Below are 90917 nucleotides of genomic sequence, written 5' to 3' on the forward strand. Positions count from 1 at the left end.
GACGCCCCGGCCGACGGGCCCGGCGACCGGTTCGCGTACAACGTGGCGGGCGGCGGCTTCGACACGGTCGTCGTCGTCCTCGACTCGGCGGGCGACACCGCCGAACTGGCCGCGCCCGGCGGGCTGCTGGAGCGCGTGGCCGAGCACACCGCGCGCGTCGTCGTCGTGGTCGTGCCCTCGTACATCCCCGAAAGGTCCGTCATGTCGTCGCTGCCCGAGCCGCTGCGCGGCCCCGCCTTCTCCTCGTACGCGCCCGACGAGGTCGGCTGGCTGCTCCAGGACCTGTCCGACGTACGCCTCGAGGCGCCCACCGAGGAGCGCGAGGAGGCCATCCAGAGCGGCGGCGCGCACTACGCGGAGTCGCTGCCGGTCGAGTACCAGCCCAGCGAGCAGTACCAGGAGCTGTTCCACGCCGCGCTCGACACGTCGGCCGCCCGGATCGCGCGCGCGGTCGGTGTCGTCACCGAGACGGTGCTCGCCGAGCGGTCGCCGCGCCGCCCGGTCCTGGTCTCGCTCGCGCGGGCCGGCACCCCGGTGGGCGTGCTCATGCGGCGCTGGGCGCTCGCCCGGCACGGCGTGGAGCTGCCGCACTACGCCGTGTCGATCGTGCGCGGCCGCGGCATCGACGCGACGGCGCTGCGCTGGCTGGCCGCGCACCACGACCCGGCGGACGTCGTGTTCGTCGACGGCTGGACGGGCAAGGGCGCCATCACGCGTGAACTGGCCGCCGCGATCGAGGAGTTCGAGGCGGGCGGCGGGCCGCGCGGCTTCGACCCGGAGATCGCCGTGCTCGCCGACCCCGGGTCGTGCGTGCGGACGTACGGGACCCGGGAGGACTTCCTCATCCCCTCCGCCTGCCTCAACTCGACGGTCTCCGGGCTGATATCGCGCACCGTGCTGCGGGCCGACCTGGTCGGTCCCGACGACTTCCACGGGGCCAAGTTCTACCGGGAGCTGGCCGGTTCGGATGTGTCGGTGCGCTTCCTGGACACGGTGCAGGAGCGGTTCGACGAGGTCGCCGAAGCGGTGGACGCCGACGTCAAGGAGAAGCTCGGCGCCGACCGCACCCCGACCTGGGAGGGCTGGGCCGCCGTCGAGCGGATCAGCGAGGAGTACGGGATCCACGATGTGAACCTGGTGAAGCCCGGCGTCGGCGAGACGACGCGGGTGCTGCTGCGGCGCGTGCCGTGGAAGATCCTGGCGCGCGCCGACGCGGGCGCCGACCTGGACCACGTCAGGCTCCTCGCGGAGCAGCGCGGGGTTCCGGTGGAGCTGGTGGACGAACTGCCCTACACCTGCGTGGGGTTGATCCATCCGCGGTTCACCCGGGGAGCCACCGGTGCCGACGGCAAGGCGGTCGCCCTGTGAGCGAGCGCTCTGCGGTGACCGTGGTCGCCAGCGACCTCGACCGTACGTTGATCTACTCCGCGGGCGCGCTCGGGCTCACCGTGCCCGACGCCGAGGCGCCGCGGCTGCTCTGCGTCGAGGTGTACGAGGGCAAGCCGCTGTCCTACGTCACCGAGCACGCCGCCGAACTGCTCGTGGAGCTGGGCCGTCGGGCCGTGTTCGTGCCGACGACGACGCGCACGCGCGAGCAGTACGGGCGGGTGCGGCTGCCCGGACCGGCGCCGGCGTACGCGATCTGTGCCAACGGGGGGCATCTGCTGGTCGACGGGGTGTCCGATCCCGAGTGGGAGCGGGGGGTCCGGGAGCGGCTGGCGGACGAGTGCGCGCCGCTGGCGGAGGTGCGGGAGCGGATGGTGGCCGCCGCCGATCCTGCGTGGCTGCTGAAGGAGCGGGTCGCCGAGGAGCTGTTCGCGTACCTCGTGGTCGACCGGGCGCAGTTGCCCGCCGGGTGGGTCAAGGAGCTCGGGGAGTGGGCCGACGGGGTGGGCTGGGGGGTGTCGCTCCAGGGGCGCAAGGTGTACGCCGTGCCGAAGCCGTTGACCAAGGGGGCAGCTGCGCGTGAGGTCGCCCGGCGGGTCGGGGCCGGGCAGCTGCTCGGCGCCGGGGATTCCTTGCTGGACGCCGATCTGTTGCTTGCGGCGGATCGGGGCTGGCGCCCCGGGCATGGGGAGCTGGCCGATGCCGGGTGGGTCTCTGGTGGGGTCACTGTGCTGGAGGAGCGCGGGGTTGTTGCCGGGGAGGCTGTGTTGCGGGGGTTTCTCGGGGCGCTGTGACGGGGCGGCTGCCGTTCGTGTGCCGCCCGGTGGCCGCTTCTCGCGCAGTTCCCCGCGCCCCTGGGTAGTTCGTCACGCGCGCCACCGTCGTGGCTGGTCGCGCAGTTCCCCGCGCCCCTGAAACGAGCTCCGCTCGTCCAGGGGAAGGCTGCGCGCAGCGCACGCCTTCAGGGGCGCGGGGAACTGCGCGACCAGCCACGACGAGGGCGCGCGTGACGAAGCACCTGGCGCGACCAGCCCGCACCGGAGCCGAGCCCGACAGACGGCCGGAGGTCAGCCGCAGCAGCCGCCCCCGCAACAACCCCCGCCCCCCGACGCCGCCGGGGACGACGGTGACGCGGTGCCTGCCACCGAGACCGTCGAGAGGAGTTTGACCGTGTCGGGGTGGCCCGCCGGGCAGGTGGCCGGGGCCGCCGACTCGGCCATGGGACGGGAGAGTTCGAACGTGTCACCGCACGAGCGGCAGCGGTATTCGTAGCGAGGCATGGCCCAAGCCTAGCCAGCGCCGTCAGGAGGCGTGGCGGGCCTTCCAGTACGGGTTGTCGTGCGGCAGGCCGCCGCTGACCCGCCCGTACATCCCGAAGAACATCAGCAGCAGGCCGACGGCGAAGCTGAACAGGACGTTCTGGAGACGGAAGGCGAGGAAGTTGTAGCGGGTGTCCAGCAGGGCGAGGTTCACGAACCCGCTGAGGATGAACAGGACGCCGACGCTCATGTTGAGCGTCGAGGCGACGGCGCCGCCGGCCAGCATGCCGCCGATGAGCAGAACGCCCACGCACACCGACAGGACGCTGAGCGCGCCGTTGGTGTTCAGGCCCGCGACGGTGTCACCGCGGGTGTCGAAGAAGCCGATCTTGTCGATGAACCCGAGGATGCCGAACACCAGCAGCACCAGGCCCATCAGGCCCGCGCCGACGCGGTACACCATGCTCAGCCGGTGATCGACGGGCAGCTGCTCGTCGAGCGTGACATGGCGCCGGGATCCCGGACGGAGTACATGCGTGGCCATGACAGCCTCGCCTCCTCGGACCGTGTACGTGTCTCGTACGTACCTCCAGGGTCCGCCCGGCGAGCGGAGGACGCCAATCCGCGCCGGTCAGGCCCCGCCGCGCTCCTCGCGGATCTGCGAGACGACGTGGGCCACGGTCTGCCGCACGGCCTCCGTCTCGGTGAGGAAGTGCCAGTAGTCGGGGTGGCGGCCCTCCAGGCCCTCGACGGCGCGGTCGAGCCGGCCCACCGAGTCGTCGAGCGGGCGGGCGTGGCGCGGGTCGGGCGTGGCACGCCCGGTCATCGCCAGGCGCTGTGCGTCCCGGATCGCGAACCGGGTGCGGTCGATCTCCTGCTGCGGGTCCTTCGCCACCGCGTTCAGCCGCTGGAGGCGGTCGGAGGCGGCGGAGACCGACTCGTCGGTGCTGTTCAGCAGGGCGCGGACGGTGGACAGGAGCGCCGTCGCGTCGGGCCAGCGCTGCTCGTCGCGGGCCGTGCGGGCCTCGGCCAGCTTGGTCTCGGCCTGTCGCACGTTCTCCCCCGCGAGGTCCGGGACGCGCTGGAGGTCCTGCCAGCACGCGGCGGAGAACCGGCGCCGCAGCTCGCTCAGGACCGGCTCGACCTGGCCCGCGCGGGTGGTCAGGGCCTGGGCCCGGGTCCGCAGCGACACGAGCCTGTGGTCGATCTCCGCGGCCTTCTCCGGGAGGCGCTCGGCCTCCACGCGGATCGTTTCGGCATCCCGTGCGACGCGCTCCGCGCGCTCCAGCGTCTCGGGGACACCGTGCTGGCCCGCGCCCTGGTTCAGCCGGGTCAGCTCCGGGCCGAGGCGGGCGAGCCGGGCGGCGAGGTCGTCGGCCTTGAGCCCGGCCTGCCGCACGCCGTCCAGCGCGGCCGTCGCGCCGAGCAGCGCCTGGCGGGCCCGCTCCACCGCGGGGGCGAGGCGGGCGAGCTGGGTCTCCGCCTTGCCGAGCAGCGGGCCGAGGCCCTGCGCGAACCGGTCCAGGTCCTGCTTGGTGCGGGTCAACTGGTCCTTGGCCGCCGTCAGTTCGCCCCGGGCGCGGGTGGCCGTGCCCGCGTCGAGGTCGTCGCGGTCCAGGTCGTGGGCGTCGACGGCGGTGATGTACTGCGCGCTGACCTCGTCGATCCGGGTGCCGAGCCGCTGGAAGTCGCCGACGGCCTTGCGGGCGGCGGGGGAGTCGTCGACCGCGGTGATCGTCTCTATCGAGATGCGCAGGTCGCGCTGGGCGGTGTCCAGCTCGTAGAAGGCGGCGGCCGCGGCGTCCTTCGCCTCCTGGGCCTGGGCGCGCTGGGTCTCGGCGCGGCCTCCGAACCACTTGCGGGTGCCGCCGGCGCTGAACGCTCCGCTGAGCGCCGCGGTGAGGACCGGCACGGGAAGCAGGGTCAGGACGAGGAGATCGCGGAGGGGGCCGGCCGTCCGTGCCCGGCGGCGCGGCCGCTGAACAGCGGCGCCCCGCGTCTCGCCGGGGCGCTCGCTCTTCGCCGTCGTCACTAACTCTCCCGCGCTGCCTGTGCCGTCATCAGCCCTGCCCGGTGTTCATTGTCCCACCGGTTAATGACGAACACACGGGTCGGTTAGTTCGCGGTTCGCCGTGTGACTTTTCCCGCCGGGCCGCCGGCCGTGCGTTCACCCGGTTCGGGTGTTTGCGGTGCAGGGGCATCGGCAAGGTAGGCTGTCGGCTCATCCTGGTCGCAGCGCCGGGATTCTCGGGTGCGTAGCTCAGGGGTAGAGCGCCTGCCTTACAAGCAGGATGTCGGCGGTTCGAAACCGTCCGCGCCCACAGTGGTTGAGCAGCAGGTCGGAGGCTCCCCGGTGATCACGCCGGGGAGCCTCTTCCGTCAGGGGCTCGGGGTGATCCCGGCCTCGTCGAGTGCGTCGTCCAGGTCGCTCTCGATGGCGTCGAGGCTCTCCTGGATGTCGTCGGTGCCCGGCGGGGACGCGGTGACGTCGTCCGGGTCGATGTCGGGGACGGCGGACTTCATGGCGTCGTCCATGGCGTCACCCATGAGTTCCTTGGCGAAGCGCTGGGCGGTCTTGTCGTCGATGCCCTCGCAGGCTTCGGGGCGCTCGTCGGCCGCGGCCGCGTCGCCGCCCTTCTTCATGGCCTCGTCGAACTGCTTCTTCATGGCGGCCTTGCAGGCGGCCGGGTCGGCCTTCGTGTCGCCGGACGAGCAGGCGACGGCGCCGAAGGCGAGTGCGGCGGCCATGGCGGCCGCGGCGATGCGAGTGTGCATGATTCCCCCTGGGGTGTGCGGTGTTGACGCTGCATCATCCGTGCTTCCGGGTGTGCGTGCAGCGGGTGTGACGGTCTCGTGACACGGGATGGCCCGCCACATGGTCAGGCGTTCCGGGGGCACTCGACCGTCATGCGGAGACAGGTGATCGCCCCGGAGCGTGGAACGGAGGTCCGGTCCGTCGACCGGTTCCTCGTGTGGATCTGCCCCGCGCTGGCCGTCGTCGGCGCGGGGCTGGGCGTCGCGTCGCTGATCACGGGAGATCCGGTGCGGGCCGTCTGGCAGTTCCTGCTCGCGGTCCTGATGGTGATCTCCGCGCGCGCCGCCCGGCTCCGGCTGCGCCGGGACGTCGGGCCGGACGGCCGGCTCCGCTGACACGACGCAGGCGGTGCGGCCGGCGCTCAGGACTTGCAGAAACCGCTGGCCTTCAGCAGGTCGTTGATCTGCTTGCCCTGCGCCTCGGTCGTCTTCACCTCGCCGAACGTGAAGCGCTGCGAGGCCGACTGGTCCAGCTTCTGGGCGCCGCCGTTGATCGCGGAGCACTGGTTGCGGGCCGCGTCGACGGCCTTGTCCTCGTCCTTCAGGACGGCCGGGTTCACCGAGGCGAGGATCTTCAGCAGTGCCTGACGCTCATGTCCGGTCGGCTCCGGCGGGATGCCGGCGGCCTTCGCGGCGTCGGCCGCCGCGGACGCGTCGGTGCTCGGCTTCGTGGCGGACTCGGCAGAGCTGGGCTTGGCCTCGGCGTCGACGGTGTTGTCCGACGTGCAGGCGGTGAGCGCGAGGGCCGCGGCTGCGAGCATGCCGACGGCGATCGTGCGGTGGTTCATGATCCCCCCTGGGATGTTGAGCTGAGGGATCATCATCCGTGACGGGCGGGAGAAAAGGGCGTTCCTGTGACTGAGCTGTGACCGGCGGAGCCGCGTTGCCGCGCGTGTCAGGCGGCGCCGACCCGTGCCGACGCCGTCCGGCACTCCCGGGTGTGGGTGAGGCCGCGGGAGACGAAGGCGTCGGTGCAGCACGCGTTCTGGAGTTCGGCGTCCGGGTCGTGGGGGCGGAGGCAGCCGGGACCGTGGACCTCGCCGTCGGACAGGGTCCACAGGGTGCAGCAGGGGAGGCCGTCGTCGATCAGTTCGCCCTGGGCGAGTCGCCGGGCTCTGTCGTGCGCGGTGAGGATGCGGTGGTGGTCCGCGCGGGAGCGCTGGGCGCAGTAGGCGAGCAGCGCCGTGACGTAGGCGAGGGCGACGGCCCACCAGACGCCGCCCATGGCGGCCAGACAGGCCGCGGTGGCCATGGTGAGGACGGCGGCGGCGGTGAGGGCGCGGGCGGTGCGGATCGCAGGGGTCATGCACTTCGGCTTCCCGGGCAGCCCCGCACCATGCTGATGCCGGGCCGCCCGTGAGCGTGACGCGCGCCGGGGCGGGCACATGTAGGGCATGAAGATACTGATCATCCTGATCGTCATCGCCGCCGTCGCCTGGTACGTGACCTCGCGCCGCAGCCGCTGACCGCCGCGGCCCGGGCTCAGGCGTCGGGCCGCGGATCGTGTACGTGCTTCAGCCGGGCCCGGTCCTGGACCGCGGCGATCCCGGTGAGGGCGGACCAGTGGCGGTGGCAGGTCACGAAGACGGCCAGCTCCAGCTCGCGGCGGCGGAGCTTCTCGACCGCCGCCTGCTCGTCCTCGGTCCAGCCGGGGGACGCGGGGCGCTCCACTCTGCGCCAGCCCTGGGTGTCGCTGATCGCGTCGACCGGCTCGACCGACCAGGGGAGCCGCTTGAGCAGGGCCATCAGCTCCGCGCGCACCTGGTGCAGTTCCTCCTGCCCGGCGACGAGGTCGCTCGGGAAGCCCAGGGTGCGGGTGGAGTCGTCGGTGTCATCGTTCGCTGCCACCCGGCAATGGTACGTCTGTTCGATTTTGCGGGGCGAGCCACTTCCGGTACTTCGTAGGGGAGTTCACGCGAACGTGTGGCCGAGTGGCCGGATCGCGGCAGACTGGAAGCATGTGCCGCAGCATCAAGACCCTCCGCCCGCCCGTGCTCCCCGAAGAGGCCACCGAGGACGAGATCCGGGCCGCAGCCTTGCAGTACGTACGGAAGGTGTCCGGCTTCAGGGCGCCCGCCGCGCACAATCGCGAGGTGTTCGAACGGGCTGTCGACGAGATCGCCAGGGCCACCGCCGAGCTGCTCGACGGCCTGGAAGTGCGGGGTTCCGCTAAGGCTCAGGCTTCCTGAGGGACCGGGCGGCGCATCACGTACGCCGCCACCGTGCCCGCGCCGATCAGCGCGAGCACCGACACGCCCGTGGACAGCCAGCTCGCGCCGAGCCACTGCGCGCCGAAGTAGCCGAGCGCCACGCTGTACGCGGCCCAGGCCACGCCCGCCAGCGCCGACCAGGGCAGGAACTCGCGGACCCGGCGGTGGGCCGTGCCCGCCGCGAAGGAGACGATCGAGCGGCCCGCGGGCGCGAACCGGGCGATGATCACGAGAAGTCCGCCGCTGGAGCGGGCGAGCGCCCCGCCGAGGCGTTCCTGCGCGGTCGTGAGACGGCGGGAGCGGGCGATGGCGCGGTCCAGGCGCTCGCCGCCGCGCCAGGCGAGACGGTAGGCCACCAGGTCGCCGAGGACCGAGGCCGTCGCGGCGCACAGGGTGAGGGCCAGCAGCTCGGGGGTGCTGCTCGGCATCTGCCCCGTGGCGGCCCCCGCCGTACCGGCCGCGGCCGCCGTGGCCGCGGTGACCACGAGGAAACCGCTGGGCAGCACGGGCAGGAAGACGTCGAAGAGCACGGAGAGCGCCACGATCACGTAGATCCATGGGCTGTCGGCCAGCGACCCCACACTCTCCAGCACGTTGCGCCAACTTCCTGTACGAGCCGCTCTACGACCGTTCCCTCCACGCGGGAGCACACAGGGGCGGTGTCATTTCAGCTGTACAGCGTACGCGTCGGGTGTGGCGGAAGTGCCGAAAGTGGCACAGATGTTCCCCATCTCACGCCAGGCCCACTCATCTGTGTCCGGTTCACCCGGGTGCCGCGCCCCGTGCGGTGTGGTGCGCTCGGTTCCCGTACGAACGACCGCAGACGCAGAAGTCGAAGAAGAGGAGCGGTGATGGTGGCAGGAATGGTGACCGGCGCTCTCGCGGCGGCCGTGCTCGCGGCGGGCGGCGGAGGCGGAAGCCCCGCGGAGGCGTACTGGGTGATGGCGCAGGCCAGGTTCGCCCCGGCGACGGCGCTCGTGCCGTCGTCCGCGATCACGTACGACACGAAGCTGGTGCCCGCGGGCGCGTCGGTCAAGGTCCAGCAGTACGGGGACGACAGCGGCATGACCGTGACGCTGCGGGTCGCCGGCCTGGTGCCGGGCCACACGTACGGCGCGCACGTCCACCAGAAGCCCTGTGGCGCCGATCCGAAGGCCGCGGGCGGGCACTACCAGCACGTGGTGGACCCGAAGCGGGCCGACGCCGAGAACGAGGTGTGGCTGGACTTCACGTCCAACGCCTCGGGCACCGGTTCGGCGGTCGCCCGCAAGCCGTGGGGGCTGCGGTCCGGAGGGGCGGGGTCGGTCGTCCTGCACGACATGCCGGGCATGAAGGGGGCGAGGGTCGCGTGCCTCACGGTGGGCTTCGCGCCGTCCCCGCGCAACGCCTAGCGCGCCCGGATCCGTCCGCACGGAGCCGGAACGGCGCCCGCCCTCCCGAGGGAGAGCGGGCGCCGGTGCGCGCGGGTCAGACCGTCACGGTCTCGCGCTGTGCGGAGGTCTGCTCGGCCCGCGCGTCGCGGCGGGAGAACAGCCGGTCGAGCCCGAGGGCGCCGGAGCCGGTGAAGACCAGCAGCAGCATCGTCCAGCAGAACAGGGCGGAGGCCTCGCCGCCGTTCTGCAGCGGCCACAGCGCCGAGGGCTGGTGCACGTCGAAGTAGGCGTACGCCATCGAGCCCGACGCGACGAAGGCCGCGAAGCGGGTGCCGAGGCCGAGCAGCACCAGGCCGCCGCCGACGAGCTGGATGACGGCCGCGTACCAGCTCGGCCAGGTGCCGGCGGTCACGGTGCCGCCGCCCTGCGAGCCGCCGAGGACGCCGAAGAGCGCGGCCGCGCCGTGGCAGGTGAAGAGCAGGCCGACGACGATGCGGAACAGGCCGAGGACATAGGGCTGGGCGGTATTGAGACGTCCGGTCATGGGGGGACTCCTTCGGTCGGTTGTCGGTTCCCGGCCGAAGTTGGGGACGCGGCCGGGTTCACCGATGTGGTCGGCGCCGCCGTTGCCGCCGTTGCCACCGATGTGGGAGTGGTTCAGATTAGGGGAGCCTAAGTTGTGCTTGCAACTTCAACATTCGGCCATGCTCGGCCGTGGCCGATCCCCGGACTCCCGGAGGTCTCGCGCAGCGCCGCCCGGGCCACCGCGTCGGCGTCCGACAACGTCACCGAGTCGACCCCGGGCCGCGCTCCCGCCGCCGTCACCCAGTGCACCCCCTCGGTGGGCACGCCGAAGGCGAACCGCCGTGCGTGCGCCCGCCCTTGACGGTTGATCAGGTGATATGGGCGCGGAGTGACGTCGAGGCCGCCGGTCTCGTGCTCGTCGACGGTGTGCGGGCGGGCCTGGCCGGTTTTCAGCAGCCGGGCGAGCAGGTCGTCGGCGGTGCGGCGCACGTCCGGTTCGGGCAGGCGGGCCTCGATGAGTGTGGTGGCCGTCACGGTCGAGCCCGGTACGTCGGGCGAGTGCGCGACGAACCGGCCGTCCTTGGGTACGACGTCGAGGCGCGGGCCGACGACGGTCAGGACGCCCGCCTCGATCAGGGCCGTCATCTCCTCGATTCGGCTGCGCGGCGGGCCGATGGACAGGAACGCGTTGAGCGGGGTGTACCAGCGGTCGAGGTGGTCGCGGTGCGAGACGCCGGTCAGTCCGGCGTGGTCGACCACGAGCCGCAGTTCGTTGCGCAGGTCGCGCAGGACGTCGAGGGCGGCCTTCACGGGGCCGTCGACATTGCCGAGCGCGGCGTGGGCGGCGTCCTCGCGCAGGCGCCCGAGGAGCCAGTCCCGCCAGTCGGCGGTGGAGGCCGGGGCGTGGCCGGAGTGCGGGCGCGAGATCCGGTCCCAGGACCAGTGCTCGGCCTCGGGTATCGCGAACTCCCGCAGGACGTCGGCCTCTTGGGGATCCTCGGGGGAGCGGTGGAGGGTGGCCAGGTACCGGTCGCGGAAGTCCGGGGCGGTCCGGCCGGCGGCCCTCAGCAGGGCCTCGTAGTAGACCGTCTCGACCTCCTTGGCGACCAGCGGCCAGATGTCGGCGAGGAAGTCGGGGGCGTCGCCGGAGTCGGCTCTCTTGCGGAAGCGGGCGATCGACTCGGCGGTGAGGACCAGGGGTTGGTGGCGTCCGTACGGGCCCTTCGCGTTGTCGCCGCGGGCCTGGTACGGGATGCCGCGGCGCGAACCCGCGTACAGGCGCGGCTCGTCGCCGGAGGGTATGTAGCGCAGGACGCCCTCCGGTGTACGGGTGTAGCGGCCGCCCCTGCCCTGGGTGAACAGCGCCATGTGGTCGAAGAAGTTGAGGCCGAGCCCGCGCAGCAGGACCGTTTCCCCGGGCTGTACGCCGCTCAGGTCGAGGTCGGCCGGGTTGGCGGGCGGGACGTGGCGCAGCCCGTGCCTGCGGGCGTACTCGCCGAGGGCGCTCTCGGTCCGGGTGGGGGAGACCGGGAGGTGGCCCTGGGCGAGGACGACGGCGTGCAGGCCGGTGAGGGTGCGGCCGTCGGCCAGGGTGAGGGTCTGGCTGCCGTCGGGGGCGTCGTCGAGGCGGACCGCGCGGGTGGCGTGGACGGTGACCTCGACGCCGGGCGGGGCCGTGGCCACCGTCTCGGCGAACACCCAGCGCAGATAGCGGCCGTAGCGGGCCCGGGTCGGGTAGTCGTCGGGGCCGAGCGGGGTGCCGGCGGTGTCGTGACGGGCCGCCCACTCGTACAGGCTCGGGCCCGGGCGGATCGGGCCCGAGCAGTCGACGCTCTCGTCCGTGAACAGGGTCACCTGCGAGGCGACCGTGTTCATCAGCAGTTCGGGTGCCTGATCCGTGCGCCAGACCGCGCCCGCGCCCGGGGGTGCCGGGTCGATCACATGGACCGTGAGCCGGGCGCCGGGCGGCAGCAGCTCCGTCGCCGAGGCGGTGAGCCGTTCCAGGACGCTGGTGCCGCGGGGGCCCGCACCGACGATCGCGAGGCTGAACTCGGGGCGCGGTTCAGCGAGGGGCGCGGGGGAAGTGCGGGGCAAAGCGGGACTCCCGGGGCATGTGGGGCTGCTGGAAGCGGATGGTCCGCATCATCATGCCGTTTTGGCGGCGGGAGGGGAGGGGTGGAGTGGGGGTGTGGGGTGGATCACGGGGTGGGGTGGGTGGGGCTGGGGTTTCGTGCGGGGTGCCTTTGGGCTGTTCTTCGGGTGCGGGTCGGTGGGGGCTGGTCGCGCAGTTCCCCGCGCCCCTGGGTGGTCTTTTGCGCGCGGCTTTCGTCGTGGCTGGTCGCGCAGTTCCCCGCGCCCCTGGGGGGGGCGTCACGTGCGGCCCGGTGGCCGCTTCTCGCGCAGTTCCCCGCGCCCCTGGGTGGTTTTTCACGCGCGGCTTTCGTCGTGGCTGGTCGCGCAGTTCCCCGCGCCCCTGAGATGCGCACTTCGTGCGGCATCTCATCAACCGCGCGGCCAGCCCCCGCCGGGCCGCGGGTGGGCTACGACAGGTCGCGGGTTGCGGCGCGGGTCAGGTGGCCGTCGGGGGTTGCCTGGTCCAGGGTGAGTCGGGCCGCGCGATCCCGGAGGGTCAGGGTCATCAGTTGGTTGCCGAACCACGGGCCCCCCGTCTTGCGCCACCGGAACCGCGGAGCGGCCGCGCGGGCATGACGGGAGAAGGCGCGGCCCAGCGCGCGCCCCGCGCGGCTCCAGCCGAAGCGGAAGCCGAGCCGTATCCCGGCCGGGACGGAGTTGTGCACCGGCGAGCAGGTGAGTTGCAGGACGCGGGCATCGGGCGCCCCGGAGTCCGGCCAGCTCGGCTCCGCGATGTACGCGTGATGGACGTCCCCGGAGAGCACGGAGATCGTGGCGGGCGCGGCCGGCCCCGAACCGGCCTCGGCGATCAGCTCCCCGAGCCCGTCGAACGACGTCGGGAACGCCGCCCAGTGCTCCAGATCCGCCCGCCTGCGCAACCGCTCCCCGAACCGCGCCCAGCGCGCCCCGCGTTCACCCCGGCACAGCGCAGCGTTCCAGTTCTCGGCGTCGTGGATGAGGTGGGGCAGCAGCCAGGGCAGGGAGGTGCCGATGAGCAGGTGGTCGTAGGGCTCGGCCCGGTCCAGGGCCTGCTCGCGGAGCCACCCCTCCGTGCCCGGGTCGAGCATCGAACGGTTCTGCTCGTCGAGGACGCGGGCCGCGCGGCTGTCCACCATCAGCAGGCGTACGCGGCCGAAGTCCCGCCGGTAGCTCCAGCTGACCGAGGCGGGGTCGGCGTCGGCCCGGCTCGCGAAGGCGCGCAGCGCGTCCGTGCCGTCGGGGGTCTCGCACACCGCCCGGTAGACGGGGTCGGCGGCGAGTTCGGCCGGCGGCAGGTTCCCGATGTGCTGGTGCACCCAGTACGACATCAGGCCGCTCAGCAGCCGCTCCCGCCACCAGGGCGTCTCCCGCATCTCCGCGAGCCACGCGGCGCTGGTGTTCCAGTCGTCGACTATGTCGTGGTCGTCGAAGACCATCGAACTCGGCACGGTCGACAGCAGCCAGCGGATCTCGGGGTCGAGCCAGGACTCGTAGTAGAGGCGCGTGTACTCCTGGTAGTCCGCGACCTCGGTGCCGGGCGGTTCGGTGAGCTCGCGGCGGCGGGCCAGCCACTCCTGGGTCGCCGGTGAGGTCTCGTCCGCGTAGACCTGGTCGCCGAGCAGGACGAGGACGTCGGGGCGGTCGGCGTCCGGGTCGGCGGCGAGGCGGGACGCGAGCGTGTCCAGGGCGTCGGGGCCCACCGGGTCGTGCTCGTCGGCCGGGGGCGCGGCCCAGCGGCAGGAGCCGAAGGCGACCCGGGTCGGGTGCTCGCTGTCGTACGCGGGCGTGCGGATGGTGCTCGGCGGGAACCGGGAGTCCGGCTCGGGCCAGACCGTGCCGCCGTCGAGCACCACCTCGTACGGGGTCGCGGTACCGGGGGTGAGCCCGGTGACCGGGACGAGCGCGTAGTGGTGGCCGTCGATCTGGAAGGTGCGCGCGCTGCCCTTCGCGCCGTCCGCGCAGCGCACCTCGGCGAGGCACGGTCTGCTCGCCTCGACCCAGACCGTCGCCGTCCCCTCGTCCACGTACCGCAGCAGTGGGCCCAGGCGGAGCCTCGCCATGTCATGTCCTCCCCAGTCCTCCGACGTCTCCGTACGGTACGGACGGTACGGAACGCCGGAGGCGGGCGGGGTGGTTCCGGTACGCCGGATCGTTTCCCCGGTCAGCAGCCGCTCAGGCCGGACTGGATCGCCGACTTCTCGGCCGAGTCGACCGAGAGGGCGTAGTAGTGCTTCACCTGGACGTACATCCGCAGGTAGGTGCAGGCGTACGCGGCGCGCGGCGGCATCCACTTCGCCGGGTCCTTGTCGCCCTTGGACTGGTTGACGTTGTCGGTGACGGCGATGAGCTGCGGGCGGGTGAGGTCGTTGGCGAAGGACTGGCGCTGGGCCGTGGTCCAGCCGCTCGCGCCGGACTTCCACGCCTCGGAGAGCGGGACGATGTGGTCGATGTCGACGTCGGAGGACGCGGTCCAGGTCTCGCCGTCGTACTCCGAGTACCAACTTCCGGCGGTGGCAGCACAGTTCGTGCCCGTCGTGACGTTCTTGCCGTCGCGCTTCAGGACCGTCTCGCGGGTGTCGCAGGTGCCGGACTGGGTGATCCAGTGCGGGAACTTGTCACGGCTGTAGCCGTCGGACGAGCCCTCCGTCTTCACGGTCAGCGCGGAGAGGTAACTGCGGGCCGTGGAGGCGGCGATGGGGGTGGGCGGGGAGGCCTGGGCCGGGGTTGCCGTGGTGAGCAGGGTGAGGGTGGCGGTGGCTGCCGCGGTGGCGGTCAGGGCTGCTGCTGTGCGGGGTCGACGCGCGTAGACGGAGGGCGTGCGGTGGGGGGTGCGGCGCATGTTGACTCCCTTGTTGTGGGGGGTTGTTGGGGTGCCTGGTCATCGTGTGGGGGTGGGGTTTCGGGGAGATGTGCGTTGGGTGACAGGGTCGCGTCAAGCTGGTGTGCGGGGCAAGGGGGTGGGGCGGGGTAACTGGAATTGGGGTGGGGGGAGTTGGGGCGAGGCTGGGTTGTTCTTCGGGTGCGGGTCGGTGGGGGCTGGTCGCGCAGTTCCCCGCGCCCCTGGGTGGTCTTTTGCGCGCGGCTTTCGTCGTGGCTGGTCGCGCAGTTCCCCGCGCCCCTGAGATGCGCACTTCGTGCGGCATCTCATTGAGAGGCGCGGTGGGGTCGCAGCCTCTGGGGGAGGCTGCGCGGAGCGCATGCCTCAGGGGCGCGGGGAACTGCGCGAGAAGCGGCCGCCGGGCTGCAGGTGGCTGACGGTCTGCGGGGCGCAGGTGGGGGGGCTGCCTCGGAGGTGTGGGGTGCTGTGTGGCAGGGGGCGCTGTGGCCAGTCGGGGGTGCGTTTTGTATCGTGTAGGAACAAAGTGGTTCCCGCCCACTCACCCTGACCGGTGGGCGGGGCCGCCTTGGTCACCCCCGCCTCCGTTCTCTGGAGCCCGCCGATGACGGCCACCCCCACCGTGCTCCCCGCGCGCGCCCTCCTCCTCGACATGGACGGCACGCTCGTCAACTCCGACGCCGTGGTCGAGCGGATCTGGCGCCGCTGGGCCGCCGCGCACGGGTTCGACGGCGACGAGGTCATGGCCGTCGCCCACGGCCGCCAGGGACACGCCACCATGGCCGAGCTGCTGCCCGAGCGGTCCGTCGCGGAGAATCGCGCGGACAACGCCCGCATGCTCGCCGAGGAGACCGCCGACATGGACGGCGTCGTACCGGTGCCGGGCGCGGCGGCGTTCCTGGACTCGCTGATCTCGGCCGCGGCCCCGCACGCCCTGGTGACCTCCGCCGACGTGGCGCTGTCGACCGGGCGGATGGCCGCCGCCGGGCTGCCGTACCCGGAGGTGCGGGTCACCGCCGAGAACGTCGGCGCCAGCAAGCCTGACCCCGAGGGCTTCCTGAAGGGCGCCGCCGAACTGGGCGTCGACCCCGCCGACTGCATCGTGTTCGAGGACTCGGGCGCCGGTATCGCGGCCGGGCTCGCCGCCGGGATGCGGGTCGTCGGGGTGGGGCCCCGCGCCGGACAGCACGGGCCCACCGTGCACGTGCCCGATCTGACCGCCGTACGGGTCGAGGTCGTCGCCTCCGGGGAGATCCTGCTCCACATCGGCTGACCCGGGCCCCGGCCTCAGTGGGTCTCCGCCTCCAGTGCCCTGCGGGTCGCCGGGCCGTACGTGCCCGATTCGTCACCCTGGATGCCACGCGCCATCTGGTAGTTGCGGACCCCGAACTCCGTCTGGCGGCCGTACCGGCCGTCGGGACGCCCGAAGTACAGCGACAGCTGTTGCAGCCGGCCCTGGAGTTCGCTCACCTCGGCGCCCTGGTCACCCCTGCGCAGGGTCGTCGCGACCGCCGCGGTCGTGGAGTGCGACGCCGACGGGGACGCGGAGCGCGACGGCGCGGTCGTACTGGGGCTCGGGGACGGGCTCGCGCTGCGGCTCGGGGTCGGTGACGCCGTCGTGGGCGTCACCGACGGCGTGGGCGTCGACGCGGAGGGCTCCGCCGCGCTGGTCGTGGGGGACGCGCTCGGCGCCCTGGTGGTCGGCGAGGCCGACGCCGGCAGGACCGCCGACGACGGCGTGCTGTCCGCCGCGGTCGCCACATCACCGCCGTCGCCGCCCGAGGTCACCAGGACCGTCACCAGCGCCGCCACGCTCAGCACCCCCGCCACCGCCGTCATCAGCAGCACCGGGGCGCGGCGTCCCCGCGGCCCGGAATCCCCGTCCATGTCGTCGTCCGGGACGGCGACGGGGAGGTCCGCGAGGGCGGGGAGGGGTGGATGCGCGTACGGGTCGGGGACCCGGGGCGGTGGTGGCTGGGAGGGCTCGGGCAGGGTGATGTACGGGCGCACCCGCAGCGGGCTGAAGTCCGCCGCCTCGGCCTCGACCGCCTTCCGGTCACCGGAGCCGTCGGGACCCTCGGAGTGACCGGGCCCCTCGGAGTGACCGGGACCCTTGGAGCCGCCGGGACCCTTGGAGTTTCCGGAACCCTCAGAGCCGCCGGGACCTTTGAAATCACCGGGGCCCGCCGAGGTACCGGAGTCCTTGGAACCACCGGGGCCCGCCGAGGTACCGGAGTCCTTGGAACCACCGGGGCCCGCCGAGGTACCGGAGTCCTTGGAACCACCGGGGCCCGCCGACTTACCGGGCCCCTTGGAACCCCCGGAGCCCTCCGACTTACCGGACCCCGTGGAGCCACGGGAACCCTCGGAGTCACCAGCCCCTTCGAGCTGACCGCCCCCCGCCTCCCGGCCACCGGATTTGCCACCGCCCGCGCCGGGACCGCCCGCGCCGGGACCGCCCGCGCCGGGACCGCTCGCCCCGGGACCCCCCGCCCCAGAACCCCCCACCCCAGCCCCGTCAGATATCCCGGGGCCGGGGCCGGGGCCGGTCCACTCCGGCCCGCCCCTCACCCCCGCGGCGCCGCCGTCCGCCCCCGCAAGCCCATCGCGCCCGTTCTCGCTCATGCTCATTGTTCGCTCCCTCCCCAAGAGCCCCGCCCTCCCCCGAGAGCTGAGCGCATTATGCAGACCCCGGGAGGTGGGCGCAGCGCCCGCCCCAGGGGGAAACGGGCCGGGCGGGACGCGGCGGGGCGTGTGAGTGCCCCGCTCAACAGGCCAAACCACCCCAGACCTACCAGGATGGGAAGTACCAAGCCCCCGGCCGGTCGGCGCCGGGGAGCCCTGGGAGGTGGCGATGAGCACCCCGGAGAGCACGCCAGAGCGCGCGCCAGACAGCGCCCGAGAGAGCACCCGTGAGAGCGCCCCGGAGACGGAGACGGAGAACGGCGGCGACGCGGGCGCGACCCGGATCGGCGGCGGCAGCCGTACCCACGGTGCGGCCCCCGCGGACGGGGCCAAGAGCAGCAGCGTGCTCATCTCCATCGGCGCCCTGCTGCTCGGCATGCTGCTCGCGGCGCTCGACCAGACCATCGTGGCCACGGCACTGCCGACGATCGTGAGCGATCTCGGCGGCCTGGAGCACCTGTCGTGGGTCGTGACGGCCTACCTGCTCGCGTCGACGGCCGCGACCCCGCTGTGGGGCAAACTCGGCGACCTCTACGGGCGCAAGAAGCTCTTCCAGACCGCGATCGTGATCTTCCTCGTCGGATCCGCGCTGTGCGGCATGGCGCAGAACATGGCCGAGCTGATCGGCTTCCGCGCCCTGCAAGGACTCGGCGGCGGCGGCCTCATGGTGCTCTCCATGGCGATCGTCGGCGACATCGTGCCGCCGCGCGAACGCGGCAAGTACCAGGGCCTGTTCGGCGCCGTCTTCGGCGCGACGAGCGTCCTCGGCCCGCTGCTCGGCGGGCTGTTCACCGAGCATCTGAGCTGGCGCTGGGTCTTCTACGTGAATCTGCCGCTCGGCGTCGTCGCGCTCGTCGTGATCGCGGCCGCCCTGCACATCCCGGTCCGCTCCAAGAAGCACCGCATCGACTACCTCGGCACCCTCCTCATCGCGTCCGTGGCGACCTGTCTCGTCCTCGTGGCCTCGCTCGGCGGCACCACCTGGGCCTGGGGCTCCGCCCAGATCATCGGGCTCGCGGTGCTCGGCGTCCTGCTCGCCGTCGCCTTCGTGTTCACCGAGTTCCGGGCCGCGGAACCGGTCCTGCCGATGAAACTGTTCCGCGTCCGCACCTTCACCCTCTGCGCCGTCATCAGCTTCGTCATCGGCTTCGCGATGTTCGGCGCGATGACGTACCTGCCGACGTTCCTCCAGGTCGTGCACGGCGTCTCGCCGACCATGTCCGGTGTGCACATGCTGCCGATGGTGGCCGGTGTGCTGATCGCGTCGACGGGGTCCGGGCAGATCGTCAGCCGCACCGGACGCTGGAAGGTGTTCCCGGTCGCGGGCACCGCCGTCACCGCGCTCGGCCTGCTCCTCCTGCACAATCTCACCGAGACCAGCTCCGCCTGGGAGATGAGCGCCTACTTCTTCGTCTTCGGCTTCGGGCTCGGCCTCGTCATGCAGGTCCTCGTGCTCATCGTGCAGAACTCCGTCCCGTACGAGGATCTGGGCGTCGCCACCTCCGGCGCGACCTTCTTCCGCTCCATCGGCGCCTCCTTCGGCGTCGCGATCTTCGGCACGATCTTCACCAACCGGCTGACGGACAGCCTGAGTTCGGCGCTCGCCGGACAGCAGCTGCCACCGGGGGTGACGCCGGACTCGCTCGGCGCCGACCCGCGCGGCATCGCCGGGCTCCCGGCCGCGCTCCAGCCCGCCGTCCTGCACGCGTACGCGATCTCGATCACCGACGTCTTCGTCTACGCGGTCCCGGTCGTCCTGGTCGCCTTCGTCCTCGCCTGGTTCCTGCGCGAGGACCCGCTGCGCGGCAGCGTCACCGCGCCCGACGCGACCCAGACCCTCGCCTCCAACCCCGTCGAACGGTCCTCGTACGACGAGGTCGCGCGGGCCCTGTCCGTGCTCGGGACGCGCGAGGGGCGCCGCGAGATCTACGAGAAGATCACCGCGAAGGCGGGCTACGACCTGCTGCCCGCGGCGAGTTGGCTCGTCCTGCGCATCAACCGCTACGGCTGGGCCGAGCCCTCCGCCCTCGCCGAGCGCAGCGCCGTGCCGCTGCCCGTGATCCTGGAAGCGGCGCGACAGGTGGAGGAGCGCAGGCTCGCCGTCCGCGAGGGGCTCGACCTGGTGCTGACCGACGAGGGACGCGCGGTCGCGGTCCGGCTCGGAGCGGCCCGCGAGGAGTCCCTCGCCGAACTGCTCGGCGACTGGTGGGACGACGAACGCCCCACGGATCTCATCCAGTTGGTGTCCGAACTCAACGCCGAGATGTGCGGCTCGGACGCCGAGCGCCCGCACGACAGCACCCCGCGGGCGCACGCTACGGCAGCTTCTTGACGAACCAGTGCTCGGCGTAGACGTCGTCGTTGAACGGCTCGGTCTCCGCGTAACCGAGCCGCGCGTACAGCGCCCGCGCCTCCGTCAGGTCCGCGCGCGTGTCGAGCCGGACACGCGCGGCGCCGAGCGTCCGGGCCGCGTCCTCGGCGACCCCCACGAGCAGGGCCGCGCCGCCCTTGCCCCGCAGCTCCTTCCGCACGTACACGCGCGTCAGCTCGGCGGTGACGTCGTCCACGATCCGCACTCCGGCGGTACCGGCCGGCTCACCCTCGTACCGTGCGACGAGCAACTGCCCGGTGGGCGGGGCGAGTTGTGACCCGTCCTCGGAGGCCACTCCGCGCTCCAGCTCCTCCGGGCCGGTCCTGCGGCCCTCGTGCAGCAGATACCAGCGGTCGCTGACCTCCGTGTAGTACGCGCGCCAGAGTGCGGCGGCGACCGGTGAGTCGTACGGCTCGGGGGTGACGGTCCAGGCGTTGTGCATGGGGAATTGTGGGACGGGTGGTGCGGGTGTCCGCAACCGAATTCGGTGTGCGCCCGAAGCGATCTGTTTGCGGCGGTCAGGGGCGGCAACCCGGTGCGGGACGGACTTCGATACCGCAACTGATACCGGGAAGGTCGGGAGACACTCATGTCGACAGGCGTGATCATCGCTCTGATAGTGGTGGGGATCGTGGTCGTCGCGGCGGCGGCGGTCTTCGCCGCGCGGACCGCATCCCACGGCGGACACGGCCTCAAGCGCCGGTTCGGCCCCGAGTACGACCGGGCGGTGGCCCGGCACGACGGTGACACCAAGGCCGCCGAGCAGGAACTCGCCGAGCGGGTGAAGCTGCACGGTTCGCTGCAGGAGCGGCCGATCGAGCCCGCCGCCCGTGAGCGGTACCTGACGCGCTGGGCCGACGCCCAGGAGCGCTTCGTCGAGTCTCCGGCCGACGCGGTCGTCGAGGCCGACCGGATCCTGGCCGACCTCGCCAAGGAGCGCGGCTTCCCCGACGGCGCCGGCTACGACGAGCAGTTCGCCGCGCTCTCCGTCCACCACGGCCCGCACGTCCACGGCTACCGCCGGGTGCACCACGCGGCGAACTCCCGGCCGGGCAGCGCCGAGGAGAGCCACGCCGGTACGGAGGAACTGCGCACGGCGATGGTCGAGGCACGGGCCCTGTTCGACGTCCTGCTCGGCACCGAGCGCACCCCGCACCGGACGGCGACGCCCGACGCGACGCCCGGCGACACCGCACCGCACCAGCAGAGCCGGGGTGGCCTCAAGGGCCGCCTGGCGAAGGGCAATTGAGGGGAGCCGAGAAGACGATGACGGACATCGAGCGCACACGACAGAACGGCCTTGAGCACGACCAGGACGCGCGGCGCGACGAGGCCGCCGCCCCGGTCCCCGACCGCGACCCCGCCCGTGACACGGCCCTGGGCGCGCCGAAGAGCCCGCCCGCGGGAACGCCCACGGGTACGCCCGCGAGTGCTCCCACCGGCATCCCGACCGACGCGGACCTCCCCGCGACCGGCACCGGCACCGGCACGGGCACCTCCCGCCCCGTGACCGCCGACAAGCCGGCCGACCCGCCCCTCGGCACGCCGCTCCGCGACAAGGACAAGACGGCCGGACCGGTCGCCGACGAGCCGGGCCCGCTCGTCGCCGGGGCCGAGGGCCACGAGCCCGGCGCCCACCACGCCCGCCACACCGGCCACGGCGCTCACGCCGACCCGGCGACACGCCTCGTCCCGGCCGGCACCCATGACGACCTGACCGACCGGCTGCGTCAGGCGGTCACCGGCTTCGTCGACCAGCCCCGCGCCGCCGTCGAGGAGGCCGACCACGTCCTGGAGGACCTGACGGCCCGCCTCGCCGAGACCCTCGCCGGCCGCCGCCGCACCCTGCGCACGTCGTGGCAGGAGTCCGCGGACGACACGGAGCGGCTGCGGCTCGCGCTGCGCGACTACCGCGAGACGGCGGAGAAGCTGCTGAACCTCTGACCCGACCCGACCCGATCCGATCCGATCCGATCCGATCCGGCCCGACCCGATCCGGCAGCGCCGTGCCCGCGACCCTTCTCACCGGGTCGCGGGCACGGCGCTTTGCTGCGGGGCCGGTCAGCAGCCGCCGCAGTTGTAGTACGTCACGTCCCAGTGGTTGCCCTCGTCCGCGTAGACGTTGCCGGAGGCCGCCTTGTACTGCGGGGCGCCGTCGCCGCGCAGGCCGATGTAGGAGAAGTTGTTCTTGATGTAGTTCGTGAGGCAGGTGCTCTTGCCGAAGTCCAGCTTGTAGCCGTTCCAGTGCGAGTACGTGCCGCTCGCGTGGCCGGTCTCGGTGCCGCCGGTGATGTTCAGGGCGCAGCCGCCGGCCGACTTGAGGGTCTGGGCCCCCTGCGCGGTGGCCAGGTTGAGCTGGTCGAACGACGTACAGGTCGAGACGTTGCGGTTGGAACAGCCGCCGGACGACGACCAGGTGATGCCGACGGAGCTGAACATCGACGTGGCCGTCGCATGGGTGATCTTCGAGACGGCGAAGGCGTCGGTCGAGGTCGTGAGGACGCCGAAGCCGGGGGCGACGAGAGCGGCCGCGGAGAGCGCGAGCGCGGTGAGCGCGGAGCGAACACGCATGGGAGGAGACCTTCCTGCCGGTGCCGGGGCAACTGATGGTGGGGGACGTGCGGGGCGCCTGTGGTGCAGGTGGATCGTGACCGGCTCAGATCGTGCCAGGGTCTACGCGCGTACGGAAGACCGCCGCCGGGGAACGCGAATGCCCCGCGCCTTCCACGGCGCGGGGCACAAGGGGCAGGAGGTCGCGGTGGGCTACTCGCCCTTGGGCGACGCCTGCTGGACGACCTCGAAGGACCAGACCGACGAGCCGCTGGCGGCGGGCTTCGGGCGGTCGCCGCCGCCCTGGTGGGCCGACTTCATCGGGCCCTCCATCCAGGCCTGGAACGACTCCTCGTCGCGCCAGCGCGTGTAGACGAGGTAGTCGTCGGTGCCCTCGACGGGGCGCAGCAGCTCGAACCATTCGAAGCCGTCGGAGTTCTCGACGGCGCCCGCGCGGGACGCGAAGCGCTTTTCGAGCGTCTCCCGCTGTTCGGCGGGGACGCTGAGGACGTTGATCTTGACGATGCTCATGACGGTCATCCTGCCGCAGGCCGGGTACGGATCACGTGAGCGGGTCGCCGTGCTCGTCCGTGACGCTCCACCCCTCCGTGGCCGTCAGCCGGGATCCGTCGGCGAACTCGACGACGAGGCGTCCGCCGGGGTGGACCACGGCCGCGTCCGTCTCCGTGCCGAACAGGGCGAGCGCCGGGGCGACCTGCTGGGTGGCCGGGTCGAGCGGGGCCGTGCCGAGGGTGGCCGGGGCCGTCACGGTGATCCGGACGCCCGTGTCCAGGACGAGGGTGAGGTGGGCGTCCACCTGGACCTGGCGGACGGCGAGGCCGGTGACGGGCAGGCGGCGGCCCGCGCGGTCCAGGCGCCACTGCCGGATCACCTCGTCCACGTCGTACGGCTTCAGGCCGAGCGGCGGGCCGGGCGGCGGCTTGAACATCATGTCGCGGATCTTGTCGTTCAGTTCCGTGAGGACCCGGCGGACCGTGTGCTCGGACGGCGTCCGCGGGAACGCCGCGAAGGCGTCCTCGACCTCTTTGCGCAGGGCCAGGGAGGGTGGCAGGACGGACAGGCCCTCGCGGGCCATCTTCCGCTTGATCCACCAGTTCTCGTCGTACGTGGTGGAGTCGTCGTCGGCCGCGAAGGGCTTGCCCGCGCCGGACAGGGCGCTGAAGTCACCGCGCCGTTCCGCGTCACGGATCTGCTTGTCGACGAATGACTCGAAGCTGACGCCGGTCGGTTTGCGTTCGGTCATGAACACATTGTCCCGCAGACGGCTCCCGGCCGGGTGTGCGGGCTTAGGATGCGGCCGCTACGGACATCCTTCGTGATGACGTGAACGGTGGGGGGAACGCGGTGCTGGAGCTGACCATGGCCACGGTGACCGGGGCCGACGCGGGGGCCACCGCGGGGATGACGATGGCCGAATCGCCGAGCGAGCCGGGGGCCGTGCTGCGGGTGGGGCGGGACGGGAGCGTGTGCCGTCTGGTCACTCCCGATGACTGGCTGTTCGTGTCGCGGGTGCACCTGGAGTTCCGGTGCGGGCCGGACGGGCAGTGGAGCGTCTTCTGGCTGCGCGGGTCGCAGGCCGATCCGTCGTCGGAGGTACGGGTCCGCTCCGATCCGCAGGGGCCGCACGAGCCCGGTCTGCCGCTGGCCTACGGCGGGGCGACCGTGCTGCCGCGCGGCGGCTCCGGCGAGGTCGTCGTCATCGACCGGAGCGGGCCGCGCAGCGTGCACGTGGGCTTCTACCACGAGGCGTAGCCGCCCTCGTGCGTCCTACTGCTGTACGTAGGCCAGGGCGAAGCCGTCGTACCCCTTGGCGCCCACCGTCTGGATCGCCGTCGCCTCCAACTTCGGGTGATCGGCGAGGAGTTGCAGCGCGGTGCGGGTCCCGATGACGTCCGGGTCGGTGTTGTCGGGGTCGGCGACGCGGCCGCCGCGCACCACGTTGTCGATGACGACGACGCTGCCGGGGTGGGTCAGGCGCAGCGCCCACTCCAGGTAGTGCGGGTTGTTGGCCTTGTCGGCGTCGATGAAGACGAGGTCGAAGTCCCGCTCCTCGTCGACCAGTTGAGGCAGCGAGTCGAGGGCGGGGCCGACCCGGACCTCGACGGTCTTGTCCAGGCCCGCCCGGGTGAGGTTGGCGCGGGCCACCTCGGCGTGGCGGGCGCTGTACTCCAGGGTGATCAGGGTGCCGTCGGCGGGCAGCGCGCGGGCCAGCCAGATGGTGCTGTAGCCGCCGAGCGTGCCGATCTCCAGGATGTGGCGGGCGCCCTGGATGCGGGCGATGAGGTGGAGGAGTTTTCCGTCGACGGCCGAGACGCTGATGGCGGGCAGGCCCGCGGCGTCGCTGTCGGCCAGCGCGCCGGCGAGGGCGTCGTCGGCGGGCGCGAGCAGTCCGCTGAGGTAGGCGTCCACTGCTGTCGAGGTGCCAGGAGGCGGTGTCGTCATGGACGCCAGCCTAGGTCGTCGCCGGTCCCGGTCAGGGGCGTCCCAGCGGCGGCGGCACCGTCACGGGCGGCGGCGGGACGATCGGGCGGCGCCGGTGGGCGCGGGCCCGCAGGAGGGCGGCGGACACCCCGGCGGTGAGGGCGCCGAGAACCGTCAGGAGCCACACGGGGAGGTCCGGGCCGACCGTGAGGAGTTCGTCCTTGTAGACGACCTCGCGGTACGGGGTGTCGTGGGCGGCGCGGCGCAGTTCGTGGTCGCCGCCGATCTCCTGCGGCCGCCAGAAGTCCTGGTCGATGGCGGTCAGATAGCGGGTGTCACCGGCCAGTTCGGCGAGCGGGCCGGGCGGGAGGGTGCCGAGGTCGCCCGCGAATGTCACCTTCGGTGTGGAGCCGCCGATCGCCGAGCGGGGTTCCATGCGGTGGGCGGCGAGGACGTACAGATTCAAATGCTGTGCGCTGGCGGCCAGTTGGGAGAGGCGCATCGGGTAGACGAGGCGGTCGCTGGCGAAGGTGAGGTGCAGCGGGTCGAGTTGCCCGGCGAGGGGCTTGGCGTCGTCGGCGGGGGCTAGGCGGATCGCCACGTACTCCCAGCCCTGGTCGACGTAGGGGCGCAGGGCGTTCTCCAGGCGGGCGGGGAGCTTGAAGCCGTTGTCCTTCAGCCAGTCGGCGAGGGCGGTCGGGTCGGTGGCGGTGAGGCGGGCCACGTCGAAGGGGCCGAGGCGCTGGCGGCCGACGACGTGGACGCCGGGGTCGGCGGTGGCGCCGGGGAGGGCGGCGTCGCCGCTGGTGTCCGTGTCGCCGCCGAAGGGCCAGTCGTCGCCGCGGGGCCAGAAGTGGTGCCGGGTGCGGTGGGCCGGGGCGGTTTCCTCGGTGAGCGCCGAGAAGAGGGCGGGGTCGCCCAGTTCGGCCGTTGCCCGGTGCGGGACGGGCATGATCCAGGCCGCGTCCTTGCTGTCGCCGGTCAGGGACAGCCGCATCACGATCTGTTCGGTGCGGCCGTCCCAGGCTATTGCCGAGGTTTCCGCGGTGACGGTGACCTGGTGGCCGGTGCGGGGGATCATCGCGCCGCAGCCGCACGCGTAGGCGGGTACCGCGATCCAGGTGACCTGGATGCCGATCAGCAACAGGGCTGTCAGCAGGGCTCTGGCGCGGGTTCTTGTCATGCGCGTAGTGACGTGGGCCGGTGCGTATCGGTTCCGGGGTGGCCGTTCGGCTGACGGCCGGTGGGGCTTCTCGCGCAGTTCCCCGCGCCCCTGAGGCATGCGCTGACGCGCAGCCTCCCCCTGAGGCTGCGGCTCCGCCACGCCTCCCCTGGGCGAGCGAAGCTCGCTTCCAGGGGCGCGGGGAACGGCGCGAGATGCGGCCACCGGCCCGCGCCCGAAGTACGACCCAGGGGCGCGGGGAACGGCGCGAGATGCGGCCACCGGCCCGCGGTCGAAGTGCGACCCAGGGGCGCGGGGAACGGCGCGAGAAGCGGCCACCGGCCCGTGGACGAAGAACGACCCAGGGGCGCGGGGAACTGCGCGAGAAGCGGCCGCCGGGCCGCGGTCGAAGTACAACCCAGGGGCGCGGGGAACTGCGCGACCAGCCCCCACCCACCCGCAGGTCAAGACGCAGGGATCAAACGGCGGGCGGCGATCCCGGAAGAGGCCGGCCGGCCGATTCGCGCATGCGCCAGGCCGCGACACCGCCCACCACAGCCGCGCCCATCATGTAGTACGCGGGGATCATCAGGTTCCCGGTACCCGCGATCAGCGCGGCAGCGATCAGCGGCGTCGTCCCGCCGAACAGGGACACCGAGAGGTTGAAGCCCACCGACAGCGAGCCGTAGCGGACCTTCGTCGGGAAGAGGGCCGGCAGCGTCGACGGCATCGAGGACGTGAAGCCGACCAGGAGCAGACCCAGGCCGGCGAGGCCGAGGGCGATCGCCCAGGTCGAGCCCGCCTGGATCAGCAGAAGCGCCGGGACGGAGAGGAGGACGAAGCCGAGGCACGCGGCGCCGATGACCTTGCGGTGGCCGAAGCGGTCGTTGGCCATGCCCATCGGCAGCTGCACCACCATCATCAGCAGCATCACGCCGATGAGAATGATCGTGCCGTGCGTGGCGTCGTAGTGCAGCTCCTCGCTCAGGAACGTCGGCATGTAGGAGAGAAGCATGTAGTCGGTGACGTTGAAGACGAGGACGAGGGCGATGCAGGTGGCCATGGCGCCCGCGTTGCCGACGAACATCTCCTTGAGCTTCGGCTTCGGGAAGGACTTCTCCTTCGCCTCGGCCTCCTGAGCGAGCTTCTGGAAGGCGGGGGTCTCTTCGAGCTTCATCCGGACGTACAGGCCGACCAGGCCGATCGGGCCCGCGATCAGGAACGGGATGCGCCAGCCCCAGCTGTAGAGGGAGTCGGACGGCAGCGTCGTGATCAGGACCGTGGCGAGGGTGGCGCCGGCGACGTAACCGGCGTTCGTGCCCAGCTCCAGGAACGAGCCGAAGAACCCGCGCCGCTTGTCCGGCGCGTACTCGGCGATGAACGTGCACGCGCCGCCGTACTCACCACCGGTCGAGAACCCCTGAACCATGCGCGCCACGATCAGCAGCACCGGCGCCCACACGCCGATCGACCCGTACGAGGGGATCAGGCCGATCGACAGCGTGCCCGCCGCCATCATGATCATGGTGATGGCGAGGACCCGCTGACGGCCGATGCGGTCGCCGAGCGGCCCGAAGAAGGCGCCGCCGATCGGCCGCACCAGGAACGCGGCGGCGAACGTGCCGAGCGTGGACAGCACCTGCGCCGAGCTCGACGCCGTCGGGAAGAAGACGTGGCCGAGCGTCGCGGTCAGGTAGCCGTAGACACCGAAGTCGAACCATTCCATCGCGTTGCCGAGGGCCGCGGCCTTGACCGCCCGCTTCACGAGCGTGGGGTCGGTGACCGTGACGTCCTGCTCGGCGTTCTTGGTGCGGCCCCGCGCCGGAGCGTGGAGCCTGCTGGTACTGGGTGCGATGGAAACGGCGCTCGACACAGTTCCGCTCGCCTGCCTTTCGTGGGGGACAACGGCAAGGCCGTTCACGCGTCAGCGGAACGGCCGAAAGCGACGATAGGGTGCCTCACGATCATCGCGCTGCGTGCCGAATCCGCTACGCTCCGCACGTAAACCGCCTCCGAGCTGGGAAAACGCAGAGCGCCACAGAGTGCCCAAACGGCCTCAACTGTGAGCTATGTCGCGGAACCGGACCCGTGGAGCATGCAACTAAGTGGTCCGGGCCACCCTCTTCCAGAGCATCTTCCGGTCAAATCCGGAAGGACGGACAGGTGAAGCAGGGGTTGCCTGCGTCTCACACCGATGGGGGCACCGATGGAGGCGGTGTGAACCTCCGACGATGATGGGAGGGCGGGCAGCGCGTGGCGAATGTCGAGCACAGGAGACCGGTGGGACCCGCGGGAGCGGTGACCGGACGGACGAGCGCCCTGCGGGCGGGACTGTGGCTGATCGCCGCCGTCCTCGCGGCGCGCCAGCTCGTGGCGGTCCTGAGCACACCGCGCGGTGAACGCCTCACCGACCTGGAGACCTGGATCGGCCCCCACGGGGTGTTGCACGTCAAGGACTCCCTGTACGACGCGCCCGACCGGTTCACCGGCACCCCTTTCTCCGGACTCGTCCTCAAGCCGTTCTCCCGCGCCGCCGAGCAGGCGCTCGGCTGGGGCTGGACCTTCGGCTCGCTCGCCCTCGTCGTGGTCCTCGGCCTGGTCGCGGCCCGCGCGCTGCCGCAGCCCGTCTCCCGCCGTACGTCCCTGTTCGCGGCGCCCGTCGCGATCAGCCTGCTGATGCTGTCGCTGCCGGTGCGCAACGCCTTCACCACCGGCCAGACCAGCATCATCCCGGTCCTCCTCGTCCTTCTCGCCTGCTTCACCGCCCGCGACGAGCGCGCGTCCGGCCTGCTCATCGGCGTGGCCGCCGCCCTCCAGCCGACGGTGCTGCTCTTCGCGCCGCTGCTGTGGTTCACCGGCCGCAGACGCGCGGCGGTCTCCTCCGCCGTCACCTTCGCCGCCGCCACCGCGCTGGCCTGGGCGGCGATGCCGCACGACTCGTGGACGTACTGGATCCACCACCTGGCCGGCTCGGGCCTGTCCACCAACCCGGCGGCCACCGCCAACCAGTCCCTCCACGGCATGCTGCTCCGCTTCGGCGCCGAAGGCCCGCTGGAGATCGCCCTCTTCGCGCTGCTGAGCGTCGCCGTCGCCGTGCTCGGCCTGCGCCGCGCCGTCACCTACGCGCGCGACGGACAGCTCCTGCTCGCCGTCGCCATCACCGGCTGCGTCGCCGTCGCCGTCTCCCCGACGACCTGGCAGCACCAGCTGCTGTGGGTGCTGCTCGCCGTCGTCGGCCGGGTCGGCAAGCGCGCCTCGGACCGCTACATGTGGCCCGTTCTCGTCGTCCTCGCGCTGACCCTGCCCGCGAAGATGATGCTGCCCGAGATGGACTTCCTGGCGCCGGTCGCGGACAACATCGTGCTCATCGCCGCGCTCGCCGCCGCCTGCGTCGTCCCCTTCCTCTCCCGTACGTCACCGCTGTACGAGACCCCCGTCCCCACCGAGTACGCCGCCCCGGTGCCCGCCCGCTGGTCGTGGGTGCCGCTCCTCCCGGTCTGGCGCCGGGTCGTCGCCCGCCCGAACCTGATCCTGGAACTGCTCCTCATCCGCGTCGGCTACTCCGCGTACCAGCAGGTCCGCCTCGCCGCGACGGGCGGCACCATCTCCGGGGGCCGGGCCACGGCGGAGGCCCACGGCCGGCAGATCCACTCCATCGAGCAGTTCCTGCACATCGACGTCGAGCACTGGGTCAACCACACGGTCTTCCAGCAGGCGCCCTGGCTCACGGACTTCTTCAACTTCTACTACACGTCGTTCCACTTCGTGGTCCCGCTGAGCGTCCTCGGCGTCCTCTACGCGCGCCGCCCCGCCGACTACCGCTGGGCCCGCTCGGCCCTCGGTTTCGCGACCGTCCTCGCCCTGATCGGCTTCTGGGCGTACCCGCTCGCGCCGCCGCGCCTGATGCCGGGCCTCGGCTTCATCGACACCGTCCACGGCGTGCAGGACTTCTCGAAGCCGAACTACGGCACGCTCACCCAGCTCACGAACCAGTACGCGGCGATGCCCTCGCTGCACTTCGGCTGGTCGCTGTGGTGCGGTGTCGTGATCGTGGTCCTGTCCCGCCGCTGGTGGATGAAGGCCCTCGGCCTGGTCCACCCCCTGTGCACGGTCTCCGCGATCGTCGCGACCGGCAACCACTGGGTGCTCGACGCGGTGGGCGGGGCGACGGTGGTCGGCGCCGGGTTCTTCCTGACGTACGTGCTTCAGGGGCCCCGGGCGCGGACGGTGACCGGCGAGGCGCGCAAGGGTGCCCCCGAATCCGATGCCGTGCCCGGCGGGGCCGGGGCGGGACGGGTGGAGGCGTCGGGCTGAGGGGCCCGCGGTACTTCATCGCGTTGTGACAAGCGCCCGCCGCCGTGTTGTCGGTGGAGCGACAGTTCCGTGACGTCTCTGTCCCTCTTCGCCCGTTCTCCGTAGCCTGCGGCGGTAGCCGTTCTCGTGAGGTCGGGGGATTTCATGAAGAGAGTGGTCAGTGCGGTCACGCTGGTCGTGGGGCTGGGCGCGCTCGCGGCATCCTCCGGAGGGGGCGGAGGCACGCCACGGGCGCCGGGGCGTGTGACCGGATCGCCGATCTCCGTCCCGGTCACCGAGAGCTCCGCCTGGGGGCTGACCGACGACGGTGTCGTCGTGGGGTTCGCGAGCGACGGGGACGAGTCGATGTTCCCCTTTCTGTGGCGCCCGGGGTCGCCCGGTGAGCGGCTGGATCCGCTCGCCCGGAGCTTCGGCGGCTCCGCGCTGTCCATCGGCGCGAACGGCGACGTGGTCGGGGAATTCATCTCCGAGGACGCCCTCATGGTGCCGGTGCGCTGGACGCCCGAGGACGGCCTGACCCGGATGGACACGCTGGGAGGCGCGTTCACACTGCCGCGGGGCATGAACGCGTCGGGTGTGGCGGTCGGAATCTCGAACACGGGCGACGACGATCCGCACGCGGTGCGCTGGGACCGCTCCGGTGCGGTGACGGATCTCGGCACTCTGGGCGATGCCGAGGTGAGCGCGGCCTTCGGAATCAACGACGAGGGCGTGATCGTCGGACAGTCGGGTCCGAGCGACCTCCGCGGACCTGCCGTCCGCTGGGCGCCGGACGGCACCATCACCCAACTCTCCACTCCCGCCGGGTCCGAGAACGCCGTCGCGTACGCCGTCAACGCCGCCGGTGTCGCCGTCGGAGAGGCGGCGTCGACGGACGTGGACGGTGATCTCATGGCCCTTGACGGTCAGGCCGTGCGCTGGAGTTCCGACGGAACCGCCGTCCGGCTGACCGTCCAGGGCGGGGGAGCGGCCATCGCCTGGGACATCAACGACTCCGGCGAGGTGGCCGGCGCCGTCCGCCGTTCCGACGGCACCGAGCGCGCCGTCCGCTGGTCGCCCGACGGCACCGGCACCGAACTGCGTCCGCTCGACGGCGACGTGAGCAGTCACGCCCGGGCCATCAACAACCGGGGTCACGTGGCTGGTGAGTCGGTCGATGCCAAGGGCCGGTCCCACGCCGTGCTGTGGCATCCCGACGGTTCCGTCACCACACTCGTCCGGCACTCGAACCACACCGTCTTGCCCTCGCCCCCGGCCTCCCCGCGCTGAACACCCCACTTCGCCGCCACCGCCGCGACGATGGCCAGGCCCCGGCCGTGCTCATCGCAGGGGTCCGGCAACGCGGGCACCGTTTGCGGAAGTTGCGGTCCGTCGTCGGTCACCTCCGCCCGTACGCGGCCGGCCTCCTCGTCGTGCAGCAACCGCACCTCGGCGCGGGCGCCGGGCACGTGCCGTACGACGTTGGACAGCAACTCCGTGACGCCGAGGGCCAGGTCGTCGGCCACGTCCGGCGGCACCGTCCAGTCGTCGCAGAGGCGGTGGATGATGCGGCGCACATGGCGGGCCGAGTGGGCGCCGACGGTGAGGCGCAGCGTGTAGCGGCGGGGCCGCTCGGTTTGCTCGTTCACGGTACGAGCGTGGCGAAGCGTGACTACGCTGAGCAATCGTCTGGATACAACCTGCCCGAATGTGGGCCGAGTTGAGGGGGCCGCACGTGGTCCATGTCAACGTCCTCGATCCGAGCGCCTCGCCGCTCGACTACTACGGCTATGAGCTGCGCCGTCACCGGGAGGCCGCGGGCCTGACCCAGAAGCAGCTCGGGCTGATCGTCAATTACACCGGGTCACTGGTGGGACAGATCGAGACCGCGCGGAAGCTGCCGACACCCGAGTTCAGTGAGCGGTGTGATGCTGCTCTGGGGACTGATGGGCTGTTGTCGCGGCTGGTGGGGCTTGTGCTGCGGTCGCAGTTGCCGGTGTGGTTTCAGCAGGTTGCCGAGCTGGAGTCGCGGGCCGGAGAGATCTGCTCGTTCGAGTCGGGCATGGTGCACGGCCTCTTGCAGACCCGCGCGTACGCGCGGGCGGTGCTCGGCGCCCTCGACAAGAAGAGGCTGGAGGACCGGACTGAGGTGCGCCTCGCCCGCCAGCGCATTCTGGAAGTCGGCGATGAACCGCCGCAGCTCTGGTTGATCCTCGGCGAGGCAGCGCTCTACCAGGACATGGGGGCCGGTACGCGCCAGATCATGCACGACCAACTGGGCCACTTGTTGGGTTACGAGGATTGTCCGCAAGTGAACATCCAGGTACTGCCGTTCGCGGTGGGGCCGCACGCGGGAATGACCGGTCCGTTCAGCGTCTACCGATTCCCGTCCGATCCCTCCATCGTTTATACCGAGGGGTACGGGCAGGGGCATGCGACCGCCAACCCGGACACCGTCAAGGACTGTTCGCTCCGTTACGATCACTTGCAGGCGGCCGCCTTGTCCATCACGGACTCGGCCCGGCTGATCAGGCGCGTGATGGAGGAGCGTTATGGCGGGCATCCAGTGGCGTAAGTCGACCTACAGCAGCGACCAGGGTGGCCAGTGCGTGGAGTGCGCGCCGCTCGGGGCTCTCACCTGGGCCAAGTCCAGCTACAGCAGTGACCAGGGTGGCGACTGCGTAGAGGTCGCCGGAACCCCCTGCGCCGCCGTCGCCGTCCGCGACTCCAAGGACCCGGCGGGCCCGCACCTCACGTTCTCGCCGGAGGCGTTCGGCGTGTTCGTGGGGGTCTACTCCGCGTCGTAGTTCTTGTCCCGCAGGTGCAGGGCGCGCAGGGCGGCCTCCAAGGCGAAACGATGCGTCGGGGCTTCGAGGCGGTCGCCGAAGTGGGCGTCGAGTTTGCGGAGCCGGTAGCGCACGGTCTGGGCGTGGACGCCGAGCGCGTCGCCGACCTGCTCGGCGGTGCCCCGGGTGGTCAGCCAGGCGTGCAGGGTCTCCACGAGACGGGCGCGCCGGGTGCCGGACGACTTGTCGAGCGGGGCCAGTTCGCGGGTGGCGATCTCGGTGACCAGCGCGGGGTCCGCGAGCAGCCAGAGCGTCACCAAGTGGTCGGCGCAGTCGAGGACTTGCTCATCGGCAACGATGTCATCATCAACGAGCTGAAGCACCTGCCGCGCCCACCGCAACGAGTCGGCGGCCTGCTCGGTCGGCAGGGTCAGCCCGATCGCATACGAACTGCCGGGGGCCGCTGCTTCGAGCATCGCGCGGCGCTCCCGGGTGAGCGGGCCGGGGATGAGTAGATGTGGCTGCGGGGCGCCGAGATCGGCGAGGACGTCGACGGCCAGACCTGGCTGGATGTGTTCGGCCGGCGTCCGCATCGCGATCATGGTCACTTCGGTGGGAAGCTGCCAACCGGTCTGTTCGCACAGGTTGTTGATGGTGGTGTGCCCCAACGGCGTTCCGGCGAGCAGCAGGTGCAGTAACCGTCTTCGCACCACCTCGCCGGCCACGCCCGCTCTGGACTGCACCTCCATGTACCCCTCGTGGGAGAGGGCTTCCAGCTCACCGATGTAGGCGAAGACCGCCTCGGCGAAGGTGAGCAGGAGGGTGGGGGAGAGGTCGAAGCGGCGGCCCAGGTCCTTGGCTCGGCGCAGGGCGACCCGGGCGCCGAGCCGGTAGGCGCCCTGGAGCGTGGCGAGGTCCCGGCCCTCGTACGCCTCAACTCGGCCGAACTTGCGGAGCAGTTCGTCCCGCGTCGCGGTCGACGCGTTCGGGTCCGCGACCCGGTCCACGAAGGCGTGCAGACTCTGCTCGACACCCTGCCGGATCGCCGCGCCGCTCGGCCCGCTGAGCAGCGCCGCGTACTCGGGGAACGCGCGGGTCACCTCGACTCCGATCTCCTTGATGAGACCGGGGAGTTCGGGACGCATGATGCGGGCGAACTCCCGGGGCAGGGGCCCCAGGGGGTCGTCGACATCCTTCGTGTGCGCGGGCAGGGGCATGGCCACTTTCCTCGCTTGTCCGAGCGCCGGGTGGGGGGCCGGGCGGGACGACGCACGGGTGCGCAGCTGTCCCGCCCGCCAGGTGCATACCAATAGGACCTATGAAATTAGAACAACTACTGTGCGTTGTACATCTGTTGCGCAGAGATTGATCGCGGTGTGGGGGATGTGGCTGAGAAGTGATGGGGCCTCAGGGCAGGACCACCTTGGTCGGCGGGAGGGTGGGCATGACCGGCGGGCAGCCGAAGTTGAGTTCGTTCGAGCAGACCGGGGCCTGGTTCATGGTGATCAGGTTGTCCGGGCCGCTGATGGCGGCCGTGAACAGTGGGTTGAGGTTCTCGCCGCCGGTTCCGCAGCCGGTGAAGGCCGGAATGTCGACCTTGCCGGAGAGGATGCCGCCGAAGAGGACGTTGGCGTAGCCGCCGCCGTCACCGACGTTCGCCTTCAGCGTCACCCGGAACCGCTTCGCGGTCCGGCAGTTCGGCCCGACGTCCAGGGTGGTCCCGTTCACCTTGACGTCGTGGATGCGCAGGGTCTGGAAGAAGGTGGCCACCGCGTACGACTCGGGATCTCCGTAGGCGTGCTGGTCCCCGGTGGAGATGGTGATGGGCGTGTTCTCGAAGGAGACCTTCGCCGATACGGGGGTGAAGCCGAAGCTCAGGAAGGTCGATTCGGCGTCCGGGAGGCTGAGTTCGCCCAAGGAGTCGAAGCGGCGGAAAATGTCGTCCGTTCCGGGCCAGAACGTACTGCCGGACTGAATGTTGGCGGCCACGTTCATCAGGCCCGGGTTGCCGGAAGGGTCATTGATGATCATGGAGCCGTTCTGCTTGCGCACGCCGGCCAACCCGATGGCGTAGGCGCAGGCCCCGAAACCAGGGGCTGGGGTCACCACCATCGGCGCGGGCGGCTTGGGTGTCTGGCTCACGTCGGGCTCCCCCTTGGGGCGCTCCGTGGGGCACGTCACCTCGGCCGCCTTCGCCTTGGCCTTCGGGGACACGGTGATGCCGTCGCGGGAGTGGTCGTCGCCCTTTTCCTGTGGCGTTTCCCCGGACGGCGGCGTGCTGCCGGGTTCCGTCTCCTGCTCCGCCGGGACGGCGACCCGTGCGATGCGCGGTGCGTCGTTCCCGTTCGGAGAACAGGTGATCGCGACCGGAGCGCCGGAGGACGGAGTCACCGCGAGGGTGAGAGCGCCGGCGACCAGCTCGAAATCGCCGGGCGTCTTGACGGTGATGGTGGGGACGTCCCCGGCCAGCGGCAGCACCAGATCAGTGCCGTCGGCGGGAACAGTGGTACGCCCGTTCAGGCCGCTCCAGGTCGTGTCCGCCTTCTGTTCGTCCTGCCGGACCTGGACGCCGAGGGAAGCCTCGCTCGCCAGGTCGTCCCCGGCAGGAAAGAGGTCGGCGACCGCCGCACGCGGCAGCCTGGCCTCCACCTGGACCGGGCCCGCCTGGATCGGTGTACCCGCGACGGCGGTCGTCGGCAGCTCGGTGGCCACCTTCACCGTGGCGGCCAGTTTCACCGGTGCGTCCGTGGCAGCCGCACCGGCGGCCACGGGGGCGCTGCACTCGTAGGCCAACTCCACCGAAGGGGCAGGCTGTTCGTCCGCCTGCGAGCCGGAACCGGACAGCATCCCGGCCACCAGCGCGGCCGTGGCGACCGAGGCCACCCGTACCGAGCGCCGTGCGCGGAGCCCGGTCCGCCGCCTTCCGAGTGTGTTCATCCGGTCCTTGTCTCCTGACGTCATGTTCTCCCACCCGTGCCGACCGTCCCCTGGAAACACGTACTCGCCCGCCGCCGGGTGAGGTACCCGGCGGCGGGCTGCGCAGTGCTACACGATCACGGGGAGGTGATCGCCTGCGCGGAGGTCAGCACGTAGTTGGCCACGAAGTCGGCGTGCTGCCCGGCGGTGATCAGGCCGAGGCAGCTGGCGCCCGTCTGTGCGGCGAGGGAGCCGCCGCCGGTGACGTGCAGGGTCTTCGTGGAGGTCTCGTACCAGCCGTTGGTGGTACCGGCGAAGGTCGCGTTGCAGCCGGTGCCGGTGATGGTGGCCTTGATGTTGCTGATGTTGCCGTCGATGTGGTTCGCCGTGGTGCCCGTGGCGTTGATGTAGAACGGCGTGGTGGTCGACGCGGCGCTGGACACCGTGAAGGGGATGCCGACGACGGTGCAGCTGGAGAACGACAGGCTGGTGATCGAGCCGATCTGCGAGCCGGCCAGGCCGGAACCGGACTTCAGCGTGCCCTTCGCCTGCGAGGACGCACAGTTCAGCGTGGTCGAACCGACCGTCAGCTTCGGGTTGGTGGCGTTGGCCGTGAAGGCGCCGCCGGGCGTCACGGTGTAGGTGGCCTGAGCGCCCGCCGAGGCCGACGAGATGGACAGACCGAAGGCCGACGCGAGCGCGGCAGCTGCGATTGCGGTGTTACGGGCGAATCTACGCACAGTGGTTCCTCCGCTTGAATGAGGGTGAATTGGAGCGTGACCGTTACCCGGTGACGCGATCGTGTCGCACCGTGAGGCAACCCCGAGGGGCCGGCCCGAGAGCCAACCTTCGTCGCCTTCGAGACGGGACGTTACGAGCTGGTAACCGGAAGCCGCAATGGGAATGCGCCAGGTTCCTCGAACGGATCGGAATGCGCAGTTTTTCTTGTCTCGCCGCATACAGGTCACGTCACTTTCCTTGTCGGCGAGTGACGAATTTTCGCCGCGCCACGAGAAACACTCACTCGATGAGCAAATGGACCTCCCACATGCTCACTTGCCGATAAACCCGCGAGTAGTGGAACAACTGTCAGCAAGGGCATTGTGCGAAAGGTTTCCCGTGAGTAACGTCCGGGCTCGCATTCCTCTACGAGAAGGGAAAACCGGCATGGCTACTCTCAGACGTGTGTCTGTCCTCGGCGCGACGGCCGCCCTGGCGACGATCGCCTCCATCGGTACGTCCTCCGCCGCCGGCACTCAGTTGAACGGGAACTGGGCGCCGTTCAACCGCTGCCCGGTCGACAACGCGGCCATGCTGGGTGCCGACGGCATCGACAACCAGGCCACGTGCGTCTCCTCCAGCTCCCCCAGCGGTGTCATCAAGATCGGCAGCTCGGTCGTCCCGACCGGGAAGACCGACCTCCAGGTCGGCATCGTCACCCACTCCGACGGCACCAACTCGGTGGTCGCCCCGTCGGACGGCGCGCTCATCGCCGACCCCGCCGACCTGCCCGGCGGCCTGCTCGGACTGATGTGTCCCAGCTCCGTGCCCGTCGTCAGCGCCGTCTGCGGGCAGATCAAGGACAGCACGACCAACCGGATCGTGGCGACCGTCGAATCCGTGGGAACCCCCTCCAACTTCCAGCTGCTTGCCGGAGTCTCCGAGGGTGTGCCGATCATCTCGATCCCGGTCCGCATCCATCTCAGCAACCCGCTTATCGGCAGCAACTGTTACATCGGCACCAAGTCCGCGCCGATCATCCTGCGCCCGGGGAACGCGGCCGCGCCGAACATCGCGGCGGACAGCGCCACCTCCAACGGCACGCCCGACCCGGCCGGGCCCTTCGGCCGGCTCGCGCTGACCGGCTCGACCCAGCAGGACCTCACCTTCGCGGCGCCGGGCGCCAGCGGCTGCGGTCCCCTCGGGCTCGGCGCCTTCAACTGGGCCGTCAACCTCAAGTCCGGCCTCCCGGCGGCCTCGGGCGTCAACAGCGTGAAGCTCAACAACACCCAGACCTACCTCGGCACTCTCAACGACCCGGGGGCCGCCGCGCCGAACCAGGGCAAGGTCTTCTCCCAGTACTGGCACTCGGCGGTCAAGTAATGCGGTTACTGCTGCGCAGAGCGGCGATGAGCGGGGTCGCGCTCGTCGCCGCGCTGGGGGTGTCGGGTACGTCGGCGTCCGCCACGGGGAGCGGGGTGTGGACGGTCAGCCCCGCCGGGAGCTACATCGGGAATGCGGGTACCACCACCCTCGGGGGCGGCACCCTGGCCCTCTCCTGTGCCTCTTCGCGCATCACGGGGTCGCTGCTGGCCAATGATGCCGACGGGCTGGCCGCCGGGACTCTGCTGCCGTCGATGTTCACGGGCTGCACGGCCTCGGGCGGCGCCTTCACCCTTTCTATGGGGCCGACGCCCTGGAAGGTCAATCTGCTTCAGCTCAATGCCAGTAACCCCTCCAGGATCGACGTGTCCATCAGTGGGGTCACGCTCGGCATGTCCGGGACCGGTTGCTCCGTGACGGGGACGGGGACTCTGTACGGCCAGTACGACAACTCCACCGGGCAGTTGCTCATCGGTCCGACCACGGCACCCGCCAGTCAGGTCCTGGCCGGCGCGGGGACGTCGTGCCTCGGGCGCGTCAATCCCGGTGATGCGCTCAGCTTCAAGGCGACGTACACCCTCAGCCCCAAACAAACCATCACCCCACCCGCCTGACCCGCTTATAGCCCGGTGATAAAAAACCGGACGCCCTTTACGGACCAGCGCGAAATTGCCGAACCCCTATTGCTAGCCAAGGTTACTCGGCCGTAACGTCTCCAAAAAGTTCTTCCGCTCCTGGTCGGCGTCCCCCGTCGGCCAGGGGTCTTATGAGGGCCGACCGGAATCCTCCTTTCCGGTCGGCGCCTCCGTGGCGGGGTTCCAGTCTCTCGTCGTACCCCCGGCGAGACGGGACCCCGCCACGAACAATCAGAGCCCCTGGGGCTCCGTGGTTCTACTCATCTTCCGACAGGAGAGAACGGCTCTCTTATCACTGGATGACAAGTTTTCAGGAAGATTCGGGGCGGCCGCTCCGAGATCTTGTCCGGCACGTATGAAGCGAATTACCGTGCGCTGCCGAGTTCGCTCGCTGAAGGTGAGAAGCGATGGGAATCGAAGTGAAGGTCGAGGGGCTCACCAAGTCCTTCGGCCGGCAGAACATCTGGCAGGACGTGAGCCTCACCCTGCCCGCGGGCGAGGTGAGCGTCATGCTCGGGCCGTCCGGAACCGGCAAGACCGTCTTCCTGAAGTCGTTGATCGGTCTGCTGAAGCCGGAGCACGGCCGCGTCCTGGTCAACGGCGTCGACATGGCGCGCAGCCCCGAGCGGGACATCATGGAGGCCCGCAAGCTGTTCGGGCTGATGTTCCAGGACGGCGCCCTCTTCGGGTCGATGAACCTCTTCGACAACATCGCCTTCCCGCTGCGCGAGCACACGAAGAAGAAGGAATCGGAGATCCGCCGCATCGTCATGGAGCGGATCGACGCGGTCGGCCTGCTCGGCTCCGAGGGCAAACTGCCCGGCGAGATCAGCGGCGGTATGCGCAAACGCGCCGGTCTGGCACGGGCGTTGGTCCTCGACCCGCAGATCATCCTCTGCGACGAACCGGACTCCGGGCTCGACCCGGTGCGCACCGCGTTCATCTCGCAGCTGCTCATCGACCTGAACACCACCACCGACGCCACCATGCTCATCGTCACCCACAACCTCGACATCGCCGCGACCGTCCCCGACAACATGGGGATGCTGTTCCGGCGGCAGCTCGTCACCTTCGGGCCGCGCGAGGTGCTGCTCACCAGCCAAGAGCCCGTCGTCTCACAGTTTTTGACGGCCAGTAAGGCCGGGCCGATCGGCATGAGCGAGGAGAAGGACGAGGCCACGCTCGCCGCGGAGGCCTCCGGCGGGATGGCGGCGCCGCAGCCCAAGGCGCTGGTGCCGCAGTTGCAGCCGACCCCCGGGCTCGGCGAGCGGGCCGCTGTCGCGCGGCGGCGCGAGCGGGTGCTCGGGATGATGGATACGTTGCCGGTCTCCGCGCAGCACGCCATTCGCTCCGCTTACGGGCGGGATGATCTGGTGGCGCTGCCTCGGAGGGGTGGGGCCTCGTGAGTGCGGATACTCGTCTGCCCGCTCCCGAAGACTCCCGGGTGCAGGAGCGTCGTGGTCGCTCGCGCAGTTCCCCGCGCCCCTACGGGGCGCTTCTCGCCCCGCTCCGGCAGACCGGGCAGCTGTTCGCGCTCGCGCTGCGGGTCGTGCGGGACACCTTTCGGCGGCCGTTCCAGTTCCGGGAGTTCGTCGAGCAGTTCTGGTTCATCGCCAGCGTCACCATCCTGCCCGCCGCCCTCGTGTCCATCCCGTTCGGCGCGGTCATCGCCCTCCAAGTCGGCTCACTCACACAGCAGTTGGGCGCGCAGTCGTTCACCGGCGGCGCCAGCGTCCTCGCCGTCATCCAGCAGGCCAGCCCGCTCATCGTCGCCCTGCTCATCGCGGGCGCCGGCGGCTCCGCCATCTGCGCCGACCTCGGGTCGCGCAAGATCCGCGAAGAGCTGGACGCGATGACCGTCATGGGTGTCTCGCCCGTGCAGCGGCTCGTCGTGCCGCGCGTGCTCGCCGCGATGACCGTCAGCATCCTGCTCAACGGCATGGTGTCCGTCGTCGGCACCCTCGGCGGCTACTTCTTCAACGTCATCCTGCAACACGGCACCCCCGGCGCCTACCTCCAGTCCTTCTCCGCGCTCGCCCAGCTCCCCGACCTCTACATCAGCGAGCTGAAAGCCCTCATCTTCGGGTTCATCGCGGGCATCGTCGCCGCCTACCGCGGACTCAACCCGCGCGGCGGCCCCAAGGGCGTCGGCGACGCCGTCAACCAGTCCGTCGTCATCACCTTCATCCTGCTCTTCTTCGTGAACATGGTGATGACCGGGATCTACCTCCAGATCGTTCCACCGAAGGGAGGTTGAGTCCCGCATGGCTTCACCCCTCGTCTGGCTCGACCGGGGCGGCGACCAACTCCTCTTCTATGTGCGGGCGCTGGTCTGGATACCGCGGACCATCGTTAGATACACGAAGGAAGTGCAGCGCCTCCTCGCCGAGGTCGTCTTCGGCTCCGGCGGCCTCGGCGTCATCGGCGGCACCATCGGCGTGATGATCGCGATGACGGCCGCCACCGGCACCGTCGTCGGCCTCCAGGGCTACGCGGCCCTCGACCAGATCGGCACCGCCGCCTTCACCGGCTTCGTGTCCGCCTACTTCAACACCCGCGAGATCGCCCCGCTCGTCGCCGGACTCGCCCTGTCGGCGACCGTCGGCGCCGGCTTCACCGCCCAGCTCGGCGCGATGCGCATCAACGAAGAGGTCGACGCCCTCGAAGGCATGGGCGTCCGCTCGATGCCGTACCTCGTCACCACCCGCATCATCGCCGGAGTCGTCGCGATCATCCCGCTCTACGCGATCGGGCTGCTCTCCTCGTACCTCGCCTCGCGCATCGTCACCGTCGTCTTCAACGGGCAGTCGGCAGGCACGTACGACCACTACTTCGATCTGTTCCTCTCACCGACAGACGTGCTGCTGTCGGTGCTGAAAGTGCTCATCTTCAGCGTGATGGTGATCCTCGCCCACTGCTACTACGGCTTCCGCGCCAGCGGCGGCCCGGCCGGGGTCGGCATCGCCGTCGGACGGTCGGTGCGCAACGCGATCGTCGTCATCGCCGTCACCGACTTCTTCCTGTCGCTCGCCATCTGGGGCGCCACGACGACCGTGAAAGTGGCGGGGTGAGAGACGGTGGACACCATCCGACGCCGCCTCGCCGGCCTCGCCTTCCTCCTCGTGCCCGCCCTGCTCATCTGGCTGGCCGTCGCCGTGTACAACAAGGACTTCACCGACTCCGACGACGTCACCGTCGACACCGGCTCCGTCGGCAACGAGATGCACCTCGGCGCCGAGGTCAAGATGCGCGGCGTCGTCCTCGGTGAGGTACGCAGGATCGAGCCCACGGAGACCGGGGCGCGGCTCGTCCTCGCCCTCAAGCCCGGCGCCCTCGACCGCATCCCCGACGACGTGCACGCGCAGATGCTGCCGACCACGCTGTTCGGCGAGCGGTACGTGGCCCTCGTCCCGGCGAGCGGCGAGGACACGGCCACCGACTCCGGTACGCGCAAGCTCGCGGCCGGGGCGACCATCCCGCAGGACCGGTCCGCCAACGCCATCGAGCTCCAGCAGGTCCTCGACGACGTCCTGCCCATGCTGACCGCCGTCCAGCCGCAGAAACTCTCCGCGACGCTGTCCGCCGTGTCGCAGGCGCTCCAGGGCCGCGGCGACCAGCTCGGTGACACGCTCACCCAGCTCGACGCGCACCTGAAGAAGTTCAACCCGAACCTGCCGACGCTCAACGAGGACCTGAAGCAGCTCGTCCAGGTCTCCCACGTCTACGCCGACGCGGCCCCCGGCATCCTCGACGCGCTCACCGACTTCACCACCACCAGCGGCACCATCGCCGAGAAGCAGAGCGACCTCGCCGCCGCGTACGGGGACACCACCCGTACCGCCGAGGACCTGGACGCGTTCCTGCGGGCCAACAAGGACAACATCATCCGGCTGTCCGCCACCTCGCGCGGCACGCTGAACATCCTCGCGAAGTACTCGTCGTCGTTCCCGTGCACCCTGCGCACCCTCGCCGACTTCGTACCGCGCATGGACAAGGCGCTCGGCAAGGGCACCGACCAGCCGGGCCTGCACGTCGACGTCACGACCGTCGCCTCCCGGGGCGCCTACCAGGCCGGACGCGACACCCCGTCCTACGGCTCCGGCGGCACCCCGCACTGCTACTCCGTGCCCTACCTCGGCGGCGCCTCCGCGCGCACCCCCGCAGCCGTCACCGCGTCGGACTCCGTCGCAGGACAGGACCTCGGGACCGCCAACTCGCCGCAGGAGAACGACCTGGTGAACGAGCTGATCGCGCCCTCCGCGAAAACCTCGCCGAACGACCTGCCCGACTGGTCGAGCCTGCTCGTCGGCCCCGTCTACCGGGGAACGGAGGTGAAGCTCAAGTGAGTACCCCCCAGGGAGACTTCAGCCATGTGCGGCGGCGCTCGCTCGCCGGACCGATCACGAAGTCGCTCATCTTCGTCCTCGTCACCGCGCTCGCCACCACCGTGCTCGGCCTGTCCATCGCCAACAGCGGCGTCAACACCGACACCCGCAGCTACAAGGCGCTCTTCACCGACGTCACCGGGCTCATCGACGGCGACGGCGTCCGGATATCCGGCGTGAAGGTCGGCGAGGTCACCGACGTCCGCGTCGTCGACCACCGCACCGCACAGGTCACCTTCACCGTCGACAAGGACCGCACCCTGCCCGGCACCACCACGGCGGGCGTGAAGTACCTCAACATGGTCGGCCAGCGGTACGTGTCCCTGGAGCGCGGCACCGGCTCCGCGGGCGGCGACCTCGCGCCCGGCGACACCATCCCGCTGGACCGCACCACCCCCGCCCTCGACCTGACGCTCCTCTTCAACGGCTTCAAGCCGCTGTTCGAGGGCCTGTCGCCGCGCGACGTCAACGATCTCGCCGGCTCGATCGTCAAGGTCCTCCAGGGCGAGGGCGGCACCGTCGACAGCCTCATCACGCACGTCGGCTCGCTGACCCAGACCGTCGCCGCCAAGGACAAGGTGATCGGCGAGGTCATCGGCAACCTCACCGACGTCCTGGCGACGATCAACAACCGCGAGGACCAGTTCGACGACCTCGTCACCACCCTCCAGCAGATGGTCTCCGGCTTCAACGAGGACCGCGAACCGCTCGGCCAGGCCGTCGCCGCGATGGGCGACCTGACGACCGTCACCGCCGGATTCCTCAAGGACACCCGAGGCCCGCTCAAGGGAGACATCCAGCAACTCGGGCGCCTGTCCAACCAGTTGAACGACGGCATCCCGCAGATCCAGAACTTCCTCGACAAGACCCCGGCCAAGCTCACGGCCCTGTCCCGACTCGCCTCCTACGGCTCCTGGTTCAACCTCTACCTCTGCGAGGCGCGCGTCAGCGGGGTCACCATGTCCGACGGGTCGAAGGCACCCACCGGTATCTCCGTCAACGAAGCGAGGTGCCAGTGATGTCGACGCCCGCCGGAAGCCGGAGACGGCCGTGGCTCAAGCCCGTCCAGGAACGCAACCCCGTCCTCATCGCCGTCGCCGGACTGGTCGCGCTGGGACTCGTCGCGCTCGCCGCCTTCAACGCGAGCAGCCTGCCCTTCATCGGCGGCGGCACCTCCTACAGCGCCGACTTCAGCGAGGCCGCCGGTCTCGGTGAGGGCGACGAGGTGCGGATCGCCGGCGTCAAGGTCGGCGAGGTCACCGGCGTCGGCCTCGACGGCGGCAAGGTCAAGGTCAGCTTCACGATCAAGGACGACGGCACCTGGATCGGCGACCGCACCACCGCCGCCATCGCCATCAAGACCCTCCTCGGCGACAAGTACGTGGCGCTCGACCCGGTCGGCACCGGCCGCCAGGACCCCGGCACCCGCATCCCGCTGTCCCGCACCACATCCCCGTACGACGTCACCGAGGCGTTCCAGGACCTCAGCGGGACCGTCGACGAGATCGACACCGAGCAGCTCGCCGCGAGCTTCGACACCATCTCGGAGACCTTCAAGGACTCGCCGCCCGACGTGAAGGCGGCTGTCAAGGGCCTGTCCGCGCTGTCGAAGACGGTCTCGTCCCGCGACAGCCAGCTCGCCGAGCTCCTCGCCGGCAGCAAGAAGCTGACGAAGACGCTCCAGACGAAGCAGTCCAGCTTCGAGACGCTCATCAACGACGGCGGCTCCCTGCTCACCGAACTGCAGAAGCGGCGCACCGCCATCAAGGCGCTGCTCAGCGGCAGCGAGGCGCTCGGCCGGGAACTCACCGGCCTCGTCGACGACAACGACCGGCAGCTCGGCCCGACGCTCACCGCGCTCGGCCGGGTCACCGCCGTCCTCGCCGCGAACAAGGGAAAGCTCGACAAGACCCTCTCCCTGCTCGGCCCGTACTACCGGCTCGTCGGCAACACCCTCGGCAACGGCCGCTGGTTCGACAGCTACCTGTGCGGCGTCGTGCCGCGCACCTACCTGCCCGAGAAGTCGCTCCCCGCGAAGTCGTGCAGACCACCGAAGAACGGCTCCTACGGGAACGGGGGCTGACGCCGCCATGGCCACCACACGGACCACCAAGAGGCTGCTCATCGGCACCCTCGCCCTCGCGGTACTGATCGCCGCCGGCATCGTCGGCGTCAGCGCCGCCAGTGACAGCGGGATGCGCGTCACCGCGTACTTCGACCGGGCCGTCGGCATCTACGACGGCTCCGACCTGCGCATCCTCGGCGTACGCGTCGGCCGGGTCGACGGAGTGCACCCCGAGGGCACCCGGGTACGGGTCACCCTCGCTGTCGACGACGGGGTGAAGGTGCCCGCCGGAGCGCGGGCCGTCGCCGTCGCGCCCAGCGTCGTCGCCGACCGCTACGTCCAGCTCACCCCCGCCTACACCTCGGGCGCGGCCCTCGAGGACGGCGCGGTCCTGCCCGCCTCCCGCAACCGCACCCCGGTCGAGATCGACCAGCTCTACGACAGCATCACCGACCTCAGCAAGGCGCTCGGCCCCGACGGCGCCAACGAGAAGGGCGCGCTGTCCGGACTGCTGAAGACCGGCGCCGAGAACCTCAAGGGCAACGGCAAGGACCTCGGGGACAGCATCGAGCAGTTCGGCAAGGCCGCCAAGACGCTCAACGGCAGCAGCGACGACCTGTTCACCACGCTCTCCCAGCTCCAGTCGTTCACCACGATGCTGAAAGAGGAGGACTCGGGCGTGCGCACCGCGCAGGAGACCCTCGACGACGTCACCGGCTACTTCGCCGAGAACCGGGACGACCTCGCGGGCGCCCTCAAGGAACTCGGCACCGCGCTCGGCCAGGTCAAGAAGTTCATCGACGACCACCGGGCCCAGCTCAAGGACAACGTCGACAAGCTGGTCCCGATCACCCAGGCCCTCGTCGACCAGCGGGCCTCCCTCGCCGAGGCGCTGGACACCGCACCGCTCGCCGCGGGCAACGTCCTCAACGCCTACAACCCGAAGACCCGCACCCTCGACGGCCGCGCCAACCTCAACGAGCTGAGCCAGGGCGGACCGCTGCTGCCGCTGCCCTCCGTGGGAGGCGACCAGTGAACCGGCGATCCACCGCCCGCGCGGGCGCGGGGCTCGGCTGCGCGACCGTCATCACGGTCGCGTTCCTCCTCACCCTCGGCGTGATCAGCGTGCCGTCGCCGTCGTTCGGCGGCCTGGAGGACGTGCCGCTGCCCGGCGGCGCCGACCTCGGCGCGCACCCGTACACCATCACCGCCGACATGAAGGACGTGCTCAGCCTCGTCCCGCAGTCCGCGGTGAAGGTCAACGACGTGTCCGTCGGCCGGGTCACCGACATCGAACTCGCGGGCAGGAACAGCTGGACCGCCCGCGTCACCATGCGCATCAACGGCGACGTCAAACTGCCCGCCGACGCCGGCGCCCGCATCGAGCAGTCCAGCCTCCTCGGCGAGAAGTACGTCCAGCTCGTCGAGCCCGACAACGGCACCGGCTCACTGCACGCGGGCGACCGCATCCCCGTCGCCCGCACCGGCCGCAACACCGAGGTCGAAGAGGTCTTCGGCGCGCTGTCGCTGCTCCTCAACGGCGGCGGCGTCAACCAGCTCAAGACCATCACCCAGGAACTCAACAAGGCCGTCGGCGGCCGCGAGTCCGACGTCCGCTCCACCCTGCGCCGGGTCAACACCCTCGTCACCGACCTCGACGACCACCGCGGCGACATCACCGCCGCGCTCGACGGGGTCAACCGGCTCTCGGCGACCCTCTCGCACCGCAAGGAGGACGTCGACACCGTGCTGACCGACCTCTCGCCCGGCCTCAAGACCCTTGAGGAGCAACGGGGTTCACTGATGACGATGCTCCGCTCCCTCGACCGGCTCGGGGACGTCGCCACCGACACCATCAACCGCAGCCAGGCCGACATGGTCGCCGACCTCAAGGCCCTCGCCCCGACCCTGAAGGCGCTCGCCGACTCGGGCCAGGACCTGCCGAACTCGCTCCAGGTGCTGCTGACCTACCCGTTCACGGACGAGGTCATGAACGGCATCAAGGGCGACTACCTCAACACCTACCTGGACATGGCGGCCGTGAAGGGGACGACGCTCATCCCGCCGCTTGAAGAGAGCGACGGGAGCACGACGCCGACGGCCACGCCGCAGAGCGAGCGCAAGTCCCTGAAGAAGACGCCGTCGGGGAAGTCGGCCGCCCCGTCCTCACCGCTGCCGCTTCCTTCGACGACTACGAGTACCAGCACGGGCAGCAGTACGAGCGCGAGCGCCACCCCGAGCGGGGGTGCCTCCCGGTGATCACCCTCGCCATCCGGCTCAAGAACCTCGCGTTCCTCCTCATCGCCGTCCTCGTCCTCGGCTACCTCGGCATCCGCTACGCCGACCTCGGCCGCTACGTCGGCGCCGCCGACTACTACACGGTCAAGGTGCAACTCCCGCGCACCGGCGGCCTGTTCACCCACTCCGACGTCACCTACCGGGGCGTCTCGGTGGGCCGCGTCGGCGCGATCAACCTCACCGGTGACGGCGTCGAGGCGGACCTGCGCATCAAGAAGTCCGCCCCGCACATCCCCGACGACGCCCAGGCCGTCGTCGCGAGCCTGTCGGCGGTCGGCGAGCAGTACATCGACCTGCGCCCCGAGCGCTCCGGCGGCCCGTACCTCGCCGACGGCGCCCGCATCGACCGGACCGCGTCGTCGGTGCCGAACCCGGTGACGGACGTCCTCTCCAGCGTCGACAACCTCACCACGTCCGTCCCGCTCGACGACCTGCGCACGGTCGTCGACGAGTTCGGCAAGGCCTTCGAGGGGCGCGGCGAGGACCTGCAACTCCTCATGGACAACGGCACGCAGTTCGTCCAGGCCGCCGACAAGGCCCTCCCCGAGACGACCAAGCTCATGAACGACGGCGAGGTCGTGCTGCGCACCCAGGCCGAGGAGGGCGACGCCATCAAGTCCTTCGCGTCCGGCGCCAGCGAACTCGCCGCCACCCTCAAGGGCTCCGACGCCGACCTGCGCCGCCTCGTCATGGCCGCGCCCGACGCCGCCACCCGGATCAGCGGCCTGCTCCGTGACCTCAACCCCGAGGTCGGCGTCGTCCTCGCCAACCTCCTCACCACCTCCGAGGTCGCCGTCACCCGGCAGCGCGGCACCGAGGAACTCCTCGTGAAGCTGCCTGCGGCCGTCGCCGCGGGGGCCACGGCCGTCGACGGGAAGAAGGTCAACTTCGGCATGGCGGTCACGTTCTTCAAGCCCCTTCCCTGCACGGCGGGCTACTCGGGCACCAAGTACCGGCTCGGTACGGATCTCAGCGCGGCGCCCGCCACCAACACCGGCGCCCGCTGCACGGCTCCCGCTTCGAGCGGCGTCAACGTACGCGGCTCGGCGCACGCGCCGGGCGGCGGCGCGGTTCCCAAGCCCGCACAGCCGGGCGCGCTGTCCCTTCCCTCGGTCGCCGACGGGTCCGGCACGTCGTCCACGTCGTCCTCCGGGATGGCCGGACTGCTCGGGCTCTCCGAGGGGAGCGGGCGGTGAGGCGGGCCCTGACGGGGGTGGGGCTCGCCGTCGCGCTCGTGGTGTGCGGTACGGGGGCCTGGTCGTACGCGCAGGCGCGGGGTGACGACGACCTCGCGTACGGCCGGGCCCGGGATGCCGCGCTGTCCGACGGGCGTTCTGCCGTGGCCCGGCTGACGACGCTGGACGCGTCCACCGCGGGGCGGGCCAAGTCCGGGGTGCGGGAGTGGAAGTCGGTGACGACGGGGCCGTTGCGGGCTGAACTGGCGCGGGTGTCGCCGGCGGCCGGGGTGTCGTCGCGCGGGGTGGTCACGGACGCTGCGGTGACGGCGCTGGACGACCGGGCCGGGACGGCGAAGCTGATCGCGACGGTGCAGGTGACATCGGGCTCGGCCGCGGCGGAGCGCAAGCGCCTGGAGGCTGTCCTGAGCCGGGCCGCCGACGGCACCTGGAAGATCAAGTCACTCGGCGCGGTACCGGTGACGGGGGAGTCGAAGTGACCCACGAAGTCGACGTAGAGGCCCCCGAAGAGGAACCCGGCACCGGGAGCCGCCTTGCCCACCCTGCCGCCCAAGGCGGCAGATTGCCCAAGGCTCTGCGACGCCTCGCACGGAATCGCCGCCAGGGGCGCGCCTCGGCGGCCGCCGAGGAAGAGGTGGCGGTCACTGATCCCACCCAGGGGCGCGAGGAACTGCGCGAGCAACCGGCCACCGAGGCGCACCCGGAAGACGAGCCGGAGACCGACGGCGCTCAGGGGCGCGGGGAACTGCGCGACCAGCCACCCACGGAGGCGCACCCGGAGACGGAGACCAGCCCCCGCGGCGGACGGATGCAGATCGTCATCGCCGCCATCGTGGCCGGCGTCCTCATCGCAACCGGCGCCGTCCTCTTCTACCTCGCCCACGACCTCCGCACCGAACCGGCAACCCGCAATCACGCCCTCACCGACGCCGACGCCACCAACCGCGTCAACGGCGACATCAGCAGCGCCCTCGCCAAAATCTTCTCCTACACGCCGGACGGCACCAACGCCACCGCCCGCACGGCGAACCAGGTCCTCACGGGCAAGGCCGCCAAGCAGTACGCCGAACTCTTCACCCAGGTCCAGAAGAACGCGCCGGCCCAGAAAGTCACCCTCACCACCGACGCCGTCCGCGTCGGCACGGTCAGCCTGCGCGGCGACACCGCGCACCTGCTCGTCTTCCTCGACCAGTCGACGCGCCGCGGCGACAAGAAGGCGGTCACCTCCGCCGCCCAGCTCTCCGTCACCGCCCAACTCCACAACGACGTATGGCAGATCGTCGACATCAAGGCCAGGTGAACCATGCTGAAAAGACCCCTGCTCGTCGTGGCGGTCGTCCTCACCCTCGTCGCGGGCGGCTTCGCCGTCTGGGGCGGCTGGTCCTGGTACGGGGCCGCGCACGACGACTCGGCCTCCTTCGCGGCCGCCCGTGACGACGCCCTGGAGGCGGGCGAGCAGGCCGTGCAGAACCTCAACACCCTCGACCACCAGAAACTCGACAGCGGACTCGACCTGTGGGAGAGCTCCACCACCGGCGCGCTCCACTCCCAACTGGTCAAGGGTCGCTCGGAGTTCGCGAAGCAAGTGCAGAGCGCCAAGACGGTCAGCACCGCGAAGGTGCTCGACGGCGCCGTCACCGAACTCGACCAGCGGGCCGGCAAGGCCCGCGTCATGGTCGCCCTCCGGATCACCGTGAAGGCCGCGGGACAGAAGGCGGCCGACAAGGACAGCCGGATGCTCGGCGAACTCACCCGCACCGACGGCCACTGGAAACTCAGCGCCCTCGCCCAGGCCCAGGTCGGCGACTCGGCCTCGACCACCACCGACTGAGGAGCCGGCCATGCCGTCGACCACCCGCCACACCCTCAACCGCCAACGCCAGCGCCAGAACCAGCGGACCGAGCAGACCACTGCCGAAGCCGTAGCCCCGGAGCCCGCAACAAAGACCCGCCCGCGCCCCGAACCCCGTACCACCGAGAAGACCGAGAAGACCGAGAAGGCCACCACCCCCCGAGCGGCAGCGCCCCCGCGCCGCCTCCTCGCCGCCCTCTGCCTCCTCACCCTCCTCCTCGGCGCCTTCGCCGGCTGGGCGCACGCCCGGTCCCACGCGCTCACCGACACCGCCGCCGCGCAGAACACGGCGCTCACCGACGCGGCCCGCACCAGCGAGGTCAAGGGGCAGGCGGAGAAGGCCGTCAACGCCCTCTTCTCCTACGACTACGCCAACCCGAAGACGGCGGAGAAGGCCGCGGCCGACCTCCTCACCGGCAAGGCGGTCGGCCAGCACCGCACCCTTCTCGCGCCCGTCCTCGCGCAGGCGCAGGAGCAGAAGACGGTCGTCACCACCACTGTCACCGACAGCGCCGTCGAGCGGATCGACGGCGACCGCGCCCGGGTCCTCGTCTACGCCGACCAGTCCAGCACCAGCACGGCGGCGAAGGCGAAGGACGCCGCCGGGAACTACGCGGGCGCCATGCTCGCCCTCGACCTCGTCCACCGCGACGGCCGCTGGCTGGTCTCCGCGATCGACACCTTCAGCAGCTGACGAACCGACGAAAGGGTTCTCATGCGTTCCCCGCGACTGAGCAAACGCCCCCGCCTCGGCCGACGACTGCGCGGCACCGCGATCGCCGTCGCCGCGACGGCCGTGCTCACGGCGTCCCAGGCCCCGGGTGTCGTAGAAGAGCTGACCAAGAGCCACGACGCCGGCACCGATCCGATCGCCCTCGCGGGCGGCTCCGGCGCCCTGCCCGAGGTCCCGTCCCAGGGCGACGACTCGTACCACACGGAACTGCCGCCCCTGAAGACGCCGGACAACCCGGACATCACCTTCCCGCCGACGGTGATCCGCGCCGAGGCCGGCATCCCCGCGACCGTCCTCGCCGCCTACCGCAGAGCCGAGGCGTCCGTCGGCCGCACCGACCCGGGCTGCAACCTGCCGTGGCAACTGCTCGCCGCGATCGGCAAGGTCGAGTCCGGGCAGGCGCGCGGCGGCGACGTCGACGCCAACGGCACCACCCGGCACCGCATCACCGGACCGGCCCTGAACGGTGAGGGCTTCGCGCTCATCCGCGACAGCGAGGGCGGCCGCTGGGACGGCGACACCGTCTACGACCGGGCCGTCGGGCCGATGCAGTTCCTGCCCGGCACCTGGCGCCGCTGGGGCGCCGACGGCAACGGCGACGGCGTCTCCAACCCGAACAACATCTTCGACGCGGCCCTCGCCGCTGGCCACTACCTGTGCGCGGGCAACCGCGACGTCGGCACCGGCGGCGGCCTGGAGCGGGCGATCCTCAGCTACAACTACTCGCGCGACTATCTCCGTACGGTCCTGTACTGGATGGAGTTCTACCGCAAGGGCGTGCACACCGTCGCCGACGGCACGGGCGTCGTCCCGTTCAGCCCCGGCGCCGGCTCCAAGACCCCGGCGAAGAAGCCCGTCGGCGACAAGGACGGCGGCGGCATCGTCATCGGCCCGCCGCCCACCCGGCAGCCCAGCCCGACCCCGACCACCAGCCCCACGCCCAAGCCCACCGACAGCGGCGAACCGACCCCCAGCCCCACCCCCGGGCCCACGGACACCGGCTCCGAGACCCCGCCCGCGACCGGCGAGCCGACGGACACGCCGACACCTCCGGAGACCGAGGAGCCCGGCACCGGCACGCCGAGCGACGACGGCTGCCCGTCCGACAGCCCGTCCCCGACGGACACCGCGAGCCCGACCGGCTCGCCCAGCCCCTCGGAGAGCCCGACCGGCTCCGCCTCACCCTGCGCGACACCCGCGGGCTGACGGGCTCGGCGACGGCGCCCGCTCCCAGTCGGAGCCGACCCGGTAGGTGCCGGGCGCCCTCGCCACCAGCTCGGTGAACTCACCGCCCCGCCGCGGCCGCACCGTCAGGCAGCCGTCCTCCGACGTCAGCCACGGCGAGTACGCGACCCGCAGCGTCGCCGTGCCCGCCCGGCCGAAGCGGACCGTCACCCGCGCCCCGTCCGAACGGACGACCGTGGCGGGCGCGGAGACCAGCGGCACCGCGGCCCGCACCCGGTAGACCCGCCAGTGCGGGCCGCGCCACACCGGCTCCAGATAGCCGGGCCCGGAGCGGACGAACGCGGCCTCCTGCTCGGCGAACCCGTCCGGCTTCCCCTCCGGCAGCACCACGAACCCGACCGCCCACCGGTCCAGCCACGCCCGGTAGGTGGCCGCCGAGAACGTGCCGTCGTAGAAGAGCCGCCCCCGCTCGACGTCGAGCTGCCGGTTCCAGCCGCGCGCCATGTTCACGTACGGGGCGAGCGCGGTCGCCTCCCGGTGGTTGCGGGCCGGGATCACCTCCACCCGGGTGCGGTCCGCGCCGAGCCGCTCCAACTCCCGTACGACGTCATGGGTGTCGGCCGCCCAGGCGGGCACCCGCGTGGACACCCGCAGATCGTCGGCCGTCTTCTGCACCACCCACGCCGACGACAGCACGAGCGCCCCGGCCAGCACGAGCACCGGCAGCCGGGGCCGGTCCCGCAGCCGCGTCTGGAGCGCCGCCAACAGCACGGCGGGCGCCGCGAGTTCGGCGAGCCGCTCCACGTTCGTGCCGACCGGCGAGGGGACGAGATAGGTGACGACGGTGCCCGCCGCGTAGACGCAGGCCGCCCACCGGGCCACCCGCCAGCGCCGGGGTCCGGCCACCGCGAGCGCGAGGGAGAACACCACCGGCGGCCAGATACGGTCCAGCGGCATCAACTGCTCGCCCTGGAAGGGGAACAGCAGCGTCGTCGCGCCCACGACCAGCGCGGGCGGCGCCAGATACGCGGCGGCCCGCCCCCAGTCCCGTACGCCCGCGTACCCGGCCCCGACGACCGCCAGGAACAGACCCGCCACCGGCGACGCCATCGTCGCGAGCGCCGCGCAGAGCGCCCCGGCCGCGTACCGCCGCCGCCCGGTGAGCGCCACGCCCGCGCCGAGCCCGAGGGCCACCCCGAGCGCGAAGGTGGTCCGGCCCGACGCGACGTTGCACCACAGGGCCAGCGAGAGCAGGACGGCGGGCGCCGACGGACGGGCGATGCCGGTGCGCACGACCAGGAGCGCGCCCAGCCAGGCGGCCGCCAGCCCGGACGCCACCGTGACCGGCCTGACGCCAAGACCGGCCATCAAGTAGGGCGAGATCAGCGAGTAGTTGGCGGTGTGCATGCCGCCGTACCAGAACAGGTTGTACGCCGACGCCCCGTGGTCGGCGGCGAACCGGGCCCACGCCTGCTGCGCCGCGAGGTCGCCGCCGCCGGTCGCGAGGAACAGCGCCCACACCGCGTAGAGCGGCAGTGTGGGCGCCGTCGCGAGCAGCGGCACGCGGTGCCGCACGGCCAGGGGCGTGCGGGGGCGCGCGAAGGGCAGGTCGACCGTGGCCACGGGTACCGATCCATCCGTCTCTCGTCGGGGCGCGTCGTCTCCGGGATGAGACGCGCCACGCGACGAAAGTGTTCATTCCGGGGGATGGATCCGGCCGGAATTCACCCCTTCGCGGGCGCCGCCACCCGAAGCTCCTTGACGCCGTTGAGCCAGGCCGCGCGCAGCCGGCGCGGATCGCCGACGAGCCGCAGGTCGGGCACGGCGTCGGCGATCGCGTTGAAGATCAGGTCGATCTCCAGGACCGCCAGGGACTTGCCGAGGCAGAAGTGCGGGCCGCCGCCGCCGAAGCCGAGGTGCGGATTGGGGTCGCGGGTGATGTCGAAGGTGTCGGGGTCGGTGAAGACCTCCGGGTCGTGGTTGGCGGACGAGTAGAAGATGCCGACCCGGTCGCCCTCCTTGATCTTCTGCCCGCCGAGTTCGGTGTCCTGGGTGGCGGTGCGCTGGAAGGAGACGACCGGCGTCGCCCAGCGCACGATCTCCTCGGCCGTGGTGGAGGGGCGGTCGCGCTTGTACAGCTCCCACTGGTCGGGGTGGGTCAGGAAGGCGTGCATGCCGTGGGTGATGGCGTTGCGCGTCGTCTCGTTCCCGGCGACGGCGAGCAGGATCACGAAGAAGCCGAACTCGTCCGAGGAGAGGTTGCCCTGGTCCTCCGCCGCGACCAGCTGGCTGACGATGTCCTTGGCCGGGCACTGCTTGCGGTCGGCGGCGATGTTCATCGCGTAGCCGACGATCTCCATGGCCGCCTCGGCGCCGATCTCCTCGGTGATCGCGTACTCGGGATCGTCGTACGCCACCATCTTGTTGGACCAGTCGAAGACCTTGGCGCGGTCCTTCTGCTCGATGCCGATGAGCTCGGCGATCGCCTGGAGCGGCAGCTCCACGGCGATGTTGGTGACGAAGTCGAACGCGCCGTCGGGACCGGCCTGTTCCAGAGCCGTCCGCACGATGTCGCCGGCCCGTGCGCGCAGAGCGCCCTCCAGGGAGCGGATGGCGCGCGGCGTGAAGCCGCGCTGCACGATCTGGCGCACGCGGGTGTGCTCGGGCGGATCCATGTTCAGCATGATCATCTTCTGGACCTCGATCTGGTCGCGCTGGATCGAGGAGTTGAAGCGGATCACGGCGGTGTTGATGTTGGAGGAGTAGATCTCCGGGTGCGTGGACACGAATTTGACGTCGGCGTGCCGGGTCACCGCCCAGTACCCCGCGTCGTCGAAGCCGGATATCCCGCGTTCCTGCGGAATCCAGCGGACCGGCTCGGCCTGCCGGAGTTCGGCGAACTCCGGGTACGGCACGCGGTCCTGGAGCAGATCGGGGTCCGTGAAGTCGAACCCGTCGGGCAGCGCGGGGCACGGCATGGGGTCACTCCAGATTCTGTCTGACGCTCCGTCAGTTATGGCTCGAAAGGTAGTAACGGGTTCTAGAAGTGGCAAGGGGCGCGGGTGTGTTGGTTCCGTGTGTTGTGCTTGCACGACCCTTGCGTACCGGGGGTAAGCGCGCCGAGACTGCACTGAGAACTGGTACGCGTTCTAGTTTCAGTTCATGTTCATCCGTCCGGGATTGCGTGGAGAGGACGACTGTCATGGCAGCCGAGCCCGTCATCGTCGAAGCCGTACGTACCCCGATCGGCAAGCGCGGCGGCGCGCTCGCCAACCTCCACCCGGCGTACCTGCTGGGGGAGACGTACCGCGAACTCCTCGGGCGCACCGGCATCCAGCCGGACTGCGTCGAGCAGATCGTCGGCGGCACGGTCACCCACGCGGGCGAGCAGTCCATGAACCCGGCGCGCACGGCGTGGCTGACGATGGGCCTGCCCTACGAGACCGCCGCCACCACCGTCGACTGTCAGTGCGGCTCCTCCCAGCAGGCCTCGCACATGACCGCCAACATGATCGCGGCGGGCGTCATCGACGTCGGCATCTCCTGCGGCGTCGAGGCCATGTCGCGCGTCCCGCTGGGCTCCGGCTCCAAGCACGGCCCGGGCAAGCCGTTCCCGGAGGAGGGGAACGTCGACCTGCCCAACCAGTTCGAGGCGGCCGAGCGGATCGCCCGGCGCAGAGAGCTGACCCGGGAGAACGTCGACTCGCTCGGCCTCATCTCGCAGGAGCGGGCCGCGAACGCCTGGGCCGAGGAGCGCTTCAAACGCGAGACGTTCGCCGTCCAGGTGCCGACCACCGAGGCCGAGCAGGCCGCCGGGCAGGGCATGTGGCGCCTGGTCGACCGGGACGAGGGGCTGCGCGACACCACCATGGAGGGCCTGTCGGGTCTCAAGCCCGTCATGCCGACCGCCGTCCACACGGCCGGGAACTCCTCGCAGATATCCGACGGCGCCGCCGCCATCATGTGGGCGTCGAAGCGGATGGCACGGGCCCTGAAGCTCCGGCCGCGCGCCCGCGTCGTCGCGCAGGCACTGGTCGGCGCGGACCCGCACTACCACCTGGACGGGCCCATCGACGCGACGCGCACCGTGCTCGGCAAGGCCGGCATGACGCTCAAGGACATCGACCTCGTGGAGATCAACGAGGCGTTCGCGTCGGTCGTGCTCAGCTGGGCGCAGGTCTTCGACCAGGACCTGGAGAAGGTGAACGTGAACGGCGGCGCGATCGCCCTCGGCCACCCGGTCGGCGCGACCGGCGCCCGCCTCATCACGACCGCCCTGCACGAGCTGGAGCGCCGGGACAAGGAGTTCGCGCTCATCACCATGTGCGCGGGCGGCGCCCTGGCCACCGGCACCATCATCCAGCGGCTTTAGCGGGGCAAGCGCCCCGTCAGGTACGAGGCTCGTCAGGTACGAGGCTCGTCAGGTACGCGGCTCGTCGAAACCGACGTCGGCCGTGAAGGCGGCCCGCCGCGTCGCCCGGCGCAGAGCCTTCAGCACCGCGCCGCCGACGACCAGCGTCAGGACGACGGTGAGCGCGGCCCGCCCCAGGTCCCAGCCGAGCGACGTCGCCAGGCAGTAGGCGAGGAAGCGGGCCAGATTGTCGTGGAGCGAGGCGTCCGGCTGGTAGGCGACGGACGAGGCGAGCGAGTCGATGAACGGCCAGCCCGACAGGTTCATGATCGTGCCGTAGGCGAACGCGGCGCAGAACCCGTACCCGGCCAGCATCACCCGCTCGCCCCGCCCGCGCAGCGTGTCCGCCCCCGGCAGCAGCCCGGCGCCCATCGTGAACCAGCCCATGGAGATCATCTGGAACGGCATCCAGGGCCCGACCCCGCCGGTCAGCAGCGCGGACGCGAACATGCTGAGCGAGCCCAGCACGAACCCGAAGCCCGGCCCGAGGACCCGCCCGCTGAGCACCATCAGGAAGAACATCGGCTCGATCCCGGCCGTGCCCGCGCCGATGGGCCGCAGCGCCGCGCCCGCCGCCGCCAGCACGCCGAGCATCGCGACCGCCTTCGGACCCATGCCGGACTCCGAGATCGTCGCGGCGACGACCGCGACGAGCAGCACGAGCAGCGCCGCGAAGAGCCAGGGGGCGTCCTGCGAGTGCGCGGTCACCTGCGAACCGGGCCCTGCGATCAGCGGCCAGCCGATCGACACCACACCGACGGCGCTGACCAGCAGCAGCGCGGCGACGGACCGGGGCCCGAGCCGGACCGGGTTCGCCTGCCGGTCGGGTACGGGCGTCACGAGAGCGCCTCCCGGACCTGCGCGACGGTCAGCCACCGCTGCGGCGCGAGCACCTTCGCGACCTGCGGCGCGAACGACGGCGACGACGTGACGATCTCCGGGGTCGGCCCGTCCGCGACGATCTCGCCGTCCGCGAGGATCGCCACCCGGTGGGTCAGCTCCGCCGCCAGTTCGACATCGTGCGTGGCCATGACGATGGCGTGCCCGCGCGCCGACAGGCCGCGCAGGATCGTGACCAGTCGGCCCTTCGCCGCGTAGTCGAGCCCGCGCGTCGGCTCGTCGAGGAGCAGCAGCGGCGGCGCCGCCGTCAGCACGATCGCCAGCGCCAGGGTGAGGCGCTGGCCCTCGGACAGGTCGCGCGGGTGCGTGTCGTCGGCGATGCCCGGCAGGAGGTCGCCGAGCAGCGCGCGGCAGGTGCCGGGCGCCGCGTCCGCGTCCTTGTCGGCGGCCGTGCACTCGGCGGCGACCGTGTCGGCGCAGAGCAGGTCGCGGGGTTCCTGCGGGACCAGGCCCACCTTGCGGATGAGGTCTCGGGGTGTCGCCTTGTGCGGCACGAGCTTGTCGACCCGGACCGATCCGACGGTCGGCTTGATCATTCCTACGAGGGTGGAGAGCAGGGTGGACTTTCCGGCGCCGTTGCGGCCCATGAGCGCGACGATCTCGCCTCCGGCGACCTGGAGGTCTACTTGGCGGAGGGCGTCTACGCGGGCCCTTCGGACGCCCAGGCCGGTTGTCTGCGCGAGCGGCGCTCCCGCTTCGGGGCTCCGCCCCGGACCCCGCTCCTCAAACGCCGGAGGGGCTGGATTTGGCTGCCGCTTCCTGGACGGCGGAGGGGCTGGATTTGGCTGTCGCTTCCTGGAGGGCGGAGGGGCTGGATTCGGGGCTGTATTTGCCAACCGGTCCCGGAGGGGGCCCGCCGCGCGGCGGGCGTCTCGGACCGTCAGGGGGAGCGGTGACCAACCCGCCAGCCGTCCGAGGCCCACCACCGGCGGGTACACCGGGGACTCGGCCATCACGGCGGCCGGGTCGCCGACCAGCAGGGGCTCCCCGGGGGCCGGCAGCAGCGCCACCTGATCCGCGTACTGCACCACCCGTTCGAGACGGTGCTCGGCCATCAGGACGGTCGTCCCGAGATCGTGGACGAGCCGCTGGAGCACCGAGAGGACCTCTTCGGCGGCGGCCGGGTCGAGCGCCGACGTCGGCTCGTCGAGGACCAGGACGCGCGGGTGCGGGGTGAGGACGGAGCCGATCGCGACGCGCTGCTGCTGGCCGCCGGAGAGCGTGGCGATGGGGCGGTCCCGCAGACCGGCGAGCCCGAGCAGATCGAGGGTCTCCTCGACACGGCGCCGCATGACGGGCGCGGGCAGCCCCAACGACTCCATGCCGTAGGCGAGTTCGTCCTCGACGGTGTCGGTCACGAAGTGCGCGAGGGGGTCCTGGCCGACCGTGCCGACGACATCGGCGAGTTCCCGCGGCTTGTGCGTACGGGTGTCGCGCCCGGCCACGGTGACCCGTCCGGCCAGGGTGCCGCCGGTGAAGTGCGGCACGAGCCCGCTCACCGCGCCCAGCAGCGTCGACTTGCCGACGCCGGAAGGACCGGCCAGCAGCATCAGCTCGCCCTCGGGCACGTGCAGTTCGATGCCGCGCACGGTGGGCGCCTGCGAGCCGTCGTACGTCACGGAGACGTCCTCGAAGCGGATCATGACGACGACTCCTGCTTTCGCTCTGCGGGTGCGGGTGCGGGTGCGGGGGCGGGTACGGGCGCGACGAAGGCCGGGAGGAGCCCGACCAGGACCCCTGCCGCCGGCCAGAGCGGCAGCGCGGGCGCCGTCAGCGGCACCACGGACGGTGCCAGCGCGGCCGGGTCCCGGGCGGCGCTCCAGATCATCACGGCGGCGGCGACCACGCCCGACCCGGCGACGAGCCAGGCCCGTACGCCCCACACGTCGGGGCGGTAGCGGGTGCGCACCGAGCGGCGACCGCCCAGCCAGAGCCCGCCGAGCGCGGCGGCGACCCCGGCGAGCAGCACGGGCAGCCCGTACCCGGCGCCCGACGACGCGAGCAGCCCGTACGTGCCCGCGCACACGCCGATCAGACCGCCGAGGGTGAGGACGGCGGTGGCTCGGCGCACGGCGGGCGGCACCTCGGCGGTGCGCCCGTAACCCCGCGCGTCCATCGCGGCGGCGAGCGCAACCGACCGTTCGAGGGCGCCCTCCAGGACGGGCAGGCCGACCTGGAGCAGCCCGCGCAGGCCGCTGTCCGGGCGGCCCCGGAGGCGGCGCGCCGCCCGCAGCCGCCGCACGTCGGCGACCAGGTTCGGCGCGAACGTCATGGCGACGACGACCGCGACGCCCGCCTCGTACAGCGCGCCCGGCAGCGACTTCAGCAGCCGCGACGGGGAGGCCAGCGCGTTCGCGGCGCCGACGCAGATCAGCAGCGCGGCCAGCTTCAGCCCGTCGTACAGGGCGAACACCAGGCCCTCCAGGGTGACCCGCCCGCCGATCCGCACGCCCTGCGCCCAGTCCGGCAGCGGCACCTCGGGCAGCGTCATGACGACGTGCGAGCCCGGGATCGCCGAGCCGAGGAAGCAGGCGAAGACCAGCCGGATGCCGATCACGACGAGCCCCAGCTTCACGAACGCCCCGTAGCTGCGTGCCCACGGCGCCTCCGTCCGGCGCGCCGCCACCACGTAACCGGCGACGCCGACGAGCAGCGCGAGCAGCAGCGGGTTCGTGGTGCGGGACGCGGCCGTGCCGAGCCCGAGAGCCCAGATCCACCAGGCACCCGGATGCAGCGAACGGGAACGGCCGGCCCGGGGGGCCCGCAGCGCGTCGAGACCCATGACTCAGTCGCGGCGGCGCTTGGCCTGCCAGATCGCCGCGCCGCCGAGCACGACGACGGCGACGACGCCCGCGAGGACGCCGACGGACGGCAGCGAGTGGCTCGACTTCTTCGCGGGTTCGGTGGCACTCGGCGAGTGCTTATGGCCGCTGACCTGTTCGCCGCAGCCGGACTTCGGATACCCGGAGATGGCGCAGAGCAGGGCGCTGCTGTCGTAGCGCAGCGGCTTGGCGACGGCGGCCAGCGCGTCCGCGGCGGTCGCGTCCTCACCGACCCGGGCGCACGCGGTGCGTGCCTTCGGCGGGGTCTCGCCGTCGGGCGCGTCCTCGGCCGTGCCGAAGTCGATGACGACCGCGACCCGCTTCTTCCCGTCCTGCGCGCCCGTGTCGCCGCAGACCGCGTCGAAGTCGGCGGCCCCGCGCGGCTTCGTGGCGTCCTTCGAGTCCGCGCTCACCGCGAACCGGAACCCCTCGACATCGCCGTCCGACGGGCGGCTCTGGCCCGGGCCCATGGTCGCGTACGTCCACGAGCCGCCGTCGTTCTCCCAGAACGACCAGTACCGGTACCCGGCGGCCTGCGCGGGCGCGGCGACGGCGAGCCCGAGGACGGCCACGAGCAGGGCGAGCGCCAGCCGGGCGGCGCGGCTCACTTCTGCTGCTTCTTACGCCCGCTGATCAGGATTCCGGCGCCGACCGCGGCGATGAACATGACGCCGACGATCCACCAGGACACCCCGCTGCCGCCGTCGTCCTTCTTCTCGTCACCGGAGTCGGCGGCGGACTTCGCGGAGGCGGGGTCGGGCCCCGTCTTGTTCAGCGCGCTCACCAGGTCGGTGCCGCCGAAGTCGCGCGGGTCGTTGCCGGTGGCGTGCGCGGCGAAGATCAGCTGGGCGTAGGCGGCGGGTCCGGCGCCCTTCGCCCAGTCCTGCGCGTTCTTCTCCAGCCAGGCGTACGGGTCCTTCGTGTACTTGATGCCCTCCGCGGCGGCCACGGCCGTGACCGCGTCGGCGGTGTTGCCGTAGTCGGGCTGGTCGGTGGCGCCGGCCAGCTGCGACTTCAGGTACAGGTGCGTGGAGAGCTGGTTCTGGAGGTAGACGGCGCCGTTGTGCGCGATGCCCTCGGAGGTCTTCGCCTGCTCCCCGTCCTCGCAGGTGTACGCGTCCGGGGCCGTGCCCTTCTCGGCGGCGAAACCGGAGCCGAGGGCGCCGAGCACACCGGCGGCGGTCGCGTCGGCGTTCGCCGTGAGCTCGCCCTTCTTGTCGGGCTGGTAGGCGAGCGCGCCGCCGTCCTTGCCCTCCGAGCAGGGCAGGGTCAGCGTGCCGAGGGCGTCGAAGCCGGACTTGCCGGTCGAGGACCGGACCTCGGCGGGCTCGTCGCCTGAGGTGGACAGGGCGCCGAGCACGACCGCGGTGGAGTTGCCGTCGCTGGCGCCGCCCGGGTTGTAGCCCCAGCCGCCGTCGGCGTTCTGGTTCTTCTTCAGCCAGGCCACGCCCTTGGCGACCTCGCCGTCGCGGCCGCCCACGGCGGCCAGGGCCTGGACGGCGGCGGCCGTGCTGTTGCTGTCGACGGGCGTCTTCGCGTCGCAGGCCTTGCCCGGCTCGGCCCGGAACGCGGCGAAGCCGCCGTTCTCGCACTGCTGGCCCGCGAGCCAGTCGACGGCCTTCGCGGCGGGCCGGACGTCCTCGGTCTTCTGCGCCACGAGGGCGAGGGACTGGCGCCACACGCCGTCGTACGTGGGATCGGCGGACCCGTACAGGCCGCTCGGTACGACGACCTTGGGGGACGCCGAGGGGGAGGCACCGTCCGCGAGGGCGGCCGGCGCCGCCGCGCCGCCGATCACGACGGTCGCGGCCACGAGTGCGGCGCTGCGGCGAATGTTCATGCTGGGGCGGGTGCCTCTCCCTGCGGGGAGCCGGGCGGCACGGCACGCTCTGCTGGTACCGGGCGGCTCCAGCTCCGTATGCCTCGACGGTTCTGAGCCGATCATGAGGCGGGTGAGGCAATCCGGCTGTGACGGTTGCGGGTCAGCGCCGGACTCCCACCGGCTTCCCCTCACACACGCTTGATGACGACGCCTTCACTGTACCGGGCGCCGTGTTTCGGGGTCGTCCGCGGGCGGCTCCGCCGGGGACCCGGCCGCACTGGGTTGTTCTTCGTGTGCGGCTCCGGTGGGGGTTGGTCGCGCAGTTCCCCGCGCCCCTGGGTTGTTCTTCGTGTGCGGGCCGGTGGCCGCTTCTCGCGCCGTTCCCCGCGCCCCTGGGTTGTTCTTCGTGTGCGGGCCGGTGGCCGCTTCTCGCGCCGTTCCTCGCGCCCCTGGGTTGTTCTTTGTGTGCGGGCCGGTGGCCGCTTCTCGCGCCGTTCCCCGCGCCCCTGAGATGCGCACTTCGTGCGGCATCTCATCGCGAGAGGCGCGGCGGAGCCGCAGCCTCCGGGGGAAGGCTGCGCGCAGCGCATGCCTTCAGGGGCGCGGGGAACTGCGCGACCAGCCACGACGAGAGCCGCGGCCGAACGCGTCAGCGGACCTCGACGGGGCCGTCGTCGCCCCGGTAGCGCTCGACGGCGGAACCGGGGTCGTCCGTCGCGCCGAGGTTCTTGCGGACCGAGTCGAGGATCGTCAGCCCCTGCCCGACGAGCCCGGCGGCGATCTCGCCGAGCCCATCGGCCCCGTTCAGGACGTTGACATTGGCCCCGGCGAGCCCGGCCGACGCCTCCTTCACGATCTGCGGCAACTGATCGATGAGCATCCGGTCCAGCGCGACCCGGTCGTACGACGCCGCCGCCTCGGCCTGGATCTTCATCCGCTCGGCCTCGGCGAGGGCGAGCACCCGGATCCGCTCGGCATCGGCCTGCGCCGGCTTCACGACCTCCGCGATCAGCTCCTTCTCCCGCAGCTCGGCCTGCTTGAGCGCCAGCTCGGTCTGCGCGGCGAGCACCTCCTGCTGCGCGTGCGCCCGCGCCAGCGGCCCGGCCTGGTCGGCCTGCGCCTTGGCCCGGTCCACCTCGGCGCTGAACTCGGCCTGCACGACCGCGGTCTGCCGCGCGAACTCGGCCTGCTTGCGGGCGGCAGCCTGCTCCGCCTCGACGGAGGCCTGGTTGGCCTGCGCCTGCGCGATCTTCGCGGCACGCTGGATGGCGGCCTTGTGCGGCTGCGACATCGCCTCGATGTACCCGGTGGCACCGTCGTCGATGGACTGGATCTGCAACGAGTCGACGTGCAGCCCGATCTTCGCCATCTCGGCCTTCGAGGTGTCGAGCACCTCCGTCGCCAGCTTCTGCCGCTCGGTGACGATCTCCTCGACGGTCATCGAGCCGATGATGGAGCGCAGGTGACCGGCGAAGATCCGCCCGGTGAGCACCGACATCTGCTCCTGGTCGGACAGGAACCGCTGCCCGGCGTTGACGATCGACTCGTGGTCGTTGCCCACCTTGAAGGCGATGACGGCCCGCACGGTCAGCGCGATGCCCTGCTTGGTGACGCACTTCTCGACGACTTCCGCCTCCGCCATGGCCAGCGACAGGAAACGGGTCTTGCGGAACACGGGCAGCACGAACTTCCCGTGCCCGGTGACGACGCGGAACGGCGCTCCCCCAAGTCCCCGCCTGCCACCCGAGATCAACATCGCCTCGTCGGGGGCGGGAACGCGATATCCGAACATCCTTGACGTCTCCTTAGCGGGCGCCGCCGTCGCCGTCGGCGAGGAGAGGATCGGTCCAGGCCATGACCACGACCTGCCGGGTGCCGCGCGACTCGATCACGAGCACGGTCGTCCCGCGCTCCAGAGGCTCGTCGGACCACGCGAGAAACGTCTCGGTCCCGCCCCTGACCCGCACCAGCACCTCGCCCGGCCCTCCGGCACCCCGTGTGCCGAGCACCAGCTTCCCCGTACAGCCGACCACAGCCTCGTCCGGCGCCATCGGCGGCCGCCCCCTTGTCGTTCCAGCTCAAGTGAGCTCTTGGCCAGGACCATACGCCTGCGCGTGGGGCCCGACCATCTACGCGCGGCAAAGATCCGCCGGCCGTGACCGGCCGCCCGGTGACGTCGGATCAGGGCGCCGCGACGTACGCCACCGGGTCGCTGCCGACGGCCGTCTCCACCCGCCCCAGCTTCACCAGCCGGCGCAGATGCGCCTCCGCCTCCGACACCGCGATGGTCCGCGAGCCGAAGGGGATGTCGGCCCACGGCCGGTTCCACTCCATGCGCTCGGCGAGCTGCCAGGGGGTGAGCGGCTCCGCGAGGAGGGTGAGCAGATCGGTCAGCCGGGACTCGTGGTGCTCCAGCAGTTCCCGTACGCGGGCGGGCGCGTCGGTGAAGGTGTGCTGGTGCGCCGGGAGGACCTCGGCGGGGGCCAGCCGGCCGACCCGTTCGAGGGAGTCGAGGTAGTCGCCGAGGGGGTCCGTCACGGTGGCGTCGTCCGGGTCCTCGTAGAGGCCGATGTGCGGGGTGATGCCCGGCAGGATGTGGTCGCCGCTGAACAGGCGCCCGTTTCCCGGGAGTTGTGCCGGGTGGTCCTCTTCGAGGTGCAGGCAGACATGGCCCGGGGTGTGGCCCGGCGTCCAGATCGCGCGGAGCCTGCGGCCCGGCAGGGGGAGCAGGTCGCCGGGGGTGATGGTGCGGTCGGGCAGCGCCGGGTCGAGGCCGGGCAGGCGGCGCGGGGTGCCCTCGTCGCGGGCGCGGGCGATCGGGGCCACGTGCGCGTCGGGCGCCCCGGCGGCGATCAGCTTCCTGGTCATGTACGCGTACCAGCGCGACGGGTCGTTCTCCCGGGTGCGCCGCACCACCGCCGCGTCCGCCTCGTGCATCGCGATCCAGGCGCCGGACGCCTCGCGCACCTTCGCCGACAGGCCGTGGTGGTCGGGGTGGTGATGCGTGATCAGGACGCCCGTGAGGTCGCCGACCGACGTGCCGCAGTTCGCGAGCCCCGCCGTCAGCGTGTCCCAGGACTCCGGGTCGTCCCAGCCGGTGTCGACCAGGACCGGCCCCGCGTCGGTGTCCAGTACGTAGATGAGCGTGTAGCCGAGAGGGTTGTCGGGGATCGGGACCCGGATGCTCTGCACGCCCCCGCCGTGGTCGGTCACCTGCGTCACCTTCGTCACCTCTTCTGTCACCTCTGCCGCCTCAGTCACTGGGCCCCGCTCCGTCACCTGCCCGGGAGCACCGGCCGTCGCGCCGAACTCCCGTCACTGTAATGGAACTTGTAGAACTTGTTTCAATGGTTGCCCGGGTCGCCCAGCTCGGCGGCCCGTCCGCGCCAGACGGTCTCGCCCTCGTCGTCCTCGCCGCACGCCGTCAGCCCGAGGTCGCGCGCCACCATCGCCGACGCGTGGTGCAGGGGGTGGACATGGGCGACGAGTTCCGCCACGCCCCGCGCCGCCAGCCATCCGGCCATCCCGGACGCGGCCTCCCGGGCGAAGCCGCGCCCCTGCCACGCGGTGCCCACGACCCAGGCCACGTCGGCGGTGCGGCCGTCCGTCACGGTCGCCTGCACATATCCCGCAAGCCGTCCTGAAGTGCCCACGTGCAGAACCCAGTTGAGCCAGTCGGTGTCCGGGTCGGGGGAGCCCGCCACCTGACGGGCGTACCGCGTGCGCAGTTCCCCGAGCGACGGCGGTCCGCCGCCCGTGAAGGTGTACAGCGCCGGGTCGGCGAGCACTTCCGCCATCTCGTCGGCGTGCGGCAGGGCCAGCGGCAGCAGGGTCAGGCGGGGGGTGCGGATCGGCTCGGGGAGCATCTCGGCACCCTATGCCCGGATACCCGGACGCTCGGGGTGTCCGGCCCCTTCCCACCCTTCCGATTCCCAACTAGAACTGGTATCAGTTCTGAAACACCGTCAGAAATGGTCGGGGAAGAGGAAGTCAGCCATGACCGAGCTCGTGGAACACGGACAGCTGTTCATCGGCGGGGAGTTGACCGATCCCCTCGGCAAGGACGTCATCGAGGTCGTCTCCCCGCACACCGGAGAGGTCTTCGGCCGGGTGCCGCACGCCGCCCCCGCCGACGTCGACCGGGCCGTCGCCGCGGCCCGCCGGGCCTTCGAGGACGGGCCCTGGCCCCGGATGACCCTCGACGAGCGCATCGCGGTCGTCACGAAGATCAAGGACGCCTTCGCGGTACGCCACGAGGAGATCGCCCGCGTCATCAGCAGCCAGAACGGCACCCCGTTCACCGCGAGCGTCATGGTGCAGGCCCTCGCCGCGATGATGGTCTGGGACTCCGCGCTCACCGTCGCCCGCGACTTCACCTACGAGCAGGCCCGCGACGGCGTGCTCGGCAAGCTCCTCGTGCGGCGCGAGCCCGTCGGCGTCGTCGCGGCCGTCGTGCCCTGGAACGTCCCGCAGTTCACCGCCGCCGCCAAGCTGGCCCCCGCGCTGCTCGCCGGCTGCCCGGTGATCCTGAAGACCTCGCCCGAGACACCGCTCGACGGCTACATCCTCGCCGAGATCGCCGCCGAGGCCGGTCTGCCCGAGGGCGTGCTCTCGATCCTGCCCGCCGACCGCGAGGTGAGCGAGTACCTCGTCTCCCACCCCGGCATCGACAAGGTCTCCTTCACCGGCTCGGTCGGCGCGGGCAAGCGCGTCATGGAGGTCGCCGCCCGCAACCTCACCCGCGTCACCCTGGAGCTGGGCGGCAAGTCGGCCGCCGTCGTTCTGGAGGACGCGGACGCCGCGACCGCCGTCGCCGGCATCGTCCCCTTCGCGTGGATGATCAACGGCCAGGCGTGCGTCGCCCAGACCCGCATCCTCGTCCCGCGCTCCCGCTACGACGAGTTCGCCGACGCCTTCGCGAGCGCGGCCGGCGCCCTCAAGGTCGGCGACCCCCTCGACCCGGCCACCGAACTCGGCCCCCTCGTCGCCAAGCGCCAGCAGCAGCGCTCCCTCGACTACATCCGCATCGGCCAGGACGAGGGCGCCAAGATCCTCACCGGCGGCGGCGTGCCCAAGGGCTTCGAGCAGGGCTGGTACGTCGAACCCACCCTCTTCGGCGGCGTCGACAACTCCATGCGCATCGCCCGCGAGGAGATCTTCGGCCCCGTCATCTGCCTGCTGCCCTACGGCGACGAGGCCGAGGCCCTGAAGATCGCCAACGACTCCGACTACGGCCTGAGCGGCAGCGTCTGGACCGCCGACGTCGAGCGCGGCATCGACGTCGCGCGCCGGGTGCGCACGGGCACGTACAGCGTCAACACCTTCAGCCTCGACATGCTCGGCCCGTTCGGCGGCTACAAGAACAGCGGCGTGGGGCGGGAGTTCGGGCCCGAGGGGTACGGCGAGTACTTCGAGCACAAGATGATCCACCTGCCCGCCGGGTACGAGCCCGAGGGGGCCTGAGCATGGGCGACCGGTGGCATGTGGAGGTCGACCGGGGGGTGTGCATCGGCTCGGGCATGTGCGTGAACCACGCGCCGGACTCCTTCCGCCTGGACACGGCCCGGCAGTCCCACCCGTCCGAGCCGGACGTCGACGCGGGCGAGAAGGTCCTGGCGGCGGCGGAGGGGTGCCCCGTCGAGGCCATCACGCTGGCGCTCGCCGATTCGGGGGAGGTCGTGTTTCCCCCCGAGGAGTAGTGGCCCGCGGCGCCCGCGCTCGCGCCACGGGGCTCCGCCCCGGACCCCGCTCCTCACTCGCCGGAGGGGCTGGAGGTGACATCGATCAGGCGGCACACCGTCTCGATGTCGATCTTCACCTGGGCGATCGAGGCGCGGCCCGAGAGCCAGGTGATCAGGGCCGAGTGCCAGGTGTGCTCGATGACCCGGACCGCGGAGAGCTGCGCGGGGGTCGGGTCGTCGAGCTCCATCGCGTCCAGGATGATCGCCGTGGTCTGGCGGGACACCTGGTCGACCTCGGGACTGACACTGCGGTCCGCGAAGGTCAGCGCACGCACCATCGCGTCGGCCAGATGCGGCTCGCGCTGGAGCGCGCGGAAGGCCCGCATCAGCGTCTCGGCGACCCGCTCGGCGGGGGCGTCGGAGGACGGCGGGCGCTTGCGGACCGTGGTGTGCATGTGCTGGAGCTGGTCCTGCATGGTGGCGACCAGCAGATGGACCTTGCTGGGGAAGTAGCGGTACAGCGTGCCGAGGGCGACCTGGGACGACTCGGCGACCTCGCGCATCTGCACCGCGTCGAACCCGCCGCGCGCCGCGAGCTGCGCGCTCGCGTGCAGGATCCTGCGGCGCCGCGCCTCCTGCCGCTCGGTGAGTGCGGGGGCGCCCTGAGCGCCGCTGCTTCTGGCATCCGGAGCTGTCATCTGTCTGCTTCCGTCCGCTTCCGTCTCCCGGGCCGGCGGTCCGTGGCGTGAATCACCCGATCCGCCTGCCACACGCCCGCTACCAGCCGGTAGATTCGATCCTCATTGAACGATCAAGTCTGAAACTTGTTCTAGATTAGCGTCCCCACGTAGTGTCCACTGGCAGGCCGGGATGTCCACGGGCAAGCAGGAGAGAAGGGTGGCCTGGAGTGACCGCGGAGTCGTTGCGCATCGCTCTCCTCACGTACAAGGGCAACCCGTTCTGCGGTGGCCAGGGCGTGTACGTACGCCACCTCTCCCGTGAGCTGGCCCGCCTCGGCCACCGGGTCGAGGTCATCGGCGCCCAGCCCTACCCGGTGCTCGACGAGGGCGAGGACCTCGCGGGTCTCTCGCTCACCGAGCTGCCGAGCCTGGACCTGTACCGCAGCCCCGACCCGTTCCGCACGCCGAAGCGCGACGAGTTCCGCGGCTGGGTCGACGCCCTGGAGTTCGCCACCATGCGCACCGGCGGCTTCCCCGAGCCGCTGACGTTCTCGCTCCGCGCCCGCCACCATCTGCGCGCCAGACGCGGCGAGTTCGACGTCGTGCACGACAACCAGACGCTGGGCTACGGCCTGTTGGGCGACATCGGCGCCCCGCTCGTCACCACGATCCACCACCCCATCACCGTCGACCGGCAACTCGAACTGGACGCCGCCGAGACCTGGCAGCAGCGCCTCTCCAAGCGCCGCTGGTACGCCTTCACCCGCATGCAGAAGCGCGTCGCCCGCCGCGTGCCCTCCGTGCTCACCGTCTCCGGCACCTCCCGCGACGAGATCGTCCAGCACCTCGGCGTGCGGCGCGACCACATCCGCGTCGTGCACATCGGCGCCGACACCGACCTGTTCTCCCCGGACGCCGCGGTGCCCGAGATCCCCGGCCGCATCGTCACCACCTCCAGCGCCGACGTCCCGCTCAAGGGCCTCGTCTTCCTCGTCGAAGCCCTCGCCAAGGTGCGGGCCGAACACCCCGACGCCCATCTCGTCGTCGTCGGCAAGCGCCCCGAGGAGGGCCCGGTCGCCCAGGCGATGGAGCGGTACGGGCTCGAGGGCGCCGTCGAGTTCGTGAAGGGCATCAGCGACGCCGAACTGGTCGACCTGGTGCGCTCCGCCCAGGTCGCCTGCGTGCCCTCGCTCTACGAAGGCTTCTCGCTGCCCGCCGCCGAGGCCATGGCCACCGGCACCCCGCTCGTCGCCACCAAGGGCGGCGCGATCCCGGAGGTCGCCGGGCCCGACGGCGAGACCTGCCTCGCCGTCCCGACCGGCGACGCGGGCGCGCTCGCCACGGGCCTGAGCCGGCTGCTCGGCGACCCGGAGCTGCGGCGCCGCCTCGGCGCGGCCGGCCGGGCCCGGGTCCTCGACCGCTTCACATGGGCGCGGGCCGCGCAGGGCACCGCCGAGCTGTACCGCGAGTCGTTGGAGCGCGGCCCCGCCGTCTCGTCACGACCTCACCAGGAAACCCCAGAGGAAAGCAGGGCCACGTGCTGACCGTCGACTTCACCCGTTTCCCGCTCGCCGCGGGCGACCGCGTCCTCGATCTCGGGTGCGGGGCCGGACGGCACGCCTTCGAGTGCTACCGGCGCGGGGCGCAGGTCGTCGCCCTCGACCAGAACGCCGAGGAGATCGCCGAGGTCGCCAAGTGGTTCGCCGCGATGAAGGAGGCCGGTGAGGCCCCCGCGGGCGCCACGGCCACCGCGATGGAGGGCGACGCGCTCCATCTGCCCTTCCCCGACGAGTCGTTCGACGTCGTCATCATCAGCGAGGTCATGGAGCACATCCCCGACGACAAGGGGGTGCTCGCCGAGATGGTGCGCGTGCTCAAGCCCGGCGGCCGCATCGCCGTCACCGTCCCGCGCTACGGCCCCGAGAAGGTCTGCTGGGCGCTCTCCGACGCGTACCACGAGGTCGAGGGCGGCCACATCCGCATCTACAAGGCCGACGAGCTCCTCGGCCGGATGCGCGAGGCGGGCCTCAAGCCGTACGGCACCCACCACGCCCACGCGCTGCACGCCCCGTACTGGTGGCTGAAGTGCGCGTTCGGCGTCGACAACGACAAGGCGCTGCCGGTCAAGGCGTACCACAAGCTCCTGGTCTGGGACATCATGAAGAAGCCCGCCCTGACCCGGGTCGCCGAGCAGCTGCTCAACCCCGTCGTCGGCAAGAGCTTCGTCGCCTACGCCACCAAGCCGCACCTGCCCAAGGCCGCCGGGGCCACTGAGTGAGCAGCCCCGAACGGACCGAACTCCTCGTCCTGCCAGGAGTTCTGACGGCGGATCAGGCCGGCCTGACGGTGCGCGGCATCCTCGCGGTGCAGCGCCCGGACGGTGCCCTGCCCTGGTTCCGCCGCCACCACCTCGACCCCTGGGACCACACCGAGGCCGCCATGGCCCTCGACGTGGCCGGTGAGCACGAGGCCGCCGAGCGGGCCTACGACTGGCTCGCCCGGCACCAGAACACGGACGGTTCCTGGTACGCCGCCTACCAGGACGGCGACCCGGACGACATCACCGACCGGGGCCGCGAGTCCAACTTCGTGGCGTACGTGGCCGTGGGCGTCTGGCACCACTACCTCTCCACCGGCGACGACGCGTTCCTGGACCGCATGTGGCCGGTCGTCCGGGCGGCCGTCGAGTGGGTGCTGCGGCTCCAGCAGCCCGGCGGGCAGATCGGCTGGAAGCGCGAGGAGGACGGCACGGCCGTCGAGGACGCGCTGCTGACCGGGAGTTCGTCGATCCACCAGGCGCTGCGCTGTGCGCTCGCCATCGCCGAGCAGCGTGAAGAGCCGCAGCCCGACTGGGAGTTGGCGGTCGGCGCGCTGCGGCATGCGATCCGCCGCCACCCGGAGCGCTTCCTCGACAAGAACCGCTACTCGATGGACTGGTACTACCCGGTCCTCGGCGGCGCGCTGCGCGGCACCGAGGCGGACCGGCGCATCGACGCCGACTGGGACCGCTTCGTCGTCCCCGGCCTCGGCGTGCGCTGTGTCGTGCCGAACCCGTGGGTGACCGGCGGGGAGAGCGCCGAACTCGCCCTCGCCCTGTGGGCGATGGGCGAGTCCGACCGGGCGCTCACGGTCCTCCAGGACATCCAGCACCTGCGCGATCCGAAGACGGGTCTGTACTGGACCGGCTATGTCTTCGAGGACCGGGCGATCTGGCCGGAGGAACTGACGACGTGGACCGCGGGCTCCGTGCTCCTGGCCGTCGCCGCGCTGGGGGGAGACGAGGCGACGTGCTCGGTGTTCGGAGGGGAACAGCTGCCGTCCGGCGTGGAGCCGGACTGCTGCGGTTAGGGCCGGGGGCTCAGCGCAGGCGGCCCGCGATGGCGTGGCCGATGGCCAGGTAGACGACGGCGGCCAGACCGTATCCGGCGACCACGCGGGCCCAGGCCTCGTCGAAGGTGAACAGATCACGGGACCAGCCGGCGAGCCAGTTGGCCGAGTTGTGGATGAACTGGACCAGGTCGTTGCCGCGGTTGGCATCGAGCAGGTACATCAGGATCCACAGACCGAGTATCAGCGCCATGATGTCGGCAACGACCACGATCGCTCGGGCCGCGCTGTTGCCGCTGCGAGTAGAGGACATGGTTTCCGTCTGACCGCAACTTTTTGAATGAAACCCGGACGGTGGCGCCCGAGTGGCGGCGGTGTGGGGGACGGGTGACGCTGCGGGGAAAGCGTGCACTCCCCAGCCCGGAGGTACCCGCGGTGCCCAGCTTCTCTCTTCCCCTGCGACGTACGGTCGTGTCCGTCCTCCTGTGCGGCGCCCTCGTCGCGGGAACCACCGCGTGCGGCGGTGACGACAAGGACACCGCCGCGTCGTCGTCCGCGTCACCGTCCAGCTCGGCCGAACGCCAGAAGCTCGCCAAGACCCGCTTCGTGGCCAACGCGGGCATCGCGGCCGGTGCCACCTACCAGTGGATCGTGAAGCCGTGGCGCGCGGGCAAGTTCAAGGCCGGCGCGGACGGCCGCAAGTTCGCTCTGGTCAAGGCGGGCCTCGCGGGCGCGCTGACCTACAACCGGCTGAAGGCCGCGTCGAAGAACGCCGAGGGCGACCCGACGCTCTCCAAGGCCGTCGCCCCGCTCACCGCGGGCATCGACGCGCTCAAGGACCTGCCGAGCAAGCTGCGCAAGGGCGACGGCGTCGACTCGGTCGCGGGCTCCTTCGACGACATCATCAACAGCGTCAAGGACGCGGGCAAGAGCGCGGGCGCCGAGGTCAAGGACAAGGTCCCGTCGGCGTCCCAGCTGACGTCGGGCTCCTGACCGTACGGGAGCCGCTCAGGAGTTGAGCTCCGCGAGGACGCGCAGGGTGTGCGGGTCCGGGGAGAGGACCAGCAGGTCCGTCACCGGGCCCTTGCGCCACAGCTCCAGGCGCTCGGCGATCCGGGCGCGCGGCCCGACGAGGGAGATCTCGTCGGCGAACGCGTCCGGCACCGCGAGCACCGCCTCCTCGCGCTGCCCCTCGGCGAACAGTTCCTGGATCCGCCGGGCCTCGGCCTCGTACCCCATCCGCGCCATGAGGTCGGCGTGGAAGTTGCGGGTCGCGTGGCCCATGCCGCCGATGTAGAAGCCCAGCATCGCCTTGACGGGCAGCAGTCCTTCGGCGACGTCGTCGCAGACCTTCGCCCGGGCCATCGGCGCGATCATGAAGTCGTCGCGGAGGTCGGTGAGCGACGCCTCGTACACATCGGTGCGCGTCGGCGACCAGTACAGCGGCAGCCAGCCGTCCGCGATCCGGGTGGTCTGCGCGATGTTCTTCGGGCCTTCGGCGCCGAGCAGGACCGGCAGGTCGGCGCGGAGCGGGTGCGTGATGGGCTTGAGGGCCTTGCCGAGACCGGTGCCGTCCTCGCCGCGGTACGGGTGCGAGTGGAACCGTCCGTCCACCTCGACCGGCCCCTCGCGCCGCAGCACCTGCCGCACGACATCGACGTACTCGCGTGTGGCGGTCAGCGGCGAGCGGGGGAACGGGCGCCCGTACCAGCCCTCCACCACCTGCGGCCCGGACAGGCCGAGCCCGAGCATCATGCGCCCGCCCGAGAGGTGGTCGAGGGTGAGCGCGTGCATCGCGGTCGTGGTGGGGGAGCGGGCCGCCATCTGCGCGATGGCCGTCCCGAGCCGGATGCGCGAGGTGTGCGCGGCGAACCAGGTCAGCGGGGTGAAGGCGTCGCTGCCCCATGACTCGGCCGTCCACACCGAGTCGTACCCCAGCTCCTCCGCCTCGCGCACGAGCCCGAGGTGGTCGGGGTTCGGTCCGCGTCCCCAGTAGCCGAGTGCGATGCCCAGGCGCATGTGGTCAGCCCCAATCTGACGGTGCGTCAATTGTGCGGTGACTGTACGCGAAAGGCCCCTCGCCCGGAAGGTGGGCGAGGGGCCTGACGTGAGGCGCTGTGCGGGTCAGCCGCGCTGGATCCCGCTGGTGTCCTGGAGGACGCCGCGACGGCCGTCCTGGGTCTGGGCGACGAGGCCCGGGCCGCGCTGCTCGACGGCCAAGTACCAGGTACCCGGGGCCAGTTCGGCGATCGGCGTCGGGTTGCCGTCCTCCGCGTACAGCGGGCGCGGCACCGGAACGGCGAACCAGAACGGCGAGAAGTCGGAGCCGCCACCCTGCGGGGCGGCGGGCTGCGGCGCCGGAGCGGCGGCCTGCTGCTGCGGCTGCTGGCCGTAGGGCTGGCCGGGGCCGGGCTGACCGGGCTGGCCGGGCTGGCCGTGCTGACCCGGACCGGGCTGACCCGGCTGCTGGCCGTAGGGCTGACCCGGCTGCTGGGCGCCCGGGTAGCCGTAGCCACCCTGCGGCTGACCGCCGTAGGGCTGCGGCTGCTGGGGGCGCGGGGCGCCGAGGAGCGGGGCCTGGAGCGCGGGGACGATCGCGGTGGCGACGGCCGCGGCGGCCATGATCAGGGTGGCGATCAGGGCGAGGATGAGGCCGATGCCGGCGTCGATCGACGCGGCGTTGTTCCCGTTGTCGAAGCCGCCGGCCGGGTCGAAGATGTTGCCGAGCGCTCCCCAGGCGGCGAAGACGGTCGCCGCGATGCCGAACTGGCCGAGGTCGAGACCGGCGACCTTGCGCGGCTGCGGCAGCCCACGGTTCACGACGATGAGCGCGGCACCGATGATCCCCGACAGGACGACGCTCATCAGGACCGGACCGCTCTCCCACGAGTTGGGGAAGTCGGCGTTCGAGCCGGCGCCGTCGATCGAGTAGATGTCGAGGAACGACGCAATGATGAGCAGTACCGCTGCTCCGATCACCACGCCGTCGCCTCGAGTGAGGGAGCGGATATTCACTTCAGGAGGTCCTTCGTCAGTCGTCTGGGTCTTCGGTGGAGGCGGCGCAGAGCGCGGGGGTGACCCCACACGGTACGGACGACACTATCGTCCGGGTCCTCCGGGTGTCTGCCGAGATCCACAGGGTGACAGCTACCCGCGCAGGAAACTCACGATTCCCTCAGAGATGCCCTGCGCCGCCTTCTGTCGCCACGCTCCCGACGTGAGGCGTCCGGCGTCCTGCGCGTCCCGCATGTTGCCGCACTCGATGAAGACCTTCGGAACCGTCGAAAGGTTGAGTCCGCCCAGGTCGGAGCGGGTGTCGAGGGCGGTTCCCCTGCCGATGTAGTTCGACGGGGGCTCGCCCGTGACCTTGAGGAAGTTGCCCGCGACGCGCTCGCCGAGATCGCGCGAGGGGCCCACGATGGCGCGGGTGTCCGCGGTGCCGGCCCGCACGGATGCGGGAAGGATCACATGGAAGCCGCGGTTGCCCGCGGCGGAGCCGTCGGCGTGGACGGAGACGACGGCGTCGGCGTGCGCCTTGTTCCCGATGGCGGCGCGCTCGGTGACGCACGGACCCCAGGCCCGGTCGCCGTTCTGCGTCAACTGCACGGTGGCGCCCTGCTGTTCGAGGATCGTGCGCATCCGGCGGGCGACGTCCAGGGTGAACTGGGCCTCCGTGTAGCCCCCGTTGGTGGACGTGCCGGTGGTGTCGCACTCCTTGCTGCCGTTGCCGACGTTCACACTCCGGTTGATATCGGAGGGATGCTTGAAGTTCCCCGGATTGTGACCCGGGTCGATGACGACGACCTTCCCGCGCAGCGGTCCCGAACCCCCGGCGGCCGGTGCGGTCGGCTTCTTCGGCGCGGTGGTGAAGGGAGCGGGCTCGGACTTGGAAGGGGAGGCGGAGGCCGACGAGGGCGATGCGGACTTCGGGGCGGAGGGAGAGGCGGGCGCCGAGGTCGACGCCGGTCCGCCCGCCGCGGGCAGCACCTTCGGAGGCTCGCTCTCGCCGGGACCGTGCACGACCTGCCACAGCACGAAGGCCGCGAGCGCGGTCGGCACCAGCGCGGCGAAGGTCACCAGGACCGGCCGGCCGCCGAAGCGGCGGCGTCCGCCGCCCCGCCCCGGGTCGTCGTCGCGGTAGAAGTCTTCGAAGTCGTCCCCGTCCGGGCCCACGTATGACACGCCTCGACGATAACCGCGCCGTCAGATCCCCGCGCCCGTTCGTCGCAGGACGCGCAGGGAGTCGTGTACCGAGACCTCGGTGAACGCCCCGGACTCGAGGGCCCGGAGGTACACGCGGTACGGAGCCTGGCCGGTCCACTCGTCGTGCTTGACGGGGAAGACGTCGTGGATGAGGAGCAGCCCGCCGTCGGCGACGTGCGGCGCCCAGCCCTCGTAGTCGGCGCCTGCGTGCTCGTCGGTGTGGCCGCCGTCGATGAAGACGAGGCCGAGCTTGCCGCCCCACACCTTCGCTACCTGCGGCGACTTCCCGACGAGCGCCACCACGTGGTCCTCGAGGCCCGCCGCGTGCAGCGTCCGCCGGAAGGTGGGCAGGGTGTCCATCCGTCCGACGACCGGGTCGACGGTCTCCGGGTCGTGGAAGTCCCAGCCCGGCTGCTGCTCCTCGCTGCCGCGGTGGTGGTCGACCGTGAGGGCCGTCACCCCGGCCGCGCGGGCCGCGTCGGCGAGCAGGATCGTGGAGCGCCCGCAGTACGTGCCGACCTCCAGGAGCGGCAGCCCGAGCGCCGCCGCCTCGACGGCGGCGGCGTACAGCGCGAGCCCCTCGCCGAGCGGCATGAAGCCCTTGGCCTTCTCGAAGGCGGCGAGGACGTCCGGGCCCGGGGTGCTCCCTGAAGTGGTCATGCCCACATGCTGCCGTACGGTGCCGAGCGCCCGCTCAGCAGCCCTGCCACAGCCGGGTCATCACCCGGACCCCGAACCGCAGGCCCTCCAGCGGGACGCGCTCGTCGACGCCGTGGAAGAGGCGTCCGTAGTCCAGGTCGGCGGGCAGCTTCAGGCCCTTGAAGCCGAAGCAGCGGATGCCCAGCTTGGTGAACGCCTTCGCGTCGGTGCCGCCGGGGTTGCAGTACGGCACCGGGTGGCCGTCCGGGTCCTCGGCGCGCACGGCGTCGCACATGGCGTCGACGAGCGGGCCGTCGAACGTCGTCTCCATGGCGATGTCGTGGTTGACCCACTCACGCGACACGGACGGCAGGAGCAACTCATCGATGGCGTCGACCAGTTCCTGCTCATGGCCGGGCAGGAAGCGGCCGTCGACGCGAGCCGTGGCCTTACCGGGGATCACGTTGGTCTGGTAGCCGGCCGTGAACATGGTGGGGTTCGCGGAGTTGCGGAGCACCACCTGCATGAAGTCGGCGACGTGCCCCAGCTTGGCCAGCTCGGCGTCCAGGTCCTCGGCCTCGAAGTCGATCTCCACGTTCTGGAGGTCGGCGGCCTTCTGGAGCAGGGCGCGCACCGGCTCGATGAGCCGGACGGGGAAGGTGTGGCGGCCGATGCGGGTGAGGGACTCGGCGAGGTCGGTCACCGCGTTCTCGTCGTTGGGGGAGGAGCCGTGCCCGGCCCGCCCGTTCGCGGTCAGCTCCATCCACGCCATGCCACGCTGGGCGTTCTCGATCGGGTAGAGGCGCCGGGTGTCGTCGAGCGCGTACGAGAATCCGCCGCCCTCGCCGATCGCCTCGGTGACGCCCTCGAAGAGGTCCGGGCGGTGCTCGACGAGCCAGTGCGCGCCGAACTTTCCGCCCGCCTCCTCGTCGGCGAGGAACGCGAGGACCAGATCGCGGGCGGGCTTGACGCCCGTACGCGCGAAGTGGCGGGCGGTGGCCAGCATGACCGCCACCGTGTCCTTCATGTCGATGGCGCCGCGGCCCCACAGATAGCCGTCGCGGATCTCGCCGGAGAACGGCGGCACCTGCCACTCGGCCGCGTCGGCCGGTACGACGTCGAGGTGGCCGTGGACCAGCAGTGCGCCGCGCGAACGGTCCGCGCCCTCGATGCGGGCGATGACGGAGGCCCGGCCCGGCGCGCTCTCGACGAACTCGGACGCGATGCCGACCTCGGCGAGGGTGGCCGCGACCCAGCGGGCGCAGGCCCGCTCGTCGCTGGTCGGGTTGGAGGTGTCGAAGCGGATCAGCTCGGCGCAGAGTTCGACGACTTCGCGTTCGGCGTCCTTGGAGGCGAGGGTGGTCATGCCGCTCCTACGGGGGTGTGCTCGGCGGCGACGGGACGGGCGTCGTCCTCGTCGTCGGCCAGGGTGGTGGTGCCGTACGTCCTGACCCAGCCGAGCAGCCCGAGGACCGTGTAGAGGACGAACGCGGTGGCGAGGGAGTTCAGGGCCGGGATGCCGCCGTCGTAGAACTTGCCGACGCAGAAGGCGGCGGCCCAGATCACCAGGGACATCGGGACCCACGTCGGGGAGGTCTTCGGCAGGGTGCCCGCCGCGCGCGTCTCGTCGAGCGGCCCGCGCATCCGGCGCACCACCCAGTACTCGGCGACGATGATGCCGCCGATGGGCGGGATGGCCACGCCGAGCACGGTCAGGAAGTCGGTGAAGTGGGTCATGATGCCGACCGCCGACAGGAGCGTGCCGGCGATGCCCAGGCCGATGGTGACGGCGCCGCGGTGCAGGCGCTTCTTGAAGACGACCTGGAAGAAGTTGACGACGCCGAGCGAGGAGCCGTACAGGTTCCAGTCGTTGATCTTCGCGGTCGACATCAGGACGACGAGGACACCGAAGACGCCGGACGTGGAGAGCACGATCTGCGAGACCTCGTTGCTCTTGACCATGTGGCCGAGGAGCACGCCGGTCAGGCCCACGATGTACTCGGAGAGGATCATCGAGGACGCGGTCTGCAGGAAGACGTGCGAGCCCTTCTTGTTGTAGCGGGTCATCTCCGGGGCGACGATCGCGCCCGTCATGTAGCCGCCCGCGATGGCGGTGGCGGCGACCGAGAGCGGGATGGCCTGGCCGGGCGGCGGGGAGCTGATCAGGTCGCCGAGCGAGTGCTCGCTGAGCGCGTCGATCACCGACCAGGCGACCATCGCGAAGAAGAGGGGCGTCACGATCTTCGCGAAGATCGCCATGTAGCGGAAGCCGAAGATCACCAGGACCGTGATGGCGAGGCCCGCGACGACGCACCACAGCCACGACGGGCCGCCGACCAGCGACGAGACGCTGTTGCCGAAGATTGTGTTCTGCACGCCGAACCAGCCCACCAGGCTGACCGCGATGACGAAGCTGACCAGCGCCGAGCCGTTGCGCCCGAAGCCGACCCAGCGGGTCAGCAGCGGTGTCGACAGACCCTCGCGCATGCCCGCCATGCCGATCGCGAAGATCACGACTTCGAGGATGACCGCGCCGAGCGTGAAGGCGAGGAAGGCGTCGCCGAAGGTCATGCCGACGCCGATGGTGGCGCCCAGCGTGAACTGCGAGATGGAGCCGGACTGGGCGAGCCACTGGAGCAGCATCGTCCAGAAGCCGAGCCGCTTGTCCCGGGGGACTCTGGACAGCGCGTAGTCGTCGCTGCCCACGTTCTTCTTCGTGGTGGCCATGGCGTCACGACTCCGTGGGTGCGTTGCCGAGGGTCTGCAGATGGGCGAGCGAGCCGTAGCGGCTCACGAGGGCGTCGAACTCCGCGGCGTCGTGGAAGTCCAGGCGCCCGCCGCCGAAGGCCTTCGCGGTCTCGACGGCGAACCGGGCGGCGGCCGCGATGTCGGTCTCGTGGCTGGCGCCGGTCTGGCAGCCGGGGACCGCCGCGGCCGAGGTGACCGCCAGGCCGACGACCGGGGAGGCGGTCGCCGTGGCGGGCTGGAGTATCGAATTGATGTGATGTGCACCGTTACCGTACGGCGTGATGTCCTGCGTGGTCACGGGGTAAGTGACCAACGGCTCACCGGTGACGACGGCGAGCAGCTCGCCGAGCTGCTCGCTGACCCGCAGCACCCACCCCTCCTTGACGGTGGGGGACAGGGCGAGGCCCTTGTGGTTGATGATGCGGTTGCCCTTGGTGGTGTCGATGGAGAGCACGGCCTCCATGTCGGCGGTCACCTCGTGCCGGTTCATCGTCGCGATGTCGACCGGCGAGTCCATGAACGGGACCGGGTCGTGCGGCGCGGTCGGCGCGTCCGGGCAGACGTGTGTGGCGACGACTACGTCGCCGTCGAGCACGTCGCCGCGGCGGCGCATGTCGAGGAGCTTGGCGGCGGTCGCGAGCGCGGCGGCGGCGCCGTCCGCGTCGGAGACCAGGCCGGTCATCTCGGGCCGCGCGCCGACCCCGCCGAGGCGGCCGACGACCCCGAGCGTGCGGGCGCTGCCGCCCCGGCTGCGGCCCTTGGCGCCCGGGATGCGGACGAGCACGAAGTCGGTGGACCCGCGCTCGCCGTCGACGGTGGTGATCTCGGCGCCGGAGCCCTCGGGGCCCGCGACGGAGTCGAGGTAGGCGACGGCGCGCTTGCCGTCGGCGTCGGGGTCGTCCAGCAGATCGACGACATCGAGGACGTACTTCAGCATGCGGGGTCCCTCTCACTGCGCTGCGCCCGGTCGCGGTTTCCACCGGTGCTGACAGCAGATTCGGGATCGGATAGCGTTGTCGGCAACTGTTTCCCGTTATTTGCAATAAGGGTCTGGATGGTGAGATGCGGTGAGTGAGATCCCGCTGGACCGGAAGACCCCGGCCGGCGCCCTGCAGACCGTCGACCGGGCGCTCCTCGTGCTCCTCGCGTTCGAGCGGACCCGGCCGGACTGGGGCGTCACCGAGGTCGCGGGCGAGTTCGGCTGGGACACCTCGGTCGCGCAGCGGCTGCTCTCCACGCTGGCCGGGCGCGGCTTCCTGGTCTCGGACCCGGCGACGCGGCGCTACCGGATCGGCCCGGCGGTGCTGCGGCTCGGCCGCCTGTGGGAGCGCTCGGGCTCACTGGAGCTGCTGGCCGGGCCGGTCCTGGAGGAGCTGCGCGCGGCGACCGGTGACACGGTCCTGTTCTGCCTGCCCGACAACTTCCACATGCGCTGCGTCGCGGCCGTGGAGGGGGAGTCGGGGCCGCTGCGCTACTACCCGCTGGTCGGCGAGCTGTACCCGGCGCACGCGGGCGCCACCAGCAAGTCGTACTACGCGTTCCTGCCCGACGAGCAGCGCCACCGGCTCTTTCGCGGCCGCCCGATGGCCCGCTTCACCGAGCGCACGGTGACCGAACCGGACGAGCTGGAGCGGGAGTTCCGCGCCGTCCGCGCCCAGGGGTACGCCTGGACGGTCGGCGAGTACGACGCCGGGATCGGCACGGTCGCCGTGCCGGTGTTCCTGGGGCGCGAGCCCTACGGGAGCCTCAGCCTCGGCGCCGCCAAGGAGCGCTTCCCCGACGGTCCCGACGACCGGCTCGACGCCCTGCGCAAGGCCGCCCGCCTCCTGGAGCAGCGCCTGACCCACCCGCCGCAGAACCGGCGCCGCACCCGCGCCACCTGACCCCCACCGCACGACCGCCGATAGGAGCGACCCGCTCGTGAACCTGCTGCTGCTCTCCAACTCCACCCAGTACGGCCAGGGTTACCTCGCCCACGCCCTGGACACCGTCACCGGCTTCCTGCCCGCGCGGGCCCGGCTCGCGTTCGTGCCGTACGCGCTCGCCGACCACGACGCCTACACGGCGAAGGTGCGCGGCGCGCTGGAGGGTACGGGCATCACCGTGCACGGCGTCCACGAGGGCGACGACCCCCTGGCCCAACTGGACGCCGCGGACGCGGTGTTCATCGGAGGCGGCAACTCCTTCCGGCTGCTGAGCGCGCTCTACCGGACGGGCCTGCGGGACGCCCTGATCAAGACGGTCGGCGACGGCCTGCCGTACATGGGCGCCAGCGCGGGCACCAACATGGCCGCGCCCACCCTGCGGACCACCAACGACATGCCGATCGTGCAGCCGCCGTCCTTCGAGACGCTGGGCCTCGTCCCCTTCCAGATCAACCCGCACTACCTCGACCCGGACCCGTCCTCCACGCACAAGGGCGAGACGCGCGAGGAGCGGCTGACCGAGTTCCTGGAGGAGAACGACGTCCCCGTGCTCGGGCTGCGCGAGGGTTCCTGGCTGCGGGTCGACGGGGACCGGGCGACGGTGCTCGGGGAGCGCGCCGCCCGCCTCTTCCGCCGGGACGCGCAGCCGCGGGAGCTGCCCACCGGCTCCGACGTCTCCGAACTCCTGCGCTGCGAGCCGCGGTTCGACGTCTGACGCCGCGCGCGGCCCTCAGGCGGCGGGGCAGAGCGCCGCGGTGCCGACCGGGCTCGCGGGCATCGGACAGGCGGCGACCGGTGCCTTCGCCCGGTCGCGGGCGAACGTCACGAGACGCAGCACCGCGAACCGGGCGACACCGGTGAGCGCGGAGGCGGACAGATAGACGGTCTGCTCCAGCACCGCGCCCGGCTCGTCCGCCAGGTACCGGAGCCCGGCCATCGCCAGGCAGGTCACCACGTACGCGCCCGCCGCCGATCCGGCCGACTGCACATGCTGGCTCCAGCTCGCCCGCCCGCCCGCACCGAAGGTGAACCGGGCGTGCAGCTCGGTGGCGAGCAGCGTGGAGACCACGGTGACCAGGGCATTGGCCAGCGCCCAGGGAAGCCGCTCGGCGACGGCCGCCACCGCGAAGCTGGACGCGACCCCCACGCCGCCCCCGCACGCCACGAACCGGGCGAACGCCACGGCGGCTCCGGGTGCTCTCCGCTCGCTTCTCCGTACCGTCTCCATGATCCCCGCCCCCGTCGATGACGCGCGCACCACTGCGCGCTGCCAGTGGTGCCACTATGGCACACGCATGGCGCCATGACGAGTCATTTATGGCGCGACGGATGGCGCCGGGGCGGTCGGGCGTCGTCGTCGCAGGTGGGGGCCGGTCCGGCTACGACTCGAGAACACCTCGGGAGGTGTGGAGGATGCCGAACGTGCGCGGGAAGTCCTTGAGCTGGCCCGCGAGCGAGTCCAGCGCGGGGAGCAGACAGCGCGGCGGGACACCGCGGGCGGCCAGGATGCCCGCGGCCCATGTGAGGAACCGGGTGAACAGATCGGAGCTGTCGACGTAGAGGGCGGTGGCGAGGTACGTGACGATGTGGTTGATGTCCTCGGCGGTGCGCTCGTTCTGGTAGCGGTTGTACCAGCGCGTCTCGGGGAAGCTCTCCTGGACGTCGGCCAGGGCCTGTTTGACCAGCTGCCGCCTGGCCTGGAGGACCATCGTGTACTCCTCGTCGCCCAGGTGCGGCAGATCCGCCTCGGGCGGCCGGACCGCGGGCGCCCCGGGCCGCCGCGGGTTCCCGGCGAGAAGGGCGGCCGCGCCGGGCGCGTCCCCGGCCCACTCGGCCCGCATCAGCCGGGCGTAACGACCCTGCGGACCGAACGCGGGACCGCCGGCGATCACCGGGAACCCGGCACCCTGGCACGAGCTGATCGCGTTGTGCGCGGCGGGCAGCAGCACCTCGACGGACGAGGACAGCAGCACCGCCTGGGCACGGATGTACCGGGCGTGGGCGACCAGGTGCTCGGTGGGGACGTGCGCCCCGAGATAGTCGACGCGCCAGCCCCGCAGCCGCAGCACCTCGCTGACCAGCCGCGCCGGCAGGGCGTGCCACTCGCCGTCGACGCACGCGACGACGACCCGCCCCGCCGACGTGCCGGGCAGCGCCGAGGAGGTCGAGTCGACGACGGCCGCGACGCACCGCTCGCTGATCGCCGTACCGGCGTGTTCCTGCGCCACCGTGATGTCGTTGGCCGCCCAGGCCGCGCCCAGCCGTATCTGGACCGGCGCGATCAGGTCCAGCAGGACCCGCTCGCCCGCGGCCCGCATCTGTTCCGCCGTCGAGATGTCCGCGCCGAGCGCGCCGCGCACCACGGCGACGGCGCGCGTCTCGTCGCACGCGTGGAGCGCCCGCCACAGACGCTCGCGCGGCTCGGCGAGAGAGGAGGGGAAACTGCTGTCCGCGCCACCGGTCACGTGGCTCACCCTTTCCGGGTCGTTCAGTTGTCTTCGTTCGGGGGCGCGGCCGGCCGGGCCGGCGCGCCGATCGCCAGGACGGCCATGTCGTCGTGCGGGCCGTCGCCCAGCCACTGGGCGGCGATCATCTGCACGTGCTCGGTGACCGCCTCGACCGACGTGTTCGCGCAGGGGGCCAGCACCGCGCGCAGCCGGTCCTCGCTGAACATCACGTCGCCCAGCGGCCCGCCGCGCGCCTCGGTGATCCCGTCGGAGTACAGCAGGCAGGTCTCGCCGGGCTCCAGGACGACCTCGGCGGTCTCGAACTCCAGGTCGTCGATCGCGCCGAGCAGCGTCCCGCCGACCGGGGCCTGTTCGACACGGCCGGTGGCGCGCACGACGAGCGGGGCGGGATGGCCCGCGCTGGAGATGCGCAGCCGCACCCTGGCCCCGTCGCGCACGGCGCTGACCAGGGCAAGCGTCACGAAGGGCGTCTGCGCGGCCAGCAGCGCGCTGTTGAGGAGGGTCAGCAGCCGGGTGTGGTCGGCGGCGAACGGCACCAGCGCCTGCAGCGCGTGCCGCACCCGGCCGGCCACGACCGCGGCCTCGACCCCCTTGCCGCACACGTCCCCCAGCACCGCGAGGGTCTCGGCCTCCGGCGTGGCCCCGGGATACAGGTCGTAGAAGTCGCCGCCGACGCGCTCGCCCGCGGTCGAGCTGCGGTAGCGGCCGGAGAAGCAGATGCCGTGCACCCGGCCGAGGGCGGGCGGCAGCAGGTCGCGCAGCAGTGCGTCGGTGAAGCGGACCTGGCGGGCATGGCTGCGGGTGAGGGAGAGGGCGGCGCCGGCGCGCGCGGCGAAGAGCCCGACGAAGCGTTCCTCGGCGGGGCTGAACGGCGCCCGGCCGGAGCGGCGCAGCAGGATCAGACAGCCGGCCGGAGTGCCGTGCCCGGGCAGCGGCGCCACGATCACCGAACCGACGGCCTCGCCGAGGAATTCCTCGGGCACCGCCCAGGGCGGCACCGCGCCCGGGTCGATCCAGGCGGACGGGACCGTGGGCAGCCCGCGCAACGCCTCGGCCAGACCCGGCAGTTGGCCGGTGTCCAGGGGGATCCGCTCCTCCCTCACCGGTCCGCCCGCGGCGCACCGCGTGACGGGGAAGTCGCGTCCGTCGCTCATGCCGACGAGGACCGCCGCGTCCGCCAGCTGCCGGGCCGCCCGCCGCACGGTCACCTCACGGCAGTGCGCCACGTCCAGCGAGGCGAGCAGTTCGGACGAGAGCTCCTGAAGCAGTCCCGCTCTCGCCCGCTCCCGCGCCAGTTCGCGCGCGGCACCGGCCGGAGCGCTGTCGCTCACCAGCCACCACGTCACCGCCCCCGCCGGGCCCGGCCCGGCGAGCGCCTTCACCCGCAGCTCGCCGATCCGGCCGCCCGCCCAGGCCGACGGCGCCTCCCGGGCGCCGCCGGCATGCCGCAGATGGGCCTCGGCCAGCCAGGCGGGCGCCACATCGGGCAGCGCGGCCCCGACACCGATCCGGGCCAGCAGGTCGGCGGCCTGTTGGTTGTAGGACAGCACGGTGCCCGACGCGTCCACTGTCACCGTCGGGTACGGGTCACAGCGCTGCGCGGCGGGTCCCGCGTCGTACGAGTTCTTCTGCTTCGGCAAGGCGACCATCTGTCCGGAACCCGCCTGGTGCGGGCCCCCCACCACCCCTCCACTCGAAGGAAGGTGACGCCACATTACCGACGGCATATGACTAGTGGCCGGACTTTTCAATACTTCTGACAGCCTTGCCGTACTGCTGAATAATCCGTCGGGGCATGCCTACCGGGTATCGGCTCCGCCGCTGTCGGGGAAGGTGCCGAGATCGGCCACCCGGAAGCCGTGCGGATAGCCCCGGACGTTGGAGCTCTGGCGGGCGAAGCGCGGTGCGCGGCGCGGCGGCAGCAGCCGCACCAGCCGGCCGCGCAGCCGCATGCCGCCGCGCACCGCGCGCTCCAGGACGGCGGGCGGCGCCGGGTAGTCGAAGGCCGCGCGCATCGGCGGGTCCATCAGGCACACGGTCGCCCTGCGCATGACGGCGCCGAGCGGGCCCGGGTACCAGGACGCCATCAGGTCGAGCGTGGCCTCCGAGACCGCGTGGCCGCCCTTGTCGTAGGCGAACTCCCGGCGTTCGTAGTCGTCCATGAACTCCTCGAACTCCGCGTACGTCGCCGGGATGTCCTTGATGTTCATGCGGCGGCCCAGCGCCCGGTAGTAGTTCGTGGACGCCCGGATCTCGTGGTCCGACAGCGGGCGCCAGCCGAACTCGTCCAGCCAGCGCTTGGGCACCACGACGAACGTGGCGAGGACGTAGCGGAAGTCGTCGTTCGGGATGTCGTAGCTGCCGTGCATCCGGTTCATGCGGCGGATCGCGGTGCGGCCCTGCTCCGCGTCCATGCCGTGCTCGCCCACCGCGTCCAGGATGAGCACCGTGTCGTCGTACCGCTTCTGTGTCCGCTCGGTGAACTCGCCTGTCCTGGCGAGCAGTTGACCGATGCTCGGCACGGCGTACGTGCGGTAGAGCGCGAAGCCGAGCGCCTGCATGAAGTCCCACGGGAACTCGTGGGTGGTGCTGATCGCGTAGATCTTCTCGTAGTCGCGGTCGGGGTCGAGCCCGCGGATCTCCCGGAGCCGGTCGTAACGCTGCACGGTGGGGTCACCCTTCGTCGTGCGACGGTGCGGTCGCCGCGTCTCCTCCGCATGATCGCGCCTCGGCGGCGGTTCGCACAGCAGAAGAACGCGCCGGGCGGCTGCCCGGCGCGTTCTCATGAGCTTTTCAACTGGTGTGCCCGCAGGGCCCGTTACGACTGCGCGACCGCGACCGCCTCCAGGGCGAGGTCCACGTGCACCGCGCGGTTCTCACCGTGGTGCGTGGCGGCCGAGGCCCGCGGCGCGTGCCCGGCGGCCGTCGCCGCCAGGACGTAGGAGCCGCCCGCCGGGACGGCCAGGGCGTAGCGGCCGTCGTGGTCGGTGAGGGCCGCGCCCGCCTGCCGTCCGCGACGGTCGATCAGGGTGACCTTGGCGCGGGCGACGGGCATGCCCGCCGGGTCCAGGACCTGGCCGCGGAAGTGGGCCAGGGCCTCCTCGGCGCGCGCCAGGTTGGCCTCCTCCTCGCTGCTGGCCCGCAGCTGGACGACGGCCACCTTGCGCTTCGGCAGGAACAGGGCCAGGACCACGCCCAGCGCGACCGCGGCCGTGGCGATCAGGAACGAGACGCGGAAGCCGTGCAGCGTCGGGATCGCGACGCCGCCGACGTGGTTCGCCGTGTTGGCCAGGACCATGCCGATCACGGCCGACGACACCGAGGTGCCGATCGAGCGCATCAGGGTGTTGAGGCCGGTGGCCGCGCCCGTCTCCGACGCGTCGACGGCGCCGATGATCAGGGCCGGGAGCGAGGAGTACGCGAGACCGATGCCCGCGCCGACCACCACGGAGATGATGATCGTCTGCCAGGGCGCGCTCATCAGGCCGAGCCCGGCGCCGTAGCCGATCGCGATGATCAGCATGCCGAGGATCAGGGTGACCTTCGGGCCGAACGTCGCCGACAGGCGGGCGTAGACCGGGGCCGTGAACATCATCGTCAGGCCGAGCGGCGCGACGCACAGGCCCGCGACGACCATCGACTGGCCGAGGCCGTAGCCGGTGGCGGACGGCAGCTGGAGCAGCTGGGGCAGGACGAGCGAGATCGCGTAGAACGCGACGCCGACCATGATCGAGGCCAGGTTGGTGAGCAGCACCTCACGGCGGGCCGTGGTGCGCAGGTCGACCAGGGGCGCCTTCAGGCGCAGCTCCATCACGCCCCAGCCGAGCAGGACGACGAGCGCCGCGGCGAACAGGCCGAGCGTCGTACCGCTGCTCCAGCCCCAGTCGCTGCCCTTGGTGATCGGCAGCAGGAAGAGGACCAGGCCGAGGGAGAGGCCGACGGCGCCCGCGTAGTCGAAGGTGCCCGGTGCGCGCAGCGGGCTCTCCGGGACGAAGGCGAGGGTGAGGACCATCGAGACGACACCGAGGCCCGCCGCGCCGAAGAACAGCGCGTGCCAGTCGGCGTGCTGGGCGACGAGCGCGGCCAGCGGCAGGGCGAGACCGCCGCCGACGCCGATGGAGGAGGACATCAGGGCCATCGCCGAGCCGAGCTTCTCGCGCGGCAGCATGTCGCGCATCAGGCCGATGCCGAGCGGGATGGCACCCATGGCGAAGCCCTGGAGGGCGCGGCCCACGATCATGACCAGGAGCTGGTCGGTGAAACCGCAGATCAGCGAGCCGATCACCATGATCGCGAGGCTGGCGAGCAGCATCCGGCGCTTGCCGGCGAGGTCGCCGAGGCGGCCCATGATGGGGGTCGAGACGGCGCCGGCGAGCAGGGTCGAGGTCATGACCCAGGTGGCGTTCGAGGGCGCGGTGTCCAGCAGCTCGGGCAGATCCTTGATCACCGGCACGAGCAGCGTCTGCATGACGGCGACGACGATGCCGGCGAAGGCGAGGACGGGAACGACGCCGCCTGTCCGGCGGGGACTGGTCGTCGGTTGGGACATTGCGGAGGGCCTCCGGAGGGCAGGTTCGGGTCGCCTGTGCGGGCGGAGTGCGAGCGGGGTGCGTGTAGGTCGAACCTGTTCGCTCGGGCGACTATTCCGATGTTTGTCGTACGAGCGTGAACCTTGACCTTTTCATTACATGAAGACTTCCCGGCGTCGGGCCGCACTCGATTCTGACTTACCGTCAGATGTGCTCTTCCCCTCTACTGGAACGTGTTCTACCGTGCGCCGCATGGGGACCGCCGACAGTGCCGTCATTGCCATCACTCAGGACCAGCGGGAACTCGCCGCCGCCGTACGCGGCTGGATCGCGCGCGCCGCACCACCCGACGAGGTGCGCAAACTCCTCGACGCCCCGGCCGCGCCGGGGCACCGCCCGCCGTACTGGGACAGCCTCGCCGGACAGGGCCTGCTCGGCGTGGCCCTGCCCGAGGCGTACGGGGGCGGGGGCGGGACCCTGCTCGATCTCGCGGTGGTCGTCGAGGAGGCGGCCCGGGCCGCGCTGCCCGGACCGTTCCTCGCCACCGTCCTCACCGCCGAGGCGCTGGCCCGGGCGGGCGCCCCCGAGCTGGCCGGACGGCTCGCCTCCGGAGAGCTGATCGGGGCCGTCGCCTTCGCCGCGGGCGGCCTCAGCGCCGTCGCCGGGCCCGACGGACTCGTCCTCGACGGGACCGCGCCGCCCGTGCTCACCGGCGCCGACGCCGACCTCCTCGTGCTCGCCGCCGACAGCGCGGACGGCGTGGTGTGGCTGGCCGTCGACGCCGAAACCCCCGGGCTCACCGTGCGGGCCCACGACAGCGCCGACCCGACCCGGCCCACCGCCGAGGTCACCGCCTCCGGCGCCACCGTGCCCGCCGCCCGCATCCTCGCCCCGCCCGGCTCGCTCGTGCGCGACCTCGCCGCCGTGCTGCTCGCCGCCGACGCCTGCGGCACCGCCGCCTGGGCGCTGAGCACGGCCGCCGAGCACGCCCGGGTGCGCGAGCAGTTCGGCCGGCCCATCGGACAGTTCCAGGGCGTCAAGCACCTCTGCGCCGACATGCTCGTCCGCGTCGAGCAGGCCGGCGCCCTGGTGTGGGACGCGGCCCGCGCCCTCGACGAACCGGTCCCCGGCGAGGTGCGCGACCTGGCCGCCGCGCTCGCCGCCGGGACCGCCCTCGACGCCGCCCACGGCTGCGCCAAGGACTGCATCCAGATCCTCGGCGGCACCGGCTTCACCTGGGAGCACGACGCCCACCTCTACCTGCGGCGGGCCGTCGTCGCCCGGCAGCTGCTCGGCACGGGCGACTCCCACCGGCTGCGCGCCGTCCGGCTCGCCGAATCTGGCGTCCGCCGCGAGCTGCGCCTCGACCTGCCCGCCGAGGCCGACGTCCACAAGGAGAGCGCCCGGAGCGTGATCGAGGCCGCCCGTGGGCTCGACCCGGGCGCCGCCCGCCGCGCCCTCGCGCCCACGGGGTACGCGGCGCCGCACCTCCCCGCGCCGTACGGCCTCGGCGCCGGACCGCTGCAACAGCTCGCCGTGCAGCAGGAGTTGGCGTCCGCCGGGGTGCGGGTCGCCGACCTCGGCATCGCCACCTGGGTCGTCCCGTCCCTCATCGCCTACGGCACCGCCGAGCAGCGCGACCGCTACCTCCCCGCCACCCTGCGCGGCGAACTGCTCTGGTGCCAGCTGTTCTCCGAACCCGGCGCCGGATCCGACCTCGCCGCGCTGCGCACCCGCGCCGAGCGGCTGCCGGACGGGCGCTGGCGGATCAACGGACAGAAGGTGTGGACGAGCGCCGCCCAGTGGGCCGACCACGGGATCCTGCTGGCCCGCACCAACCCCGACGCCCCCAAGCACAAGGGCCTGACGTACTTCCTCGTCGACATGAAGCACACCGACGGCATCGACGTCCGGCCGCTGCGCGAGATCACCGGCGACTCGCTCTTCAACGAGGTCTACTTCGACGACGTCCTGCTGCCCGCCGACGCCGTCGTCGGCGAGGTCGACGACGGGTGGCGGGTCGCCCGCCACACCCTCGGCAACGAGCGCGTCCACATGGCCGACCAGCTGACCTTCGACACGGGTCTCGAGGCGCTGCTCGCCCGTGCCGGTGATCTCGACGGTGCCTGCCGGGCGCGGATCGGCGCCCTCGCGGCCGAGGCGCACGCGCTGGCCTGCATCGGGCTGCGGACCACGATGCGGCAGGTCGCGGGGGAGGGGCCCGGGCCCGGGGCGTCCATCCGCAAACTCGTCCAGACCCCGCATCAGCAGCGCGTCGCCGAACTGGCCCTGGAGCTCCTCGGCCCCGCCGGGGCGCTCCGCGAGGGGCCGGGCGAACGCGCCCTGCACTCTTTTCTGCTGTCGAGATGCCTGACCATCGCCGGCGGCACCACCCAGGTCCAGCTCAACGTGGTCGCGGAACGCATGCTGGGCCTGCCCCGGGACTAGCCCGTCTCCCGGGTGCGGCTCTCGTCGTGGCCGGCCGCGCAGTTCCCCGCGCCCCTGAGGCATGCGCTGCGCGCAGCCTCCCCTGGATGCCGCAGGCACCGAGCATGATGTTCTCGGCGACGGTGAGCCCGGCGGCCAGTTC

The 90917-nt window shown here is 71.8% G+C and carries 89 protein-coding genes, 1 tRNA gene, 2 pseudogenes and 1 riboswitch (1 of these 93 only partly in view); of the genes and pseudogenes, 42 read left to right on the forward strand and 50 right to left on the reverse strand.

All coding sequences use genetic code 11. The annotated features are described in order from the left end of the window. Both ABZ930_RS10445 and ABZ930_RS10450 read left to right on the forward strand, forming a co-directional pair. A protein-coding gene (locus ABZ930_RS10445; RefSeq protein WP_361544686.1) for a phosphoribosyltransferase crosses the window boundary here: on the forward strand, nt 1–1368 show its 3' portion. 1113 nt of this gene lie to the left of the window's left edge; 1368 of the gene's 2481 nt are visible here — the last part of the coding sequence; its start codon lies off the left edge, out of view; it ends in the stop codon at nt 1366–1368. Next, nucleotides 1365–2180, forward strand: coding sequence for an HAD family hydrolase (locus ABZ930_RS10450; protein WP_361544689.1), 816 nt, complete (start codon nt 1365–1367; stop codon nt 2178–2180). The genes ABZ930_RS10445 and ABZ930_RS10450 overlap by 4 nt, the downstream gene beginning before the upstream one ends. Before the next feature lie 273 nt (nt 2181–2453). On the opposite strand, the gene ABZ930_RS10455 is transcribed toward ABZ930_RS10450, so the two are convergent. The 3 genes from ABZ930_RS10455 to ABZ930_RS10465 all read right to left on the reverse strand — a co-directional run bounded on the left by ABZ930_RS10455 (nt 2454) and on the right by ABZ930_RS10465 (nt 4677). Further along, nucleotides 2454–2666: a zinc ribbon domain-containing protein gene (locus ABZ930_RS10455; protein ID WP_361544691.1), complete on the reverse strand. Its 213-nt coding sequence runs from the start codon at nt 2664–2666 to the stop codon at nt 2454–2456. A 22-nt stretch (nt 2667–2688) separates the two neighbouring features. Next, complete coding sequence (locus ABZ930_RS10460) at nt 2689–3189, reverse strand: DUF4383 domain-containing protein (protein ID WP_361544693.1); 501 nt, start codon at nt 3187–3189, stop codon at nt 2689–2691. A gap of 87 nt (nt 3190–3276) precedes the next feature. Beyond that, complete coding sequence (locus ABZ930_RS10465) at nt 3277–4677, reverse strand: hypothetical protein (protein ID WP_361544696.1); 1401 nt, start codon at nt 4675–4677, stop codon at nt 3277–3279. 217 nt (nt 4678–4894) lie between these two features. Here ABZ930_RS10465 and ABZ930_RS10470 point away from each other — a divergent pair. Beyond that, a tRNA-Val gene (locus ABZ930_RS10470) sits at nt 4895–4966 on the forward strand. Nucleotides 4967–5024: 58 nt separating this feature from the next. Here the strand turns inward: ABZ930_RS10470 and ABZ930_RS10475 are convergent. Then, entirely contained in the window at nt 5025–5420 is a 396-nt protein-coding gene (locus ABZ930_RS10475) for a hypothetical protein (RefSeq protein ID WP_361544699.1), read from the reverse strand. 132 nt (nt 5421–5552) lie between these two features. Between ABZ930_RS10475 and ABZ930_RS10480 the strand changes: the two genes are divergently transcribed. Further along, entirely contained in the window at nt 5553–5795 is a 243-nt protein-coding gene (locus ABZ930_RS10480; protein ID WP_361544702.1) for a hypothetical protein, read from the forward strand. 26 nt (nt 5796–5821) lie between these two features. On the opposite strand, the gene ABZ930_RS10485 is transcribed toward ABZ930_RS10480, so the two are convergent. The 3 genes from ABZ930_RS10485 to ABZ930_RS10495 all read right to left on the reverse strand — a co-directional run bounded on the left by ABZ930_RS10485 (nt 5822) and on the right by ABZ930_RS10495 (nt 7307). After that, complete coding sequence (locus ABZ930_RS10485) at nt 5822–6247, reverse strand: hypothetical protein (RefSeq protein WP_361544705.1); 426 nt, start codon at nt 6245–6247, stop codon at nt 5822–5824. A gap of 107 nt (nt 6248–6354) precedes the next feature. Further along, a complete protein-coding gene (locus ABZ930_RS10490; RefSeq protein ID WP_361544708.1) occupies nt 6355–6765 on the reverse strand; it encodes a hypothetical protein in 411 nt (136 codons plus the stop codon). A 176-nt stretch (nt 6766–6941) separates the two neighbouring features. Next, nucleotides 6942–7307, reverse strand: coding sequence for a hypothetical protein (locus ABZ930_RS10495; protein WP_361544711.1), 366 nt, complete (start codon nt 7305–7307; stop codon nt 6942–6944). A 110-nt stretch (nt 7308–7417) separates the two neighbouring features. Between ABZ930_RS10495 and ABZ930_RS10500 the strand changes: the two genes are divergently transcribed. Beyond that, nucleotides 7418–7648, forward strand: coding sequence for a DUF2277 domain-containing protein (locus ABZ930_RS10500; RefSeq protein WP_018530860.1), 231 nt, complete (start codon nt 7418–7420; stop codon nt 7646–7648). On the opposite strand, the gene ABZ930_RS10505 is transcribed toward ABZ930_RS10500, so the two are convergent. Then, complete coding sequence (locus ABZ930_RS10505; protein ID WP_361544715.1) at nt 7636–8262, reverse strand: VTT domain-containing protein; 627 nt, start codon at nt 8260–8262, stop codon at nt 7636–7638. The two genes, ABZ930_RS10500 and ABZ930_RS10505, sit on opposite strands and share 13 nt — an antisense overlap. Before the next feature lie 258 nt (nt 8263–8520). Here ABZ930_RS10505 and ABZ930_RS10510 point away from each other — a divergent pair, with 258 nt between their 5' ends. Then, on the forward strand, nt 8521–9060 hold the full coding sequence (locus tag ABZ930_RS10510) for a superoxide dismutase family protein (RefSeq protein WP_361544718.1): 540 nt from the start codon (nt 8521–8523) through the stop codon (nt 9058–9060). Nucleotides 9061–9136: 76 nt separating this feature from the next. On the opposite strand, the gene ABZ930_RS10515 is transcribed toward ABZ930_RS10510, so the two are convergent. The 4 genes from ABZ930_RS10515 to ABZ930_RS10530 form a co-directional block, all read right to left on the reverse strand. Continuing rightward, nucleotides 9137–9586, reverse strand: a complete 450-nt coding sequence (locus tag ABZ930_RS10515; RefSeq protein ID WP_361544721.1) for a DoxX family protein — start codon at nt 9584–9586, stop codon at nt 9137–9139. A 128-nt stretch (nt 9587–9714) separates the two neighbouring features. Continuing rightward, the gene (locus tag ABZ930_RS10520) at nt 9715–11661 is read right to left on the reverse strand and encodes an FAD/NAD(P)-binding protein (RefSeq protein ID WP_361544724.1); all 1947 of its coding nucleotides are present in this window, start codon (nt 11659–11661) and stop codon (nt 9715–9717) included. Between the two features lie 446 nt (nt 11662–12107). Beyond that, nucleotides 12108–13739 (reverse strand): alkaline phosphatase D family protein, encoded by a 1632-nt coding sequence (locus ABZ930_RS10525; RefSeq protein ID WP_361544726.1) that lies wholly within the window; start codon nt 13737–13739, stop codon nt 12108–12110. A 101-nt stretch (nt 13740–13840) separates the two neighbouring features. Next, the gene (locus ABZ930_RS10530; protein ID WP_361544729.1) at nt 13841–14518 is read right to left on the reverse strand and encodes an HNH endonuclease family protein; all 678 of its coding nucleotides are present in this window, start codon (nt 14516–14518) and stop codon (nt 13841–13843) included. A 601-nt stretch (nt 14519–15119) separates the two neighbouring features. On the opposite strand from ABZ930_RS10530, the gene ABZ930_RS10535 reads away from it, so the two are divergent. Continuing rightward, complete coding sequence (locus ABZ930_RS10535; protein WP_361544732.1) at nt 15120–15788, forward strand: HAD-IA family hydrolase; 669 nt, start codon at nt 15120–15122, stop codon at nt 15786–15788. Nucleotides 15789–15802: 14 nt separating this feature from the next. On the opposite strand, the gene ABZ930_RS10540 is transcribed toward ABZ930_RS10535, so the two are convergent. Next, complete coding sequence (locus ABZ930_RS10540) at nt 15803–15985, reverse strand: peptidoglycan-binding domain-containing protein (RefSeq protein ID WP_361544735.1); 183 nt, start codon at nt 15983–15985, stop codon at nt 15803–15805. A 49-nt stretch (nt 15986–16034) separates the two neighbouring features. Here ABZ930_RS10540 and ABZ930_RS10545 point away from each other — a divergent pair, with 49 nt between their 5' ends. Together ABZ930_RS10545 and ABZ930_RS10550 are read left to right on the forward strand one after the other, a co-directional pair. Further along, entirely contained in the window at nt 16035–16601 is a 567-nt protein-coding gene (locus tag ABZ930_RS10545; protein ID WP_361544738.1) for a hypothetical protein, read from the forward strand. 975 nt (nt 16602–17576) lie between these two features. After that, nucleotides 17577–19532, forward strand: coding sequence for an MFS transporter (locus ABZ930_RS10550; protein ID WP_361544943.1), 1956 nt, complete (start codon nt 17577–17579; stop codon nt 19530–19532). Here the strand turns inward: ABZ930_RS10550 and ABZ930_RS10555 are convergent. Beyond that, nucleotides 19516–20013 (reverse strand): GNAT family N-acetyltransferase, encoded by a 498-nt coding sequence (locus tag ABZ930_RS10555; protein ID WP_361544741.1) that lies wholly within the window; start codon nt 20011–20013, stop codon nt 19516–19518. The genes ABZ930_RS10550 and ABZ930_RS10555 overlap by 17 nt on opposite strands. Nucleotides 20014–20160: 147 nt before the next feature. On the opposite strand from ABZ930_RS10555, the gene ABZ930_RS10560 reads away from it, so the two are divergent. Together ABZ930_RS10560 and ABZ930_RS10565 are read left to right on the forward strand one after the other, a co-directional pair. After that, nucleotides 20161–20820: a hypothetical protein gene (locus ABZ930_RS10560; protein WP_361544744.1), complete on the forward strand. Its 660-nt coding sequence runs from the start codon at nt 20161–20163 to the stop codon at nt 20818–20820. Nucleotides 20821–20837: 17 nt separating this feature from the next. Further along, the gene (locus ABZ930_RS10565; protein ID WP_361544747.1) at nt 20838–21515 is read left to right on the forward strand and encodes a hypothetical protein; all 678 of its coding nucleotides are present in this window, start codon (nt 20838–20840) and stop codon (nt 21513–21515) included. A gap of 117 nt (nt 21516–21632) precedes the next feature. On the opposite strand, the gene ABZ930_RS10570 is transcribed toward ABZ930_RS10565, so the two are convergent. The 4 genes and pseudogenes from ABZ930_RS10570 to ABZ930_RS10585 form a co-directional block, all read right to left on the reverse strand. Further along, nucleotides 21633–22142: a hypothetical protein gene (locus ABZ930_RS10570; RefSeq protein ID WP_361544750.1), complete on the reverse strand. Its 510-nt coding sequence runs from the start codon at nt 22140–22142 to the stop codon at nt 21633–21635. A 192-nt stretch (nt 22143–22334) separates the two neighbouring features. Then, nucleotides 22335–22652, reverse strand: coding sequence for an antibiotic biosynthesis monooxygenase (locus ABZ930_RS10575; RefSeq protein ID WP_361544753.1), 318 nt, complete (start codon nt 22650–22652; stop codon nt 22335–22337). 31 nt (nt 22653–22683) lie between these two features. Continuing rightward, complete coding sequence (locus ABZ930_RS10580; protein ID WP_361544946.1) at nt 22684–22995, reverse strand: DUF6188 family protein; 312 nt, start codon at nt 22993–22995, stop codon at nt 22684–22686. Beyond that, a pseudogene (locus ABZ930_RS10585) lies at nt 22978–23385 on the reverse strand (DUF1992 domain-containing protein); the annotation flags it as partial. The gene ABZ930_RS10580 and the pseudogene ABZ930_RS10585, both read right to left, overlap by 18 nt. A gap of 101 nt (nt 23386–23486) precedes the next feature. Here ABZ930_RS10585 and ABZ930_RS10590 point away from each other — a divergent pair. Further along, the gene (locus ABZ930_RS10590) at nt 23487–23894 is read left to right on the forward strand and encodes a hypothetical protein (RefSeq protein WP_361544948.1); all 408 of its coding nucleotides are present in this window, start codon (nt 23487–23489) and stop codon (nt 23892–23894) included. A gap of 15 nt (nt 23895–23909) precedes the next feature. Here ABZ930_RS10590 and ABZ930_RS10595 read toward each other — a convergent pair whose 3' ends face one another. From ABZ930_RS10595 to ABZ930_RS10605, 3 genes are all read right to left on the reverse strand, one after another. Next, entirely contained in the window at nt 23910–24584 is a 675-nt protein-coding gene (locus tag ABZ930_RS10595; RefSeq protein ID WP_361544756.1) for an O-methyltransferase, read from the reverse strand. A 31-nt stretch (nt 24585–24615) separates the two neighbouring features. Next, on the reverse strand, nt 24616–25746 hold the full coding sequence (locus ABZ930_RS10600; protein WP_361544759.1) for a DUF2330 domain-containing protein: 1131 nt from the start codon (nt 25744–25746) through the stop codon (nt 24616–24618). Nucleotides 25747–26203: 457 nt separating this feature from the next. Continuing rightward, entirely contained in the window at nt 26204–27598 is a 1395-nt protein-coding gene (locus ABZ930_RS10605) for an MFS transporter (protein ID WP_361544762.1), read from the reverse strand. A gap of 425 nt (nt 27599–28023) precedes the next feature. Between ABZ930_RS10605 and ABZ930_RS10610 the strand changes: the two genes are divergently transcribed. Continuing rightward, on the forward strand, nt 28024–30039 hold the full coding sequence (locus ABZ930_RS10610) for a bifunctional glycosyltransferase 87/phosphatase PAP2 family protein (RefSeq protein WP_361544765.1): 2016 nt from the start codon (nt 28024–28026) through the stop codon (nt 30037–30039). Nucleotides 30040–30600: 561 nt separating this feature from the next. Then, nucleotides 30601–30696, forward strand: a pseudogene (locus tag ABZ930_RS10615) (hypothetical protein); the annotation flags it as partial. A gap of 476 nt (nt 30697–31172) precedes the next feature. Here ABZ930_RS10615 and ABZ930_RS10620 read toward each other — a convergent pair. Then, nucleotides 31173–31667, reverse strand: coding sequence for an ATP-binding protein (locus tag ABZ930_RS10620; protein ID WP_361544768.1), 495 nt, complete (start codon nt 31665–31667; stop codon nt 31173–31175). A gap of 86 nt (nt 31668–31753) precedes the next feature. On the opposite strand from ABZ930_RS10620, the gene ABZ930_RS10625 reads away from it, so the two are divergent. Together ABZ930_RS10625 and ABZ930_RS10630 are read left to right on the forward strand one after the other, a co-directional pair. Further along, entirely contained in the window at nt 31754–32593 is an 840-nt protein-coding gene (locus tag ABZ930_RS10625; RefSeq protein WP_361544771.1) for a helix-turn-helix transcriptional regulator, read from the forward strand. Beyond that, complete coding sequence (locus ABZ930_RS10630) at nt 32571–32825, forward strand: DUF397 domain-containing protein (RefSeq protein WP_361544774.1); 255 nt, start codon at nt 32571–32573, stop codon at nt 32823–32825. The genes ABZ930_RS10625 and ABZ930_RS10630 overlap by 23 nt, the downstream gene beginning before the upstream one ends. Here the strand turns inward: ABZ930_RS10630 and ABZ930_RS10635 are convergent. The 3 genes from ABZ930_RS10635 to ABZ930_RS10645 all read right to left on the reverse strand — a co-directional run bounded on the left by ABZ930_RS10635 (nt 32810) and on the right by ABZ930_RS10645 (nt 36460). Next, nucleotides 32810–34021, reverse strand: coding sequence for a helix-turn-helix domain-containing protein (locus ABZ930_RS10635; RefSeq protein WP_361544777.1), 1212 nt, complete (start codon nt 34019–34021; stop codon nt 32810–32812). The genes ABZ930_RS10630 and ABZ930_RS10635 overlap by 16 nt on opposite strands. Before the next feature lie 190 nt (nt 34022–34211). Further along, the gene (locus tag ABZ930_RS10640; RefSeq protein ID WP_361544780.1) at nt 34212–35741 is read right to left on the reverse strand and encodes a DUF6801 domain-containing protein; all 1530 of its coding nucleotides are present in this window, start codon (nt 35739–35741) and stop codon (nt 34212–34214) included. 116 nt (nt 35742–35857) lie between these two features. Then, entirely contained in the window at nt 35858–36460 is a 603-nt protein-coding gene (locus ABZ930_RS10645) for a hypothetical protein (protein ID WP_361544783.1), read from the reverse strand. Between the two features lie 427 nt (nt 36461–36887). On the opposite strand from ABZ930_RS10645, the gene ABZ930_RS10650 reads away from it, so the two are divergent. From ABZ930_RS10650 to ABZ930_RS10725, 16 genes are all read left to right on the forward strand, one after another. Next, entirely contained in the window at nt 36888–37823 is a 936-nt protein-coding gene (locus tag ABZ930_RS10650; protein ID WP_361544786.1) for a hypothetical protein, read from the forward strand. A gap of 26 nt (nt 37824–37849) precedes the next feature. Continuing rightward, nucleotides 37850–38437 (forward strand): hypothetical protein, encoded by a 588-nt coding sequence (locus ABZ930_RS10655; RefSeq protein WP_361544788.1) that lies wholly within the window; start codon nt 37850–37852, stop codon nt 38435–38437. A 428-nt stretch (nt 38438–38865) separates the two neighbouring features. Beyond that, entirely contained in the window at nt 38866–39864 is a 999-nt protein-coding gene (locus ABZ930_RS10660) for an ATP-binding cassette domain-containing protein (protein WP_361544791.1), read from the forward strand. A 119-nt stretch (nt 39865–39983) separates the two neighbouring features. Next, nucleotides 39984–40715, forward strand: a complete 732-nt coding sequence (locus tag ABZ930_RS10665) for an ABC transporter permease (protein ID WP_361544951.1) — start codon at nt 39984–39986, stop codon at nt 40713–40715. A 7-nt stretch (nt 40716–40722) separates the two neighbouring features. Beyond that, nucleotides 40723–41529 (forward strand): ABC transporter permease, encoded by an 807-nt coding sequence (locus ABZ930_RS10670; RefSeq protein ID WP_361544794.1) that lies wholly within the window; start codon nt 40723–40725, stop codon nt 41527–41529. 6 nt (nt 41530–41535) lie between these two features. Then, nucleotides 41536–42804, forward strand: a complete 1269-nt coding sequence (locus ABZ930_RS10675) for an MCE family protein (RefSeq protein ID WP_361544797.1) — start codon at nt 41536–41538, stop codon at nt 42802–42804. After that, on the forward strand, nt 42801–43862 hold the full coding sequence (locus tag ABZ930_RS10680; RefSeq protein ID WP_361544800.1) for an MCE family protein: 1062 nt from the start codon (nt 42801–42803) through the stop codon (nt 43860–43862). The genes ABZ930_RS10675 and ABZ930_RS10680 overlap by 4 nt, the downstream gene beginning before the upstream one ends. Further along, a complete protein-coding gene (locus tag ABZ930_RS10685; protein ID WP_361544802.1) occupies nt 43862–44926 on the forward strand; it encodes an MCE family protein in 1065 nt (354 codons plus the stop codon). Before ABZ930_RS10680 ends, ABZ930_RS10685 begins: the two co-directional genes overlap by 1 nt. 7 nt (nt 44927–44933) lie before the next feature. Continuing rightward, nucleotides 44934–45944, forward strand: a complete 1011-nt coding sequence (locus ABZ930_RS10690; RefSeq protein ID WP_361544805.1) for an MCE family protein — start codon at nt 44934–44936, stop codon at nt 45942–45944. Next, entirely contained in the window at nt 45941–47167 is a 1227-nt protein-coding gene (locus ABZ930_RS10695) for an MCE family protein (protein WP_361544808.1), read from the forward strand. Before ABZ930_RS10690 ends, ABZ930_RS10695 begins: the two co-directional genes overlap by 4 nt. Further along, the gene (locus tag ABZ930_RS10700) at nt 47164–48402 is read left to right on the forward strand and encodes an MlaD family protein (RefSeq protein ID WP_361544811.1); all 1239 of its coding nucleotides are present in this window, start codon (nt 47164–47166) and stop codon (nt 48400–48402) included. The genes ABZ930_RS10695 and ABZ930_RS10700 overlap by 4 nt, the downstream gene beginning before the upstream one ends. Next, nucleotides 48399–48881, forward strand: coding sequence for a hypothetical protein (locus ABZ930_RS10705; RefSeq protein ID WP_361544814.1), 483 nt, complete (start codon nt 48399–48401; stop codon nt 48879–48881). The genes ABZ930_RS10700 and ABZ930_RS10705 overlap by 4 nt, the downstream gene beginning before the upstream one ends. 83 nt (nt 48882–48964) lie before the next feature. After that, nucleotides 48965–49702 (forward strand): hypothetical protein, encoded by a 738-nt coding sequence (locus tag ABZ930_RS10710; RefSeq protein WP_361544817.1) that lies wholly within the window; start codon nt 48965–48967, stop codon nt 49700–49702. Nucleotides 49703–49705: 3 nt separating this feature from the next. Beyond that, entirely contained in the window at nt 49706–50233 is a 528-nt protein-coding gene (locus ABZ930_RS10715; protein WP_361544820.1) for a nuclear transport factor 2 family protein, read from the forward strand. 10 nt (nt 50234–50243) lie between these two features. After that, nucleotides 50244–50948 carry a hypothetical protein gene (locus ABZ930_RS10720; protein WP_361544823.1) on the forward strand — a complete coding sequence of 235 codons (705 nt, stop codon included), beginning with the start codon at nt 50244–50246 and terminating at the stop codon, nt 50946–50948. Between the two features lie 21 nt (nt 50949–50969). Then, nucleotides 50970–52193, forward strand: a complete 1224-nt coding sequence (locus ABZ930_RS10725) for a hypothetical protein (protein ID WP_361544825.1) — start codon at nt 50970–50972, stop codon at nt 52191–52193. Here the strand turns inward: ABZ930_RS10725 and ABZ930_RS10730 are convergent. Both ABZ930_RS10730 and ABZ930_RS10735 read right to left on the reverse strand, forming a co-directional pair. Next, nucleotides 52167–53795 (reverse strand): hypothetical protein, encoded by a 1629-nt coding sequence (locus ABZ930_RS10730; protein WP_361544828.1) that lies wholly within the window; start codon nt 53793–53795, stop codon nt 52167–52169. The two genes, ABZ930_RS10725 and ABZ930_RS10730, sit on opposite strands and share 27 nt — an antisense overlap. A 101-nt stretch (nt 53796–53896) precedes the next feature. Then, a complete protein-coding gene (locus ABZ930_RS10735) occupies nt 53897–55150 on the reverse strand; it encodes a cytochrome P450 (protein WP_361544831.1) in 1254 nt (417 codons plus the stop codon). 224 nt (nt 55151–55374) lie between these two features. Here ABZ930_RS10735 and ABZ930_RS10740 point away from each other — a divergent pair, with 224 nt between their 5' ends. Then, nucleotides 55375–56544, forward strand: a complete 1170-nt coding sequence (locus tag ABZ930_RS10740; RefSeq protein WP_361544834.1) for a steroid 3-ketoacyl-CoA thiolase — start codon at nt 55375–55377, stop codon at nt 56542–56544. 48 nt (nt 56545–56592) lie between these two features. On the opposite strand, the gene ABZ930_RS10745 is transcribed toward ABZ930_RS10740, so the two are convergent. The 9 genes from ABZ930_RS10745 to ABZ930_RS10785 all read right to left on the reverse strand — a co-directional run bounded on the left by ABZ930_RS10745 (nt 56593) and on the right by ABZ930_RS10785 (nt 65993). After that, nucleotides 56593–57423, reverse strand: a complete 831-nt coding sequence (locus tag ABZ930_RS10745) for an ECF transporter S component (protein WP_361544837.1) — start codon at nt 57421–57423, stop codon at nt 56593–56595. Further along, a complete protein-coding gene (locus tag ABZ930_RS10750; RefSeq protein WP_361544840.1) occupies nt 57420–59126 on the reverse strand; it encodes an ATP-binding cassette domain-containing protein in 1707 nt (568 codons plus the stop codon). Before ABZ930_RS10750 ends, ABZ930_RS10745 begins: the two co-directional genes overlap by 4 nt. Then, the gene (locus ABZ930_RS10755) at nt 59123–60265 is read right to left on the reverse strand and encodes a CbiQ family ECF transporter T component (protein ID WP_361544843.1); all 1143 of its coding nucleotides are present in this window, start codon (nt 60263–60265) and stop codon (nt 59123–59125) included. The genes ABZ930_RS10750 and ABZ930_RS10755 overlap by 4 nt, the downstream gene beginning before the upstream one ends. 3 nt (nt 60266–60268) lie before the next feature. Further along, a complete protein-coding gene (locus ABZ930_RS10760; RefSeq protein ID WP_361544846.1) occupies nt 60269–60913 on the reverse strand; it encodes an SCO2322 family protein in 645 nt (214 codons plus the stop codon). Beyond that, complete coding sequence (locus ABZ930_RS10765) at nt 60910–62145, reverse strand: prenyltransferase/squalene oxidase repeat-containing protein (protein WP_361544849.1); 1236 nt, start codon at nt 62143–62145, stop codon at nt 60910–60912. The genes ABZ930_RS10760 and ABZ930_RS10765 overlap by 4 nt, the downstream gene beginning before the upstream one ends. An 89-nt stretch (nt 62146–62234) precedes the next feature. After that, a riboswitch (cobalamin riboswitch) is annotated at nt 62235–62357 on the reverse strand. Between the two features lie 419 nt (nt 62358–62776). After that, a complete protein-coding gene (locus tag ABZ930_RS10770; protein ID WP_361544851.1) occupies nt 62777–63919 on the reverse strand; it encodes an SPFH domain-containing protein in 1143 nt (380 codons plus the stop codon). 13 nt (nt 63920–63932) lie between these two features. Then, nucleotides 63933–64178, reverse strand: a complete 246-nt coding sequence (locus ABZ930_RS10775; RefSeq protein ID WP_351444532.1) for a hypothetical protein — start codon at nt 64176–64178, stop codon at nt 63933–63935. Nucleotides 64179–64308: 130 nt separating this feature from the next. Then, complete coding sequence (locus ABZ930_RS10780) at nt 64309–65349, reverse strand: MBL fold metallo-hydrolase (RefSeq protein WP_361544855.1); 1041 nt, start codon at nt 65347–65349, stop codon at nt 64309–64311. 122 nt (nt 65350–65471) lie between these two features. Beyond that, nucleotides 65472–65993: a GNAT family N-acetyltransferase gene (locus tag ABZ930_RS10785; protein ID WP_361544858.1), complete on the reverse strand. Its 522-nt coding sequence runs from the start codon at nt 65991–65993 to the stop codon at nt 65472–65474. 130 nt (nt 65994–66123) lie between these two features. Between ABZ930_RS10785 and ABZ930_RS10790 the strand changes: the two genes are divergently transcribed. Both ABZ930_RS10790 and ABZ930_RS10795 read left to right on the forward strand, forming a co-directional pair. Next, the gene (locus tag ABZ930_RS10790; protein ID WP_361544861.1) at nt 66124–67590 is read left to right on the forward strand and encodes an aldehyde dehydrogenase; all 1467 of its coding nucleotides are present in this window, start codon (nt 66124–66126) and stop codon (nt 67588–67590) included. A gap of 2 nt (nt 67591–67592) precedes the next feature. After that, nucleotides 67593–67826 carry a ferredoxin gene (locus ABZ930_RS10795; RefSeq protein WP_361544864.1) on the forward strand — a complete coding sequence of 78 codons (234 nt, stop codon included), beginning with the start codon at nt 67593–67595 and terminating at the stop codon, nt 67824–67826. 53 nt (nt 67827–67879) lie between these two features. Here the strand turns inward: ABZ930_RS10795 and ABZ930_RS10800 are convergent, their stop codons facing one another. Then, nucleotides 67880–68506 carry a TetR family transcriptional regulator gene (locus ABZ930_RS10800; protein WP_361544867.1) on the reverse strand — a complete coding sequence of 209 codons (627 nt, stop codon included), beginning with the start codon at nt 68504–68506 and terminating at the stop codon, nt 67880–67882. A 209-nt stretch (nt 68507–68715) separates the two neighbouring features. Between ABZ930_RS10800 and ABZ930_RS10805 the strand changes: the two genes are divergently transcribed. From ABZ930_RS10805 to ABZ930_RS10815, 3 genes are read left to right on the forward strand one after another with little or no spacing between them, the layout of a single operon-like run. After that, nucleotides 68716–70032 carry a glycosyltransferase family 4 protein gene (locus ABZ930_RS10805; RefSeq protein ID WP_361544870.1) on the forward strand — a complete coding sequence of 439 codons (1317 nt, stop codon included), beginning with the start codon at nt 68716–68718 and terminating at the stop codon, nt 70030–70032. Beyond that, nucleotides 70026–70766 carry a class I SAM-dependent methyltransferase gene (locus ABZ930_RS10810; protein ID WP_361544873.1) on the forward strand — a complete coding sequence of 247 codons (741 nt, stop codon included), beginning with the start codon at nt 70026–70028 and terminating at the stop codon, nt 70764–70766. The genes ABZ930_RS10805 and ABZ930_RS10810 overlap by 7 nt, the downstream gene beginning before the upstream one ends. After that, a complete protein-coding gene (locus ABZ930_RS10815; protein WP_361544876.1) occupies nt 70763–71836 on the forward strand; it encodes a prenyltransferase/squalene oxidase repeat-containing protein in 1074 nt (357 codons plus the stop codon). Before ABZ930_RS10810 ends, ABZ930_RS10815 begins: the two co-directional genes overlap by 4 nt. A 10-nt stretch (nt 71837–71846) precedes the next feature. Here ABZ930_RS10815 and ABZ930_RS10820 read toward each other — a convergent pair whose 3' ends face one another. Continuing rightward, nucleotides 71847–72128 (reverse strand): hypothetical protein, encoded by a 282-nt coding sequence (locus tag ABZ930_RS10820; protein ID WP_361544879.1) that lies wholly within the window; start codon nt 72126–72128, stop codon nt 71847–71849. 122 nt (nt 72129–72250) lie between these two features. On the opposite strand from ABZ930_RS10820, the gene ABZ930_RS10825 reads away from it, so the two are divergent. Further along, entirely contained in the window at nt 72251–72808 is a 558-nt protein-coding gene (locus tag ABZ930_RS10825) for a hypothetical protein (protein WP_361544882.1), read from the forward strand. Between the two features lie 15 nt (nt 72809–72823). Here the strand turns inward: ABZ930_RS10825 and ABZ930_RS10830 are convergent, their stop codons facing one another. From ABZ930_RS10830 to ABZ930_RS10860, 7 genes are all read right to left on the reverse strand, one after another. Then, a complete protein-coding gene (locus tag ABZ930_RS10830; protein WP_361544885.1) occupies nt 72824–73834 on the reverse strand; it encodes an LLM class F420-dependent oxidoreductase in 1011 nt (336 codons plus the stop codon). 105 nt (nt 73835–73939) lie between these two features. Further along, nucleotides 73940–74830: a hypothetical protein gene (locus ABZ930_RS10835; protein ID WP_361544888.1), complete on the reverse strand. Its 891-nt coding sequence runs from the start codon at nt 74828–74830 to the stop codon at nt 73940–73942. Nucleotides 74831–74962: 132 nt separating this feature from the next. Next, nucleotides 74963–75895, reverse strand: a complete 933-nt coding sequence (locus ABZ930_RS10840; RefSeq protein ID WP_361544954.1) for an N-acetylmuramoyl-L-alanine amidase — start codon at nt 75893–75895, stop codon at nt 74963–74965. Nucleotides 75896–76018: 123 nt separating this feature from the next. Further along, the gene (locus tag ABZ930_RS10845) at nt 76019–76678 is read right to left on the reverse strand and encodes a class I SAM-dependent methyltransferase (protein ID WP_361544891.1); all 660 of its coding nucleotides are present in this window, start codon (nt 76676–76678) and stop codon (nt 76019–76021) included. 34 nt (nt 76679–76712) lie between these two features. Next, nucleotides 76713–78023, reverse strand: a complete 1311-nt coding sequence (locus ABZ930_RS10850) for a M20/M25/M40 family metallo-hydrolase (RefSeq protein ID WP_361544894.1) — start codon at nt 78021–78023, stop codon at nt 76713–76715. After that, nucleotides 78020–79384: a cytosine permease gene (locus tag ABZ930_RS10855; protein WP_361544897.1), complete on the reverse strand. Its 1365-nt coding sequence runs from the start codon at nt 79382–79384 to the stop codon at nt 78020–78022. The genes ABZ930_RS10850 and ABZ930_RS10855 overlap by 4 nt, the downstream gene beginning before the upstream one ends. Before the next feature lie 4 nt (nt 79385–79388). Then, complete coding sequence (locus ABZ930_RS10860) at nt 79389–80342, reverse strand: DUF1177 domain-containing protein (RefSeq protein WP_361544900.1); 954 nt, start codon at nt 80340–80342, stop codon at nt 79389–79391. Between the two features lie 130 nt (nt 80343–80472). Between ABZ930_RS10860 and ABZ930_RS10865 the strand changes: the two genes are divergently transcribed. Further along, entirely contained in the window at nt 80473–81288 is an 816-nt protein-coding gene (locus ABZ930_RS10865; RefSeq protein WP_361544903.1) for an IclR family transcriptional regulator, read from the forward strand. 37 nt (nt 81289–81325) lie between these two features. Beyond that, nucleotides 81326–82045 (forward strand): dipeptidase PepE, encoded by a 720-nt coding sequence (gene pepE, locus ABZ930_RS10870; protein WP_361544906.1) that lies wholly within the window; start codon nt 81326–81328, stop codon nt 82043–82045. A 15-nt stretch (nt 82046–82060) separates the two neighbouring features. Here pepE and ABZ930_RS10875 read toward each other — a convergent pair whose 3' ends face one another. The 5 genes from ABZ930_RS10875 to ABZ930_RS10895 all read right to left on the reverse strand — a co-directional run bounded on the left by ABZ930_RS10875 (nt 82061) and on the right by ABZ930_RS10895 (nt 88347). Then, nucleotides 82061–82558 carry a hypothetical protein gene (locus tag ABZ930_RS10875; protein ID WP_361544909.1) on the reverse strand — a complete coding sequence of 166 codons (498 nt, stop codon included), beginning with the start codon at nt 82556–82558 and terminating at the stop codon, nt 82061–82063. A gap of 151 nt (nt 82559–82709) precedes the next feature. Beyond that, on the reverse strand, nt 82710–83795 hold the full coding sequence (locus ABZ930_RS10880; RefSeq protein ID WP_361544912.1) for a cobalamin-dependent protein: 1086 nt from the start codon (nt 83793–83795) through the stop codon (nt 82710–82712). Nucleotides 83796–83818: 23 nt separating this feature from the next. Then, nucleotides 83819–85438 (reverse strand): SpoIIE family protein phosphatase, encoded by a 1620-nt coding sequence (locus tag ABZ930_RS10885; RefSeq protein ID WP_361544914.1) that lies wholly within the window; start codon nt 85436–85438, stop codon nt 83819–83821. A gap of 159 nt (nt 85439–85597) precedes the next feature. Continuing rightward, complete coding sequence (locus ABZ930_RS10890; protein ID WP_361544917.1) at nt 85598–86464, reverse strand: oxygenase MpaB family protein; 867 nt, start codon at nt 86462–86464, stop codon at nt 85598–85600. A gap of 152 nt (nt 86465–86616) precedes the next feature. Next, a complete protein-coding gene (locus ABZ930_RS10895) occupies nt 86617–88347 on the reverse strand; it encodes an MFS transporter (protein ID WP_361544920.1) in 1731 nt (576 codons plus the stop codon). A gap of 232 nt (nt 88348–88579) precedes the next feature. On the opposite strand from ABZ930_RS10895, the gene ABZ930_RS10900 reads away from it, so the two are divergent. After that, entirely contained in the window at nt 88580–90775 is a 2196-nt protein-coding gene (locus ABZ930_RS10900) for an acyl-CoA dehydrogenase (protein WP_361544923.1), read from the forward strand. Nucleotides 90776–90917: the final 142 nt, after the last annotated feature.

It is taken from the genome of Streptomyces sp. NPDC046716, assembly GCF_040645755.1.
Classification (GTDB): Bacteria; Actinomycetota; Actinomycetes; order Streptomycetales; family Streptomycetaceae; genus Streptomyces.

What these genes read in the sequence shown, in the direction of transcription:
- ABZ930_RS10455 (WP_361544691.1), bottom strand. Translation starts at nt 2,666, where the DNA reads ATGCCTCGCTACGAATACCGCTGCCGCTCGTGCGGTGACACGTTCGAA.
- ABZ930_RS10460 (WP_361544693.1), bottom strand. Translation starts at nt 3,189, where the DNA reads ATGGCCACGCATGTACTCCGTCCGGGATCCCGGCGCCATGTCACGCTC.
- ABZ930_RS10475 (WP_361544699.1), bottom strand. Translation starts at nt 5,420, where the DNA reads ATGCACACTCGCATCGCCGCGGCCGCCATGGCCGCCGCACTCGCCTTC.
- ABZ930_RS10480 (WP_361544702.1), top strand. Translation starts at nt 5,553, where the DNA reads ATGCGGAGACAGGTGATCGCCCCGGAGCGTGGAACGGAGGTCCGGTCC.
- ABZ930_RS10485 (WP_361544705.1), bottom strand. Translation starts at nt 6,247, where the DNA reads ATGAACCACCGCACGATCGCCGTCGGCATGCTCGCAGCCGCGGCCCTC.
- ABZ930_RS10490 (WP_361544708.1), bottom strand. Translation starts at nt 6,765, where the DNA reads ATGACCCCTGCGATCCGCACCGCCCGCGCCCTCACCGCCGCCGCCGTC.
- ABZ930_RS10500 (WP_018530860.1), top strand. Translation starts at nt 7,418, where the DNA reads ATGTGCCGCAGCATCAAGACCCTCCGCCCGCCCGTGCTCCCCGAAGAG.
- ABZ930_RS10510 (WP_361544718.1), top strand. Translation starts at nt 8,521, where the DNA reads ATGGTGGCAGGAATGGTGACCGGCGCTCTCGCGGCGGCCGTGCTCGCG.
- ABZ930_RS10515 (WP_361544721.1), bottom strand. Translation starts at nt 9,586, where the DNA reads ATGACCGGACGTCTCAATACCGCCCAGCCCTATGTCCTCGGCCTGTTC.
- ABZ930_RS10525 (WP_361544726.1), bottom strand. Translation starts at nt 13,739, where the DNA reads ATGGCGAGGCTCCGCCTGGGCCCACTGCTGCGGTACGTGGACGAGGGG.
- ABZ930_RS10530 (WP_361544729.1), bottom strand. Translation starts at nt 14,518, where the DNA reads ATGCGCCGCACCCCCCACCGCACGCCCTCCGTCTACGCGCGTCGACCC.
- ABZ930_RS10535 (WP_361544732.1), top strand. Translation starts at nt 15,120, where the DNA reads ATGACGGCCACCCCCACCGTGCTCCCCGCGCGCGCCCTCCTCCTCGAC.
- ABZ930_RS10550 (WP_361544943.1), top strand. Translation starts at nt 17,577, where the DNA reads ATGCTGCTCGCGGCGCTCGACCAGACCATCGTGGCCACGGCACTGCCG.
- ABZ930_RS10555 (WP_361544741.1), bottom strand. Translation starts at nt 20,013, where the DNA reads ATGCACAACGCCTGGACCGTCACCCCCGAGCCGTACGACTCACCGGTC.
- ABZ930_RS10560 (WP_361544744.1), top strand. Translation starts at nt 20,161, where the DNA reads ATGTCGACAGGCGTGATCATCGCTCTGATAGTGGTGGGGATCGTGGTC.
- ABZ930_RS10565 (WP_361544747.1), top strand. Translation starts at nt 20,838, where the DNA reads ATGACGGACATCGAGCGCACACGACAGAACGGCCTTGAGCACGACCAG.
- ABZ930_RS10570 (WP_361544750.1), bottom strand. Translation starts at nt 22,142, where the DNA reads ATGCGTGTTCGCTCCGCGCTCACCGCGCTCGCGCTCTCCGCGGCCGCT.
- ABZ930_RS10575 (WP_361544753.1), bottom strand. Translation starts at nt 22,652, where the DNA reads ATGAGCATCGTCAAGATCAACGTCCTCAGCGTCCCCGCCGAACAGCGG.
- ABZ930_RS10595 (WP_361544756.1), bottom strand. Translation starts at nt 24,584, where the DNA reads ATGACGACACCGCCTCCTGGCACCTCGACAGCAGTGGACGCCTACCTC.
- ABZ930_RS10600 (WP_361544759.1), bottom strand. Translation starts at nt 25,746, where the DNA reads ATGACAAGAACCCGCGCCAGAGCCCTGCTGACAGCCCTGTTGCTGATC.
- ABZ930_RS10630 (WP_361544774.1), top strand. Translation starts at nt 32,571, where the DNA reads ATGGCGGGCATCCAGTGGCGTAAGTCGACCTACAGCAGCGACCAGGGT.
- ABZ930_RS10635 (WP_361544777.1), bottom strand. Translation starts at nt 34,021, where the DNA reads ATGCCCCTGCCCGCGCACACGAAGGATGTCGACGACCCCCTGGGGCCC.
- ABZ930_RS10640 (WP_361544780.1), bottom strand. Translation starts at nt 35,741, where the DNA reads ATGAACACACTCGGAAGGCGGCGGACCGGGCTCCGCGCACGGCGCTCG.
- ABZ930_RS10650 (WP_361544786.1), top strand. Translation starts at nt 36,888, where the DNA reads ATGGCTACTCTCAGACGTGTGTCTGTCCTCGGCGCGACGGCCGCCCTG.
- ABZ930_RS10655 (WP_361544788.1), top strand. Translation starts at nt 37,850, where the DNA reads ATGAGCGGGGTCGCGCTCGTCGCCGCGCTGGGGGTGTCGGGTACGTCG.
- ABZ930_RS10660 (WP_361544791.1), top strand. Translation starts at nt 38,866, where the DNA reads ATGGGAATCGAAGTGAAGGTCGAGGGGCTCACCAAGTCCTTCGGCCGG.
- ABZ930_RS10670 (WP_361544794.1), top strand. Translation starts at nt 40,723, where the DNA reads ATGGCTTCACCCCTCGTCTGGCTCGACCGGGGCGGCGACCAACTCCTC.
- ABZ930_RS10685 (WP_361544802.1), top strand. Translation starts at nt 43,862, where the DNA reads ATGTCGACGCCCGCCGGAAGCCGGAGACGGCCGTGGCTCAAGCCCGTC.
- ABZ930_RS10690 (WP_361544805.1), top strand. Translation starts at nt 44,934, where the DNA reads ATGGCCACCACACGGACCACCAAGAGGCTGCTCATCGGCACCCTCGCC.
- ABZ930_RS10715 (WP_361544820.1), top strand. Translation starts at nt 49,706, where the DNA reads ATGCTGAAAAGACCCCTGCTCGTCGTGGCGGTCGTCCTCACCCTCGTC.
- ABZ930_RS10720 (WP_361544823.1), top strand. Translation starts at nt 50,244, where the DNA reads ATGCCGTCGACCACCCGCCACACCCTCAACCGCCAACGCCAGCGCCAG.
- ABZ930_RS10725 (WP_361544825.1), top strand. Translation starts at nt 50,970, where the DNA reads ATGCGTTCCCCGCGACTGAGCAAACGCCCCCGCCTCGGCCGACGACTG.
- ABZ930_RS10735 (WP_361544831.1), bottom strand. Translation starts at nt 55,150, where the DNA reads ATGCCGTGCCCCGCGCTGCCCGACGGGTTCGACTTCACGGACCCCGAT.
- ABZ930_RS10740 (WP_361544834.1), top strand. Translation starts at nt 55,375, where the DNA reads ATGGCAGCCGAGCCCGTCATCGTCGAAGCCGTACGTACCCCGATCGGC.
- ABZ930_RS10750 (WP_361544840.1), bottom strand. Translation starts at nt 59,126, where the DNA reads ATGATCCGCTTCGAGGACGTCTCCGTGACGTACGACGGCTCGCAGGCG.
- ABZ930_RS10755 (WP_361544843.1), bottom strand. Translation starts at nt 60,265, where the DNA reads ATGGGTCTCGACGCGCTGCGGGCCCCCCGGGCCGGCCGTTCCCGTTCG.
- ABZ930_RS10765 (WP_361544849.1), bottom strand. Translation starts at nt 62,145, where the DNA reads ATGAACATTCGCCGCAGCGCCGCACTCGTGGCCGCGACCGTCGTGATC.
- ABZ930_RS10770 (WP_361544851.1), bottom strand. Translation starts at nt 63,919, where the DNA reads ATGTTCGGATATCGCGTTCCCGCCCCCGACGAGGCGATGTTGATCTCG.
- ABZ930_RS10775 (WP_351444532.1), bottom strand. Translation starts at nt 64,178, where the DNA reads ATGGCGCCGGACGAGGCTGTGGTCGGCTGTACGGGGAAGCTGGTGCTC.
- ABZ930_RS10785 (WP_361544858.1), bottom strand. Translation starts at nt 65,993, where the DNA reads ATGCTCCCCGAGCCGATCCGCACCCCCCGCCTGACCCTGCTGCCGCTG.
- ABZ930_RS10790 (WP_361544861.1), top strand. Translation starts at nt 66,124, where the DNA reads ATGACCGAGCTCGTGGAACACGGACAGCTGTTCATCGGCGGGGAGTTG.
- ABZ930_RS10795 (WP_361544864.1), top strand. Translation starts at nt 67,593, where the DNA reads ATGGGCGACCGGTGGCATGTGGAGGTCGACCGGGGGGTGTGCATCGGC.
- ABZ930_RS10800 (WP_361544867.1), bottom strand. Translation starts at nt 68,506, where the DNA reads ATGACAGCTCCGGATGCCAGAAGCAGCGGCGCTCAGGGCGCCCCCGCA.
- ABZ930_RS10820 (WP_361544879.1), bottom strand. Translation starts at nt 72,128, where the DNA reads ATGTCCTCTACTCGCAGCGGCAACAGCGCGGCCCGAGCGATCGTGGTC.
- ABZ930_RS10830 (WP_361544885.1), bottom strand. Translation starts at nt 73,834, where the DNA reads ATGCGCCTGGGCATCGCACTCGGCTACTGGGGACGCGGACCGAACCCC.
- ABZ930_RS10845 (WP_361544891.1), bottom strand. Translation starts at nt 76,678, where the DNA reads ATGACCACTTCAGGGAGCACCCCGGGCCCGGACGTCCTCGCCGCCTTC.
- ABZ930_RS10850 (WP_361544894.1), bottom strand. Translation starts at nt 78,023, where the DNA reads ATGACCACCCTCGCCTCCAAGGACGCCGAACGCGAAGTCGTCGAACTC.
- ABZ930_RS10855 (WP_361544897.1), bottom strand. Translation starts at nt 79,384, where the DNA reads ATGGCCACCACGAAGAAGAACGTGGGCAGCGACGACTACGCGCTGTCC.
- ABZ930_RS10860 (WP_361544900.1), bottom strand. Translation starts at nt 80,342, where the DNA reads ATGCTGAAGTACGTCCTCGATGTCGTCGATCTGCTGGACGACCCCGAC.
- ABZ930_RS10875 (WP_361544909.1), bottom strand. Translation starts at nt 82,558, where the DNA reads ATGGAGACGGTACGGAGAAGCGAGCGGAGAGCACCCGGAGCCGCCGTG.
- ABZ930_RS10895 (WP_361544920.1), bottom strand. Translation starts at nt 88,347, where the DNA reads ATGTCCCAACCGACGACCAGTCCCCGCCGGACAGGCGGCGTCGTTCCC.
- ABZ930_RS10900 (WP_361544923.1), top strand. Translation starts at nt 88,580, where the DNA reads ATGGGGACCGCCGACAGTGCCGTCATTGCCATCACTCAGGACCAGCGG.